The 101666-nt window shown below is 60.2% G+C and carries 83 protein-coding genes and 5 tRNA genes; 50 read left to right on the forward strand and 38 right to left on the reverse strand.

The annotated features are described in order from the left end of the window. Positions 1-289: 289 nt before the first annotated feature. Positions 290-919 carry an NAD(P)-dependent oxidoreductase gene (locus OU26_RS04820; protein WP_026646705.1) on the reverse strand — a complete coding sequence of 210 codons (630 nt, stop codon included), beginning with the start codon at positions 917-919 and terminating at the stop codon, positions 290-292. Positions 920-1099: 180 nt separating this feature from the next. On the opposite strand from OU26_RS04820, the gene OU26_RS04825 reads away from it, so the two are divergent. The 6 genes from OU26_RS04825 to OU26_RS04850 all read left to right on the forward strand — a co-directional run bounded on the left by OU26_RS04825 (position 1100) and on the right by OU26_RS04850 (position 3528). Continuing rightward, positions 1100-1423, forward strand: a complete 324-nt coding sequence (locus OU26_RS04825) for a winged helix-turn-helix transcriptional regulator (RefSeq protein ID WP_026646704.1) — start codon at positions 1100-1102, stop codon at positions 1421-1423. Positions 1424-1506: 83 nt separating this feature from the next. Further along, a tRNA-Leu gene (locus OU26_RS04830) sits at positions 1507-1592 on the forward strand. A gap of 359 nt (positions 1593-1951) precedes the next feature. Beyond that, a complete protein-coding gene (locus OU26_RS04835) occupies positions 1952-2182 on the forward strand; it encodes a hypothetical protein (protein ID WP_026646703.1) in 231 nt (76 codons plus the stop codon). A 21-nt stretch (positions 2183-2203) separates the two neighbouring features. Further along, positions 2204-2857, forward strand: a complete 654-nt coding sequence (locus tag OU26_RS04840; protein ID WP_051916220.1) for an AAA family ATPase — start codon at positions 2204-2206, stop codon at positions 2855-2857. An 81-nt stretch (positions 2858-2938) separates the two neighbouring features. After that, entirely contained in the window at positions 2939-3193 is a 255-nt protein-coding gene (locus tag OU26_RS04845) for a hypothetical protein (protein WP_026646702.1), read from the forward strand. A gap of 11 nt (positions 3194-3204) precedes the next feature. Then, positions 3205-3528 (forward strand): hypothetical protein, encoded by a 324-nt coding sequence (locus OU26_RS04850; protein WP_026646701.1) that lies wholly within the window; start codon positions 3205-3207, stop codon positions 3526-3528. A gap of 74 nt (positions 3529-3602) precedes the next feature. Here OU26_RS04850 and OU26_RS04855 read toward each other — a convergent pair whose 3' ends face one another. Next, positions 3603-4865: an MFS transporter gene (locus tag OU26_RS04855; protein ID WP_026646700.1), complete on the reverse strand. Its 1263-nt coding sequence runs from the start codon at positions 4863-4865 to the stop codon at positions 3603-3605. Further along, entirely contained in the window at positions 4855-5898 is a 1044-nt protein-coding gene (locus OU26_RS04860) for a ThiF family adenylyltransferase (RefSeq protein WP_051592945.1), read from the reverse strand. The genes OU26_RS04855 and OU26_RS04860 overlap by 11 nt, the downstream gene beginning before the upstream one ends. Before the next feature lie 802 nt (positions 5899-6700). On the opposite strand from OU26_RS04860, the gene OU26_RS04870 reads away from it, so the two are divergent. The 10 genes from OU26_RS04870 to OU26_RS04920 all read left to right on the forward strand — a co-directional run bounded on the left by OU26_RS04870 (position 6701) and on the right by OU26_RS04920 (position 17840). After that, the gene (locus tag OU26_RS04870; RefSeq protein WP_026646698.1) at positions 6701-7081 is read left to right on the forward strand and encodes a MobC family plasmid mobilization relaxosome protein; all 381 of its coding nucleotides are present in this window, start codon (positions 6701-6703) and stop codon (positions 7079-7081) included. A 2-nt stretch (positions 7082-7083) separates the two neighbouring features. After that, the gene (locus OU26_RS04875) at positions 7084-8559 is read left to right on the forward strand and encodes a relaxase/mobilization nuclease domain-containing protein (protein ID WP_081815642.1); all 1476 of its coding nucleotides are present in this window, start codon (positions 7084-7086) and stop codon (positions 8557-8559) included. 575 nt (positions 8560-9134) lie between these two features. Then, positions 9135-9593, forward strand: coding sequence for an Hsp20/alpha crystallin family protein (locus OU26_RS04885; RefSeq protein WP_026646696.1), 459 nt, complete (start codon positions 9135-9137; stop codon positions 9591-9593). Between the two features lie 296 nt (positions 9594-9889). Then, a complete protein-coding gene (locus tag OU26_RS04890; protein ID WP_033498940.1) occupies positions 9890-10609 on the forward strand; it encodes a sulfite exporter TauE/SafE family protein in 720 nt (239 codons plus the stop codon). 315 nt (positions 10610-10924) lie between these two features. Beyond that, entirely contained in the window at positions 10925-12124 is a 1200-nt protein-coding gene (locus OU26_RS04895) for a PucR family transcriptional regulator (protein ID WP_026646694.1), read from the forward strand. A 280-nt stretch (positions 12125-12404) separates the two neighbouring features. Further along, complete coding sequence (locus tag OU26_RS04900; protein WP_026646693.1) at positions 12405-13748, forward strand: aminotransferase class III-fold pyridoxal phosphate-dependent enzyme; 1344 nt, start codon at positions 12405-12407, stop codon at positions 13746-13748. A 43-nt stretch (positions 13749-13791) separates the two neighbouring features. After that, positions 13792-14919 (forward strand): iron-containing alcohol dehydrogenase family protein, encoded by a 1128-nt coding sequence (locus OU26_RS04905; protein WP_026646692.1) that lies wholly within the window; start codon positions 13792-13794, stop codon positions 14917-14919. A 38-nt stretch (positions 14920-14957) separates the two neighbouring features. Next, the gene (locus tag OU26_RS04910; RefSeq protein ID WP_026646691.1) at positions 14958-15785 is read left to right on the forward strand and encodes an ABC transporter permease; all 828 of its coding nucleotides are present in this window, start codon (positions 14958-14960) and stop codon (positions 15783-15785) included. A gap of 58 nt (positions 15786-15843) precedes the next feature. Continuing rightward, positions 15844-16953 carry a taurine ABC transporter substrate-binding protein gene (locus OU26_RS04915; RefSeq protein WP_202805812.1) on the forward strand — a complete coding sequence of 370 codons (1110 nt, stop codon included), beginning with the start codon at positions 15844-15846 and terminating at the stop codon, positions 16951-16953. Between the two features lie 41 nt (positions 16954-16994). Then, positions 16995-17840: an ABC transporter ATP-binding protein gene (locus OU26_RS04920; RefSeq protein ID WP_202805810.1), complete on the forward strand. Its 846-nt coding sequence runs from the start codon at positions 16995-16997 to the stop codon at positions 17838-17840. Between the two features lie 186 nt (positions 17841-18026). Here OU26_RS04920 and OU26_RS04925 read toward each other — a convergent pair whose 3' ends face one another. Further along, the gene (locus tag OU26_RS04925; protein WP_026646689.1) at positions 18027-18929 is read right to left on the reverse strand and encodes a DMT family transporter; all 903 of its coding nucleotides are present in this window, start codon (positions 18927-18929) and stop codon (positions 18027-18029) included. A 112-nt stretch (positions 18930-19041) separates the two neighbouring features. After that, positions 19042-20106 (reverse strand): alpha/beta fold hydrolase, encoded by a 1065-nt coding sequence (locus OU26_RS04930; protein ID WP_026646688.1) that lies wholly within the window; start codon positions 20104-20106, stop codon positions 19042-19044. A gap of 110 nt (positions 20107-20216) precedes the next feature. On the opposite strand from OU26_RS04930, the gene OU26_RS10200 reads away from it, so the two are divergent. The 3 genes from OU26_RS10200 to OU26_RS04940 are packed head-to-tail and all read left to right on the forward strand — an operon-like array spanning position 20217 to position 22340. Next, positions 20217-20387 (forward strand): hypothetical protein, encoded by a 171-nt coding sequence (locus OU26_RS10200; protein ID WP_155809201.1) that lies wholly within the window; start codon positions 20217-20219, stop codon positions 20385-20387. Further along, positions 20375-21061 carry a response regulator gene (locus tag OU26_RS04935; RefSeq protein ID WP_237743854.1) on the forward strand — a complete coding sequence of 229 codons (687 nt, stop codon included), beginning with the start codon at positions 20375-20377 and terminating at the stop codon, positions 21059-21061. The genes OU26_RS10200 and OU26_RS04935 overlap by 13 nt, the downstream gene beginning before the upstream one ends. A 49-nt stretch (positions 21062-21110) precedes the next feature. Beyond that, positions 21111-22340, forward strand: coding sequence for a sensor histidine kinase (locus OU26_RS04940; RefSeq protein ID WP_237743853.1), 1230 nt, complete (start codon positions 21111-21113; stop codon positions 22338-22340). A gap of 223 nt (positions 22341-22563) precedes the next feature. Here the strand turns inward: OU26_RS04940 and OU26_RS04945 are convergent, their stop codons facing one another. Then, positions 22564-25056 carry a prolyl oligopeptidase family serine peptidase gene (locus OU26_RS04945; RefSeq protein WP_026646685.1) on the reverse strand — a complete coding sequence of 831 codons (2493 nt, stop codon included), beginning with the start codon at positions 25054-25056 and terminating at the stop codon, positions 22564-22566. Positions 25057-25255: 199 nt separating this feature from the next. Here OU26_RS04945 and OU26_RS04950 point away from each other — a divergent pair, with 199 nt between their 5' ends. Genes OU26_RS04950 through pknB form a run of 7 tightly spaced genes read left to right on the forward strand, consistent with a single transcriptional unit; the run spans position 25256 to position 34099 of the window. Continuing rightward, a complete protein-coding gene (locus OU26_RS04950) occupies positions 25256-25963 on the forward strand; it encodes an FhaA domain-containing protein (RefSeq protein ID WP_026646684.1) in 708 nt (235 codons plus the stop codon). 27 nt (positions 25964-25990) lie between these two features. After that, positions 25991-26506, forward strand: a complete 516-nt coding sequence (locus OU26_RS04955; protein ID WP_026646683.1) for an FHA domain-containing protein FhaB/FipA — start codon at positions 25991-25993, stop codon at positions 26504-26506. Positions 26507-26511: 5 nt separating this feature from the next. After that, on the forward strand, positions 26512-28110 hold the full coding sequence (locus OU26_RS04960; RefSeq protein WP_081815644.1) for a PP2C family protein-serine/threonine phosphatase: 1599 nt from the start codon (positions 26512-26514) through the stop codon (positions 28108-28110). Next, positions 28107-29618: an FtsW/RodA/SpoVE family cell cycle protein gene (locus OU26_RS04965; protein WP_026646682.1), complete on the forward strand. Its 1512-nt coding sequence runs from the start codon at positions 28107-28109 to the stop codon at positions 29616-29618. Before OU26_RS04960 ends, OU26_RS04965 begins: the two co-directional genes overlap by 4 nt. After that, on the forward strand, positions 29611-31077 hold the full coding sequence (locus tag OU26_RS04970) for a peptidoglycan D,D-transpeptidase FtsI family protein (RefSeq protein WP_026646681.1): 1467 nt from the start codon (positions 29611-29613) through the stop codon (positions 31075-31077). The genes OU26_RS04965 and OU26_RS04970 overlap by 8 nt, the downstream gene beginning before the upstream one ends. Then, positions 31074-32018: a serine/threonine-protein kinase gene (locus OU26_RS04975; RefSeq protein WP_026646680.1), complete on the forward strand. Its 945-nt coding sequence runs from the start codon at positions 31074-31076 to the stop codon at positions 32016-32018. The genes OU26_RS04970 and OU26_RS04975 overlap by 4 nt, the downstream gene beginning before the upstream one ends. Continuing rightward, positions 32015-34099, forward strand: coding sequence for a Stk1 family PASTA domain-containing Ser/Thr kinase (gene pknB, locus OU26_RS04980; RefSeq protein ID WP_026646679.1), 2085 nt, complete (start codon positions 32015-32017; stop codon positions 34097-34099). Before OU26_RS04975 ends, pknB begins: the two co-directional genes overlap by 4 nt. 254 nt (positions 34100-34353) lie before the next feature. Here pknB and OU26_RS04985 read toward each other — a convergent pair whose 3' ends face one another. The 3 genes from OU26_RS04985 to OU26_RS04995 form a co-directional block, all read right to left on the reverse strand. After that, positions 34354-34998 (reverse strand): anthranilate synthase component II, encoded by a 645-nt coding sequence (locus tag OU26_RS04985; protein ID WP_026646678.1) that lies wholly within the window; start codon positions 34996-34998, stop codon positions 34354-34356. 87 nt (positions 34999-35085) lie between these two features. Then, positions 35086-36183, reverse strand: a complete 1098-nt coding sequence (locus OU26_RS04990) for a class E sortase (RefSeq protein ID WP_026646677.1) — start codon at positions 36181-36183, stop codon at positions 35086-35088. 3 nt (positions 36184-36186) lie between these two features. Next, positions 36187-36969, reverse strand: coding sequence for a DUF881 domain-containing protein (locus OU26_RS04995; protein WP_026646676.1), 783 nt, complete (start codon positions 36967-36969; stop codon positions 36187-36189). Between the two features lie 121 nt (positions 36970-37090). Between OU26_RS04995 and crgA the strand changes: the two genes are divergently transcribed. Continuing rightward, entirely contained in the window at positions 37091-37549 is a 459-nt protein-coding gene (crgA, locus tag OU26_RS05000; RefSeq protein ID WP_026646675.1) for a cell division protein CrgA, read from the forward strand. Positions 37550-37679: 130 nt separating this feature from the next. Here the strand turns inward: crgA and OU26_RS05005 are convergent, their stop codons facing one another. Continuing rightward, positions 37680-38927, reverse strand: coding sequence for a THUMP-like domain-containing protein (locus tag OU26_RS05005; protein WP_033498943.1), 1248 nt, complete (start codon positions 38925-38927; stop codon positions 37680-37682). 448 nt (positions 38928-39375) lie between these two features. Continuing rightward, positions 39376-40158 carry a rhomboid family intramembrane serine protease gene (locus OU26_RS05010; RefSeq protein WP_026646673.1) on the reverse strand — a complete coding sequence of 261 codons (783 nt, stop codon included), beginning with the start codon at positions 40156-40158 and terminating at the stop codon, positions 39376-39378. A gap of 140 nt (positions 40159-40298) precedes the next feature. On the opposite strand from OU26_RS05010, the gene OU26_RS05015 reads away from it, so the two are divergent. Beyond that, complete coding sequence (locus tag OU26_RS05015) at positions 40299-40517, forward strand: hypothetical protein (RefSeq protein WP_026646672.1); 219 nt, start codon at positions 40299-40301, stop codon at positions 40515-40517. A 457-nt stretch (positions 40518-40974) separates the two neighbouring features. On the opposite strand, the gene OU26_RS05020 is transcribed toward OU26_RS05015, so the two are convergent. Beyond that, positions 40975-43431 carry a glycogen/starch/alpha-glucan phosphorylase gene (locus tag OU26_RS05020; protein ID WP_026646671.1) on the reverse strand — a complete coding sequence of 819 codons (2457 nt, stop codon included), beginning with the start codon at positions 43429-43431 and terminating at the stop codon, positions 40975-40977. Between the two features lie 306 nt (positions 43432-43737). Between OU26_RS05020 and OU26_RS05025 the strand changes: the two genes are divergently transcribed. Then, entirely contained in the window at positions 43738-44175 is a 438-nt protein-coding gene (locus tag OU26_RS05025) for a sterol carrier family protein (RefSeq protein WP_026646670.1), read from the forward strand. A 93-nt stretch (positions 44176-44268) separates the two neighbouring features. Here the strand turns inward: OU26_RS05025 and OU26_RS05030 are convergent, their stop codons facing one another. Beyond that, positions 44269-44640, reverse strand: coding sequence for a DUF3073 domain-containing protein (locus OU26_RS05030; RefSeq protein WP_021913509.1), 372 nt, complete (start codon positions 44638-44640; stop codon positions 44269-44271). 126 nt (positions 44641-44766) lie between these two features. Here OU26_RS05030 and trpS point away from each other — a divergent pair, with 126 nt between their 5' ends. Next, positions 44767-45867, forward strand: coding sequence for a tryptophan--tRNA ligase (gene trpS / locus OU26_RS05035; RefSeq protein ID WP_026646669.1), 1101 nt, complete (start codon positions 44767-44769; stop codon positions 45865-45867). Positions 45868-46175: 308 nt separating this feature from the next. On the opposite strand, the gene OU26_RS05040 is transcribed toward trpS, so the two are convergent. Both OU26_RS05040 and OU26_RS05045 read right to left on the reverse strand, forming a co-directional pair. After that, positions 46176-47771: a sodium/proline symporter gene (locus tag OU26_RS05040; protein WP_193345895.1), complete on the reverse strand. Its 1596-nt coding sequence runs from the start codon at positions 47769-47771 to the stop codon at positions 46176-46178. Between the two features lie 68 nt (positions 47772-47839). Then, positions 47840-49738 carry a threonine/serine exporter family protein gene (locus tag OU26_RS05045; RefSeq protein ID WP_026646667.1) on the reverse strand — a complete coding sequence of 633 codons (1899 nt, stop codon included), beginning with the start codon at positions 49736-49738 and terminating at the stop codon, positions 47840-47842. A 201-nt stretch (positions 49739-49939) separates the two neighbouring features. Here OU26_RS05045 and OU26_RS05050 point away from each other — a divergent pair, with 201 nt between their 5' ends. Next, positions 49940-52696 carry a phosphoenolpyruvate carboxylase gene (locus OU26_RS05050; RefSeq protein ID WP_026646666.1) on the forward strand — a complete coding sequence of 919 codons (2757 nt, stop codon included), beginning with the start codon at positions 49940-49942 and terminating at the stop codon, positions 52694-52696. A 108-nt stretch (positions 52697-52804) separates the two neighbouring features. Here OU26_RS05050 and OU26_RS10475 read toward each other — a convergent pair whose 3' ends face one another. Next, positions 52805-53632, reverse strand: coding sequence for a DUF4143 domain-containing protein (locus OU26_RS10475; RefSeq protein ID WP_237743836.1), 828 nt, complete (start codon positions 53630-53632; stop codon positions 52805-52807). A gap of 112 nt (positions 53633-53744) precedes the next feature. Next, positions 53745-54173, reverse strand: a complete 429-nt coding sequence (locus OU26_RS10480) for an AAA family ATPase (protein WP_241435489.1) — start codon at positions 54171-54173, stop codon at positions 53745-53747. 508 nt (positions 54174-54681) lie between these two features. On the opposite strand from OU26_RS10480, the gene OU26_RS05060 reads away from it, so the two are divergent. The 4 genes from OU26_RS05060 to OU26_RS05075 all read left to right on the forward strand — a co-directional run bounded on the left by OU26_RS05060 (position 54682) and on the right by OU26_RS05075 (position 60422). Continuing rightward, positions 54682-55497, forward strand: a complete 816-nt coding sequence (locus OU26_RS05060; RefSeq protein WP_152571326.1) for a hypothetical protein — start codon at positions 54682-54684, stop codon at positions 55495-55497. A 111-nt stretch (positions 55498-55608) separates the two neighbouring features. Beyond that, positions 55609-56310: a carbonic anhydrase gene (locus OU26_RS05065; protein ID WP_033498930.1), complete on the forward strand. Its 702-nt coding sequence runs from the start codon at positions 55609-55611 to the stop codon at positions 56308-56310. 102 nt (positions 56311-56412) lie between these two features. Then, positions 56413-58977 carry an FHA domain-containing protein gene (locus OU26_RS05070; protein WP_081815639.1) on the forward strand — a complete coding sequence of 855 codons (2565 nt, stop codon included), beginning with the start codon at positions 56413-56415 and terminating at the stop codon, positions 58975-58977. Positions 58978-59057: 80 nt separating this feature from the next. Beyond that, entirely contained in the window at positions 59058-60422 is a 1365-nt protein-coding gene (locus OU26_RS05075) for a hemolysin family protein (RefSeq protein WP_033498931.1), read from the forward strand. On the opposite strand, the gene OU26_RS05080 is transcribed toward OU26_RS05075, so the two are convergent. Further along, complete coding sequence (locus OU26_RS05080; RefSeq protein WP_026646663.1) at positions 60400-61059, reverse strand: YgjP family zinc-dependent metalloprotease; 660 nt, start codon at positions 61057-61059, stop codon at positions 60400-60402. The two genes, OU26_RS05075 and OU26_RS05080, sit on opposite strands and share 23 nt — an antisense overlap. Before the next feature lie 221 nt (positions 61060-61280). Between OU26_RS05080 and OU26_RS05085 the strand changes: the two genes are divergently transcribed. From OU26_RS05085 to OU26_RS05095, 3 genes are all read left to right on the forward strand, one after another. Then, positions 61281-61354, forward strand: a tRNA-Ile gene (locus tag OU26_RS05085). Between the two features lie 42 nt (positions 61355-61396). Continuing rightward, positions 61397-61469 (forward strand) — tRNA-Ala (locus tag OU26_RS05090). A 1-nt stretch (position 61470) separates the two neighbouring features. Beyond that, positions 61471-61543, forward strand: a tRNA-Ala gene (locus tag OU26_RS05095). Positions 61544-61690: 147 nt separating this feature from the next. On the opposite strand, the gene OU26_RS05100 is transcribed toward OU26_RS05095, so the two are convergent. Next, the gene (locus tag OU26_RS05100) at positions 61691-62137 is read right to left on the reverse strand and encodes an MscL family protein (RefSeq protein ID WP_026646662.1); all 447 of its coding nucleotides are present in this window, start codon (positions 62135-62137) and stop codon (positions 61691-61693) included. Positions 62138-62341: 204 nt separating this feature from the next. Between OU26_RS05100 and gdhA the strand changes: the two genes are divergently transcribed. After that, a complete protein-coding gene (gene gdhA, locus OU26_RS05105) occupies positions 62342-63688 on the forward strand; it encodes an NADP-specific glutamate dehydrogenase (RefSeq protein ID WP_026646661.1) in 1347 nt (448 codons plus the stop codon). A gap of 209 nt (positions 63689-63897) precedes the next feature. Here gdhA and OU26_RS05110 read toward each other — a convergent pair whose 3' ends face one another. The 7 genes from OU26_RS05110 to dnaA all read right to left on the reverse strand — a co-directional run bounded on the left by OU26_RS05110 (position 63898) and on the right by dnaA (position 74648). Continuing rightward, on the reverse strand, positions 63898-64440 hold the full coding sequence (locus OU26_RS05110; RefSeq protein WP_026646660.1) for a DUF3566 domain-containing protein: 543 nt from the start codon (positions 64438-64440) through the stop codon (positions 63898-63900). Positions 64441-64514: 74 nt separating this feature from the next. Continuing rightward, on the reverse strand, positions 64515-67211 hold the full coding sequence (gene gyrA, locus OU26_RS05115) for a DNA gyrase subunit A (protein ID WP_026646659.1): 2697 nt from the start codon (positions 67209-67211) through the stop codon (positions 64515-64517). 36 nt (positions 67212-67247) lie between these two features. Then, positions 67248-69374 carry a DNA topoisomerase (ATP-hydrolyzing) subunit B gene (gyrB, locus tag OU26_RS05120; protein WP_033498932.1) on the reverse strand — a complete coding sequence of 709 codons (2127 nt, stop codon included), beginning with the start codon at positions 69372-69374 and terminating at the stop codon, positions 67248-67250. Positions 69375-69604: 230 nt separating this feature from the next. Next, on the reverse strand, positions 69605-70090 hold the full coding sequence (locus OU26_RS05125; protein ID WP_026646657.1) for a DciA family protein: 486 nt from the start codon (positions 70088-70090) through the stop codon (positions 69605-69607). Further along, positions 70090-71328, reverse strand: coding sequence for a DNA replication/repair protein RecF (gene recF / locus OU26_RS05130; RefSeq protein WP_026646656.1), 1239 nt, complete (start codon positions 71326-71328; stop codon positions 70090-70092). The genes OU26_RS05125 and recF overlap by 1 nt, the downstream gene beginning before the upstream one ends. 163 nt (positions 71329-71491) lie before the next feature. Continuing rightward, on the reverse strand, positions 71492-72616 hold the full coding sequence (gene dnaN, locus OU26_RS05135; protein ID WP_026646655.1) for a DNA polymerase III subunit beta: 1125 nt from the start codon (positions 72614-72616) through the stop codon (positions 71492-71494). A gap of 505 nt (positions 72617-73121) precedes the next feature. Beyond that, positions 73122-74648 (reverse strand): chromosomal replication initiator protein DnaA, encoded by a 1527-nt coding sequence (gene dnaA / locus OU26_RS05140; protein ID WP_026646654.1) that lies wholly within the window; start codon positions 74646-74648, stop codon positions 73122-73124. A gap of 317 nt (positions 74649-74965) precedes the next feature. Here dnaA and rpmH point away from each other — a divergent pair, with 317 nt between their 5' ends. The 8 genes from rpmH to OU26_RS05175 all read left to right on the forward strand — a co-directional run bounded on the left by rpmH (position 74966) and on the right by OU26_RS05175 (position 81174). Beyond that, positions 74966-75100, forward strand: a complete 135-nt coding sequence (gene rpmH, locus OU26_RS05145; RefSeq protein WP_003807168.1) for a 50S ribosomal protein L34 — start codon at positions 74966-74968, stop codon at positions 75098-75100. A gap of 20 nt (positions 75101-75120) precedes the next feature. Then, positions 75121-75486, forward strand: a complete 366-nt coding sequence (rnpA, locus tag OU26_RS05150) for a ribonuclease P protein component (RefSeq protein ID WP_026646653.1) — start codon at positions 75121-75123, stop codon at positions 75484-75486. Then, positions 75483-75815 carry a membrane protein insertion efficiency factor YidD gene (gene yidD / locus OU26_RS09875; RefSeq protein ID WP_081815638.1) on the forward strand — a complete coding sequence of 111 codons (333 nt, stop codon included), beginning with the start codon at positions 75483-75485 and terminating at the stop codon, positions 75813-75815. The genes rnpA and yidD overlap by 4 nt, the downstream gene beginning before the upstream one ends. Further along, on the forward strand, positions 75815-76852 hold the full coding sequence (gene yidC, locus OU26_RS05155; protein ID WP_026646652.1) for a membrane protein insertase YidC: 1038 nt from the start codon (positions 75815-75817) through the stop codon (positions 76850-76852). Before yidD ends, yidC begins: the two co-directional genes overlap by 1 nt. Before the next feature lie 129 nt (positions 76853-76981). Further along, complete coding sequence (locus OU26_RS05160; protein WP_026646651.1) at positions 76982-77512, forward strand: Jag family protein; 531 nt, start codon at positions 76982-76984, stop codon at positions 77510-77512. Positions 77513-77874: 362 nt separating this feature from the next. Next, positions 77875-78609 carry a 16S rRNA (guanine(527)-N(7))-methyltransferase RsmG gene (rsmG, locus tag OU26_RS05165; RefSeq protein WP_033498933.1) on the forward strand — a complete coding sequence of 245 codons (735 nt, stop codon included), beginning with the start codon at positions 77875-77877 and terminating at the stop codon, positions 78607-78609. Between the two features lie 277 nt (positions 78610-78886). Further along, positions 78887-79831 (forward strand): ParA family protein, encoded by a 945-nt coding sequence (locus tag OU26_RS05170; protein WP_026646649.1) that lies wholly within the window; start codon positions 78887-78889, stop codon positions 79829-79831. Between the two features lie 2 nt (positions 79832-79833). Continuing rightward, positions 79834-81174 (forward strand): ParB/RepB/Spo0J family partition protein, encoded by a 1341-nt coding sequence (locus OU26_RS05175; protein WP_026646648.1) that lies wholly within the window; start codon positions 79834-79836, stop codon positions 81172-81174. Here OU26_RS05175 and trxB read toward each other — a convergent pair. The 5 genes from trxB to OU26_RS05200 form a co-directional block, all read right to left on the reverse strand. Beyond that, positions 81155-82099, reverse strand: a complete 945-nt coding sequence (gene trxB / locus OU26_RS05180) for a thioredoxin-disulfide reductase (protein WP_026646647.1) — start codon at positions 82097-82099, stop codon at positions 81155-81157. The two genes, OU26_RS05175 and trxB, sit on opposite strands and share 20 nt — an antisense overlap. A 142-nt stretch (positions 82100-82241) precedes the next feature. Then, positions 82242-84179, reverse strand: coding sequence for a protein kinase family protein (locus OU26_RS10735; protein WP_026646646.1), 1938 nt, complete (start codon positions 84177-84179; stop codon positions 82242-82244). 30 nt (positions 84180-84209) lie between these two features. After that, positions 84210-85955 (reverse strand): murein biosynthesis integral membrane protein MurJ, encoded by a 1746-nt coding sequence (murJ, locus tag OU26_RS10740; RefSeq protein WP_026646645.1) that lies wholly within the window; start codon positions 85953-85955, stop codon positions 84210-84212. Beyond that, positions 85952-88123, reverse strand: coding sequence for a DUF6049 family protein (locus OU26_RS05195; protein ID WP_051592941.1), 2172 nt, complete (start codon positions 88121-88123; stop codon positions 85952-85954). Before OU26_RS05195 ends, murJ begins: the two co-directional genes overlap by 4 nt. After that, on the reverse strand, positions 88087-88737 hold the full coding sequence (locus OU26_RS05200; protein ID WP_026646643.1) for an NUDIX hydrolase: 651 nt from the start codon (positions 88735-88737) through the stop codon (positions 88087-88089). Before OU26_RS05200 ends, OU26_RS05195 begins: the two co-directional genes overlap by 37 nt. Before the next feature lie 84 nt (positions 88738-88821). On the opposite strand from OU26_RS05200, the gene OU26_RS05205 reads away from it, so the two are divergent. Continuing rightward, on the forward strand, positions 88822-90258 hold the full coding sequence (locus tag OU26_RS05205; protein WP_026646642.1) for a CCA tRNA nucleotidyltransferase: 1437 nt from the start codon (positions 88822-88824) through the stop codon (positions 90256-90258). Between the two features lie 141 nt (positions 90259-90399). Here the strand turns inward: OU26_RS05205 and OU26_RS05210 are convergent, their stop codons facing one another. From OU26_RS05210 to OU26_RS05240, 7 genes are all read right to left on the reverse strand, one after another. Beyond that, a complete protein-coding gene (locus tag OU26_RS05210) occupies positions 90400-91029 on the reverse strand; it encodes a LytR C-terminal domain-containing protein (RefSeq protein ID WP_026646641.1) in 630 nt (209 codons plus the stop codon). A 44-nt stretch (positions 91030-91073) separates the two neighbouring features. Beyond that, complete coding sequence (locus OU26_RS05215) at positions 91074-91973, reverse strand: 4-(cytidine 5'-diphospho)-2-C-methyl-D-erythritol kinase (protein ID WP_026646640.1); 900 nt, start codon at positions 91971-91973, stop codon at positions 91074-91076. Beyond that, complete coding sequence (rsmA, locus tag OU26_RS05220) at positions 91970-92878, reverse strand: 16S rRNA (adenine(1518)-N(6)/adenine(1519)-N(6))-dimethyltransferase RsmA (RefSeq protein WP_026646639.1); 909 nt, start codon at positions 92876-92878, stop codon at positions 91970-91972. Before rsmA ends, OU26_RS05215 begins: the two co-directional genes overlap by 4 nt. 54 nt (positions 92879-92932) lie before the next feature. Beyond that, on the reverse strand, positions 92933-94516 hold the full coding sequence (locus OU26_RS05225) for an aggregation-promoting factor C-terminal-like domain-containing protein (protein WP_026646638.1): 1584 nt from the start codon (positions 94514-94516) through the stop codon (positions 92933-92935). 299 nt (positions 94517-94815) lie between these two features. Next, a tRNA-Thr gene (locus OU26_RS05230) sits at positions 94816-94889 on the reverse strand. Between the two features lie 115 nt (positions 94890-95004). Beyond that, positions 95005-95988, reverse strand: coding sequence for a DsbA family protein (locus OU26_RS05235; protein WP_026646637.1), 984 nt, complete (start codon positions 95986-95988; stop codon positions 95005-95007). 69 nt (positions 95989-96057) lie between these two features. Further along, complete coding sequence (locus OU26_RS05240; protein WP_081815637.1) at positions 96058-98118, reverse strand: serine/threonine-protein kinase; 2061 nt, start codon at positions 98116-98118, stop codon at positions 96058-96060. Between the two features lie 243 nt (positions 98119-98361). Here OU26_RS05240 and OU26_RS05245 point away from each other — a divergent pair, with 243 nt between their 5' ends. Then, a complete protein-coding gene (locus tag OU26_RS05245) occupies positions 98362-101322 on the forward strand; it encodes a beta-glucosidase (RefSeq protein WP_026646636.1) in 2961 nt (986 codons plus the stop codon). A 49-nt stretch (positions 101323-101371) separates the two neighbouring features. Next, on the forward strand, positions 101372-101666 hold a 295-nt coding region (locus tag OU26_RS10340), incomplete at its 3' end, for a hypothetical protein (protein WP_206537852.1).

A 101666-nucleotide genomic window follows, 5' to 3' on the forward strand; every position in this document is an offset into this window, starting at 1 on the left:
CCCTGAGTGTCCGTTTCTGCAGAATCGGACATCCATGGCATCTGCAGAACACCACGCGCGACCGATTCTGGAGAATCAGACACGTAAGGCACATTCCGCAAGGCTTAGATGTCCGTTTCCCCAGAATCGGACACTCAGACCCAGATATTGACCCCGCGAACGTCCGATTCTGCAGAATCGGACACGTAGGGCACATTCCGCGAATCCTGGATGTCCATTTCTCCAGAATCGGACGCCGGATATCGAGACTCAGGACCCAAGGAGCCTCGAGGGACCTGCGCGGTCAATCTCACTTGGTGTACACGGAGATGCGCTCGCCGACGTGCTTGGCGGATTCGGCCTCGTCCACCACGGCGATGGCGAAGTCGGCGTAGCTGATGAAGCTCTGACCCTCGGCGTTGGCGGTGAACTCTTCGCCGGCCAGCTCATAGGAGCCGGTGCGCGCGCCTTCGGCCTGGAAGTCGGCGGCCGGGCTGATGTAGGTCCACTTCACGTCGGTGCGCTCACGCAGTTCCTCCAGCGACTTGCCCATGCCGTTGGCCAGCGGAATGAACGCCTCCGGGAAGGTCGGCAGGTCCTTGACCTGGGTCTTGTGCTCGACGTCGACGTACAGGCTACCTGCGCCGCCGACCACGATCAGGCGGGTGTCGGTGCCGGACAGCGCGTCGCACAGGGTCTTGAGGGAGGTGGAGTGCTGCGGCTGGTCTTCCGGAGCCCACACGCCGAACGCGTCCACGACCACGTCGAAACCGGCTAGGTCGGCTGCAGTCAGGTCGAACAGGTCCTTGATGATGGCGTGCTGCGCTTCGGACTTGTTTTCGCCGCGCACCACGGCGGTCACGTCATGGCCGCGCTTGACGGCCTCCTTGACGACGAGCTGGCCTTCCTTGCCGTTAGCTGCCACCACTGCGATCTTCATGTTTGTTCCTTTCGTAGGTTTCTCAAGGTTTTAGCGGGCGGATTTCCGTTGCTTCCCGCTGTCGCTATGAACATTATTTCCATACCGACCAAAACGGAAGAAGGCATAATAAAGTGCTATAGTTACCAAAAGGGAACTTTTATTGATTTTATTGCGATTAGTAAAGGAGCGATTTTTCTGATGGAACGTGAGTTACCGGCGTGTCCTGTGGAGACGACGCTGTTGATGATCTCCGATAAGTGGAAAGTGCTGATCCTGCGTGACCTGCTGAACGGGACCATGCGGTTCAGTGAGCTGCGCCGTTCGATCGGCAATGTGTCGCAGAAGGTGCTGACGGCGAATCTGCGTCAGATGGAGCGCGATGGATTGGTGCATCGCGAGGCGTATCCGGAAGTGCCGCCGCGCGTGGAGTATTCGCTGACGGAAACCGGGCGGACGCTGCAACCGATTATCGAGGCGATGAAGGACTGGGGCACGCAGTACAAGGCTGAACATGCCGCCTAATCCGGCCTCTTCACTCCCATTTGCCAATCGCGACACGCCGATTTGTTACTTAGGATGAAGCGGTGTAAATTAATCGATTGTCTGCGAGCGTGGCGGAATGGTAGACGCGCTGTCTTCAGGTGGCAGTGAGTGTATGCTCGTGGGGGTTCAACTCCCCCCGCTCGCACCAGCAAGAAAGAGCCTGAATCGTTGGAATTCCAACGATTCAGGCTCTTTTGCTATGTCACAAAAGGTCAACTGGTTACAAAAATGGTGACAAAAGTTTCACAACTCATTGGCGTTGTTGAAAACGTATACGACGAAATCGCTACCAAAGAGGCAAAAATAAAGGCAATCAAATCGTCGTGGCCCAACTAAAAACAAAGCACACGAAAAACGAATGGTGGCAAATCACCAATCTCTGAGAATGGCGGAACAGTCCATTTATGGCAGTATTTGCATTCTTCGCTCCATTTTTCACACCCGAAAACCGTTGGAACGAGCCATTTCTTGCAGTTTTTACACCGTTCAGTGGATTGGGGGAGAACCATGGCCAGACACGTTGACGCGATACCGATGGACGGTGTCAGGCCGAAGCCCATACGCATGCTGAACGAACGGCTTCCCTTCGCCTGCGGCATGACCTTGTTCTCGGGCGACGGGGAAACGGGCAAGAGCGCAATGGCCATTAAATTGGCGGCTCAGGCCACCAGGGGAACCTGCGGAGGCTTTCTGAAGGATCCTATAGACGTTGGCTTCATCCTCACCGAGGACGACTGAGATAAGGTCAGCGGCCGCCTCATGGCGTCCGGAGCGGACATGGGGCGAGTCCATTGCTTCGTATCGTTCAATGACGCCAATCCCGATATACGCGACAAAACGGTCGATCTGACCAAGGACATGGCTTTGGCGCGTGCGGCATGCGCCCAGTACGGCATCAAGCTTCTGGTGATTGACGCGCTTGCCGAATGCATGGGAGACATCGACCAGAACCAGCACGGGCCGGTCTCTCGCGTTCTCACGCGTCTCAGCCAGTGGAGCGAGGAGGATGGCGTGGAAATCATCGGACTGCACCACGACGGCAAGGGGGACAAGGAACGGACATTGCCGGTCCCTACTCGTCTTGCTTCCGAGCTTCGTCACCGTCCTGTCGGCTGGCTGTTTCCCGGCGGGGCGGAAGGATATTGCGGCGTGGACTTCGTCGCCAAACGCATCAGGACGGCGACCGGATGGCCCTCGCACAGCCTGCGGCGACGATTCGCCACCGTCAGCTACTACCGAAGCGGCTGCAACATCGTCCTGGTCAGTCGGATGCGCGGCCGCTCCAACATTGCTACCACCATGCGCTACATCGGTCTGGTCCAGAACGAAATGAGAACCACGATTGAAGCCACGGCCCGCACCGACATGCACACAGACCGCATCACCAACGCCTTCATCGGGAAAGTCAGCTAACACTCCATGTCTATCGGCTTAGACTCGAAAGCAACCCAACACACCTCATTATATGGTCCCAGAATCTGGTACCATATAAGTATGTTTGAATGTGAGGAATCGGCCTACAAGCACTGGTTTACACAGGCGCAGATCGACTATGTGATCAGGCATGCGGTGGCGATGTTCGAGGTCGAGTCACGACGGCCCGGCGACCGTACCATGGCGTTCCTCGGATACGTGGACGAGTCACGGGAACGCCGTGTGGAAGTGCTGGTTTCGCAGCGCACACGCAAGGCGTTCCACGCGATGGACTGTCGTCCCGACTGGCAGCGGTTCTTCGACCAGGCGAAATGAAAGGAGAAGCCATGACTCACAACAACGAATGGTCCGAACTGTCGGACTCGTATGCCGAACACACCCCGCGGATCGTCGGCGAGGTCATCCGCCCGTCCCGGCCACTCACGGCAGCCGACCTGGATGACATCTTTGCAGGCAGGCCGCTCGCGGAGCAGCCGCGGCAGCAGGCGTCGGTGATGTGCAAGACCTATCTAACGCCGGACATGGCATCCCGAGCCGCCATGCAGGCCGAAAAGGAGCACCTGTCCAAGGCAGCTCTACTGCGCAAGGCCCTGGCAGCCTACCTCAACAATCCCACTCAGGCGAACACGCGCATTCCACAGACCGCGTAATCGCACCACATGAAGAACGAGCGGGGCGGCATCATACCAAATGATGCCGCCCCGCTCATTTCATCGTTCATCCGCTACCGCGCCGCACGGTTTCGCTTCCCGGTGAATGCGTAGAGGCCGACCAGCATGAGACAGGCGACCAGGAAGAACAGCGGAATCACCCTCGTCACCGGCAGGAAACGCAGCACCACGCCGATGACGCCCAAGGTCAGCATGGAACAGATGCGGGACACCGCCGAGCTCACCGACGTGAGCGTGCTCAGGGATTCCTCGCTGGCCATCGACCGGAAGTGGGCATCCGAATAGAACACGACGATCCAGAACCCGAAGACGAACAACAGGTAGGCAGCGAGCGATGCCTCAGCCCCCGTGAACATCACCATCAGGGATGCCGCCGCGACTACACCGAAGACGACCTTCAACGTTCGGCTGGAACGCAACCGCCCCACCGCAGACGCTCCCAGGAACGTCACCAGCACCGAGATCAGCTGGAACGCGACGTACACGATGCCGAAATACCGCGACGAGACGCCCTCTGCCAGGAAATACGCCTGCCAGAACTGGAAATGCACCTGGAAGAAGATCTGCGTCACGGCGATGACCAGGATGATCCTGCGAATGGAAGCATCCTTCAGACAGGCAATCGCCTCACTGATGGTAGCGCGGAACATGCCCGCCATGTTCGTCCTAGCTGCCAGAGTTTCCGTTTTCTCCTGTTCGAAGTCCTCGGCGTGGAGCCGGAACGCCGCCTGGACGAACAGCACGACGAACAGAGCCGCGACCGCCACCCACAGGTACAGCGCGTCGCCGACGAACGGATACACCGCGGAGCCGACCAGGCCGCCGACTATCAGTCCAATGGTCTCGCACCGGGCGTCAAGACGTACCAGGTAGTGAAGTGTCTTCCCCGGCTCCATCCCGGAGCCACGGCAGAACTTGCGCACCGCCAGAATCGCCTCGTTGCCGATCGTGCCCGACTCGAAGGCGTTGGACACCCCGTAGATGAACCATGCCAGGCACAGCAACGCCGGCGAGGACACGCAGAACACCAAGACGCCGAACACCGCCAGCAACAGCTTGGAGATGACGTAGATACGCTTGCGTCCTAGTGAATCGGCTGCAATCCCCGAGGGAATCTCAAACAGGAACACGGCCAGCGAATAGAACACCTGCACCAGGGCGATCTGCGACAGGTTCAGTCCCTTGGCCAGGAGAATCGGGGTCAGCACCGCATGCGGGAACGACACCGCAAGCGCCGCCAGAAAGGAGGCGCCATAGTAGATACGAGTGCCGGTTACGATTGGCTTCGGAAAGCTGACGGGCCATTTAGCATCCACAATATTTGCACTCCGGGTCACGACGTATCGGCAGCTCCATCCTCTTCCAGCTGCCATTCGCCATTCCAAGCCGCTTGTCAAAGGACTGGACCAGGTCATAGTTCGCCGAGACGAACGCGGCCACATCAAGCATGGCCATTGACGAAGCCACGGCATTGTTTGGGAAAGCGGACGGCGCCGAATAGTTGGCGTTGATGTCCTTAAGATACCGTTCCACCTTGCTGGAGGCGGAAGAAGGCACCAGAGAAAGCGTATTGCCGCATAGCGGGCAGGCATGTCCTGGCGCCCAGAGCGGCCCGATGACCGATATGTCGTTCAGATAGCCGACGTTCAGGAATGGTGTCTGATGCTTGACAAGCACCGGGGTTATCTCTGCCAGCAGTCCTTCCGAATCTGCTGACACTATCGCGAACTTCTTCCCATCCGTTGACGACAGCGCCTTGTCCAGGGATTCCGTGTTCCCTCCCTCAAGGGAATACTCGATATGAACTTCCGGATTCCTTAGTTGAAGCCTTTCCTTCAGAAGGGAGGCCTTGTGCTTTCCTAGATCGTCCTCGGTGAACAGGAACTGCCTGTTCAGGTTCGATTCCTCGACGATATCGAAATCGGTGATGTAGAGTCCCTTTGTCGGATGCATGGCCAGCGCATACCCCGTGAAGTTTCCGATGCCGCCGGCTCCCACAAGGTAGAAGGTGTAATCGGTAAATGCCTGCAACACTTCCTGACCGTTCCCGAAGATCTGGTCATAGTAGAGAGCCGTCTTCCGATAGACGCCCGCGAAACGATCAGCTCCCTCAGGGCGACGGATGAGGGCCTTCAGCTCGATCAGCTTCTCAACGTCGGCCATGACAATCTGCCCCGACTGAGCGGCATCGTCGACCTCCTTGTCAGAGCGAGGGGCGAGGAACCAGTGTAACGTGGCGAGTATCCGGTCAGCGTCCTTTTCCGCTATGACCGTCTGTTTCGTTCCCAATCCCAGAACAAGTCCGTCCTGAGCGAACTGTCCCATCAATGTCTGGGAGGTCAAGAGCATTTGTTTCCCCCTTCTTATGGGAGGCGGGGACGGTAGTCGCCGTCCTCGCCAGTTGTATGGATCTTTGATTACCTCGGTTCTTTGCAGACAGACGCATTTCAGACCCCCTCCGATAGCCGGATATTCAGTTAGCAGCAAGCGAGATGGTTGGCACCCCTTTGCCGACGCCGTACTAGCTCATCGCACAGACAAACCATCCGTTCTGACGGCGTTTCTCGAAGATCTCCATCACTCCCCCACCCCTAATGTGAGGGTGAAGGCTAGACGCCGTGGGATAGACGGCTCAGGAACCGCTGTGTGAGACCATATAGAAGAATGCCGCCGACGAGCACTGCGCAGGCTCCGGAAAACACTAGGGTCCAGTCCTTTGTCCCCATGGTCACACCGAACCAGAGTAGGAGTCCGAGAATCAATGCGAGACCGGCGGGAACCGTATCGCCCCCGTGATTGTTTCGCGGGGCGTTCTTGTTTCTCCTCGCTCCGAATGTCCAAACCGGCATGCGCGCGATCGACGGACGATTGACGCAAAGCATTGGACATCTCTTCAAGGCATTGAGGGAAAGGAGCGAATCGTGAACGCGATCAAGTCCCACGGAATTCCGCAAAAGCCTTGCGCGAGATTGCTCCCGATCCATGAAATGGATATGGGAGTAGCAAGCGACGTGATTGGATATCCAATCACTCGAAACGCGTTGCGTTTCGGCTTGCTCGGGAGACCCAGACCCCATGGTCGAGCAAGCTCTCCAGACCGCTTCGCGGCAATAAAGACGACCCGCCTCCACGTTTTTCTTGGAGGCATGCAATGAGCAAGGCCGAGGGCAGAACGCACTGCGTCGAGAAGATCATCAGGTTCACGCCGGACGAGTGGGAACGGGTGCGCAAACTGCACGAGGAACTGACCAGGTACGCGCTGGAGCACCGTTCGTTCGCCTCGTACGCGCGCCGGATGCTGTCCGAACGGCGCATCCACGTCACCGAGATCAGACCGTTGACCGACCCCGAGCCGATCGCCCGCGAGATCGACCGCATCGGCGTGAACGTTAACCAGATCGCCCACTGGGCCAACGCGAACGAGCGCATAACGCCCGAGCAGGTGGCCGAGATCCGCGCGTCGTTCGACCGCATCGAGCGACTGCTCGGCGACCTGTTCGCCGACAGGCGCGACGCGGGGAAGGACGCGTGAGCATGGCCGTGGTCAAGCTCGGCAGGCCCGTGAAATCGAATCTCGGCGGCCCCAACGGGGCGATGGCGTACATCATCGACCCCGCCAAGACCGACGGCGGGAGACTGGTCGGCTCGAATTACGAGCGGACCAGGACGGACTACGACGCGCTGGCCGAAGGCATGCTCGACGACAACCGCAGGTCGCCGAAGGGCATCCGGAAGGACAGCCGGCTGGCGTACCACATCAAGCTGAGCTTCAGCCCCGACGACCCCGTGACGCCCGAGAAGGTGCACGAGCTCGGCATGGAGTTCGCGCGCCGGATCACGGGCGGCGAATACAGGTTCGTGGTTGCCACGCACACCGACCGCCACCATCTGCACGACCACATCATGGTGTGCGCCGCCTCCCGCTACGGGAAGCATCTGAAGGCCGAGCTGCCCAAGGACATCATCGACCAGTGGCGCGCGGTCAGCGACGAGATATGCCGCCGCGAGGGTCTGAGAGTCGTGTTCAACCCCGTCGTGGAGGAACAGGCACGCAAGATGCGCGGCAGCGAGACCACGACGGACGACGCGCCGACGACACGGGAACGCGATCCCGAACGCATCGATGAGACCGCCGGACCGGGCGCGGCGACGCCGCCACGGACGACGCGACGGGCCGAAGGCGAGGAGCCGGTGGAGCGCCGGTACGGCATGTCGATGGAGGAGATTTACGCGTCCGCGAAGGGCATGGGCGTCAAGGACCGGATCCGCATGCTGATCGACCTGACCTCGTCCGCGGCGGAGAACTTCGAGGACTGGAAGGACATGCTCGACATACGCGGCATCGGCGTCGAAGTCCGCGGCCAGCACTTCACGTACACGCTCAAGGACACCGGCTTCAAAGTCCGCGACACGAAGCTCGGCCAGGCGTACGACATGACGAACATCATGGCCGGCCTCGCGCACACGCCCGTCATACCCGTCACGTTCAACCGCCGCCTCGTCGTCAACCGGACCGGGAAGACGGTCACCGTGTGGCTGCCCGGCACCCACCGAAGGAAGAAGATCACGTTCGACGCGAAGCGCCTCGTGGACGACGGCGGCTCCACGCTGCGCGCGTTCCTGCCCCTCCACCGCGACCAGATCATCCTCGACCCGTCCAACCGGTACGCCGGCCAGACCCCGACGACCGGCCTCTACCAGTGGTTCGGCGAGCCTACAAGCCGGCTCGAACCGCAGACCGCACCCGAACGGCTGCCGCTGCGCTACGGGGTCAGCCCCGCACAGCAGCGCTACTACCAGGCGCAGGCGCACCGCCTCGACCGACTGGCGGGCGAGGCGAAGGCGTTGAACTCGGCGATCCAATGGACCCGCCTCGCCGGTGGCGACACCGCCAAGGAACATGGAAACAATCGTTCCAAGAGGCCATACAAGAAAATCGAGAAGCAGACGACTCCGACAACATCACCCTGCACTTATACGACCATAATTAAACACTCATCCAGCCACTGATCCGTGGTGACAAAACGGTGACAATCATCCTGAAATCTCCCTCTAGGCTACGTGATTGAACTTGCCAAGAACCTAAGCAAAACAAGGCCTTGTCAGTCTCACATGACCCAACAATACGATGCCCATAGAGTTCAACTCCCCCGCTCGCACGGGAATAGAAAACCCCGGAACGTTGGAATACCAAGGTTTCGGGGTTTTCTCGTATGCGACGCATCCGAAAATATGCCAAAAAAATGTACCAAAAACCTGACGTTCAGCAGCGAATCCCGAAACTTCTGAAACTCCAAGACTGCCAAATCCATCGAAAATTGCCAAGGTGGCAGCATCGTTTCCATCGCGCCATCATCGCGCTATCATCGCATTTCACTGTGAGCATAATTCTGGAATGGGAGGCACACGGAAGAGTTGGGTGAAGTGAAAGGTCAAGGTCAGGAGCCCGGGAGGGTTCCGGATGTGGCAACGAACCCGGTCGCCGGTGTCGCTAGATGGTGACGCCGCAGCGATAATCGCACGGCCGGCTGCCAAGCCGCATTACTCCGCGCGCCGAACGCGCATTTGCTTAAGGAGTACCGATTATGGCAATGTTTCCGGCTTTGATGAATGACACGATGTTCTCCGACCTGTTCGATGATCCGTTCTTCGAGGGTTGGCGCAACATGGATCGCGCGGCATGTGATGCGAATATGTCGACGGGCATGATGAGCACCGATGTGCGCGAAACCGACAAGGGCTACATGGTCGACATCGACATGCCTGGTTTCAAGAAGGACGACATCTCGCTGGATCTGCAGAACGGCTATCTGACCGTTTCCGCGCATCGCAATAGCTCGCACGAGGACAAGGACGGCAACGGCCGCTGGCTGCGTCGCGAACGCTACGCCGGCTCTTGCTCTCGCAGCTTCTACGTTGGCGAGGACATGAAGGATTCCGATATTCACGCCAGCTACAAGGACGGCACCCTGTGCCTGGAAATGCCGAAGCCTGAAGCGCAACAGCAGGTCGAGGCCAAGCACCAGATCGCCATCGAAGGCTGATTTCCCGGCCTCTGCAAGCCGTGAATCGCGGTAATCACTAGGCAAACAATGCCGGACACCCGTGCAAGGTGCCCGGCATTTTCGTTTTCGAATGTCCGATTCTGCAGAATCGGACAAATATGCATCCCAAACATGACCCCACGTGTCCGATTCTGGAGAATCGGACATTCACGCACCATCAACGCGACCTTGTTTGTCCGATTCTGGAGAATCGGACATTCGAAAGCGAAGCATACGGCACGGCCTGCCAAAGCATCGTTACAAAACCGTGCGTGCGCATCGGTAGCGTATGTTCCATGAACGAGACACTTCGCGACACGCTGTTTCTTGTGGTGCTGTTCGCTTCCAATGCAATCCAGGCGATCACCGGATTCGCGGGAACCGTGCTGGCGATGCCGGCCTCGATGCTGCTCATCGGCACGGACGAGGCACGTGTGGTGCTCAATATGATGGCGCTGCTGTCCTGCTTATGGCTCGGCATCCAGCATCATCGCCATATCCGATGGCGCGAACTTGGCATCATGATCGCTTTCATGGCCATCGGCATGGTCGCAGGCATTGCGATGTACAGTCTGCTGCCGCTTGCGCCGTTGCAGAAAGCATACGGCCTGTTCATCATCGTCATCGCAGCGAAGAATCTGCTCCATCCGTCGACGTCCACGCCACGGCAAGGAACGCTGATTGCGATTCTGATCGGCGCGGGCGTCGTGCATGGACTGTTCGTTTCCGGCGGCGCGCTACTGGTGGTGTACGCGGCAGCCGTGCTGAAGGACAAAGACGAGTTCCGCGCCACGGTCGCCTGCGTGTGGGTGGCGCTCAATTCGGTGATGGGGATCCAGCAGGTCGCAGCCGGCGCCTGGACGACGCATGCGGCGCTGCTCACCCTCGTTGGCATTCCGCCGCTGATCGCAGCCGTCTTCATCGGCAACGCGCTTCAGAAACGCATCAGCCAAACGGCGTTCCTAAAGCTGACCTACATACTGCTTATCGTTTCCGGCGCGTCAATACTTCTGTAGCCCATACCCCACCCCATCGTCGCCAAAACATGACTACGAATGTCCGATTCTGGAAAAACGGACACCCAACCGCCCCAAGCATATGACCACGCGTCCGATTCTGCAGAATCGGACACTCAGACCCCACATATGGCACTTCACGTGTCCGATTCTGCAGAATCGGACATTCGGAACACTACATTTGGGTTCCACGGCGCGCAGCGGCTCGCCCACCACAGGCACCGCCCACCACAGGCGTCACCGCAGGCACGGACGAGCAGCTCGGCCACAGGCCACCAAAGCGTGCCGTTACAAACGGCCGGTACAGTTCCAGCTATGACCGTTCGTTTGCAGGAGCTTTTCGACCAGGCCCGCGCGCAGAAGCATGACATCACGCTGATCGCCGGAAGGGCGGGGCTCAACCGGCCGGTGCGCTGGGTGCACATGGTCGAGAACGAGGAAATCGCAGGATTCCTCGAAGGCCAGGAGATCGCATTCACCACCGGCATCGGTTTGGATAGCCAGGAGAGCCTCACCGAACTGGTGGCCAGCACCTACCGATGCGGCGCAAGCGGCATCGTGGTGAACGTCGGCCCGTTCATCCACCAGATCAGCCCCAACGCCATACGATTCTGCGACGAGCACGACTTCCCCCTGTTCCGCGTGCCGTGGAACGAGCACATGGCGCAGATCATGCACCAGTTCAGCCTCTCGATCACCCTGAGCGAGAAATACTCCCTCGAACTGGGCGTCGCCCTGAAGAACGCCATCGAATGGCCGGCCAACGAGGAACTCTACCTGGACACTCTCGAGCAGAACGGCTTCGGCAAGGATTGGAACTACAGCGTCGGCGTGATGGATTGCGTGTCCACTGTGCCCACCGCCGAATGCGCGCTGCCGCATGTGCCGGACGCGCGCATCGATATGTTTCGCGACGCCCTCGAATCGCTGATCACGCAGCATCAGTGGCAGATCGCGCAGTTCGCCATGGACCATCGGATCGTGATGGTGTTCGCCCGCTACAACGCCGACGAAATTTCGACGATCACACGTGAGATGCTGTCGGCATGCATGGCGATCGCGCATGACGACGAACGCATGTTCATCGGCATCGGCAAAATCACGAAATCGGCCCGCTGCATCGGCAAAAGCTATCGTCAGGGACTGACGTTGGAACGCCTGCAGAAACATCGCGGCAAATCCGAAACGCCATTCCTTTACGATGACGCCGGCGTGGACAAGCTGCTGCTATCCGTAGGCGATCCCGAGATATTGCGCGACTACTACAACCACACCGTCGGCCCACTCGTCGAATACGACAAGGTCAACAATGGCGATTTGACCGAGACGTTGCGCAATTATCTGATGTTCAGCGGCAGCATCAAGGAGACCAGCGAGCGCATGTACGTGCATCGCAACACGGTGAGCTACAAGCTTGGGAAGATCCAGGACATCCTCGATGTGAATTTGTCGGACTTCGCGGTGCGCGAGTCCCTTTCGATCGGACTGCATGTCAAGGAGCTGCTGGACTGCTGACGGCGACGGTCGCGTCCGTCTTTCTTCCGTTTTTTCTTTCGCCACACCTTGCCATTTCACCATCGTTTCCTTCGCCATTATTTGTGCTGCAGCACAAACAGCTTTAGGCGCCGCAGCATTGTTCCACGATTTCCGGATTCATACAATGCAAGTTATCGCAAGGAATTTCCAAAGAGAATTCCTGCATTGCGAACACTGGTAAATCCACATCGGAAAACGTCGCACAAGCTTTTTGTGCACGGCGCACATCCCATCCGATGTGACGGCGGAAGGAACAACCATGGAAGAACTGACCGGCGAAGAGGTCGCATCCCTGCACAGCAAGTACGTCATGCAGTCCTGGCACAAGCAGGGCGGCCCCGTCAAGCCCATCAAGAAGGCCGACGGCATCTATTTCTGGGATTACGACGGCAAACGCTATACCGACATGTCCTCGCTGCTCGTATGCTCCAATCTCGGCCATGAGCTTCCCGAAATCGTGGACGCGATCAAGGAGCAGACCGACAAGATGTGCTTCATGGCTCCCGCCTACGCGTCCGAACCGAAATCCCGCCTGGCCAAGATGCTGGTCGACGTGGCCGACCCCGATTTCTACCAGCGCGTGTTCTTCACCAACGGCGGCGCCGATTCCAATGAGAACGCCATCAAAATGGCCCGCATGGTGACAGGCCGTCCGAAGATCTTCAGCTGCTACCGCAGCTACCACGGCTCCACCATCGGAGCCTCCAACGCGTCCGGCGACTGGCGTCGTTTCGCCACCGAGCTGGGCGGCTCGGCCCCCGGCTTCGTGCATTTCATGAACCCGAACATGTATGAGGACGGCTACACCCGCGGTGTGGACGACGCCGCCGTGACCGCCGACTATCTGCATCGTCTGGACGAGCAGCTGCAGTACGAGGGCCCGGACAGCGTCGCCGCGATTCTGATGGAAAGCATCGTCGGCGCCAATGGCGTGATCCTTCCGCCCGAAGGCTACATGGAAGGCGTGCGCGCGCTGTGCGACAAGTACGGCATCCTCATGATCTGCGACGAGGTCATGGCCGGCTTCTGCCGCACCGGCAAGATGTTCGCCTGGCAGAATTTCGACATCAAGCCCGACATGTTCACCTTCGCCAAGGGCGTCACCTGCGGCTACGTGCCGTTGGGCGGCGTGGTGGTCTCCAAGCAGATCTCCGACTATTTCACCGACCATGTGCTGCAGTGCGGCCTGACCTATTCCGGACATACGCTCGCCTGCGCCGCCGGCGTCGCCGCGGTCAACTACTACCTCGAGCATGACGTGTGCGCCCACGTCAAGGAGATGGAGGGTATTCTCAAGCCGTTCCTCGAAAGCATGGTGGAGAAGCACAAGTGCGTCGGCGAGGCCCGCTGCATCGGCCTGTTCTCCGCGCTCACCATCGTGAAGAACAAGGAGACGAGGGAGCTCATGGCTCCGTACCACACGCCGAATTCCGTCATGCCGCAGATCATGGCGAAGCTCATGGATCTCGGATTCTCCACGTTCGGACGTGAAACCAACATCAACATCTGCCCGCCGCTGATCATCACCGCCGAGCAACTGGAAGAGGAACTGCCGAAGCTCGACAAGGTGCTCACCTGGGTCGACGAGAACCTGTGCGACTAAGCGATCGCGCGACACACGACAGCAGGAAGAAAGGTCAGGCAAGATGCTTTGGGATTACGCGCAACCGGTGACGATCCGATTTGGCAAGGGAAGGGCGATGGAGATCAAGGACATCGCCGAAACGATGGGGCTACATGACGGCATCATGGTCACTCCGCAGTTCTTCGTCGATTCCGGCGAGGCGCAACGGCTGATCGATGCCAGCGACGGCGCGGTCTCCACCGTGTTCACCGACTTCTCCCCGAATCCGGACGTCACCGAAGTGGACGCCTGTGCCGAAATCATCAGGAAAAACCATTGCGAATTCGTCGTCGCCATGGGCGGCGGCAGCGCGATGGATGTTTCCAAGGCCGCGGCGAGCATCTGTCTGACCGACGATTCCATCGCCGACTACCATGGCACCGGCAAGGCGATGCCGCAGAAGCATCTGCCGATCATCGCACTGCCGACCACCGCCGGCACCGGCAGCGAAGTCACGTACGTATCCGTGCTCACCAATCGCAAGCTCGGCAAAAAAGCGCCGATCGTGTCCGACGGTTTCTTTCCGAGCGTGGCCATTGTGGATCCGGAGCTGACCTACTCGGTGCCGCCGAAAATCACGGCAAGCACCGGCATGGACGTGCTCAGCCAGGCAATTGAAGGATTCTGGAGCAAAGGACACCAGCCGATCTGCGATTCATGCGCGGTGCATGCGGCCAAACTCGTTTTCAAATATCTGCCGATCGCCGTGGCCGAACCGCACAACGAGGAGGCGCGCGAGAAGATGTGCGAGGCGTCCGTGATCGCCGGTCTCGCCTTCACGCTCCCCAAAACCACCTCCTCCCACGCGTGCTCGTTCCCACTGACCAACATCCACGGCATCCCCCACGGCGAGGCATGCGGACTGACGCTCGACTACTTCGCCCGCATCAACAAGGACGCGCAGCACGGGCGCGTGCAGGAATTCGCCCGCGAGATCGGCTTCTCGGACGTGGATGCGATGGCCGACGCCATCCACGACCTCAAGGTGAAAATCGGCATGCGCACGGGATTGAAGGACCTCAACCTCACTGAGGAGCAGATCGCCGACCTGGTACGCATCAGCCGGCATCCGAACCTGTACAACAATCCCGTCGAAATCACGGACGAAATGCTCGACACCATGTACCACTACCTGGCCAGCACCGACTGACCGGCCGAACCACATGCCAAACAGGATAGGAGCGCACGATGAAACGCTTACTGGCAACCATTCGTAAAGGATCACGCACCATTCAGGCATTGCTCTCCCTAGTGCTGCTGCTCGTCCTATGGTGGGGCACGACTGCGGCCGGCCTGATCAATCCGCTGTATCTGCCATCGCCGCAATCGGTGTGGAGCGCGTTCGTGGAAGCGAATTCCTGCCGTCCGCAATCGCCGGGATCAAGCCGCATCATCTGCGGCGAACAGCAATATTTCCTATGGCAGCATCTCGTGGTCAGCCTCGAACGCATCGGCATCGGCATGCTGCTGGCCATCATCGTGGGCATGCTGGTCGGATTCCTTCTGGCCGAAGTCGAATGGCTCAACCGCATCGTGCTGCCCTACATCAACTTCATCCGCGCGCTGCCACCGCTCGGCTACATCGGCCTGCTGATCGTCTGGTTCGGCATCGGCGACACCACCAAGATCTGGCTGCTGTTCCTCGCCGCGTTCCCGCCCATCGTGCTCGCCACCCTGGAAGGCATCCAAGGAGTGAACAAGGACCGGGCCAATTCGGCGCTCTCACTGGGCGCAAGCCGTTTCAAGGCGTTCCTGTTCGTCATCTTCCCCAGCGCGCTGCCCTCCATCATGAACGGCATCCGACTGGCCGTCGGCTTCGCCTGGACCACCGTGGTGGCCGCCGAGCTCAACAACGGCATCCCCGGCATCGGCGCGCTCGCCTACCTGTCCGGCACCGAGCTGAACACCTCGCTCACCATCGCCTGCATCTTCGTCATCGGCATCGCGGCGCTGCTGCTGGACGGGCTGATCGTGCTCATCACCAAACTGGTCACCCCGTGGGTCGGCAAGGACTGAAAACCGACCATCCGCGGAGCGATCATCCGCAACGCAACACACAAGAGAGGACAAGACGATGAGCGACGCAACCCACTTCCCGAACCACACCACGAACCACACCACACGACTGCTCGGCAAAAGCATCGCCGCCATAATCGCGGCCGGAATGCTGACCGGCACCACGGCCTGCGGAGCCATGCCGACGGCCTACGAAATCGCCGGCATCTCCCCCACCGGTGCCACGGCCACCTGCCCGGTCGACACCAACGACGACTTCACCGGGACCATCCGCATCGCATGGCAATCCATTCCGAACGCCGATCTGATCGTCAAGGATCTCGGCCTGCTAGAAGCCTGCATGCCGAAAGCCACCATCCAATGGAACCAGTTCAATTCCGGCGGCGACGTGATCCAGGCCTTCGGCTCCCGCTCGATCGACATCGGCCTGGCGGGATCAAGCCCCTCGGTTCGCGCGGTTTCCGCACCGCTGAGCCTGCCGGTGAAAATCGTATGGATCCATGACGTCATCGGCGAGGCCGAATCGCTGGTGACCAATGTCGAATCCGCCAAAACCATCAAGGATCTCGCAGGCAAGAACATCGCGGTCCCCTTCGGCTCCACCTCGCATTTCAGCCTGCTGAGCGCGCTGAGCAAAGCGGGAATGAGCGAAACCAGCGTGAACCTCATCAACCTCGATCCCGACAAAATGGCCGGCGCATGGAATCGCAAGGAAATCGACGCGGCCTGGGTGTGGGATCCCGTGCTTTCCAAACTGAAGGCCGCCGACGGACACATCGTGACGTCCAGCGCCGAAACCGCCAAAAGCGGCTCCGCGACGTACGACATGGAAATCGCATCCACCGACTTCATCACGGCGAACCCCGGCGCGATGAAAACCTGGACCGCCGTCGAAAACTACGCAGCGGGCCTGCTGAAAACCAAACCGGACAGCTCCGCCGAAGCCATCGCATCCCAGCTGGGCACCGCCAAAAAGGACGTGCTCACGCAAATGAAGGGATACACCTACCCGCAGGCCAAGGCGCAAAGCGAATCGTTCCACGGCGAACTGCCGGCCGTCCTCAAATCCACGGCGAAATTCCTCAAATCACAGAACAGCCTGGACACCGTGAACGACACCTATGAAACGACGCTGTACACCGACGCCATCGACGCCGTGGCCAAATAACGCGCCACGGACATACCAGCCGTCAAGAAAGGACCTGAACCATGAACGCCAACGACATGACATGGAGCGAACTGACTGAGAAGCAGACCATGGCGGCACAGGGCATCGCCGTCGACATACGCGGAGTCAACAAGCGCTACACCACGCAGGAGAACGCGGAAGTTACCGCACTGCACGACATCAACCTGCAGATCAAGGAGCATGACTTCATCTGCGTCGTCGGCCGTTCCGGATGCGGCAAAACCACGCTGCTGAACATGCTGGCCGGATTCGAAAAGCCCTCCGACGGCGAGATCGTCGCCCAAGGACGCAAGGTCGACGGCCCCAGCCCGCGGCGCGGCGTCGTATTCCAGAAGCCGCCGCTGTATCCATGGCTCACCGTCCGCAAAAACGTGGAATTCGGCATGCGAATGCAGGGAGTCAAGCCTGCGGAGCGCGCACAGATCGCCGAACACTATCTTGAGCTGGTCGGCCTGAAAGATGCCGCGGAGCGGCGCCCGTACGAGCTTTCCGGCGGCATGCAGCAGCGCGCGCAAATCGCCCGCGTGCTCGCCACGGACCCCGATGTGATTCTGATGGACGAGCCGTACGGCGCATTGGACGCACTGACTCGCGAGCACCTGCAGAACGAGCTTCTGCGCATTTGGGAGGAAAAGAAGAAAACCGTCTTCTTCATCACGCACAGCGTTGACGAGGCCATTTTCCTGGCTACCAGGGTGATCGTGATGAGCGCGCATCCCGGCACCATCAAAATGGACATTCCGATCAACATTCCCTGCAATCCGGACGATCCCGACAATATGGAGAAGATGCGCGCGCATCCGGATTTCGCCCGGCTTCGCGAGCAGATCACCACCGCCATCTACGAGCAGGACGATCAGGAATAGGGGGCATGGGAGCGGTCAGCGAGTTTGTCCGATTCTGGAGAATCGGACACTCAGGGCACCAATTTGCATGCACGAATGTCCGATTCTGGAAAAACGGACATCCAAGGCACTCCAGCAGCACTTTGCGTGTCCGATTCTGCAGAATCGGACATTCAAGTATTGGGTATGCGAGAAGCGGACGCGCGGTCAGCGCACCAGGAACACCATGACGAGGATCATCACGAAACCGACCAGATCGGTGGGCTCGAACACTGCTCCAGTCCACGCCACCGCGGAGACCGTGGCCATGACCGGCTCGCTGGTGCCAAGCATGGTGGCGCGCATCGAGCCGACGCGCATCACACCGGCCATGTACAGCCAGAACGCACCGAACGTGCCGCCGACCACGGTGAAGACCATCAGTCCAACGCCCGCCCAATCCAAGTGCGGAGCCGTGGCCCACGGTCGCACGAACGGCAATAACACAAGCCCGGAAAGCATAAACGTGATGCCGTTCACCGTGAAATTGCCCCATTTCGCCATCAATCCCACCGGAAGAATCGACATTGCCGCGGTGGAAAGCGCATTCATCAATCCCCATGCCAGACCGATCAGCGGAAGCTTCAGCATGGTGAAATCGCCACCCGTCGCAATAAGCGCCGTCCCCACGAAGGCGAGCGCCACACCAATCGTCTCGCGCTTGCCGGGCAGACGGCGGCCGCGCAGGCACACGTACCCCAATACGAACAGCAGATTCAGGCTTTGCAACACTGTCGCGGTGCCGGAATTCGTCCAATCGATGGATTCAAGATAGGCCACCTGCACCAGAAGCACGCATATGGCGGCGGTCGCCAACATCCATGGATACGATTTGCGATCCTTCCATACGCCGGCGAACAGTTTCGGCGTCACGACGGCCGAGCATGCCAGGAACAGCGCGCCGCCGGCGAGCTCGCGCACGCATGCGAGCCACAGCGGCGAGGCGTGGTAGGTGCCCATGAGGATTTTGGAGACGGTGGCGTTGATGCCCCACAGCACGCCTCCGCACAGGGTCATCGCGATGCCGACGAGCAGATCCTTCGGCGTGCGCTCGAACGTCTTTCCCGCCATCGGCCGCTGTTCTCCTTTGCTCTCGCGTTCCCTTCCAACGCACACCATACACGGGTTTCTACGAATACGCGGGTTTCTGCGGATATGCGGGTTTCTGCGGATATGCGGGTTTCTACAGGCTGGCGTCAGGCGCGGCGAGGAAATCGAAGATCTTGTCCAGATACGGTCCAAGCACCTCGTTCGGCATGGAGAAGATCTCGTGCAGCGATTGCCCGTACCGCACTTTCTCGATCGATCCGCCGCCTTCGCGCACGCGTTCCACGAAATCGTCCTGCGGCCCGTTGAGCACCCAGATGTCGCGTCCGGCCTGGAAGAGCAGCATCGGGGTTTCGATCGCGCCGCACATGTCCGGCTTGAGTATGGCACGGGACAGCGCCAGCGCCTGATACGCCCATTCGAAGGTCGCCGCATTGGTCTGACACGACACGTCGTCGCAGCGTTGCTGATGGAACCAGCGCACGCGCGCCTCGGAAGCGCCCTCATGTTCGCTGAGATCGAGGTCGGTCGAGAAATCGGTATGCCCGAATACGCGCGATTTGCCGAATCCCAGTCCGCACAGCATGCCCGTCGCGATGCGCGCCAGCCATGTCGGCATGCCGACGACGGGGGCGATCATGGGCGCGGACAGCACAGCCTTGTCGAACAGGGCCGGATAGCGTTCCAGCACGGCCGCGCCGATGCCGCCGCCCATCGAATGGCAGTACAGGTGCAGCGGTTTATCGCACGCGTATTCGCGCGCGACGCTATCGGCGAAGGCCGCGAGATCGGACACATACCGGCGCCAATCGTCGATCCACACCAGGCTGGGATTGTCCACGTCATGCACGGAATGACCGTGCCCGCGATGCTCGAGGATGCATACGGAATAGCCGGCCAGCAGGAAATACCATGCCATCTCGCTGTATTTTCGCGCGAATTCGGTGAATCCGTGCGAAATGACGATCGCACCGCGGAACACGCCCGAAGCGCCGTCCTCACGCAGCGCATCGAATTTGGCCGCGTCGTAACAGCAATAGTGCAACCGGCCGGGTTCGTCCAGTTTGGGCAGCGCGTCGCCGTTCCAGTCAACGGTGGCTGGATCCATCCATCCTTCCGTCATGCAGGCGTCCAGCGCGGGCAGCACCTTGCTTTCCATTTCGGCGTCGTAATTCGCCTCGTCGAGCAGCCTAAGAGTCATGCTTTCATCATACGAATCCCACATGAACAGCCTTCAGAGCCCCACGCTTCGGCTCCACGGATCGAACGCGCCTCCTCACTCGTGGACGCGCTCCCCCGTACAATGTCGGTATGAAAATCATGTCATTATGTGTGGCATTCGTCATGCTCTGCACCATGCAGCCAGCCGGAACGATGGCCCCTTCCAACGGGAAGGCTGCCATCTTCGCCGACGCGGTGAGAGGAACCGCATCCGCCATCATCGACTGCCCGCCGCCGCTTTACTGGCTGTGTGGAAAGTGAGCCATGCGATGAATCCCACGAAATCCGCAGCTCCCATACCAAAAATCCACCGTGTAGCGCTGGTCGACAACGATCCGCGCGCGTTGGAATCGCTGAGCCTTCTCATCGAAGCGAAGGTCCCCACGGCCTACGTGGTGTGGACGGCCACTTCCGGCGACGAAGCGATCGAGCGTTGCCAGAGGAACGACGACAATCTCAACCTGCTTGTATTGGACATGTCCATGGAGGGCTTGCAGGGGCCGGCCATCTGCCATCGGATCCGTCTCATGGACAGGCATTTGCCGATTCTGGGCATCACCAGCTTCTCCATCAACAGCTACCGTAGCAGGCTGATGGAAGCCGGAGCGCAGGGACTGATCGGCAAGGAGGATTCCGATCAGCTGGCGAAGGCCATCGAGCGGCTCTGTGGAGGCAACGTTATGGAGGGATTCGAACCTCCCGCCCTGGCCAACGTGCGCATCAGACGCGAGGAGGAGACCTCACCGCGGCTCACCGTGCGCGAGGAGCAAATCATCTTCCTGTGCGCCGACGGCATGCTGGACAGGGAGATCGCCGAACGACTGGACATCTCCGAAAGCACCGTGCGCAAGCATATGCAGGGCATTCTCAAGAAGCTGAACTGCAAGACGGCACGCCAGGCAGTGGCATTGTGGGTGAGATCGCATGCACGCTGAACCCACAAAACCCAGACCCGTAAGCGCCTTCCGCTCCTGGCACAACCATATGCGTGCCGACCATCCGAAACTCTGGCATCCGATCCGCATAACCATCGTGGTCATCACCGTATGGTGGATCCTGTTCTGCCTGGTGCTCGTCCCGACCGACAATCCCGCGGCGATCGTCTGGACCATCATCGAAATCGCGGTGCTGCTGCTGTCCCCGTTCTTTCCGAAATCGATGTCGCTGCTGTTTCTGATCATGAGCCAGTCGGGACCTTGGCTCATACCCGGAGCCGACGTCAACTCGCTGCCGGGAATCCTTTACACGTTCGGCATGCTCGCCTACGAAACCAACAATCTCGTGGCGCTGCTGCTGCTCGCTTATTCCATAGGCGACCAGCTGTTCCGTCAACTGGCCCTTGGCACGAGCCGCAGCAATCCCGTGGCCATCATCGCCATGGTCAGCCTGGTACTGATGCTCGGATGCGGTTTGCGATGGAACCAGGCCGTAGCCGGCAGCCGCGCCGAGGCGGAGCAGGCGAAAGCGCGATTACGGGAGATGGAAAGCCGCAGTCACATCGCGGAAGCCATACACGACGCCGTGACGGGAGATCTGTCCGCCGCGGCTTTCGTCACGCAACGTCGCATCGATGCATTGTCCGGCGGAGACGATGGCGATGGCAGCGCCTCGACGGATGGTGACGACGGCAAGAACGCGGACGAAAGACGCGATGAGCTCGACAAATGGACGCAGGTCAACGATTACATCCTGTCCGCCCTGACCAACGTGCATCGCGTCATCGACGAACTGGATATGGACGTCACCGTCCTTGAGGAGGATGTGGACGGCAAGGCCTTCTCCGACCTGCTCAAAGCCACGATGGCCGGCGGCGACCGGCGTCTACGCGCGCTCGGCTTCGACATCACCTCGATCCTCCATGTGGCGGGCGGTGCGCCAAGCGCCTCCCCGAGCCTGGCCGGAATCGCCAATGACCTGCTTCGCGAGACCTACGCCAACATCGCGCGTCATGCCCAGTCCGGCAGCAAAGCCGACCTGTCGGTGATACTCAAGCCGAACGCCGTCGAAATCACGCAGATCAACCAGGCGAGGACCACCGAAACGGATCGCACGCAGTCGGGAGGCCACGGCCTCGCGTATTTCAGCAAACAGCTCGAATCGCATGGCGGCAAACTCGAGACAACGCTGCGCGACGGCGAATGGACGCTGTTCGCCTATCTGCCGATTCCGGTGCCCGAAACCCTGCCACCCCTTGCCGGACACCCCGAATCGTGACTGGCTCCGACGGTCGCGAGAAACGAAAGGGTACTACAAAAGGTGCTACACAGATGTGGTACACCCTTACTTGCAGGGGTGTTCACGCCATCCTATCTTCCCTATTGAGAAGGGTTACGCGTCTCCCTGTGACCCGACGGATACTTGGCAGTCCGTCGAATCGCAGGGGACGCGTTCTTTTTTTCTTCGGTTGTATCGGAACGTCAGTTCCGCCGGAACACCGTCAGACCAGCGCGTCGGCGAGGAAGTCGCGCTGCAGCAGCAACAGGTTGCGCGCCACCGTCTCGTCGTTGGTCATGTGCGTGATGCCGTTGAGCGGCAGGAACGTGTGCTTGCGCCCCGCGGCCATCAACGCCTGGCTCAAGCGCAGACTGTTGGCGATCGTCACGTTGTCGTCGGCGAAACCATGGATGAGCATGAGCGGACGGCTGAGCTTCGGCGCGTCCGCGATGATGCTGTTGTGCTCGTATGTGGTCGGATCGAGTCCCAGATACCGCTCAGTGTAATGCGTGTCGTACAGCGTCCAGTCGGCCGGCGGAGCGCCCGCGCAGGCCGCGGTGAACGTGTCGGGCGCGTCCAGCACGGCGAGCGCGGACAGGAAGCCGCCGTAGGACCAGCCGATCATCGCCACGCGGCCGAGGTCGGGTTTCGGCACGGCAACGCCGGTTTTGGTGGCGATCGAGGCAAGCGCGTCGGGCAGCGCGTGCACGGCGTCGACCTGGTCCTCAAGCGTCACGGCCTTCATGTCCAGGTAGATCTCACGATCCCAGCACGGGCCGCGTCCGGTGGTTCCGCGACCGTCGGCGGTGACCACAATGTAACCTTGGTCGGCCCACCATTGCGCATCCCAGTAGAACGATTGGCTTTCCACGACCTGCTGGAATCCAGGACCGCCGTACGGCTTCATGAGCACCGGCAAGGTGTCGTCATGGGCGTGGCCGCTGGCTTCGGACGGCAGGATGATCGCCGTGTACAGCTTGCGCTCGCCGATGCGGGCGAATCGCACGTTCGGCGTGAAGCCGGGGGTTTCGGCATGGTTTTCGATCGGCGCGACCACCATCGACATCACTTCCGCGCCGTCGGCATTTCCGTCGGCATCGGCGGCATCAGCGGCAGCGCCGTCGACACGCACGTTCATGCAATGCTGCATCTGCGACCGCGCGTCGTCCATGCCGCGCCCGGTCACCACGCAACCGTCGCCGGAACGGGACATCGTCCATTGGCCGGGCGTGTAGGTGAGCGGCTCCCAATCGCCGTCGAAATGGATCGAGACCACGTCGAAGCTGCGCGCGTCATGCTCGTCCGCGTTGGATTGCCACAGGAACGGCAGTTCGTCCGCGGGCAGCAGTTCCGGCGTGCGCTGCACCACGCACAGCACGTCGTCGTCGGTCACGTCGAGCACCTCGCGCACCTGCAGTCCGGCCGGCGTGAAGGGCGTGCCGTCCACGGTGAGACGGTTCGTGTCGGCGTCCATGTCGTTCATCGCGCAGATCAGTCGGCCGTCAGGCGTGTATGCGGGGGTGCCTGCGATCAGGTCGAGCCAATGGTCGTTGTGGTGTTCCTCGAGCACGCGCGTGGTGCCGGGCTCTTCGCCGGGAGCGTATTCGGGGATGGCGATGGAGAAGGTCTCCACTTCGTCGCCGTCCTCGTCGGTGAAACCGTTTTCCGGCGTGCTCATAGTCGCAATCGGGTCGCCCACGCGCACTGCGAGCACCTGGTCGTGCTGCTGGAGCCTGTCCTGCACGAGCAGCAGCGGCTCATGGCCCGCCGTCCAGCTGACGGCCGCGAGATATTCGTACGATTCACGGTCCCATTCCACGCGGTGCGCGATGCCGCCGTAATAGCAGCCGTCCGCATCGTAACCGAGTTCCAGCAGGGTGAGGTGCACGTCGGCATTCGCCGTCATCGCCTGCGGATAGCGGCGTCCCTGCGCGGGTTTCGTCGGGTCGGCAGGGTCGGCGATGTACCAAGTCCGCTCATGGGAGGCATCGAAGGTTTCGAACAGCACGTATTTGGAGTCGGGCGACCACCAGAAGCCGTCGTAGCGGTCCATTTCCTCGCCCGCGGCGAATTCGGCGAGGCCGATCTTCCATTCGCCGGCCGGGGCGCCATCCGTTCCGTCCGACGTTTCGTCGGATGGTTCGTCAATTGTTCCGTCGATTTGCGGGACGGAAGCCACCACGGACACCGCGTCGCCGTCGTCCGTGTTTTCAGCAAGATCGACGTCCACCAGATACGTGCCGGTCGTGTACATGATGTGCCGTCCGTCGGGGCTGATGCGCGGATTGAGCACCGGCTTGAATTCCGATTCGTCGATGGCGATGGCGCGCGTCGCGCCGGCGGCGATGTCGGTCAGGAACAGTCCGCCGTTGATGGTGAACGCCACGCGATTTCCTGCGGTGTCGACGGAATAGCCGACGATTCCGGAGCCGCCTTCGCGCGCGCGTTCGCGCCTGTCCTTCTCCTCGGCCGGCACATCCTCGGCATCGGCGTCGGCAAGCAGCGCACGCGGGTCGGCGAGCAGAACCTCATTGGATTCGCCGTCCTCGCCGATCACGCTCATCCACAGTGAGGTAACGGTGTCCTCCGGACCATCCGACCGCAGGAATAGCGCGCGCGAGCCGTCGCCGATCACGCGTGCGGAACGCGGCGCTCCGCAGGTGAATCGCAAAGTGCGCGCCTTCAATGCTGGAAATTCATCAATCGCATTAACCATGCCTTCCAATCTACCGATAATTAGGACCGTCCCTTCGTCGGCGGTTCGGAGGCTGTCCGATCCTTCGACAAACGGCACTATTCCGCCGGCGAAAGGTTGGACACCACCCCTTTACATGGAATTTTTGCAAGCAAGTTCCCATTGAATTGGCTCTCGGCACGCCAAAGCGTAGGATAGTCACAGACAGAAAGGGACAAGTATGAGTGTTCTCGACCGATTTGAGAAGAGCGTGGAAGGCGCCGTCAACGGGGTTTTCGCCAAATTCGGGTCCAAGGACCTGAAGCCCGTCGACCTCTCCAGCGCTCTGGAACGCGAGATCGACAAAGAGGCCATGCCCGTCACGCGTGACCGTACCGTAGCCCCGAACGAATACCGTTTCAAGCTCAGCACTCCGGATTTCAACAACATCGTCGAATGGGGTGCGGAGACGCTTGCCAATGAACTTGCCGACAACCTCACCCAGTATGCGAAAAGCCAGAACTACGCGTTCGTCGGCCCGGTCGTGGTGATCTTCGAAGAGGACCTTGAGCTCACCAAGGGTGATTACCGGCTTTCCAGCGAATCCGTGCAAGGCAACACCGTGCCGGTCACCACCGATGCGCAGACCGAGGATTGCCCGATGCTGGAGATCGGCGAGCATCAGTATCTGCTCACCGAGGACAAGACCATCATCGGCCGCGGCTCCGATTGCGACATCGTCATCGACGATCCGGGCATCTCCCGCCGCCATATGGAGATCGACATCACCGATAACGGCAACACCGTCATCGCCCGCGACCTGGGCTCCACCAACGGCATGTACGTCGAGGGCCATCACGTCGAGGCCGCGACGCTGCTCGACGGCAATACGATCACCATCGGCCGAACCCGCATCCTGTATTGGGCTTCTTCGCAGGATCAGGAGTAACCGACCCCAACCCGGGGAGCCGCCTTTATGCTCACTGAATTAACGTTTGCGATCCTCAAGTACGGGTTCCTCGTACTGCTCTGGATTTTCGTCGCCTGCACGGTGCGTTCGCTGTACAGGGACATCGAGATTCTCAGCCCGCGCAAGTCGCGGGCTCATCGCCGTAAGGAACGCGCCGCGCGCAAGGCCGTGGAATCACCCGCGCCCGTGGCCGTCTCCGCACCTGCGTCCAACGCCGCCGCAAGTGCCAAACCAACGCTTCTGGTAGTCATCGATGGCCCTCTTGCCGGCAGTTCCGTCCCTTTGACCGGCAACACCATCACGCTTGGCCGCGCGGCTTCGAACACCGTGGTGCTGGATGACGAATTCGTCTCCTCGCATCACGCCCGCGTCTACACCGATCCCGCCACCGGCCGCTGGGCCATCGAGGATCTGGGATCCACCAACGGCACCATAGTCAACCATCAACGTCTGAACGCGCCGATGATTCTCGGCGCACGCGTACCGGTTCGCATCGGCGCGACCACCTTCGAATTGAGGTGACCGTCGTGCCGACTTCCGCAGCTTCACAGCAATTGTTCATGTACTCCACGGTCGTCTCCGACGTGGGCACCGTACGTTCCAACAACCAGGATTCCGCGTTCGCTGGCGAGCATCTCATCGCCATCTGCGACGGCATGGGCGGGCACGCCGGCGGCGACACCGCCTCCACCATCGCCATCCGATCGCTGGCGCATATCGAGCAGGACGACGTCGAAGGCGACGTGCAGGCTATCTCGCATATGATGGCGACCTCCGTCATGGCCGCGCATGACGCGATCGTCGGCAAAGCCAAGCGCGAACGCCGTCTCGCCGGCATGGGCACCACGGTCACGTCCGTGGCGCTGGTGGCTGGATGCTGGGTTTTGGCGCATATTGGCGATTCCCGCGCGTATCTGCTGCACGACGGCCATCTGGTCCGCATGACGAGCGACCACAGCTACGTGCAGCATCTCATCGACACCGGTCGCATCAGCGAGGCCGAGGCGCGCAACCATCCGCAGCGCAATGTGGTGATGCGCGTGCTGGGCGATTTCGACATCGATTCGCGTCCTGACATCGCCATCCGCAAGGCGGATCCCGGCGATCGCTGGCTGCTGTGCTCCGACGGCCTGTGCGGCGTATTGGAGGATTCCACGATCGAGGAGGTGCTGTCCACCTGCTCCGATCAGGAGGAATGCGCGCAACGGCTCGTATCGATGGCTCTGCGCGCGGGAAGCACCGATAACGTCACCGCGGTGATCGCCGACGCGACGCTCGCGCTCGACGCGGACGCGTTCGATCTGCCGCACCAGACCCCGCTTGTCGGCGGCGCGGCCAGCGCAAGCCTCGAGCCGATCGCGGACATCGTCAACGAGCCGGTCGCCACCGCGCCTCCCCTGCGCGAAGGCAAGCAGTCGCCGGCGGCGCGTGCGGCCGCGCTTCGCAACGGCAAGGATCCCAAGGAGGAGACGAAGCAGCCGGAGCAGCGCGTCGCGCAACCATCCTCGGTCCGTGAAGACAACGGCGACCGCACCAATCCCGACACCGGAGAAATTCCGGTCGTGCAGAAGCGCAACGGGCGCATCTCCGCCGATCCGAACGATCCGGAAGTGGCCAAGGCTATCCGCAACGAACATCTCGAGGAACGCAAGACGAAGCGTTCCCGCAAATTCCGCAACCGGATCATCGCCGTACTCATCACCATCGTGATGCTGCTCGGCCTTGCCGCAGTGGGCGCGGGCACCTATCGCTGGAGCCAGACCAAGTACTACATCGGCGACGACAACGGCACAGTGACGATTTTCCAAGGCGTGCCGACGAGCATTTTCAACCTCAAACTGTCGCATGCCGTCACGGCCACCACCATGAAAACGAGCGAACTGCCGCCGAGCTGGCGCGAACAGCTCGCCCAAGGCATCTCCTTCGACACCTACGACGAGGCGAAAAGCCATACGCGCCTGATCAAGAAGCAGCTCCGGCAACAGCAGGAAGCCGAGAAGAAGAAGCAGGAGGAGGCGCAGGCCGCCAAGAAGAAGCAGGCGGAGGAAGCGCAGAAGCAGAAACAGCAGGAAGAGGCCGCCAGGAAGGCCGAACAGGCCAAGAAAGCGGACGGTGACAAATCATGATCGCTACGCGCTTGAGGCAATTCGGCATGCTGGCATTCAGCATGCTGCTGTGTGCCGTGGCGTTCTTCCAGATGTTCGAACGCACCACGAACGGCTTCCCTCAGGACTATCTGTGGATGCTCGCCTTCGTGGGCGCGTTGTTCCTGACCTCCTGGGGCTTGCTGCTGCGGTTCCAGCCCTACGCCAACCAGTCGATCATGTGCTGCGTGATGGTGCTGACGGGCATCGGCGCCATGATGATCGCGCGCATCGACCAGGATACGAAAACCTCGGTGGCGTTCCGCCAGTTGATATGGCTGTCGATCGCGCTGGTGCTGGCGAACCTGCTCATCGTGTTCATGCGGGATTACCGCGTACTACGGCGGTTCTCGTATGTCAGCATGGTCATCGGCATCGTGCTGCTGCTGTCGCCGATGATTCCGGGACTCGGCTCCGAACAGTACGGCGCGCGCATCTGGGTGAAAATCCCCGGCCTAGGCTCGTTCCAGCCGAGCGAATTCGCCAAACTGTTCCTAGCATTCTTCTTCGCCTCGTATCTGTTCGACCATCGCGACCAGCTCGCCGTCGGCGGCAAGAAGGTCCTCGGCGTGCAATTGCCCCGCATCAAGGACATGGGGCCGATCATCGTGGTGTGGATCGTGTCCATGGGCGTGCTGATCGTGCAGCATGATCTTGGCACGTCGCTGATGTTCTTTGCCATGTTCGTGTCCATGCTGTACGTGGCCACCGGGCGCAAAAGCTGGATCGTCATCGGCTTCATCGCCTTCGCCGTGGGCGCGGTGGCGGCGTCGAACATCTTCAGCCACGTCGGCGCGCGTGTCGACGCGTGGCTTCATCCGTTCGATGCGGCGCAATACAACAAGGAATACGGCGGCTCGTACCAGCTTGTCACCGGCATTTTCGGTCTGGCTTCCGGCGGATTGATGGGCACCGGCCTCGGACAGGGGCATCCGTCGATCACGCCGATCGCCAATTCCGATTACATTTACGCGGCTTTGGGCGAGGAGCTGGGATTGACCGGCCTGATGGCCATTCTGATGCTGTATCTGCTGATCATCGCCGCCGGCATGATCACCGCGATGAAGATCAAGGACGGTTTCGGCAAGCTGCTCGCATCCGGTCTGGTGTTCACCATGGCGTTCCAGGTGTTCACCGTGGTCGGCGGCATCACGCTGGTCATTCCGTTGACCGGTCTGACCCTGCCGTATATGGCCGCCGGCGGCTCGTCGCTAATCGCGAACTACATGCTGGCCGCGCTGCTGGTCGTGATCTCCAATTGCGCGAACAAGCCGGAATCAGAGCTTGACAACGACGCGTTCCAGCAGGAGGCCGTCAAGGCGCTGCGCGAACGCGAACGGATCCGCCGCGCCGAAATCAAGCAGACGCGACAAGCCGTCTCGACCCCGCGCGAAACAACGGATTCCCATCCAATCCAGCAGGCCACGGAAATCGTGGAGCCAACCACCCGCGACCTGCCCATCACACGGCAAGGAGCATCGCATGAATAAATCGCTCCGCCAGCTGTTCACCATCGTGGTGGCGTTGTTCGTCATCCTGGGCATGTCCACCACCATCATCACGGCCATCCGCGCCAACAAGCTCAACAACGACGCGCGCAACGTCCGATCGCTGTACCACGAATACGGCACACCGCGAGGCTCCATCCTCGCCTCGAACGGATCGGTCATCGCAAAATCCGATCCTTCCAACGATTCGTTCTCATACCAGCGCTCCTACGCCAACGGCATGCTGTACGCGCCCGTCACCGGATTCTTCTCCATCAGCCAGCGCGGCTGGAACGGCATCGAGGCGTCCCGCAGCTCGCTGCTGTCCGGTCAATCGGAGCAGCTCGTCTGGCAACGGTTCAAGTCGCTGTTCACCGGGCAGGAGAACAAGGGCGCCAATATCGAGACGTCCATCGATCCGAGGATCCAGCAGGCCGCGTACAACGGTCTGGCCAATTCGGACGGCGCCGCGGTGGCCATCGAGCCGAAGACCGGACGCATCCTCGCCATGGTCAGCACGCCCAGCTACGACCCGAACCAGCTCGCCAGCCATGACATGAGCGAGGCGAACAACAACTACAGCACGCTGTCGCAAAGCATCGCCAATCCGATGCTCAACCGCGCCACATCGCAGCTGTATCCGCCGGGATCCACATTCAAGACGGTTGTGGCCGCAGCCGCGCTGGAAAGCGGCCAGTACCAGACCGACACCCAGATTCCGGCCGGCGCGAGCTACACGCTTCCAGGCACCGTCACGCAGCTGACGAACGCCGTGCCCCAAGCCAACGGCACCGACAACAAGATCACGTTGGAGGACGCCATGGCGTACTCCTCCAACACCGCGTTCGCCCAGCTCGGCGTGACTTTGGGCGATGACGCCGTCTCGTCCATGGCCAAGAAGCTCGGCTTCGACGATCCGATCACCGTGGACGGTTCCGATTACACCGGCACGCCTTGGGTGTCGGTCACTTCGAAGTTCCCCACCGATGCCAACGACGACAAGCTCGCTTTGGCCTCGATCGGCCAGGGGGACACCGTGGTAACCCCATTGCAGAACGCCATGGTGGCCGCCGCAGTGGCCAACGACGGCAAGCTCATGCAGCCGACGCTGGTCGATCGCGTGCGTTCGGCCGACCTGTCGGTCATCTCGCAGACCAAGCCGACGGTCATGTCCCGCGCGTTCAGCGCGGACACCGCCAACAAGCTCACGCAGATGATGGAGGCCGTGGTTACCAAGGAGAACCCGAATCTCGCCATCGACGGCGTGCAGGTGGCCGTGAAAACCGGCACCGCGCAGATCGGCGACGGCAATTCGGCCATCGATGGATGGGTTATCGGCTTCGCACCCGCCGACGATCCGAAGATCGCAGTGGCGGTTGTGGTGCACAATGTTGATTTGTACGGCTCGTTCGCCGCGGGTCCGATTATGAAAGCGATGATGCAGGAGGCGCTGGCAGAATGAAACTGATTAAAGGACAGCTCATCCACCGACGCTACCGGTTGGATTCCCGTCTTGCCCAAGGTGGCATGGGCGAGGTCTGGAAAGGCTATGACATCCAGCTTGGCCGTCCGGTGGCCATCAAGGCGCTACGCGGCGACCTGGGCGTCACCCAGGAGGCGAAACTGCTCCGGTTGCGTGCGGAAGCCCATAATTCCGCCAATCTTGCGCACCCGAACATCGCAGCGCTGTTCGAATACTACGAGCATGACGGCATCGGCTTCCTCATCATGGAATACGTGCCGTCGAAGTCGCTCGCCGACCTGTATCACGAACAGAACGGCCCGATGGAGCCGACCAAGCTTCTGCCCATCCTCATCCAGACCGCCCGAGGCCTGTTCGTGGCGCATTCACACGGTGTGATCCACCGCGATGTGAAGCCGGCGAACATCATGGTCTCCGATTCCGGCGAAGTGAAAATCACCGATTTCGGCGTCTCCTACTCCACCAACCAGGAGCAGATCACGCAGGACGGCATGGTGGTGGGCACCGCGCAGTATATCTCCCCGGAGCAGGCGCAGGGCAAGCATGCCACGCCGCAATCCGATATCTATTCGCTGGGCGTCGTCGCCTATGAGGGCCTGTGTGGACACCGTCCGTTCACAGGCGCCACTCCGGTCGACATCGCCGCGGCACACGTCAATAATCCGGTTCCGCCGCTGCCCGACACCGTCGATGTGCAACTGCGTGAATTCGTTATGTCGATGCTGGCCAAGGACCCGCTGGACCGTCCGAAGGACGCGCTGGTGGTGTCCCGCACCCTGTCCCGCATCGAACGCCGTCTGCTGGACCAGCAGACGCAGCTGGCCGACACGATGGTCGTCTCCTTGGGGGGAAGGCTTCCCCGACGCGTGGTCAGCAAACCCCATATCTCCGTGAGTAATGATTGGAAGGAACAGGGATGAACATCAACATGCCCACCTCTTTGGCTGGAGGCCGTTATCAGCTCGGCCAGCTTGTCGGCCGTGGCGGCATGGCCGAAGTGCATGTGGCGACCGACACACGTTTGGGGCGTGCCGTAGCAGTCAAGATCATGCGCGCCGATTTTGCCACCGACAGCATCTTCCTTGAACGTTTCCGCCGCGAAGCTCACTCCGTCGCCCAGATGAACAATCCGAACATCGTGAACATCTATGATTCGGGCGAGGAAGCCGTCACCACGGAGACCGGCGAAGTCGAGCATCTGCCGTACCTGGTGATGGAATACGTCAAGGGCCAGACCCTGCGTGACATCCTCAAGGTGAACGGCGCGCTGAGCCAGCGCGACGCCGAGCAGGTGATGATGGGCGTGCTCAACGCGCTCGAGTACTCGCACCGCATGGGCATCATCCACCGCGACATCAAGCCCGGCAACATCATGATCTCCGAGCAGGGCGTGGTCAAGGTCATGGACTTCGGCATCGCCCGAGCCATCGACGATTCCGCGGCGACCATGACGCAATCGCAGGGCGTCGTCGGCACCGCGCAATACCTGTCCCCGGAGCAGGCGCGCGGCGAAAGCGTCGACATGCGCTCCGACCTGTATTCCGCCGGTTGCGTGCTGTACGAAATGCTGACCGGAAGACCGCCGTTCACCGGCGATTCGGCGGTGGCGATCGCCTACCAGCACGTGTCGGAAGTGGCCACTCCGCCAAGCACGATCGTGCCGGGTCTGCCGAAGATGTGGGATTCGATCTGCGCGAAGGCGATGGCGAAGGATCGGCAGAATCGTTATGCCACCGCCTCCGAATTCAAGAACGATCTGATGACGTTCATGAACGGCGGCGTGCCGATGGCGGCCGCATTCAATCCGCTGACCGACTTGACCAATATGAAGGCCCGCAAGCAGGCCGAGATGGACGCCAACACCGTGGCCATGACCCCCACCGCGGAAACCACCGCCACGCAGGCGTTCAATCCGGTCACTGGCCAGTTCGAGGCGGTGCCGAACCAGAACGCGGCACTCGCCACGAAGACCCGCGCAGAACAACGTGCCAAGGAGGCGCAGGAGCGCAAAAAGAAGAAGATCATCATCGGTTCCGTGATCGGCGGTATCGTCGCGCTGCTGGTCATCATCGGCATCGTCTTCATGATCAACAGCCACAAGCACACCGGAAACACGGTGTCCGTGCCTGACTTCACCACCACGTCGAACATCTCCGAAGCCCGCGTGGAGGAGCAGCTCAAGGCCCTTGGCCTGAAGCTCGACGCCCGCGAGGACACCACGTCCAGCCAGCCGAGGGGCACCGTCACCAAGCAGAATCCGAAGGGCGGCAAGAAGGTGGCGAAGGGCTCCACCGTCTCCGTGTGGTTCTCCACCGGACCGCAATCGGTATCCGTGCCTGACGTGTCCAAGCACACCCAGGAGGAAGCCAAGGAAATCCTCGAAGCGGCCGGATTCAAGGTGGGCAACGTCACAACCATAGACAGCGCCACCGTAGCCAAGGACAGGGTTGTGAAAACCAATCCCGCGGCACGATCGAAGCAGACCAAGGGCACCATCATCTCGCTGTACATCTCGTCCGGCCTGACCCAAATCCCCAGCCTGGTGGGACAGCCCAAGGACACCGCCATCGACCGGCTTAAGAAGGCCAGCTTCACGCAGATCACCATCGAAAGCGAATCCTCCGATACCGTGCCCGAAGGCTCCGTGACGCGCATCGATCCCGGCGAAGGCAGCACCGTCGAAGCCGGTTCCCCGGTGACCATCTGGATATCCACCGGAAAGCAGCAGGTCCCTGTGCCGAATGTGATCGGCATGGGTTGTGTGGATGCGAAGGCGTTGCTGGAAAGCGTCGGTCTGAAGGTGTCCGTCTCCGGCCCTGAGGATGGTCTGGTGACCGGCATGAGCCCGAACGGCGGCACCAAGGCCGACGCCGGCGCCACTGTCACGCTGACCACCAAGAGCCAGTCCACCGGCGGCGATACCAACAATGACAACAATGGTGGCGACAACAACAACCAGCAACAACAACAGCAACAAAACAACAACAACGGAGGCAACTAACCAGCCAGCCAACCGGTGAAACGAATAAGGGAGCGGTTAACACCGCTCCCTTTTCCGTATGCTCTCCGTACGCCCGCGAATCGTCATCGATGAAAATCCGTGGATAACCGGATAGGAAAGGAGCCGGCATATTTCGTTCGAGACCGTAGGCTTGGCCGCCTTGAGTGTGTCGCGAATGGAATATGTCGGCTTCTTTACGGGCCTACCGCTACGGGTCCACTACCGCCCGTGCCGTCGCCGAATTCGTCGGAAAACTACTTGATCACCTTCGGCTGCAATCCGATCGAACGCTCCACCGCCGAATCCTGTCCGCACACCTTCAGCCAATTCGCCAGCAGACGGTAGCCGTCCTGCGTCATCACGGATTCCGGATGGAATTGGACGGCGTACATCGGCTTGCTGCGATGCTTGATGCCCTGCACGATGTGGTCGCCCTGCGTCCATGCGGTCACCACCAGCTCGTCCGGCACGGAATCCGGTTCCACAGCCAGGGAATGGTAGCGCGTGGCGGTCATCGGATTGGCCACGCCTTCGAAGATCTCGTCGTCGATATGCTCCACCTGGCTGGTCTTGCCATGCATGATGGTCGGCGCGTGGCTCACGGTGGCGCCGAACACCTCGGCGAGCGCCTGCATGCCGAGGCACACGCCGAACATCGGCTTGTTCAGCTTCGCGCACAGGCGGATCATGTCCTCGCTGGCGCCCGATTCGGACGGGGCGCCGGGTCCCGGGGAGATCAGCACGCCGTCGTAGTCGTCGATCACGCCCGGCTGGGACGGGTCGATCGCGTCGTTGCGCACCACGGTCACGGTGGCGCCGAGCGTCTTCACATAGCCGACGATCGTATAGACGAACGAATCGTAATTATCTACCACCAAAATGCGTGCGGAATCGGTCATCTTGCTCCAATCAACGTTTGAACAGCAGTGTACGTGCGGGGCGGGGCGCCGTGCAGTCCGCGTCTCACGCAGCAGGCGAGCGTCGGATCACACCGCCGTGTAGTTCGACATCTCCCGCAGCATCGGAATGGTCGACGCAGCCCATGGGAACAACCATTCGAAGCAGGCCGCGGCGGCGGCGAACAGCAGCAGCGCCAGCAGGAGCAAGCGGATCGGCAATACGCCTGGCTGCAGTCGCATAAGACCTCCGTACAGGCTGAAATCGGGCTTCTTGCGGCATCCTGCGCGCACGTCGGCGATGTACGGCCACCGCCATGCCACGGCGGCGGAGATGAAGACGATCACGTATACGGCGAGCGCTCCCAGGATCCATGGTTTCAGCGTGCCGATGGACGAGGCGAACGACGGATGCTCGTTGTTGACGAATTTGACTTTGCCGTTCGAGTCCGTGGAGGCCAGTTCCTGGGGGATGCCGTCGGACACCTTCGCCCAGTAGGAGAATTCGGCGTAGCTGACCCAACGATGGGTCGGGGTGGAGTATTTCGGCTCGCACGTGGTCATGGTCAGCATGCGTTTGGTCGGCGTCGCGCCCGGGTTCTCGGGGTTGGGTGCCACGACCTCTATCTGCGTGGGCAGCACGATTTTGTAGCTGGTGTAGTGGTACACGTACCAGTAGTCCTGCGTGCGGATGATGATCGGGTCGCCTTCCTGCAGCTTGTCGACGTCGCCGAGCGGCTGTCCGTAGCCGTTGCGGTGTCCGGCGAAGGCGAAGTTGCCGATCTGTCCGGGCATTTGCGAGTCCGTGTAGTGGCCGAGGCCGTGCTTGTTGAGCTGGGTCAGGTCAGTGCCTTCCACGAGGTTGCGTTCCCATTGGCCGCCGAATCGCGGTATGTAGACCTGAGCGATGAGTTCGCCTTCCGTGGCGCTTTGCGGTTGCACGGGCGGGTCGCCCTGCTGGGCTTTGGCCACAGTGACGTTGCCGGATCGCGCCGGATCGGACCATGATACGGATTGGCGGGCTTCGATCTGGTTGTGTTCGGCCTGCACGCCCGTCCACCACATCTGCCATGCGATGTACAGCGCGCACACCACGGCCGCGGTCAGCATGAGTTCGGCGAGGATGCCAAGCACCGTCCACAGCACGCCTTTGGCACGTCCGCCGCTTTTCTGGGCCACATGTCTCATCTGTTATTGTTTTCCCTCTTGCGATTCATCGCGTTTGCCGCCATCCACCGCTTTCGCATACTGCAACGGCTGTTGCAAGGCGTCGGTCGCTTCGAAATGCAGCTTGTCCTTTTCCTCGACCTGCCATCCCAGACCGAACGCGCTGACGTACTGCCGGTATATGGACACTTCCGTGGAATCGTCGAGCGCTTTTCTCATCTCGCCCACCGGGCCGATCGCCGAAATCTTGAACGGCGGCGAATATTTCTTGCCCTGCAGCAGTAGCACGTTGCCGGAGCAGCGTACGGCGGAGTTGAACAGCACGCGCTGATCCATGATCTTCATGGATTCGGCGCCGCCCGCCCATAACGCGTTGACCACGGCCTCGACGTCCTGCTGGTGCACCACGTAATCGTTGATGTTGGCGCTGGAGCCATTGGAATCGACCATGTTCTCCCATAACGGGGAATCGTCGAGCGTCACCACCAGTCCCGGGCCTTCCACTTCGGGAAGCATGGTGCCGTTGCCGGCGTTCTCGCTGCCCTGCGAGCCGTCCGAGTTCTGGGTGTCGAGCGTTTTGCTCAGATCGTTCACTCTGGAGCTGAGGGCGTCGACTTCGGAACGCAGCGAATTCACCTTTTTCACGCGTTGTTCCACGAGTTCGGCGGTGTCATTGCTCACCACCACGGAACGGTTGACGCGCAGATTGGTAGCGAGCAGGAATCCCGAGAACAGCAGTACGAGGAAAGCCGCGACGCCGGCCACTTTGGACCGTTTCACGCTATGTTTCCCGGTGTGCTTTGCCATGATGCCTTTCTGGACGATTACGGACGGTTGTCCCGATTGTGAACAGTTTCGCGCCGTAGGTTCGCCGCTTTCGCGGCCACCCACTATTATATCTTTTAGCCGATTTAAGGAGACTATGCTGATGGCTGACGAAGAGCTGCACGAAACCACCGCGGACGACCAGAAGGACTGGCAGGCCGAGACCGACGCCGAAGCTGGCACGAGTGCGGAAGAGACCACTGGCGACGAAGCTGCCGCCAAGTCCGAAGACAACGATGACGATCTCGACATCCCTATGGACCGCGTGGAGGCGGTGCTGAACGCTACCGCCGACAAGGATTCCCTGTCGCCGCAAATGCAGCGCATGATGAACCGCCAGGCGGAGAACACCCGTCGCGTGGAGGAGACCATCAAGGGCACCAAGTCCAATCCGCGTTGGTTCGTGCCGCTGTTCTGCGCGCTGATGATCATCGGCTTGGTGTGGGCCGTGGTCTACTACCTGACCTCCGACTACCCGATTCCGCACATCGGTGCTTGGAATCTGGCCATCGCGTTCGCGATCATCATGATCGGCTTCATCATGACCATGTGGTGGCGCTGAGCCGGTTCGCGGATATCGGATGCACCAAGACCAGACCCGGCCGAATTCAATCCTTCAAAAAAGACGCCCAGGATTTCCTCGGCGTCTTTTTCGTTTCGTTTTCGTTCCGTCGACCGGATGAACCTGCCTGTCAGCAGCCGACGTCGATCTTCGCCGTCCGGAACAGCACATGCGCACCACCCTGCATGGTGGTGCCGAACAGATAGGCGTCACCGCCGTCGGCCAGCTTGAGCTTCCGACGCAGCTGCGGCGCGGTGAGCGGGAAATTACGCACGGCGATATTGGCGCGATCCAGGCCGGAAAGCAATCGCCGCAGCTCCTTCTTGCCCATGCCACCGACCGACTCAATCGCAAAACCACGTCCCGGAAAGCCGGCAACGGGCGCGTCCGAGACGAACAGATGGCTGCCCGGACCGGCCTGCGTCACACCATACCGCTCCTCGATCACGTCGAAGCAACCGGCCTTCATAATCGACGCGTTCGGCTCGTACAGGTAATGCGGGCGCTCCGGCAGTGGCGCCTCCCCGATGCGCAGGCCGCGCGTGTATGCCGCGGCATCGTAATCGAGCCGCTGGTCGTCGTTCACGCAGTAGATGTGCGGCGCCCGCGGCCCGCCATCGTCACCGTCCAGCACCAGCAGCAGCTCCTTGCATTCGTTGCCGGTGGACACGATGTGCACCTCCGCCACCGCGCCCGCGAAATCGTCCACCGCCTTGCGCCAGTCGAGCATCGGCGACAGCTTGACCATCACGTATCGCGCCTTCGCCAGCAGCTCATCGCGCAACGCCAGCACGTCGGGCGTGCAATCCTCAATCGCGTAGGTGCGCGCGCCATGCTCGTCCCGTCGCGCGGGATCGATGTAGATCAGCCACGTGGGCTCCATGGAACGGAGGTATTCGACGCCGTCCCCGCGCACCACGCGCACGTGCGCAAGCCCCAAAGCCGCCATATTGTGTGCCGCGAGCCCGCACAGATGCGGTTGCCGCTCCGCGTACGTGGCCTGGCTGAATTCGCGTGCGATATACGAGCAATCGACGCCGAATCCGCCCGTCAGATCCACCATGCCCACCTCGGCGGTCGAGCTTTCTTTCGACTGCGGCGCCGACGGTGGCGTCGACTGCTGCAGACGTCGTGCGATTTCGGCCTTATACTGCGCTGTGAACTGCGATGAGCACTGTTCCATGGAAATATGCGCAGGATAGACGATATCCGCGCACGAGGCCCATTCCGGCAATTTTTTGCGTGCGATCTGCCAGCCGGCAATCTGGTCGAGCGCCATCGGCAAGTCGAGACCTTCCTTCCGTTTCGCTTTGAGCGCCAGGTCGCGCACGTCCTCGTCGCGATGCGCTTCGACGAAGGAGCGCGTCACGTCGTTCATCAACGGTTTTTCCAGGATTCCGCCGTCGCATCCGTTCTGCGGCTGTTCCTGCGGCTGTCCATGCGATTCATCGAACACCGTTCCGCACCACCTTTCTTCCGTTTGTCCGTCCGTTTGATCCAGCTTTTTCGTCATACACCCCAGTCATCACATTCGCCTGTGGATAACAAGTGGACAAATGTGGATGAATGTGGATAACGTCTATATCTCGTGTCTCAAACAATCGCGTGCCACGAAATATCGTCGGCGATTTTCCCCATTTTTATGGGGAGTGGATAACGGTTATCCACATTTTCCACCCATGAAATTCCATGCATTCCGCCATTTTGTGAATATCCATGTGGACAATTCACCACGTTATCCCCGAGTTACCCACAGCTTTTACCCCAGTTATCCACACAGTTATCCACGTTTGTGGATAACTGTGCATTCCAGACACCCCCTAATATCACCATGCCATGATCTGCAGCAACGGATTACGCATGTCGCAGCACGCAACGATCACGGCTATCACAAGAAACACGGCAACGCCGTACACCGCTGCACGCCAGCCTAGGCTCTTGCCGCGGAGCGCGTGCAGACCCGAAACCAGCAGCCATGCGAACAGGCCGCCGATGATGAAACCGCCGATATGCGCCTGCCATGCGATGCCCGGTGTGATCACCGGCATCAGGAAGTTGATCAGCATCCAGATCAGCATCGACCGGATATCCATGCCTATACGGCGGTACACCACCAGAATCGCGGCGAACAGGCCGAACAGAGCTCCGGAGGCGCCGTATGCCGCGGTCATCCAGCCCGACGGAGAGCACACGGCCCAGACCATCAATCCGGCGCCGCCGCCGAGACCTGACAGCACGTACAGCGCCAGATACGGCCAGTGCCCCATCATCCGTTCCAGCACCGGTCCCACGCACCACAGCGTCAGCATGTTGAACAGGATGTGCCACAGCGAATTCGGTTGATGCAGGAACATCGACGTGATGAAGGTCCACCGATGGCGCACTGCCGTGGCGGGCATCAGCATGCCGGCGCTCACGAACGCGTTGCCCGCCGATGGCCAGACCGCGTACAGCACCGCTTCGACGAGCCATACGACGACGCATAGCGCGATGATGATCATGGTGATGACGGGATCGCCGTTGCGCCAGCGGTATCTCAGCGAGCGCGCGGAAAACAGGTCCCTGAACGAAGGGGAATCGGGGAACAGACTGAATCGTTGATATGCCATAGCTCAACACTACCGGCATGCGCCGGAATTCCCGGCGCGTAAATCCACCCAATCGACACATTCCGCGAATTAAAATGGGAAGCGCAGTTGGCTTGAACGAACAGGCCAACCAATGTTTGGAAACCTTGAAAGGAGCCGTCATGGAGAACAAGTCTTCTAACGGTTGGAAGTTCTTCGCGCTGCTCTTCGGAGCTTTGCTTGCCGGCGTCGTCGGTCTGTACATCTACAAGCAGCAGAATCCTGATTACGACCCATGGGAGGAACCGTGGGAGAACAGCTCCTCTCCGGTCGATCTCGGGCTGAACAAGGATGCCGAGCCTGAAGCCGAAGCGCCTGCGGCCGAGCCTGAAGCCGCCTGATCTTCCTTTTTCTGTCGTACGTTTTTTTGTCGTACGTTTTCGACAGATCAGAAAAAGCCCCGCGTCTTGCGATGCGGGGCTTTTTCGTGCGATTTTGGGCTTTCCTAGGCTTTCCTGCGATGACGTGCTGCGGGTCTTTTGATCGGGCACACGAAAGGGTCTCCGGGAAATCCCGGAAACCCTTCGTCATCACATGTTTGTCCACCGCGCAAGTCACCAGGCGAGCGGAGCGAAAGCGATCATGCGTGTGTCACCAAGGCGTCCGGGACGAAGGCGTACGAAGGTACGTCGAGTCCCGAACAACGTAGGTGACACTCCATGATCACTTGAGCGGACCAGTGTGCCAGAGTGCGGAGCCGTCAAGCGGGCAGCCCAGTGGGCTGCCCGTAGGCGACGCCGAACGGCTATGCCGTGAGGCAGAAACCAGCGCGCAGCTGGCGTACCGGAACGTGAGCCGTCAGGCGAGCGGACCGGTATGCCAGATGCGCTCGAGATAATCCTCGATGGAGCGATCGGAGCTGAAGTAGCCGGAGTTGGCCACGTTGAGCACGGCCATGCGGCTCCACTTCATCGGATCGCGGTAGGTCTCCTCGATCTGGGCCTGGATGTCCATGTACGCGCGGAAGTCGGCGAGCGTCATGAAGTAGTCCTTGGTCAGCCAGTCGTTGACGAGATCCTTGTAAGTGTCCTTGTCGCCGTCGGAGAAGGTGCCGTCAGCAACCATATCGATGGCGGCCTTGAGCTGCGGGTCCTTCTCGTAGTACTCGCGGGACAGACCCTTGGTGTCGTAGCCCTTGGCGTACAGCGCGGAGACTTCCGGCTCGGTCATGCCGAACAGGAAGAAATTCTCAGCGCCCACACGCTCACGGATCTCGACGTTGGCGCCATCGAGGGTGCCAACGGTCAGAGCGCCGTTGAGGGCGAACTTCATGTTGCCGGTGCCGGAGGCTTCCTTGCCGGCCTGGGAGATCTGCTCGTCGAGGTCGGTGGCCGGGATGAGGTTCATGGCCAGCTCGATGTTGTAGTTCCACGGGAAGTAGACGTTCAGCTTGCCCTTGACGTCCGGGTCGTTGTTGATGACGCGGGCGACGTTGTTGATCAGCTGGATGGTCTGCTTGGCCAGGTAGTAGCCCGGAGCGGCCTTGGCGCCGAACACGATGGTGCGCGGCATGACGTCGTCGGCGGAGACCTTGCCGGACTTGATGTCGGCGTAGTCGGCGATGACGGACAGGATCTTCAGGGCCTGACGCTTGTACTCGTGCAGACGCTTGACCATGGTGTTGATCATGGTGTTCGGATCGATGTCGAAGCCGTACTTGCGCTTGGCGAAGTTGGAGAAGTCGACCTTGTTGGCCTGCTTGACGGCGGCGAACTTCTTGACGAACTCGGCGTCCTCAGCCAGCGGGACGAGACCCTGCAGCAGCTCGAGGTCGGACAGCCACTTGTCGGTGCCGAGGCCCTCGGTGATGACGTCGGACAGACGCGGGTTGGCCAGCTTGATGAAGCGGCGAGGGGTCACGCCATTGGTCACGTTGGTGAACTTGTCCGGGTAGACGTCGGAGAAGTTCTTCAGGGTGACGTCCTTGAGCAGCTCGGAGTGCAGCTCGGCCACGCCGTTGACGTGGGAGCCGCCGTAGGAGGCCAGGAAGGCCATGCGCACGGAGTCGCCGGTGTAGATGGCCATGTCCTTGATGGTGGCGTCGTCGACGCCCTTGGCCTTGAGCTCGGCCTCGAACTGGTCGTTGATCTTCTCGATGATCTCGAGGTGACGCGGCAGCAGTTCGCCGATGAGCTTGGACGGCCACACTTCCAGGGCTTCCGGAAGCAGGGTGTGGCAGGTGTAGTTGAAGGTCTTGTTGGTGATCTTCCAAGCGGTGTCCCAATCGTAGCCGTACTCGTCCATGAGGACGCGCATGAGCTCCGGGATGCCGATGACCGGGTGGGTGTCGTTGAGCTGGAAGGTGATCTTGTCCGCGAAGGTGGTCAGATCCGGCTTGTCCTGGCCCGGGTAGAAGACGCGGATGGCGTCGTGGATGGAGGCGGACACGAAGAAGTACTGCTGCTCGAGGCGCAGAGCCTTGCCCTGCGGGGTGGAGTCCTCCGGGTACAGGATCTTGGAGATGTTCTCAGCCTCGACCTGCGGCTTGACGGCGTCGAGGTACTCGGACTTGTTGAAGGTGAGCAGATCGAACTCGTCGTAGCTCTTGGCGGTCCACAGACGCAGGGTGTTCACACGGCCGGAGGCGTAGCCCGGAACCATGTAGTCGACCGGGACGGCGCGCACGGACCAAGCCGGCTTCCAGACCTTCTTGCCGTTCTCTTCGACGACTTCGCCGCCGAAGGAGACCTTCTGGTCACGGTTGTAATCGATGTGGCCCCACGGCTCCTCGTTGGCCAGCCAGTAATCCGGGGTCTCGATCTGCTTGCCGTTCTCGTCGAACTCCTGCTTGAAGATGCCGTACTTGTACTGGATGCCATAGCCGAACGCCGGCACGCCAAGGGAGGCGAGGGAGTCGATGAAGCAGGCGGCCAGACGACCCAGGCCACCATTGCCAAGGCCCGGCTCGTATTCGGCGTCGATGATTTCCTGGGCGGAGAATCCGAGGTCCTTGACGGCCTTGTTGAACTGGTCGGTCAGGCCGGCGTTGAGCAGCGCGTTCTCCAGCTGCTTGCCCATGAGGAATTCGGCGGACAGGTAGCCGACGGCCTTGGTGTTGCCGTTGACCATGTCGGCCTGGGTCTTCATCCAGGAATCCACGAGATGGCGACGCACTGCGGCGGACGCGGCGACGTACACATCAGCCGGCTTGGCCTGCTCGACGGTGACGCCCTGGGTGTACTTCAGCTGCTCACGGATCTCGTCAGCGAACTGTTCCGCGGTGACCGCGGACTTCGGTGCGGTAATTTCAGTCATTGATTGACTCCCTTTGACGGATACTCTCCAGGAACATTATGCCTTACTCCAGCGTCCTTGCATTTGCGGCCGCATGAACACTAAGCATCATGCATACGTTCTCATGTATAGCATACTACGCAACCGAAAAAAGACGAAATCCCTAGCAATCGCTTGTCGGCACTCGTTTGCAAAAATCTGCAGAACAATGCAAAACCGGTGCAATGGGATGCAACGGTTTCCCACATGATCGAAAGGAATCGGCGCAAGCAAGCCGATAATGTCCTATCGAACAGCGTAGTCGTTTGCGCGCGGCACAATACCGGTATGGCTGTCATACGAGAACAGGACTTGGGTAGGGGGCACGCCGCCTTCAAGCAATGGCGGGAAGCGGCGCACGACATTTTCGAAGAGCATATGCCGGCTGACGATGCCGCCGCGCGCGATTTCCGGCTTGGTTTCTTTCCGCGGCTGCCGCGCCAGCTATGGGCGATGGCGGTGCGGTATTCGCTGTATCTGCTTGAGAAGAAGGCGCCCGGCGAGGGCGTGGAGGTGCGCGTCGCGCCATGGGGCGCGATCAAGATACTCGACGGGCCGGCGTCCGATCCGCACAATCTCACGCCGCCCGACGTCATCGAGCTCGACCCGGACGTGTGGATGCGGCTCGCCACCGGCATCACCAGCTGGCAGGAGGAGAAGGACGCCGGACGCATCACCGCCGTCGGCGAGCGCGACGACCTGAGCGGTCTGCTGCCGTTGGTGTGACCGGACGGTATAGCGCAACACGGCATAATGCGACATAAAAATGGCCCGTGGTTTGAGCCACGGGCCATCCGTTTTGTAAAGATCCTTGCAGAACTAGTCCTGCTTCTTCGGCTTCAGCGCGCTGGGCACCGGCATCGGGATGGGCTTGTGCGGCTTCGGCGCGGCCTTCGCCGCCGGGAACTCACCACTGGTGGCCTTCGCAGCGGCTTCCGCGGCCCACTTGGCGTATTCATCGAGGTCGTCAACGGAATCGGAAGATGCCTGACCATCCCCTGCGGTCTCATCTTCGGCGTCCACATCGTGGGCATACTTGGCTTCGATATCGGCAAACGGGTCAAAGGAACCCGAACCAGGCTCCTGCGCACCGAGCTCCTTGGCAAGCTCATCGTAATCGGTGTCGGTGGTCAGGTACTTGAGCTTTCGGGCTATTTTCTGCTGTTTGGCTTTCTGACGTCCGCGGCCCATCTGACCCCCTGAGATTACTGTGCTATCAATTCATCAAACAAGAGAGTACCACTTATTGAGCATTATTTCGTTGTCGGCTCAGACTTTTACGATAAAATCGTTGATTTTCTTAAGAAAAGGACACATATGACGGACGAAACCCAGGAGCAGCAGATCACCGCTGTCGGCAACGAAATGAGCGCCAGCTTCCTCGCCGCAAAGAAGCGTTCGGACGCGACGCTGGCCAAGCTGGAGGAGCATCCGGAGAAGTTCACCATGCTCACCGGCGATCGTCCGACCGGCCGTCTGCACCTCGGCCACTACTTCGGCTCCATCCGCGAGCGCGTGGCCATGCAGAACCGTGGCGTGAACTCGAACATCATCATCGCCGACTACCAGGTGATCACCGACCGCGACACCACCGAGCACATCGAGGACAATGTGCTCAACCTGGTGCTCGACTACATGGCCGCCGGCATCGACCCGAACAAGACCATGATCTTTACCCATTCCGCCGTTCCGGCCGAGAACCAGCTCATGCTGCCGTTCCTGTCCCTGGTCACGGAGGCCGAACTGCACCGCAACCCGACCGTGAAGTCCGAAATGGAGGCTTCCGGCCATGCGCTGACCGGCCTGCTGCTCACCTACCCGGTGCATCAGGCTTGCGACATCCTGTTCTGCAAGGCCAACGTGGTGCCGATCGGCAAGGACAACCTGCCGCACGTCGAAATCACCCGCACCATCGCACGCCGCTTCAACGAGCGCTACGCGAAGAAGAACCCGGTGTTCCCGGAGCCGAGCGCCATCCTGTCCGAAGCGCCGGAGATCCCGGGTCTTGACGGCCGCAAGATGAGCAAGTCCTACGGCAACTCCATCATGCTGGGCGCCACCGCGGAGGAGACCGCCAAGCTCATCAAGAAGAGCCCGTCCGATTCCGAGCGCCGCATCACCTTCGACCCGATTGCCCGCCCGCAGGTCTCCGCGCTACTGACCACCGCCGGTCTGGTGACCGGCCGCGATCCGAAGGACATCGCCGAGGAAATCGGCGACTCCGGTGCAGGCACGCTGAAGAAGTACGTGATCGAATCCGTGAACGAGTTCCTGGCACCGCACCGCGAGCGCCGTGCCGAACTGGCCAAGGACATGGATTACATCCGCGACGTGCTGCATGACGGCAACAAGCGCGCGAACGAGATCGCCAACGAGACGCTGGAGCAGGTGCGCGAAGCCATGGGCATGCGCTACTGAGTCTGCAATCGGCATCCTGACGCGTTAGCGGATTGGCCGTGTTCCTCCGGGAGCACGGCCAATCCGCTTATTTATGGCAGGTTCGGAGGATGCCGTTCCGCTAAGTGGCTTGTTTGTGGCATGGAAAACGGGAAACCCCGTGTATGTCCGTCGGAATTCCAATGGACATACACGGGGTTTCCTGAATCAGGTGCCACAAACAAGCCACTTGACATTTCCCTGTTGTCGGAATCTGCCATAAACAAGCGACATGGCACCAAAGGCCGACCTTCGGCGTTGCAGGAGGTGCAACACCCACCGCGGGCGATTCAGATCTGCGCGCGCTTCTCCCCTGCCGCGATTTCGGCGGCGACCAGATCATCGTCGACGTGACGGTCGTCCGGGTCGTCGAGGTAATGGTCGAACTCGTGCAGCACCTCGGCGCTCGGCGCCGGCGTGAGCAGCGAAACCACCACAATGAACAACAGCGAGACAATGAACGCCGGCAGCAGCTCATAGATGGCGAACACACCGCCCAACGGCTTGATGAGGTTGTGCCAGATCAGCACGGTGGCGGTGCCGGAAAGCATACCCGCGATGGCACCGTACTTGTTGGTGCGCCTCCAGTACAACGAGGTGAGCATCAGCGGGCCGAACGATGCGCCAAGGCCCGCCCACGCATACGACACCACCTGGAAAATCGAGGAATTCTGGTCGAAGGCGACCACGATGCCGAAGATGAACATGACCAGCAGCGTGATGCGCGCCACTATCATGACCTGCCGATCCGTGGCCTTGCGGTGCAGCAGCCCGTGGAAGATGTTCTCTGCCACCGCCGAAGCGCCGATGATCATGTATGAGGACGAGGAGCTCATGGATGCGGCGAAGATACCGGACACCACGATGCCGCACATGAAGCTCGGCAGCAGCGCCTGCGCGACTACGATGAAGATGTTCTCGGCAGCCGCCTGGGTGGCGAACTGGGTGGGCATCATGGCTCGTCCGACCAGGCCGATGCACACGCCGCACGCCAGCGAGATCACGCACCAGGTGGTGGCGATGACGCGGGATTTCTTGATCTCCTCGGAGCTGCGGATGGACAGGAAGCGCACGAGCACCTGCGGCATGCCGAAGTAGCCCAAGCCCCACGCGAGCATGGAGATGATGGTGATGACGCCGTAATCGGTGGGCGCGCCGAACATGGCCTGCCCTGCTTTGATGATCTGCTCGCCGGCGTCGTTGAGCACCGGGGCGGCCACGTGGGTGCCGTCAAGGAAGCCGGGGATGCCCTTAAGGAACGCCACGGTGTTGTCGATGCCTCCGGCAGAGGTGACGGAGCCGACGAACACCACGGCGAGTGCGAAGAACATGAGCAGCCCCTGGATGAAGTCGGTCACGACCACCGACAGGTAGCCGCCGATGATGGTGTAGGCGAACACGATGGCGGCGCCGATCACCATGGTCAGGTGGTAGTCCCAGCCGAAGAGCGTGGAGAACAGCTTGCCCACCGTCACGAAGCAGCTGCCGACGTATACGCAGAAGAACACGAGGATGATGAGCGCGGCGATGGTGGAGACGATGTTCTTCTTGTCATGGAAGCGCTTGGAGAAGAAGTCGGGGATGGTGATGGCGTCGCCGGCGACCACGGAGTAGCGGCGCAGGCGGCGGGCAACGAGCTTCCAGTTGAGGTAGGTGCCGAGGGCCAGGCCGATGGCCGTCCACATCGGGTCGGCGGCACCGGTGAAGTAGGCCACGCCAGGCAGGCCCATGAGCAGCCAACCGCTCATGTCGGACGCTTCGGCGCTTAACGCCGTCAGCCATGGGCCGACGCCGCGTCCACCGGCGAAATACTGCCTGGTGGACGAATTCGAACGCTTGGAGTAGATGAATCCGATGGTCAGCATGGCCACGAAGTAGATGACCATGGCCAGTATCACCCAGAAGTCTTTGGAAACCACGTAATTCCTTTCTAATGTCGCGCCGTTCGCCGCAATCACACGTCGTAGCGCCAGGATTTGTCGGTGATCACGCGGGCCATCGCAAGCCCGATCGGCAGACAGATGATCACCATGAACGCGCGGAACGCCCAGTCCAGCGCGTTCAGGGTGTCGAACTGGCCGAGGTGGAACATGGCCTGATACATATACAGGCCGGGAACCATGATCACGATGGATGGCACGGTAAGGCAGATGCGGGGGTAGCCGAGGTGCGGGGCGAGCCAGCCTCGACGGACGGCGGAGCGCCAGGCGGAGGCGAGAAGACCGGCGAGCAGGGCGCCGATGAAGGCGCCGGCTTCGGCGGGAACGCCCGCATCGACGATTTCGAGGCGCAACGTGTCGGTGATCATGCCGATGGTTGCGGCGACGAGGCACATGCGTTGCGGCGAGTTGAACATGACGGAGAAGCCCCAGACTCCGATGAAGGCGAACAGCATACGCAGCAGGCAGTTCACGACGGGGTTCAGTCCGAGTGGCTCGAAGCCTTCCGGATTCAGGTGCACGATGGAGGCGACCATCCAGCCTGCGAGCGTGGCCATGAGGATAATGCACAGCACGTAGCAGACGCGCTGAATGCCTGAGGGGAAGTCGATTTTCGCCATGTCGAGCCCGCCGGTGATGAGGGGGAAGCCGGGGATGACGAAAAGCATGGCGCCGATGTAGGCGGTATCGTGCTGGAGGGCGACCGGATTGAACAGACCGATGAGTCGCAGGGTGCCGGTGCAGGCCAGTGCGGCCACGGCGACACATACGAAGGTGACGAAGAACTGGTTGAGATGATGCGCGAACAGTTTGCGGCGCAGCCAGTGGCCAAGGCCCGCGCCGACGAACGCGCCGATCATGTCGAAGGGGCCGCCGCCCAGCAGGAACACGAAGGACGCGCAGGCGCAGGCCGAGGCGAATCCGGCGAAGAGCGGAGAGTACAGCGGCTTGCGGCGTTCGATCATGTCGAGCCGCTCATGCGCCTGGCGCACGGTGATGCCGGGCTGGTCGCCACGGGTCTTGCCGATATGGTCGAAATGCTCGGCGTATTCCTTCGGCGGCTTGCCAGCATGCTCCCTGATGATTCTGCGCGCCTGCCCGCGGCGGCCGCGCGCGGCTCCGGACCCCGATTCAGCCTTGGAATCGTCAGCATCGCCTGCTTCGCCGGAAGCCGCGTAATCGGCGCGATACTGCGCTTCCTCGATATCACGCAAATGCAGCGGACGGGCGGTGGAATCGTCATCCTTGGCACGCTCCGTCACCATTTCCAACGCGTCGAGGACGGGGTCATCGGAACCTTCCTGGTTCTGTTCGGCCTTCTGCCGTTCACGCAGCTGCTTGGACAGATCGGCGGAGACCTGTGAGGCGTCCTTTTTGTCAAGATGCTGCATCAGCCCTTCGGAGACCTCGGACTGATGGTGGTACATCGAGCCCTTACCCAGGTTCACGTTGAACCAGTCCGCGAAATGTTCGAGCAGCCAGATGCGTTCGGTGTTGACGCCGGTGGTCGGCAGGTCGACGACTTCGGTGATGCGGTCCTTGCCGTCCGTGCAGGAGGCCTCGATGTCAGTGAGGTTCACGTCGGCGCGCACGTGCACGCCCAATGGATAGGCGATGCGATGCATCATTTCACGGACGCGGAAGCTGCCTGTTCCGGCGCCGAGGTCAAGCATGCCGACGCGGACGATCACGCTGGCTTTCGCCGCGATGCCGGCTTCGGTTACCGGCTTGTCCCAATCGCGCTCGATGTCTTCCATATCAAGCGGAATGGAGTGGGTGTGGAATTTGCTGACCGCCTTCGCGCTGCTGTCAACGCGTTCGGCGTTCTCATCATGTTCATGTAGTGCGCTCACACTATTCAGGTCTAACGTGTGGGCTGGTCGGATATTTTCCGAACATTCCCACATGCCCATTTTCCGGACATTCAATGTCCACGATGCGAACCATTCCGGCGTTTCCGTAACCAAACTGTCGATTTGCCGCGCCTACAATGGTCGAGCATTTACCCACCAAGCTTAGGGCTGTGGGCTCGCAACAGACGGCCAAAACAATCGCGGAGGTGCCGCGAAGGACCGACAGACCGAGCAACCCGATGGTTTGGAGAAGGAGGTCTGATGACAACTGAAAACGAACAGATCACGCCTGCGGACGCGGCTATCGTCTCGTCCGGCACCGGCACCAAGGGCCCTGAGGAGCGTGATCTTCCCGTATCCCTCAAAGAGGAAATGGATCTGTGTCTGCAGATTCTTCGCGAGGTGCTCGGTGAGTTCGATGAAAACCTGCTGGCCAAGTTCGATGAAGTGCGCGAACACGCGCTGAAGGCCAGTGACGAACGTTTCTCCGGCATTCTTTCGGATACGAATCCCGACCAGGACGACCTGCAGAAGGTGGTCGACATCGTCGACAAGATGGATGTCCACGACGCCCAACTGCTGGCTCGCGCCTTCACCACCTACTTCCATCTGGCCAACCTGTGCGAGGAGAACTACCGCGTCTCCGTGCTGCACCAGCGCGAGGCCGCCGTGGATGAGGATCAGGCCGTCGATCCGGTGAACGAAATGACCTGCGCCTACCACCAGCTCATCAACGAGATGGGTCCGGCCAGGGCCAAGGAGCTGCTCGACCAGCTCGAGTTCCATCCGGTGTTCACCGCGCATCCGACCGAAGCCCGCCGTAAGGCCGTGGAAGGCAAGATTCGCCGTATCTCCCAGCTGCTCGAAGCGCATAAGCTGCTCGGTGGCTCGGACAAGAAGGAAAACTCCCGTCGTCTCTTCAACGAGATCGACGCCCTGTTCCGCACCTCTCCGATCGCGCTGAAGAAGCCGACTCCTGTCGAGGAAGCCGACACCATTCTTGACATTTTCGACAACACGCTGTTCTACACCATTCCGCAGGTCTACCGTCGTTTCGACGACTGGGTCCTCGGAGACAAGGCCGGCCTCGTGCCGCCGGTGTGCCCGGCGTTCTTCCATCCGGGAAGCTGGATTGGTTCCGACCGTGACGGCAACCCGAACGTCACCGCCAAGGTGAGCCGCCAGGTGGCCCGCAAGTTCAGCGACCATGTGCTGGGCGCGCTGGAGATCGAAACCCGCCGCGTCGGCAAGAACCTGACGATGGAGGCCGAGACCACCCCGCCGAGCGCCGAGCTCAAGTCCCTGTGGAACCACCAGAAGGAAATGAGCGAGCGTCTGACCGACAAGGCCGCGCTGATCTCCACCAAGGAGCTGCACCGCGCCGTCATGCTGGTCATGGCCGATCGTCTGAAGGCCACCATCGAACGCGACGCCGATCTGATGTACCATTCCTGCGACGATTTCATCGCCGATCTGAAGGTGGTGCAGCGTTCCCTCGCCGAGGCCAACGCCAAGCGTTCAGCCTACGGCCCGCTGCAGGACCTCATCTGGCAGGCTGAGACCTTCGGCTTCCACATGGTCGAGATGGAGTTCCGTCAGCACTCCGTCGTGCATTCCCGCGCTCTGGAGGACATCCGCGAGCATGGTCTGCACGGTGAGCGCGGCGAACTGCAGCCGATGACCCACGAGGTGCTCGACACCTTCCGTGCGCTCGGCGCCATCCAAAAGCGCAACGGCATCAAGGCCGCACGCCGCTACATCATCTCCTTCACCAAGAGCGCCCAGAACATCAAGGATGTGTACGAGCTGAACCGTCTGGCGTTCGCCCATCCGGAGGATGTGCCGACCATCGACGTGATCCCGCTGTTCGAACAGCTCGAGGATCTGCAGAACTCGGTGGACGTGCTCGAAGACATGATCAAGATTCCGGAAGTGCAGGCTCGTCTGAAGGCCACCGGCGGCAAGCTCGAGGTCATGCTCGGCTACTCCGATTCCTCGAAGGACGCCGGCCCGACCTCCGCCACCCTGGCTCTGCATTCCGCTCAGGAGCGCATCGCCAAGTGGGCCGAATCGCACAACATCGACCTGACCCTGTTCCATGGCCGCGGCGGCGCCGTCGGTCGCGGCGGCGGCCCGGCCAACCGTGCGGTGCTCGCGCAGCCGGTCGGTTCCGTCAAGTGCCGCTTCAAGCTCACGGAGCAGGGCGAGGTCATCTTCGCCCGCTATGGCAACCCGGCGCTGGCCATCCGCCACGTGGAGTCCGTCGCGGCCGCCACGCTGCTGCAGTCCGCGCCGAGCGTTGAGAAGCGCAACACGGACATGACCAAGAAGTACGCCGACATGGCCAGCAAGCTCGACGAAGCCGCCCACGAGCGCTTCCTCGACCTGCTGAACACCGACGGCTTCGCACCGTGGTTCTCCACCGTCACGCCGCTGACCGAAATCGGTCTGCTGCCGATCGGCTCCCGCCCGGCGAAGCGCGGCCTCGGCGCCAAGTCGCTCGACGATCTGCGCACGATTCCGTGGATCTTCTCCTGGGCACAGGCCCGCATCAACCTGGCCGCATGGTATGGTCTCGGCACCGCATGCGAGAAGTTCGGCGACCTCGCCACCCTGCGTCAGGCATATGAGGAATGGCCGCTGTTCTCCACGTTCATCGACAATATCGAGATGTCGCTGGCCAAGACCGACGAGCGCATCGCCAAGATGTACCTCGCCCTCGGCGACCGTGAGGATCTCAACAAGAAGGTTCTCGACGAGATGGAGCTCACCCGCAAGTGGGTGCTCAAGATCGTCGGCGACGAATGGCCGCTGCAGCACCGCCACGTGCTCGGACAGGCCATCCGCATCCGCTCGCCGTATGTGGACGCACTGTCCGTCACCCAGGTGCTCGCCCTTGGCTCGCTACGCAAGCGCGTGGACAAGGAAGAGCTCACCCACGGTCAGAAGGAGAATTACACCTATCTGATCCTGTGCACCGTTTCGGGTGTTGCTGCAGGTCTGCAGAACACGGGCTGATTTTCAGCTGATTAACGATAACGCGAACGGGGAGGTCCGTGCCGGCGAACGGCGCGGCCTCCCCGTTCGCGTTATGCTTCAAAATCGCAGAATGCTTTACGGGAGATTTCAGACACAGGCAGTTCCGAAAAGGTCAATTCCATCCTCATCGAACGTCTTGAGCAGACGACGCAGCAGGAAAGTAGTGAAATACGGGGCTGTGAAGATGCCATTACTGCTGCCGATGTTGCCCGCTGTCAGTTTGATGCCGAACCGGATGTCCGGATATGAATCCGATGCAATCAGCGTACGCAACGATTTTGCGGTACCGTTCTTCGGTTTTACTTCAACAGGAATGAGTGCGTCACGTGACCTTACGAAGAAATCCTCCTCCAAGGTGGAGTTTTCCCTCTTGTAGTAATAGAGATCGTAACCGGCCTTGCGCAAAGCCTCTCCGACCACGCTCTCGTACAAGGCACCCTTGTATACGCCAAGGTTCCGGTTAGCGCGAAAATCGTCGCTGGCCTCGTCGTCCAGCATGGAGACGAACAGTCCCGTGTCGGCGAAGTACATCTTGAACTTGTTCTCGTCGTAGTTGCCGCGCAAAGGCAATTCGGGGAACGACAGGCAATGACACACGTTTACAATTCCGGCTGTTTCCAGCCATTCCACGCATCCGCGGTAGTCCTTAAAGCGCGCTCCTTTGGCAACTTTGCTGATCTGGAACTTCTTGTTCTCCTTTGCCAACTGAACCGGAATATGCCTGAACACATTGAGTATCCGCGCCCGATCCATGCCATCCGCGTATTTCTGGATGTCCTCCTCGTAGTCCAGAACCAGCTGACGCTGCATGTTCAAGGTGCCTTCGAAGGTACCGCGTTCAATGTAGGAAGAAACAACCTCAGGCATGCCGCCGATGGTGCAGTAGTCAAGGAACAACGAGGTGAATGCGCCCATCTCGATCTGAGAAAAAGGCCTCAACGAGGCCAAATGACCGAACATGGATTCGACGGTATCGCTGTCATATCCCTTGGCCCACAGGAACTCCTCGAAGTCAAGCGAATGCATCTTAGTCGGTCTTGTACCCGACGCTATTGCTTTCAATAGTCCTATAGCTGATTCCTAGCATGGATCCACTGCAGATGACATCAAACCGTCCATCCTGCCTGAAGAACTTCAACGTCGTGGCGATGTCCGGATGATCCTGGATCTCATCGAAGAAAATAAGCGTCTCATGGGGAATGAAGCACAGTGTCGGATCAAGCAGCGACATGCTCTTCACCACTTCGTCGACGGAATATCCATTCTGCGTAATCGCACGGTATTTAGGATTCTCCACAAAATTGATCTCGACGACACTGCGGTAATTGGCGGATGCGAAATGCCTGATGGCGGCTGTTTTACCGACCTGCCTCGATCCCTTGACGATGAGTGGCTTGCGATTGCTGTCGGCTTTCCAATCCAAGAGAAACCGGTCGATCTTCCTGCGCAGGTACACTGTTCCCTTAGCTCCTTCCAAAACATTCAACGCTCTCATTCCACATTTTCATGAGTGAGTTTTATTGTTACTACAACATTTTATGAGGGAGATTTTGACTTATATTCACATTTTATGAGGGAGATTCTCTAATCCATTATCATATGCGCAAGCGCGTGGACAAGGAAGAGCTCACCCACGGTCAGAAGGAGAATTACACCTATCCGATCCTATGCTTCTTTCTTTCGACCTATGTTCGAGCATCGTAGGCGCCTGGCACGGGGTTGCCACAGGCTACATTGGAAAGCAACGCAAGACCAATAGAAAGGGGTTCACGACGATGAAATGCGCGTTCTGCCATACCGAAAACGCCGATGGGACGCGTTTCTGCTTCTCATGCGGAAAACCGATGGTGCCATTACCTTCCGGCGCTTCCCCCGCATCGTCTGCGAATCAACCTTCTATCCAGCCTGTCAGCCAGCCTTCCAACCCATCCACGCCCAATCCCGCGTCCCCTGACGTTCCGCCCATGCCAAACGCCCAGCCGCCGATGCCGACCACGCCTCCCCCGCTGCCCGCGTCGGCAACAGGAAAGGCGGCTGGCGCAGCAATGTCGAAGAAGGCGATAGCGGCCATCGTGGCGGCCGTGCTGGTCGGCGCCACCGGAGCAGGAGTGGTCATCAGCTTCGCAGCAGGCGCATGGGGGCGCAATGACAAGCCAGCGGCGGCACAAACGGCCGATGACAAGGCATCGAAGAAAACGGCGAAAACGGATGCCGACAAATCGGACGCGTCCAAGAAAAAGCAGAACGACGAATCCACGGAAAAGCAGAATACCGAATCGAAGAAAAACGAGCGTCCGACGTTGAGGGACACCGCGAAATACCACGTGAGCGCGCAATCGTATGAATTCGACCTGCCTGCATACTGGCGGGACCGCGTCACCGTGCAGGTGGATGGCGACGATGTGACCATCCTGTCGAAATCCTATCCGGATACCGACAATCCGGTGTGCTCCATCAGAGTAGAGGAAGGATCCCAGCCGCGGGACGTCGGAGACGTTTCTTTTTCCGTCGTGGGATATGTGACGCTGGGCGACAGCCATGCGGAGGTGTGGGCCCATCGTTATCCGGTTATTTCCGCCATGGGCAGAGCCTCTGGAGAATCGGACCTGAAATCCGACGCGGAATGCACGGAGCTGACCGACCTGCAGTCCGGAGGCACGCTGGATTTCGCCACATCCCGCAGCACCATCAACGACGACGGTTCCAGCTCGGACAACTCCGCATTTACCATCGACAACTGGCTGAAAGACAATCTCGTGTCGGCCATCCGTGCGAAATGATGGGTGGAATGGCGACTGAAATAACAACCGGTACGATCCGCGAATGACTCTGCAGGCGAAATCGTAGGCAGCCCCATCCATATGATGTGAATAGCCGAACAAGGGAGCGACATGACAGACGATGACGAACTGTTTGTGAACCAGGACGAGGTCGAGGGCACCGCAAGCGGCGTATGGAGCCGTATGCTGGCCGGCAATCGCAGATTCGCGGAAGGCAAGCCGGAACATCCGAACCGTGGCGTGGAAGCCCGGGAAGCGGCCATCGACATGCACGATCCGGATGCGGCCGTGCTGAGCTGCTCCGACGCGCGCGTCAGCCCCGACATCATCTTCGATTCGGGCATCGGCGACCTGTTCACCGTGCGCACGGCCGGACAGGTCATCGACGACGCCGTGATCGCCAGTTTGGAATACGCGGTGGATGTGCTTGGCGTGCGACTTCTGGTGGTGCTTGGGCACCAGAATTGCGGTGCGATCAAGCAGGCGAGCAAGGAATACGAGGCGCTGCTTCACGAGCTGACGGCCGACGCGGAGGATTCACTGATGGCGGCCGACAGCATCGCCGATCTCGACGAGCGCATTCTCAACGCGGAATCATTGATGCTGCGCACCGTCGGCTTGTCGATTTGGCAGGCGCATGAATCGGAGCTCGAATCGGCGGAGGATTTCGAACGCGTGCATATCGCGCGCACCATCGAAGAGCTGGTGGATCGTTCCGACGTGATCCGCAAGGCGTTGGCCGAAGACCGGCTGATGATCACCGGCGCGCGTTACCAGCTTGATTCCGGCAAGGTCGAGGTTCTGAGCTTCTGACGGTCGGCAGGCTGCGACGAACGACAGATCCGCACGTCACCCGCCGACAATAGACTAGGGTGCATTCAGAGAAGAAGAAGCCACTCTAGAAGGGGTTCTCATATGACCGCCCGACTTATCGTCACAGCGGAAGGCCGTAACTACCAGATAGATCCCAACCGCATCACCTCGATCGGACGCAGCGTCGACTGCGATGTGGTGCTGCGGGATCCGAAGGTCTCCCACCACCACGCACGGCTCAGCTACTCCCATCAGGGATGGATGCTGGAGGATCTGAACAGCACCAACGGACTGATCAGCCAGGGCATACGCGTGACGACGCTGAACATTACATCCTCCGTGGATGTGACCCTCAGCAGCAGCACCACGCTTCATTTCGAGCTGCAGCCGGAGCAGAACCGGGGAATCCTTCCCCCTACGCCTCCCACGCCACCGGCATCGCACACATCGGCGCCCCACACATCGGAGACGATGAAAGCCACGCCCGCGCCGGTATCATTGCCACCGCGCCCGGCACCGACGCCAACAGTCACGCCCTCACCTTCGCCGGCCCCATCGCCCACGCCGGCCCCATCGCCCGCACCCACACAACCCCCAGCACCGGCGCCAACCATCAATCGCACGCCGACGCCAGACAGCACGACGCTCGCCGCACGGAACAACGAACAGACCATGCTGGCCGGCAAAATCCCGGACGGCAAGCGCCGAGCATCCGCCCCGCCCAAAGGCAAAGTCAAAGGATTCTTCGACCCCTCAGCCACGCAGTCGGGCATCATCGGCCGCTCGCCGAACTGCGTAATCACCATCAACGACGTCCTCGCATCCCGACGCCACTGCCAGGTGGAGGCCACGCCGAACGGCATCCTGCTCACCGATCTCGGATCCGTCAACGGAACCTACGTCAACGGCCGCCGCGTGGCGAAGGTCTGGCTTGTGGAAGACGACGTGGTCTCCATCGGAAACACCGATCTCATCGTGCACGACGGCATTCTGCAGGACCGCTCCCCCTACGCTCTGGAACAGGCCGTCATCGCGGAAGACATCGGACTGACCGTCAAAGGCGGAGCCAAACTGCTGCACGGCATCGACGCAGTATTCGCCAAAGGCACCCTGACCGCGGTCATCGGTCCTTCCGGCGCAGGCAAATCGACCTTCACCTCCATTGTGGCAGGCCTCAACGAGCCGACCGAAGGTCACGTGTTCTTCGATGGCTACGACGTGCACGACAATATCGAATTGCTGCGATCCCGCATCGGCTTCGTGCCGCAGGACGACGTCGTGCATCGCAAGCTCACCGTCGACGCGGCGCTCGAATACGCGGCACGGCTGCGTCTGCCGAATTCCTCGAAAGCGGAACGCCGCGAAATCATCGACAACGTGCTGGAGGAACTGGAGCTGACGGAACGTCGCAAGAATCGCATCGACCACTTGTCGGGCGGCCAGCGCAAACGCGTCTCCACCGCCATCGAACTGCTGACAGGCCCGGAGTTGCTCATCCTCGACGAGCCCACGTCCGGCCTCGACCCGGCCCTCGACCTGACCGTGATGAACATGCTGCGCAAGCTCGCCGACGCGGGCCGAATCGTTCTCGTCGTCACCCATTCGCTCTCATACGTCAACGACCTGTGCGACAACGTGCTCATGCTCGCCCCCGGCGGATACCCGTCGTTCTTCGGCACCACCAGCGAGCTTGAGCAGGCATTCCCCGGCAAACGCTGGGCGAACATCTTCACCGAGGTGACGGAGAATCCGCGCGAATCCCATTCCATCACCAAGCCGAAGGAGCTCACCGAACACGCCAAAAGCGTGGGCGCGCACCACACCGGACATGAGAAGCCTGCGAAGACCTTCCGCATACGGCAGACGCTGACGTTGATGACGCGTCAGCTTCATCTGGTGATCGCCGACCCGGGATTATTGGTTTTCCTGATTCTGCTGCCGATTCTGCTCGGTCTACTTTCGATGGTCGTACCTGGTTCGAAGGGCTTCGGAAAGCCCGGCACCGATGCGATGACCGAGCCAAGCCAGCTGCTGGTGCTGGTGATCCTCGGCGTCTGCTTCATGGGTTCGGCGCTATCCGTGCGCGATATCGTCGCGGAACGGCCGATTTACAATCGCGAGCGCGCCGTCGGTCTGTCGCCGACGTCGTACACCTTGTCGAAATTGCTGGTACTCGGACTGGAGACCCTGTTGCAGTCCTGCATCCTCGTCACCGCCGTGATCATCGGCAAACCGAAACCGGACGAGGGCGTGCTCACCGACAACGGCATACTAGAGTTGATCGTCATCGTGTGGCTTACTGCATGGGCTTCCGGCATGCTGGGCGCGGTCGGTTCCGCCTTGGTACGTTCCAGCGAGCAGACCATGCCGCTTTTGGTGGTGTTGGTCATGGCGCAGCTGGTGTTCAGCGGTGGCATGATTCCGGTCACGGGCCGTGATGGCCTGGATGAGGTCAGCCGTGTGTTTCCGGGACGTTGGGGCTTCGCCGCGGCGGCTTCGGACATCGACCTCAACAAGCTGGTTCCCACTTTGAAGAAGGATGATTTGTGGGCGCACACCACGGATCAGTGGTGGACCGACATTGCGGTGATGGCCGGCATGGTCGTCTTTCTTGCGATTGTGCTGCGCGTCTGCGTCAGCAATGCCGTCGCCAAGCATATGAAGTAGTTCCGCGAAAGCAGCTCCGCGTCGGTCTTCCCCCGCAGCCGCTCCCCCGCTTTGACATGCCGTTGCTTTAGATTGGAACCATGTCACTTGGTTTGAACATCCTCCTGATTTTCGTATTCCTGCTGCTCGGCTCCGTGTTCGCCGGAACCGAGCTGGCGCTGGTCAGCCTGCGCGGATCGCAGATCGACCAGATGGAGCAGGAGGATGCCCGCGGCAAACGCGTGGCGCAGATCGCCCGCGACCCGAACACCTTCCTGTCCACCGTGCAAATCGGAGTGACGCTGTCCGGCTTCCTGTCTGCATCATTCGGCGAATCGTCGATCGCACCGTACGTCGTGCCGGTCGTCGAAAGTTGGGGGGTACCGCGTTCCGTGGCCGCCCCGCTGACCACCATCGCGCTGACACTGATCATCTCGTATTGCTCGATCGTCATTTCCGAACTTGTGCCGAAGCGCATCGCCATGCAGCGCAATGAGCAGATTGCGCGCGCCGTGGTGCCGGCCATCCACGTGTTCGCCAAGGTCTGCAAGCCGATCATCTGGCTGATTGGCAAGAACACCAACGGCATCGTGCGTCTGCTCGGCTTCGATCCGAACGAGACCGACAGCGAGGTGTCCGACGATGAGCTGCGCGTGTTGGTCAGCACCAACACCAACCTGAGCAAGGACGAACGCACCATCCTCGACGATGTGTTCGACGCGTCCGAGACCATCGTGGCGGAGGTCATGCGTCCGCGTGCCGACGTCGCGTTCCTGGACGGCTCCATGCCGCTCGCGGAGGCCGCCGAGTACGTACGCGAAATGCCGTATTCCCGCTACCCCGTCACCGGCAAGGATTTCGATGACGTGCTTGGTTTCGTGCATGTGCGCGACCTGCTCGACATCCGCGATCCGAAGGCGAAAACCGTCGCCGACGTGACACGTGAGGGCATCTCCCTGCCGGGCACGTCCAAGCTGCTGCCGAGCCTCGAACTGCTGCGCAAGCGCGGCATCCATCTGGCTGTGGTCATCGACGAATACGGCGGCACTGACGGTATCGTCACATTGGAGGATATGACCGAGGAATTGGTCGGCGATATCCGCGACGAATACGACCTGCCGGAGGAGAAGGGCGGCGAACGCACCGAACGCACCGCTTTCGTGAACGGTGTGGCCACCATCGAAGGCGGCATGACGATTGAGGATTTCGCGGATTTGACGGGCATCGAATTGGAGGACGGCCCGTATGAGACCGTCGCCGGCTATTTTTTGGCGCACACCGGCAAGATGGGCGAGGTCGGCGACGTGCTGCCGTCCGATGACGGCTACGACATGATTGTCACCAAAGTGGATGGCCGCCGCATCGAGACGGTGGAGGTGCGTAGGCACCAGTCCGGCGATGCCGGCCAATCCGATGAGGCCAACGAGTCCGGAGAAACCTCCCCTACAGCACCACGTGCCGATTGATCTCCCGACGCAACTGCCTCCATTGCGGCAGATAGGCGCTCATACGCCTCTGGAAGCCCTCTCCGTGCCCGTTCTCCCACAGGTGGGTCATCTCATGCACGAGCACGTATTCAAGGAATCTGGGGGCCATTAAACCAAGCTGCAGGTTGAGTCTGATCCGTCCGGTCCGCGGCGTGCACGATCCCCAGCGCGACGTCATGACGCGCAGCGTGATATGCGTCGGACCGCGGCCAATGATCGGCTGCCATTTTTCAAGCAGGGCCGGCAATTGCGATTCGATGCTGCGTCTCGCCCGCGCCTTGTTCTCATCCGTCCAGACGAATGTATGCGAATACGCGTGCGGATCGTCGGACGGGCCGTGGGAGCCCGAATCGCCCGTTCCTGCCATTCCGGTGCCAATGGAATCGTTCATGCGCCGGAAGCCGCCTTCCGACGCGTTCTGCGCCGCGATCTGCGCATCCCTGGCCTGTAGCATGGTGCGTCTCGCCCGCTCGATCCACGGCTTGCGTTCCGCCACGAATCGCTCGACGGCGCCCGCCGCCATCCGCTGCGGCGCGGAAACGACGATATCCGCGTTCGGCGGCTTGATACGTAGATACATGTTTTTGATGGGCTTTCTTACGATGGTCACACGCATTCCGGCGATGTCCGTGGTCGTTGTAGAGATCACGCGATTGCGGCTGTTTCCGCGATAGCCAGCTCCCCTGCCGTTGCGTCCGCTCGTTATTCCGCCGCTGCCGCGTTGTCCGTTCGTCATGCCTCGCATTATGTCACGACACGCCGAAAAACGAGCGACATTTGACTTTCCATGTAATTCAAGTATTATTTCAATTCGTTGTGTTCAAGACGCAGCAAGTTGGGCCCGTAGCTCAGGTGGTTAGAGCGCATCCCTGATAAGGATGAGGTCGGAGGTTCAAGTCCTCCCGGGCCCACGTAGATGGTAAGGAAGCGGCGAAGCCGCTTTTTTCACCTATGGGGCTATAGCGCAGCTGGTAGCGCATCTGCTTTGCAAGCAGAGGGTCGCCGGTTCGAACCCGGCTAGCTCCACGGGGCTATGGCGCAGCTGGTAGCGCATCTCCATGGCATGGAGAGGGTCAGGGGTTCGAATCCCCTTAGCTCCACAGACAAAGGCTTCCGATGATTCGGAAGCCTTTTTTCATACCTGTCGGCAAGAGCCGGCGGAATCGGTGCAATCAGCGCAATCAGCCGAGCCGGCAGGGGAGAGGCGCCCGCTCAGTCGCGCGCGCCCGTTCGGACTTTCCGATTTTCTAGGCGTTCTGAGCGTTCTGCTTGGCAAGCTCGTCCCTGATCTGCTGCAGCAACAGAACGGTCTGTTCCTCGGCAGTGGGCTCCGCCGAAGCGGCCTCCTCATCGGCCTTCTTCTGCTCGGCAAGCTTGGTCTTGGCAAGCAGCGCCTCGGTCATGTCGCGGAATTTGTTGATCGGCACCAGAATGCAGAAATAGACGGCGACGGCGATGATGAGGAAATTCAGAATAGCGCCCAGCACTGCGCCGAACGAAACGGTCGCGCCGTTGAATGTGATCGCCAGCAGACCATCCATGTTCGGCTTGCCGAAGATCATGGCGATGAACGGATTGATGACGCTGTTGACGATCGCGTTGACCACGGTGGTGACGGCACCGCCCATGACGACACCGACGGCCATGTCGATCATATTGCCGCGTGCGATGAATTTCTTGAATCCTTCGAACATTTTTGCTCCTGTTCTGCATTCGCGATTCCGTGAATCGCGTCAATGGACAAATCTCTCTTTGGACGTGTCTCTCTTGCATGCCCGAATCCATTCTATATCCGCACGCTCCAGCCAAATCCTGAGCAATATCTTGTGTGTCCCTCTACCATGCACATAGAATGAAATCGCCGTATTGATAACCCAACTATCCCGAAGGGGAAAAATATGCTCACTGATGAGTACGTCAAGCGCGTGTATGCGCAGGTCGAAAAGCGCGATGGCGATCAGCCGGAATTCCTGCAGGCCGTTCGCGAGGTCTTCGAAAGCCTTCAGCCCGTAGTCGAGAAGCACCCGGAGTATGAGAAGGCGGGCGTGCTCGAGCGCCTCGTCGAGCCGGAGCGCGTGGTGAAGTTCCGTGTCGCTTGGACCGATGACGAGGGCAAGGTCCAGGTGAACCGCGGCTATCGCATCCAGTTCAACTCCGCGATCGGACCGTACAAGGGCGGCCTGCGCTTCCACCCGACCGTGAACGAGGGCGTCATCAAGTTCCTCGGTTTCGAGCAGATCCTCAAGAACTCCCTGACCACGCTGCCGATGGGCGGCGGCAAGGGCGGCTCCGACTTCGACCCGAAGGGCAAGTCCGACGCCGAGGTCATGCGCTTCTGCCAAGCCTTCATGACCGAGCTGTGCCGTCACATCGGACAGTTCACCGACGTTCCCGCAGGCGACATCAACGTCGGCGCCCGTGAGATCGGCTACCTGTTCGGTCAGTACAAGCGCATCCGCGACGAGTATTCCGGCGTGCTGACCGGCAAGGGTCTTGAATTCGGCGGCTCCCTGGCCCGCACCGAAGCTACCGGCTACGGCCTGTGCTACTACACCCAGGAGGCTCTGCGCGTCCTGAAGAACGATTCCTTCGAAGGCAAGACCGTGGTCATTTCCGGCTCCGGCAACGTGGCCATCTTCGCCACCGAGAAGGCCCAGGCCCTCGGCGCGAAGGTCGTCACCGCCTCCGATTCCAACGGTTACGTCTACGATCCGGACGGCATCAAGCTCGATATCGTCAAGGACATCAAGCTGGGCCACCGTGGCCGCATCAAGGAATACGCCGAGCGCGTTCCGGGTGCTGAGTATCACGAGGGCTGCAAGGGCGTGTGGACCGTGCCGTGCGACATCGCGCTGCCGTGCGCCACGCAGAACGAGATCGACGGCGAATCCGCCAAGGCCCTGGCCGCCAACGGCTGCAAGGTCGTATGCGAAGGCGCCAACATGCCGTCCACTCCGGAAGCCATCGCCGTGTATCAGGAGAACGGCCTGCTGTACGGCCCGGCGAAGGCCGCCAACGCAGGTGGCGTGGCCGTGTCCGGCCTGGAGATGAGCCAGAACAGCTACCGCCTGAGCTGGACCTTCGAAGAGGTGGACAACAAGCTCAAGTCCATCATGGAGACCATCGTCGCCAACTCCCTGGCAGCAGCCAAGGAATACGGCCACGAGGGCGATCTGATGCTCGGCGCCAACGCCGCCGGCTTCGTCAAGGTCGCCAACGCCATGGTCGCCCAGGGCGTGCTGTAATCGCAATGATCCGCTGAACGTCGTTTCGGCTTTCCAAGCCGGTTCGCATCGATTCGAGCATTTCGGAGTATTCCGATATTCGATTGATGCGGACCGGCTTTTTACTGCCCACATATCCGGCTTGCACATCTGCCCGCGCATACAAAAAACGGCCCGCACCATACCGGTACGGGCCGTTTACGTAGCAGATCTCAGTAGATCCGTCCGAATCAGTCGTCGCCGAGCGTCACATGCACGCCGCCGACCAACGTGCTCACCACGTTGTACAGCAACGTCACGATGACCACCAGCAGGGTGATCAGCACCACTTCGACGATCGAGAAGATGGTGACCGCGCTCAGCACGGTGCTCAGCGAAAGCACGTTGGCGAGATCGAATCCGCCCGCGTCAAGGCCGGTGGAGGAGACGATCTGCGCCACCTGATCGAACACGCCGGCCACGTCCAGAACCGTCCACAGCAAAGCCGCCGCGACGACTTGGATGATGCCGACCGCGATGGAAAGCATGAACGCCACCTTGGCCGCGGACCAGGCGTCGATACGGGTCAGGGACAGGCTCATGCGACGGGCACGCGGCGCGCTGCGACGAGCCACCTTGTCACGGACCTTCACACCGCTGGTCGAAGCCGCGGAAACGCCCTCATGCGCCTTGATCTGCTCTTTGCCGATCAATGGCTGGCTGGAAGCGGAACGAGCCACTCGCGGGGCGCTCTGGCCTCCATGCGACTGCTCTCTGTTGTTGTTCTCGCTCATCGTTGCTCCTTGCAAAATCTTGCCTGTTTCTAGCTGAGGCTATCAGTTTTCACAGACGATTGGCCACGCGGCTTTCACGCCGTCGCCGTCTCGCCGTCGCCCGGTTCGGCGGCGGTTTGCGCGGCGGATTCCTCCTGCGGTTCCTGCGATTCGGCGGCCGCGGTTTCCTGGGATTCCGTATTCTCCTGGGATTCCGCGGTCTCGTCCTCGTCCGTCTCCTCGTTGCGCGCGATGGAGATGATCTCGTCGTTCTTGTCCGGCTTGGCGAGCGTCACGCCCTGGGTGGTGCGTCCGGTGCGCTTGACTTCGGCCACGTTGGAACGGATGACCTTGCCAGACTTCATGATGGCCATGATCTGGTCTTCTTCCTCCACGATCACGGCGCCCACCAGGGAGCCACGGCCTTCGGCGAGCTGCACGGCCTTGACGCCGTAGCCGTTACGGCCCTGCAGACGGTATTCGCTGATGGCGGTGCGCTTGGCGAAGCCTTCGTTGGTGACCACGAGCAGGTCCTTGTCGGAGTCGCCCCACACCACGTCCATGGCCAGCAGTTCGTCGCCGTCGCGGAACTTCATGCCCTGCACGCCGGCAGTCTGGCGGCCCATCGGGCGCAGCTGCTCGTCGTTGGCTTCGAACTTCAGGCTCATGCCCTGCTTGGAGACGAGGATGATGTCGTCATCCGCGTTGCACAGCGCGGCGCCTATAAGCTCGTCCGCATTCTCGCCATTCTCGTCGGTCATGAGGCGCACCGCGATGAGGCCACCCTGACGCGGGGAGTCGTATTCGGCCAGCGCGGTCTTCTTCACCTTGCCGGAACGGGTGGCGAGCACCAGGTACTTAGCCACGTCGTAGTTCGGAATCGACAGCACGGTCTGGATGGTCTCATCCGGGCCGAATTGCAGCAGGTTGGCCACATGCTGGCCCTTGGAATCGCGGGAGCCTTCCGGCAGCTCGTACGCCTTCAGACGGTACACGCGTCCCTTGTTGGTGAAGAACAGCAGCCAATTGTGCGTGCTGGTCAGGAAGAAGTGGTCGACCACATCGTCCTCGCGAAGCTTGGCGCCCTTGATGCCCTTGCCACCGCGGTGCTGGGCGCGGTATTCGTCGGCCTTGGTGCGCTTGATGAAGCCGGAGTGGGTCACGGTGACCACCACATTCTCCTCGGCGATCAGATCTTCGACGTTCATCTCGCCGGAGTACGGCAGGATCTTGGTACGACGGTCGTCACCGTACTTGGCAACGATTTCGTCGAGCTCGTCGCCGACGATCTTGCGCTGACGCTCCGGCTTGGCGAGGATATCGTTGTAGTCGGCGATCTTGCGCATGAGCTCATTGTGCTCGTCGAGGATCTTCTGGCGTTCCAAAGCGGCCAGACGGCGCAGCTGCATGGCCAGGATGGCGTCCGCCTGCACCTCGTCCACGTCAAGCAAGTCCATAAGGCCCGTGCGGGCGGTCTCAGCGGACTCGGAGGCACGGATGAGGGCGATGACCTCATCGATCATGTCAAGGGCCTTCAGATAGCCCTGCAGGATGTGGTCGCGCTCCTCGGCCTCGCGCTTGAGGTATGCGGTACGGCGTGCGATGACCTCGAGCTGGTGGCTGATCCAATGGCGGATGAACGCGTCGAGGCTCAGCGTGCGCGGCACACCGTCGACCAGCGCCAGCATGTTGGCACCGAAGGTCTGCTGCAGCTGGGAATGCTTGTACAAGTTGTTGAGCACGACCTTCGGCACGGCGTCGCGCTTAAGCACCAGCACGAGACGCTGGCCGGTACGGCCGGAAGTTTCGTCACGCATATCGGCGATGCCTTGAATCTTGCCGTCACGCACCGCTTCGCGGATGGATACGACCAGACGATCAGGGTTCACCTGGTACGGCAGCTCGGTGATCACCAGGCACATACGGCCCTTGATCTCCTCGGTGTTCACGACCGCGCGCATGGTGATCAGACCGCGGCCGGTGCGGTAGGCCTGTTCGATGCCCTTGTGACCGAGAATCGTTGCACCAGTAGGGAAGTCCGGCCCCTTGATGATGCGGATCAGGTTGTCGAGCAGTTCCTCACGGCTGACGTCCGGATGGTCGAGCGCCCAGTGCACGCCTTCGGCCACCTCACGCATGTTGTGCGGCGGGATGTTGGTTGCCATGCCGACGGCGATGCCGGACGAACCGTTGCACAGCAGGTTCGGGAAGCGGGCCGGCAGCACGGTCGGTTCCTGGGTCTTGCCATCATAGTTCGGCAGGAAATCGACGGTGTCCTTGTCGATATCGCGCACCATTTCCATGGCAAGCGGCGCCATACGGCATTCGGTGTAACGCATTGCCGCGGCGGGATCATCGCCGGGGGAGCCGAAGTTGCCCTGGCCGTCAACCAGCGTGTATCGCATCGACCACGACTGCGCCATACGCACCAACGTGTCGTAGATGGCGGAATCGCCGTGCGGATGGTACTTGCCCATGACCTCGCCGACCACGCGGGCGCACTTGGAGTAGCCACGGTCGGGGCGGTAACCGCCGTCGTACATCGCGTAGATCACACGGCGATGCACCGGCTTCATGCCGTCGCGCACATCGGGGAGCGCGCGGTCGACGATCACGGACATGGCGTACGCCAGATAGGATTCGCGCATCTCCTGCTGCAGATCCTTCTTCTGGACGCGTTCACCCACCATCAGGCCGTAGTCGGTGTTGTCGGCCTCCTGCGGGCTCAATGGTTCCATGGAACCATCCGGCACGAACTGGCCGTCTTCGTTGTTATTGTTTTCGTCTGCCAATTTCTTAATCCTTGCCTAGAAGTCCTCGCAAAGCCCTTACGCGTCGATCCAGCTGACGTTGCGCGCGTTGCGCTGGATGAACAGACGACGGGGTTCGACTTCGTCGCCCATGAGCATGGAGAAGGTCTCGTCCGCGGCTGCCGCGTCCTCGATCTGCACCTGCTTCAAAATGCGGTGCTCAGGGTCCATGGTGGTCTCCCACAGCTCCTGGTAGCTCATCTCGCCCAGACCCTTGTACCGCTGGATGCCTTCGCCCTTCGGCAGCTGACGGCCGGCCGCCTTGCCTTCGGCGAGCACACGGTCGCGTTCGGCGTCGGTGTAGACGAAGTCGTGCGGCCCCTTGGTCCACTTGAGGCGATACAGCGGAGGCATAGCCACGTACACGTAACCGGCGGTGATCATCGGACGCATGTAGCGGAAGAACAACGTCAGGTTCAGGGTTGCGATATGGGCGCCGTCGACATCGGCATCGGCCATGATGATGACCTTGTGGTAGCGCACCTTGTTGAGGTCGAAATCCTCGCCGTAGCCGCCGCCGACGGCGGTGATCAGCGATTCGATGGTGTCGGACTTCATCATGCGGTCAAGGCTTGCGCGCTCGGTGTTGAGGATCTTGCCTCGCAGCGGCAGGATGGCCTGCGTGATCGGGTTGCGTCCCTGGATGGCGGAGCCGCCTGCGGAATCGCCCTCCACGATGAACAGCTCGCATTCCTCCGGATTGTTGGACTGGCAGTCCTTCAGCTTGTCCGGCATACCGGCCGATTCGAAGATCGACTTGCGGCGGGTGTTCTCGCGTGCCTTCTTGGCGGCGAGACGTGCACGGGAAGCTTCGATGGCCTTCTGGATGATGTTCTTGGCCTCGCTCGGGTGGGCGTCGAACCAGTCGCCGAGTTTGTCGGTCATGACGCGCTGCACGAAGGTCTTCGCCTCGGAATTGCCGAGCTTGGTCTTCGTCTGTCCTTCGAACTGCGGGTTGGTGAGCTTGACGGACACCACGGCGGTCAGGCCTTCGCGCACGTCGTCACCGGAGAGGTTCTCGTCCTTGTCCTTGAGGATGTTCTTCTCGCGTGCGTAACGGTTGACCAGGGAGGTCAGCGCAGCGCGGAAGCCCTCCTCGTGGGTGCCGCCCTCGGTGGTGGAGATGGTGTTGGCGAAGGTGTGCACGGCTTCGGAGTACGCGGTGGTCCACTGCATGGCGATTTCCGCGGAGATGCCGATTTTGAGGTCCTCGGCTTCGAAATCGATGACGTCCGGTTCCACCGGAGTGGCCTTGCGCGACTTCACCAGGTAGTCGACGTAGTCCTTGATGCCGTCGTTGTACTGGTAGGTGACGGTCTGGAACTTCTCCTCACCGTCGTTGTCCTCGCCGGACACCTCGTCGCCGGCCTGGTCGGGCTCGCGCAGGTCGGTGAGCGAGATCTTCAGTCCCTTGTTCAGGAATGCCATCTGCTGGAAGCGGTTGCGCAGGATCTCGAAATCGTATGTAGTGGTTTCGAAGATCTTGCCATCGGCCCAGAAGGTCACGGAGGTGCCGGTGGATTCGCCTTCCTCCATCGGACGGCCCTTGGCCAGATGCGCGGTCGGCTTCTGGTTGATGTAGGTCTGGGTCCAGTGGAAGCCCTGACGGCGCACCTCGATGTCCACGCGGGTGGACAGCGCGTTCACCACGGAGATGCCCACGCCGTGCAGGCCGCCGGAGACCGCGTATCCGCCGCCGCCGAACTTGCCGCCGGCGTGGAGCTTGGTCATCACGGTTTCGACGCCGGAGATGCCTTCTCCCGGCACCTCATCGACCGGAATGCCTCGGCCGTCGTCCACCACGCGCACGCCGCCGTCCGGCAGAATCGTCACTTCGATATGCGAAGCGTAGCCGGCGAGCGCCTCGTCGACGGAGTTGTCGACGATCTCGTACACCAGGTGGTGCAGGCCGCGGGGGCCGGTGGAGCCGATGTACATGCCTGGGCGGATGCGCACCGCCTCGAGGCCTTCCAGAACCCTCAGATCGGATGCGTCATAGTGCTCCGGCGACAACGAATCGTCGAGCTGCGCGTCTTCGAGCTGGTCGTTCTGGATTTGATCCTGAATCTGATCTTCCTGCGTGTTTTCAGCTGATTCGTTCAGCGAATCCGCATCAAGGTCTGCCACAGAGATTCCTTCCTGCATTTACCCCGCCGTCAGGGTCATTTACGCAGGTGATACCACCTAGAACGCAAATAAAGGCCCCTTCTAGGCGTTTACATACACTGCTAGATATTCTACTCATGGAGGGGGACAGCGGGCGAGAGGCTTTATCCTCGGAATATCGCCGTTTTGCGCTCCGAAAAAAATGGGAACGACCACCCAGTGCGCTCCGAAAAGGCCCTATGAAAAGGTGACTGTGAAGAAGGTGCCCGTCAGTACCGGAGCTTCCTGGAGATACGCCCACGGCTGAATCCCTGCTGCTGTGGGCCCGTGACCTTCACCTCGTTGATGGTCAGTCCCTCGAGATTCTTGCGGATGGTATCGGTCAACGCCGGCACCATATATGACAATGTGGTGGTCCATGCCGGGCTGTCGCAACGAATCGTCAATACGCCGTCGCGCAGGCTGACGGGGTAGGAGTGCATCGCATTCGCCTTGCCTACAACCTGGTCCCAATGATCCCGCATCTGCGCCATCTTCAGATGGGGTATCCAGGCGCCGTTCTGCGCCAGAATGTTGAAAATACTTCCCATCGTCACCGGATCGCGGCCGGGTTTGCCAAAGCTTTCCCACGCTTTGCGCGACTTCTCCTCACGTTCCTTGAGGAGTCCGGCGCGTTTGCTGATGCGTTCGAACACTTCGGCCGGCAGCTTGCGTTGGTCGAGTTTCAGGGTTTCGCAGATAGGCGGCTTCGGCATCAGTCCTCATCATCCTTGTCCTGCGACCGCTCCGTCTGCGCGGTCTGTGTGCGCTTGCCGCGTCCGGCGGCGAGCAGTGCCGCCATCGCGGCCACGTCGCCGTCCATGTCCTGCGATTGCGCGCGACGCAACGCGGCGACATCGATGACATGTGCTCCGCCCTGGGGAATGTCGCTTGCCGCGGCGACGGTGATGAGCACTTGGTCCTGCCGTTTGGCGAAATCGAGTATCTGCCCGCGTCGGGATTCGTCGAGCTGGGCGAACACATCGTCGAGGATGACGATCGGCTTGGTGTCCCACTGCTCCGAAACCACCTCGTACAGCGCCATTTTCAAAGCCAGCGCCATCGTCCACATCTCGCCGTTCGAAGCGAATTCGCGAGCCGGCATGTCGTTGAGCAGCAAGGTCAGGTCGTCCCGCTGCGGGCCGATCAGATTCTGCCCGCGAGCCACCTCGCCGGGGTAGATCCGTTGGAAATGCCGGCTGATCTCCGCTGCCGGCTCGTCGTACAACATCACTTCGTCGAAGGACGGCTCGTATGACAGATCTGCCGCTTCGCTGGCTCCCGCCAGCGCCTTGTAAATACGAGAAAAGGGCTCACGCAGCCGTCCGATCACTTCGTTGCGGTCCCGCGTCACCTGCATGCCGATTTCGATGAATTGCCCGGTCCACACCTCCAGGCCGCTCAGCACGGCCTGACGCCCGTATTCGGGGTCGATTCCAGAGCCGTCCGAAAGCTGTTTGAGCAACGCGGCACGCTGTTTGGCGATGTGTGCGAACTGCTGCAGCGACTGCATATAGCGGGGAAGCAGCAGCGATGCGGCCTGGCTGAGGAAGTTCCTTCTGGTGGCGGGATCGCCCGACACCAGACGCTGGTCTTCGGGGGTGAAGGATACGGATGGCACCGTTCCTATGATGTCCCGCATGTATTGCGATTTCCCGCCGTCCACTCGTGCTCTGTTGGCTCCGCGCGCAGCGATGGTGATCTCGTATGAGCGCTGTCCGTCCGTACCTTCCACATTGGCTCGGATAGTGGCGGAGGGGTACCCCTTTTCGATGAGCGGCAGCGACGATGACGTGCGATGGCTGGATCCGGTGGAAAGCACTTCCACGGCTTCCACGATATTGGTCTTTCCCAGGCCGTTGGATCCCCGCAGAATGTTGATTCCCGGCTCGAAATCGATTACGCAATGCTCCCAGGACCGGTAGTGGTCAAGTGCGAGACGGGAAATATGCATGGAACGTCAAAACCTTTGGAGGATTTGTTTGATTCGGAGGATGGAAGTAGAAAAAGTTCGTATTGGAAGGGTTTGCAGGCTACGGCGACGGCATCTCGCTGATGGTTCCGTTGGCTGGCTGCGGAGGCATCGGACTTTCGCAGCCAGCCAACCGAAATCGGACTCAGCTGTTGAAGCGCATCGGCACCAGCAGGTACCGGTAGTCCATGGATTCGTCGGAGTCGGCTTCCTTCTGTCCGTTGAATTCCACGGGCTTGACCGCGGTGGTCATCTTCATGCGCACGAACGGTTCGCTGATTGCGCTCAGGCCTTCGACCAGATAGGACGGGTTGAAGGCCACGGTGATGTCCTCGCCGTCCATGTCGATGTCGAGGATCTCCTTGGCCTGGGCCTCGTCGGCGGCGCCTGCGGACAGGGTCAACTCCTGGCCGGTGAACATCATACGGATCGGGGCGTTGCGTTCGGCCACCAGAGACACGCGTTTGATGGCGTCGACGAGAGCCTGCTTGCTGATGACCGCCTGAATCGGGTATTCGTCGGCATACAGGCGGTCCACGGCCGGGAATTCGCCGTCGATGAGCTGCGACGTGGACACACGGCCTGCGTTCTCAAAGCCAAGCAGGGACGGATTCTCGGCATCGAAATCGATGACGATGTCCTGGTGCTCATCCAAGGAGCGGGCCATGTCGCGAAGCAGGGAACCGCGGACCAGCGCGGTGGTGCTGATGGTCGGATCGGCCGGATTCCAAGCGAAGCTCGAGCGAGCCAGACGGAAACGATCCGTGGAGCTCATGATGACCTTATCGCCCTGGAATTGGACGCGGATGCCGGTGAGAACGGGACGGTTCTCCTCACGGGAGACTGCGACGGAGGCTTGGTTGACGGCCTGCGCGAAGGCGGCGGAGTCCGCCTGGCCGAGCGTCGGCGGCACCACGGGCAGATCCGGGTATTCGCTTTCCGGCATGAGCTGCATGGTGAAGGTCGATTTGCCCGAAGTGATGGTCATGATCGAGCCATCGGTGGAGAGATAAGCTTTGGCGGCCGGCAGGGATTTGGTGATGTCGGCGAGTAGTTTGCCCAGAACCAGCACGCTTCCGGCTTCGTCGATGCCGGCTTCGATGTGATGACGGGCGGAAATGGCGTAATTGAAGGCGGAAAGCTGGAGTGTGCCGTCGATGGCCTCCAGGCGTATGCCCGCAAGAATCGGCGCTGCTGGGCGGGCATCGATGACGCGTGTGGTCCATGCCACGGCGTCGGCAAGTGCTTGGGAATTGACTTCGACTTTCATGGGGTATTCCTCGTTTCGTTCGTTCCACATGCCATTCTAGCGAAGCGGTATACGGGAGGAAAAGCGTGGGGAATTCCCCGCTTTATGAATTTGATGATTATATTAAGAAAAATCCTACATCCGTAATAATAAGCCCTGTGGATAGTGTGGATAACCGCGTTCACCCCATATTTCGCAACGGCTCGCTGACAACCGCCTTCTGTGGATAACTTCGGAACAGCATGTGGAAAACCAGGTCACTTATCCACAGGCCAAAGCTCGATGAAAAGTTATCCACATTTCCCGGTGAATAGTCCACGATTTGCCCACCGGCTCCAGCGGCGTTTCCAACGTGTTTTCCACAGATTTTTCCCCGGAAAGTGGATATCCCTGTGGACAACTCGACATAAAACGACTCACACGTCGGCGTGTCACCACGGAAGTAAAAAGGTCGGTAAATAATTTACCGACCTTGAGAAAAACGTTACGGGACAACGCCTGCGCGCCTAGTAATGGCTATGCGTGATTACTTGTCGTTCGACCTTTGCTTGAGCTGCAGAGTCAGCTCGGTCACATAGTTGTAGATCTCCTGCTTTTCCTGCATCTCGTCATTGATGCGGGTGTACGCGTGCATCACGGTGGTGTGGTCCTTACCCCCGAACACTAACCCGATATCGTTGAGGCTCATGCTGGTCAGCTCCCTCACCAGATACATGGCGATCTGACGGGCCAACGCGATCTTCTTGGTGCGGGACCGGCCCACGATGTCATCGAAGGTCAGATAGAAGTACTTCGCCACCTGGCTGATGATGTCCGCGGGCTTGATCTCCACATCGGTGGTGAAGAAGTCCTGCAGGGTCTGCTCCGCCAGCGCGCGGGTGACCGGCTGGTTGCTCAGCGAGGCCATGGCCGTCACACGGTTCAGCGCACCCTCAAGCTCTCGGATGTTCTCCGTGAAGCGCTCCGCGATGAGATTGAGCACGTCGTTGGGGATATCGGACGCGTTCATGGCCGCAATCATGCGCAGAATGGCGATTCGCGTCTCCAGATCCGGCGGCTTGACGTCGACGGTCAGTCCGGATTCGAAGCGGGAGATCAGACGTTCGTTGAAGCCCTGCAGATCCTTCGGAGGCACATCGGAGGCGATTACGATACGCTTGTTGGCCTGGTGCAGGGTATTGAACGTATGGAAGAACTGCTCAAGCGTCGCGTCCTTGCCGCTCAGGAACTGGATGTCGTCGATGAGCAGCACGTCCACCTCACGGTAGCGGCGGTTGAATTCCTTGATTTGTCCGGAACTCTGGTTGGTGTCCGCCAAGGCCTCGATGAACTCGTTGGTGAACTCCTCGCTGGTCACGTAACGCACCTTGAGGTTGGGATCCTTGACCAGCGCGTAGTTACCGATGGCGTTCAGCAGGTGGGTTTTGCCCAAGCCGGAGCCGCCATAGATACACAAAGGATTGAAATCATGTCCGGATCCCTCAGCCACGGCCAGTGCCACGGTACGCGCGAAACGATTGGAATCGCCAGGAACAAAAGTGTCGAAGGTGGCGTTCTTGTTCAGATGGGTCTCAGGATCGAGCAAAGGCCTGTTCTGGCCGCTTTGGAAGTTGTTGTGATGTTCCGGCGGCATGGTCGTCGGAATCGGCAGCTGACCCTGCGTGGTCTCGTTCGCGGGCGACTTCGCAAGTGGCTTCACGGGCGCTTTTGCCGGCAATTTCGTGGGGGAGAAGCGCGGATAGTTTTCGATGGGCGCCGTTTCGGGCTTCGAAGGCTTCTCGACGATTTTGAATGCCGGGAAGATGTCCTGTTCGGCCGATTCGCGCAGCGCCTCCATCAAAGGTTTGTTCAATTCGGTCTGGAGCGCCTGCTGGGCTGCGGCGGAGGGCACGCACAGCATGATGGTCGGCCCCCACATGCCTTCCGGATAGACGTTCTCCAGCCAGCTTTTGTCACGTACGGAAAGCGATGGATTCTGATGCAGCAACGCCAGGGCGTCGGACCATACCCCACGAGCCTGTTCGAGAGGGTCTGTTGTCGTTTTTTCAGACACGGATAACCCCTTTCTCGATAGACGTGCCATTACGATGCAACTGTATATTTGTACTCTTTTTTCCCCAGGTTATCCACCGTGGCGCGTGTTGAAAAAACTGAATTGTGAATAACGTTGACGTGGTTTGTGGATAACTTTTGTGGGGAGTTCGGCGGAATAGCAACGATTTTGTGGATTATTCTTCGTGGGGAATCCCCATGAAAATATGAAGGAAACGGTTTTGAATTTCATTCTGTTCAGGGGTCAGAGTAATTTAGTAGAGCTTGACTCATGAGGAGCCGTGCCTTGGCATGGCTAAAACACCGGGAGCATTAATTATGAAGAGGACATTCCAGCCGAACAACCGCCGTCGTCACATGAAGCACGGTTTCCGTCAGCGTATGCGCACCCGCGCGGGTCGCGCTCTGATCAACCGTCGCCGCGCCAAGGGCCGCAAGTCCCTCGCTGCCTGATTTTTTAGTGGCATAGAGCGGTGGAACGGCTGAAAAGCCATCGCGATTTCGTTGCGGTGCTCAAACGCCGTCGTAGGGTATCGCGTGAGGACATCGTCGTGCATTATTCGATGCGCGACGATGCCGTGACGGGCGATACCACGACGGTGCATGGTCGTCGTATAGGCCTGGCCGTTTCCAAAGCCGTTGGCAACGCGGTCACGCGTAATGCCGTGAAAAGGCGTTTCCGCGTGCTTGCGCGGAAATACGAATCCCTGTTACCTGAATCCTGCGATATCGTGTTACGCGCCAAGCCAAGTGCCGCACGTGCCGATTTTTTGTCGCTCGAGCAGCAGATGGCGGCATGTTTCGAAGCGGTGAAGCATAAAACCGCCCAGCGTCAATGAGCGAAAATCGTCGTCGTCATTGGACGGTGCGGCTCATCCGCTGGTATCAAAAGCATATTTCCGCCCGTACCGCGCCCCGATGCCGGTACTATCCAAGCTGTTCGAATTATGCGATTCAGGCGATTGAACGATTTGGCTGCCTTAAGGGTGGCCTTCTTGCGTTATTGCGCCTTCTTCGCTGCAATCAATGGAACCGTGGTGGAATCGACGATGTTCCGCAGCTCTATTCCTTGTTTTACAGATGTTCGTGGTCGAAGGCACACGAGGAGCCTCGGCTCACGCCTCTGGACGTAGAAAAACCTATAGGCGATAAGGAGAATGGCCTGTAATGAATCAAGATCAATTCCTCCTCGACAGCGGTTTCTGGGGCTGGCTGTATAAGCTCCTGTACCCCGTCGAGTGGCTTATGACGCAGATCATGGCCGGATTCCACAAGCTCCTGGTGATGCTGGGCATGAACGAGATCGGTTTCTCGTGGGTCATGTCCATCGTGTTCCTGGTGATTGTGGTCCAGGCGTGCGTGTTCCCGCTCTTCTATAAGTCCATGAAGGGCATGCGCAAGATGCAGGCCCAGATGGCCGTCATGCAGCCCAAGATGCAGCGCATCCAGAACAAGTACAAGGGCAAGAACGATCCGGCCAGCAAAGAGGCCATGCAGCGCGAAATCATGAAGCTGTACGAGGACAACGACGCGAACCCGATGGGCGGCTGCACATCCATGCTGCCTATGTTCGTGCAGGGCCCCGTGTTCATGTGCATGTTCTACACGCTGTCGGCCATTCCTTATATCGCACGCGGCAAATTCAGGAACGGACAAGGCCTTGGTGCCTTCGACATCGCCACCGCCAAGCAGTTCACCTCCACTAATGTGTTCGGCGTGAACGTGGCCGAGAACTTCACCACAGCCGGCATCCACGGCAAGATCGTCATCGGCATCTTCGTGGCGTTGATGTGCTTCTGCCTGTGGCTCATGCAGTACAACAGCATGAAGCGCAACATGGCGCAGACCGCTGCGAACAAGCAGACCGAAATGATGCAAAAGATGATGCTGTGGCTGTTCCCGATCATGTACATCTTCTCGGGCGTCGCCATGCCGTTCGCCGTGCTGGTCTACTGGCTTACCAACAACGTCTGCAACCTGCTGCGTTCAATCTGGCAGATCCACGTCTTCCCGACCCCGGGTTCGCCCGCGGCCGAGGCGAAGGAGAGGCGCGACCACGCCCATGAGAACGCCCGCCGTGCCAAGGCCGGCCTGCCGTCCCTCGAGGAGGAGGAGCTGCAGAAGGCCAAGGAAGCAGCCGAGAACAAGGAAAAGAACGGCTACCAGCGCGTGCAGCCGAGTCGCAAGAAAAAGAAGAAGAAATAAGTATCGGGTGTGTCCTGTGTTCCACGTGAAACACAGGACACACCGCTTTATATGCGGCAATCACCAACGTGATACACAACAATCGCTAGACTTGAATAACAAGAACCCCGCTCAAAGGAGTACAGAACCATGGCGCAAGATGATGAGAAGACCATCGATCAGCTCAATGAGGAAGCTGATATCGCTGCCGATTACCTCGAAGGATTGCTCGACATCGCCGACTACGAAGGCGACATAGAAATGGGCGTGCGCAACAACCGTCCGATGGTGCAGATCGTCGCCGACGACGACACCGACATCAAGCATCTAATCGGACGCAATGGGGAAGTGGTCGACGCGCTGCAGCAGCTGACCCGCCTTGCTGTGCAGCAGAAAACCGGCGAACGCTCCCACCTCATCGTGGACGTCGACGGCTTCCTGAAGCGCAAGCGCCAGCGTCTGCACGACCTCGCCCTGGACGCCATCGATGAGGCGCGTGAGACCGGAGAGCCGGTGGATCTGAAGCCGATGAACTCCTTCGAGCGCAAGATCGTTCATGATGTCGTGCGTGAAGAGGGGATGAAGTCACGTTCCCACGGCGAGGAACCGCATCGTTATGTCACGGTGTATGTCAAGGCCTCGGCGGTCGATGACATCGACGATATCGATGACGAAGGCTGAAAAGCCGTATAGGGTTTCACGTGAAACGTTCAAGCGCTGCTCTTTTAAGTGGCGCTTTTTTGTTGGTTTTCATACGATATGTAATCCAGTACGTTGGGCTTTTCTGCGGATTCTTTTTCGTGCCGCAATTTATTTTGCTGTTTTAAGTGCGCTGCGGCCGCCATATTTCGTTCCCGACACACTCAAGGCCGTTCGGCCAAGCTTACGGTCGGGAACGAAATATGGCGGCCTTCGCTTTGGGGATAGGCAACCTTGTTTTTCTGTACGTGTCTTATGGTCGGGGAGGGGAGGGAGTGCAAATAATGGGGCTGAGTTGTGTGTCACGTGGTGGGAGGGAGGGATTGGGATATAGGATGGTGAGCATGAGTGATGTGCATGACGAACTGGACGGATCGCCGATTCTTGAGGAAGTGCTTGGCGATGCGTTGGACAAGCTTAAGGTGTTTCACGTGAAACTCGCCACGGAAGGCGAGCCTCGTGGACTGATCGGGCCGCGGGACGTCGGCATCATCTGGGAGCGTCATATCCTGAATTCCGCGGCCATCGTGCCGTTCGTGCGAGAGGCCACTTCGAAAAGGCAGTTCAAGACGGTCGCGGATATCGGCAGCGGTGGTGGTTTCCCAGGCATCGTGGCGGCCGCCTGTCTGCCGGATCATCGCTTCACCTTGGTTGAGCCGATGGAACGCCGTGTCGAATGGCTTCATGAATGCGTTGATGAGATGGGTCTGGAGAACGTCTCCATCGTGCGCTCCCGAGCCGATGCGGTGATCGCCGCCGTCCGTGGTTCGAAGGGAGGACGAAAGGGCAGGGGAGCGGAGCCGGTCGATCTTGACGGCAATCCCATCCACGTGACCCATCCCTTCGCCGTGGTGACCTGCCGGGCCGTCGCTCCGATGACCAAACTATCCGGATGGACGCTTCCGCTGCTGGACAAAGGCGGACGTCTGGTCGCACTGAAAGGACGCTCCGCGCAGGACGAGATCGTCAAGGCAGCCAAGGAGATCTCGGAAAACGGCGGAATCCATCCGCGTGTAGTGGATGCCGAAGTCGGTCCCGGACTCGAATCGACGCATGTGCTGATGGTGGACAAGCGATAAGTTATCCACAAAACGGCGCAAGTTATCCACATTATCCACAATCGCATGAACACTGTAAAAATGCTTTCAAAAAAGCTTGGATTTGCAGCGATTACTCGGTGGATAACTTTTGGATGATTGGATGAGTTATCCACCGACTATCCACCGTTGTCCACAATGGCGCGAAGGGCTGCGCACGGAAGTGCTTCTGTCCACACGAATGATGAAACTTGAGTTTGAATATGCATAGGAAGGCTAGTTCATGACTGGACCTGGTGAACCAGATAATCTGACTTCGATGGAATCCGCGACGGATACCATCAAGCGAATCTTCAAGGGGTCGAATTCCCCGGTTGGCGCGCAGATCGCGGACGAATCATCGCGGTACAAGGCGCTGGAGCGTGCCGTTTGCCCGAAACCGGCGCAGACGAGGCTGATCGCCGTAGCCAATCAGAAGGGTGGCGTCGGCAAAACCACATCCGCGGTGAATCTGTCCGCGGCCCTGGCTCATTTCGGCTGCAGAGTGCTGCTCATCGACATGGATCCGCAGGGCAACGCCTCCACCGCCCTGGGCGCCCCGCACGCTTCCGGACAGCCTTCCGTGTACGACGTCATCGAAGGACGCAAAAGCATCGCGGAAGTCAAAACCACATGTCCCGACTTCGAAAAACTTGACGTGGTTCCCGCCTCCATCGATCTGAGTGGCGCGGAATTGGAGGTCGCCGATATGGCGGATCGCAATTCCCTGCTGAAGAACGCGGTCGACGAGTTCCTCGAAACCAGCGAGGAGCATTACGATTACGTGATCATCGACTGCCCTCCCAGCCTGGGTCTGCTGGTGATCAACGCCATGTGCGCCGTGCATGAGATGCTGATTCCGATCCAGGCCGAGTATTATGCGCTGGAAGGCCTGGGGCAGCTTATCAACACCATCGGCCTGGTGCAGGAGCATTACAATCCGTCGTTGCTGGTCTCCACGATGCTCATCACCATGTACGACAAGCGCACGCTGCTGAGCCGCGAGGTGCATGGCGAGGTGAAGAAGCATTATCCGACGATCGTGCTCGACACCACCATTCCGCGTACGGTGAAGATCTCCGAAGCGCCGAGCTTCAATCAGAGCGTAATCTCATACGATCCCAAGGGAATGGGCGCAATCGCGTATTGCGAGGCCGCGTTGGAGCTTTCGCGTCGTTCCGAGACGGTATTGCAGGCGATTGACGCAAGAAGGAATGAGAACTGATTATGACTACGAAGTCTCGTCTTGGCAAAGGTCTCGGCGCGCTGTTTCCTTCTCTTCCGGGGGAGCCTGTTTCCACGAAGCAATCCGAGAAGCAGTCCATGGAGCGGACCCAGAAGCCGGTGAAGGCCATTTCCAAGGATGTTCCGGGCAGCACCAAAGGTGAAGCCAAGGGCGATAAGAAGAACGATAGGAACGATGCGGCCACCGCGCAGGCGTCGGTTGACGCCGTCCGGGACATGAAGAAGAGTGTTTCACGTGAAACGAAGAAGAACGCGCATCACCGTGCCAGCATGCCGTCCATCTCGTTGAACGAAAGCACCCATCCCGCTGATATGTTCTTCGGTGCCACCACCAAACCGGTTTCCGAACGCAATGACCGGAAGAGTGTTTCACGTGAAACCGAGTCGTCAGGAAAATCATCCGAACGGAAGAAAAAGGACGACGAACCGGAACTGCTGCCGGTGCAGGGCGGCTATCTGGTGGAACTGCGCCTGAGCGATGTCGGCCCGAATCTGCATCAGCCCCGCACCATATTCGACGAGGACGATCTGCGCGAGCTGGCGGAATCCATCAAGGAAGTCGGCGTGCTGCAGCCCATCGTCGTGCGCAAGCGTCCGCAATCGCAAATCGAGGCCGCCCGCAAGGAGTCCGCCGAAAATCCGGTCGAGCCGCACAATATGTTCGATGGGCGCATGGACAGCATGTATGAGCTCATCATGGGCGAACGTCGTTGGCGCGCGTCGCAGATCGCCGGTTTGAAGACGATTCCGGCGATCGTCAAAACCACCGCCGATGACGACATGCTACGTGACGCGTTGCTGGAGAACCTGCATCGCGTGGCGCTGAATCCGTTGGAGGAGGCGGCCGCCTATCAGCAGATGATCGACGACTTCGGACTGACCCAGTCGCAGCTGTCGAAATCCGTTTCGAAGTCGCGTCCGCAGATCGCCAATACCTTGCGATTGCTCAATCTGCCGGCCGCCGTGCAGAAGAAGGTAGCCTCCGGTCTGTTGTCGGCCGGCCACGCGCGTGCGCTGCTCGGATTGCCGACGGAAGAGGATATGGAGCAGCTGGCCACGCGCATCATCGCCGAAGGACTATCCGTGCGCAGCACCGAGGAGATCGTCTCCATGAAGGTGGCCGAAAGCAACCAAGAGAAGAAACCGAAGGCCAGCAAGCTCAATCCGTGGGCCGGCACCCCCGTCCAGGTCGGTCTGGAGAAGCGTTTCGGCACCAAGGTGTACATCAAGGGATCAAAGAAGCATGGGCGCATTGAAATAGTGTTCACGTCGGAAGACGACATGGACCGGATTGTCGGATTGCTTATGCAGCAGCAGAAGTGAGGTATGCCTGGGCATCCAGCGCGGCACGGCATCCCATGCCCGCCGCGCTGATGGCCTGACGGTACACGCTGTCCACGCAGTCGCCCGCGGCGAAGATGCCGGGCGTACTGGTACGCGTGCTGGCGCCTTCGACTTCGATATAGCCGGTCTTATCGGTGCGTACAAGCCCGTTGAGAAAGCCGGTCGTGGGAGTATGCCCGATTGCTACGAAAACGCCATTGGCGGGGATTACGGAGGTTTTTCCGGTGGTGGTGTCGCGTACCTCCACCTCTTGCACGCCATCGTTGTCGCCGTGGATTTCCTGGACCACGGCATCGAGCACGAAATCGATTTTCGGATTGCTCCGCGCCCGCTCCACCATGATGTGCGAGGCGCGGAACGTGGAACGACGGTGGATCAGCGTTACGGATGATCCGAAGCGGGACAGGAAATCCGCCTCCTCGAAGGCGCTGTCGCCGCCGCCGACCACCACGATCGGCTTGCCGCGGAAGAAGAAGCCATCGCATGTCGCGCAGTAGGAGACGCCTCTTCCGGCATATTCCGCCTCGCCCGGCACGCCCAGCTTGCGATAGTCGGAGCCCGTGGCGATGATCAATGCACGTGCGTCATGCCTTTCGCCGCCGTCGAGAACGACGGTTATGATGTCGGACGCTTCGTCGCGGGAGATCGATACGGCATCGTTCTGGATGATATCCGCACCGTATTTTTCCGCCTGCCTACGCATGTTGTCCATCAGATCGGGGCCCATGATGCCGTCGGGGAAGCCTGGGAAATTCTCCACTTCGGTGGTGTTGACCAATTGCCCGCCCGGTGTCAGCGCACCCGCCACGACCAGCGGCTTGAAACCGCCACGACCAAGATAGATCGCCGCGGTGTATCCTGCGGGGCCGGAACCGATAATCACAACATCATGCACGTCACTCATGATATCCACTGTAATGCAGGATCGGACACGGAAACAATGTTTCACGTGAAACGAAACGGTACGTGAAACAAGCGAAACGAAAAGAGGACGTGTGGAAAATCTCCACACGTCCTCTTTCGCTGTGTCGCGCGATTGCGGCGGATTAGAACACCTGAATCGATTCGATGTACAGCTGGCTGCCGGGAAGGCTGTTCAGCGGCACCCACAGCAGGATGTCCTGCGTTTCCACGGTCTTGTCGAACTTGACGTCGGTGGTTCCGCTGGTGTCGAATTCGAATTGGGCCACCTGCTCGCCCTGAGTCGGGTTCGACGTGGTGTTCACGCGGATGTAGCCTTGGCCTCCGGAGGAGCGGATCTTGATCGTCATGCGGGACACCTTCTGCGACTGGCTGAGGTGCAGATAATAGCCGTATCCCTGCTGTCCATCCGGATTCGACAGGAACTGGCGGTTGTCGATCTCGTATGCAGTGGTGTTTTCCGGAGCCTTCGGATCGGGGACCTGCTTGGCCTCCTTGTCGGGGCTCTTCTCGGTGGTTCCGCTCGATTGGGCGGAGTCGTCGGTATCGGAGGAATCCGCATCGGCGGCGGTTCCACCCGGTCCGAACGGGACCTTGTCAAGATTCATTTCCGGCCACGGATTTCCGGAATTGCTGCTGGTATCCGAAGAAGCGGAGTTCTGGAACAGCCCATGCAGGGCGAATCCCAAAGCCACAGCCACCACGACGACGGCCACGATGATGGCCGCCACCTTGGTCTTCATGTTGCCGAACAGCTTGGCGTCGGCGACTTCGGTCGAGGTGGAAGAAGAGCCTCCGTTTGGCGCGAAGCTTGGTGGGGCGGGGGTCGTCACCGAGTTCTGATACGCCTCCTCAATCGCTTCCTGCTCCGCCTTCAACGCACGCGCGGACTCCTCTCCTGGCTGGATGACTCGTCCATCAGGTCCAATCACCGGGATGCGGCCGGTCTTTTCCAACTGCGAATCGTCGGTCTGCTGATCCGACGAAGGCGCGGAAACGCGGATGGGGAAGGAGAAGGGGTAATCGCCGGTCTCTTCGTCGGCACCGTCGATGTCCTCCTCGGTCAGGATTTCGCGGCCGTTCTTCCACAGCGATTTCACCGCGCCGCTCGTAGCCGCCACGCCCTTGGCCAGCGCCTCCTTGCTATCGGAGAGATCGGTATGAGGAACGGGGGCTTCAAACGTCATTTCGGGGATGCTACCCGATTCGCTGAGCGTCTCCGGAAGTGGGAAAGTATCCTGTTCGAGAGCCTGCAATAGGGGGACGTTGACAATCGAGCATTCCGAGTTCGCGGAAGGCAGAATCACGTCGGTGCCGTGCAGCTGCGAAAGCGGCTGGTAATCGCCCAGCAACGCCTCCAATTCGGCGACGGTCGCCATCGGCACGGTCGGGAAGCCGTCCTTCTCCTTGAGATTCAGTCCACGCTTGCAGATCACGCGGAATTCCATCGGCACGTTCGGCGCGATCGCTTCAAGACGGAAATCCGTGGACAATGTCGACGGCTGCCTCGTCAGCAGCGAATACAGCAAAGCGGCCACCTGCCGAATCGCAAGCTGCTCCTTGCTTTCCGTGACCTGCGAACGTGAGGTGTCGGCAAGCATGACGCTGATGGGGGCATCGGCGATTTCCACGCCATTGCGGGTCAAACGCACGGTGTCCGTATTGATCGAGAAATGGGTGAGGCTGTCCTTCTGCAGCACATGGAAGGCTTCGACGACCTCGCCGAGGATAGAGCGTATCGCGGTAAAGCTCAGCGGCTTGTCACGCGACGCGAGGTATTCGGTCAGCGGCATGCCGGCATCGAGCTGCGTGACGACCAGAGCCACTTCGCCGACGTGCTGGAGCTGAAGAACCTGGGTGAAGTGGGAGTCATGGGAGATCGCCAGCATGGATGCCGTGGCGTTGACGTCCTGCAGCGCCTTGCGGTTGTTGACGATGAAAAGCTGGCAATCCCTGGCAAGCACATGGTCGCTTGCTTTCCAAACCTGCAGGCCGGTTTCCTCACGCAATGGCGAAACCAGCACATAGCGGTTGCTGATGGTATCTCCCAGTTGAGGTTTCATGGTTTCCTTCAACTTCTGTAACGATGATTTCTACTTGTGATTCTGTTCCTGTTCGCCGTTTTCGGCGTCGCTTCGCCCCAGTTTACCGTTGGGGCTGGTCGGCTTGCCATACCTGCCGGCAAGCCCATGAATGTGTGAAACGATTATGGTTTTCATGGAAGCGAGTTCCTCGGAACGCAGCGCCCACAGGCATGCCAGATAGACGATGGCGATGATGATGGCCAGGATCATCGCGGACAGGACGGCCTGCCCCCAATTCATCGCGCCGTCGTCGCGTCCGATACGCGCCCCGACCAGCCGATAGACGCCGTCGCGGCAGAAAAGGCCCACGGCGATCGCCGAGATTTCCGCGATGATGGATTTCGCGTAGGACAGGAATATGCGACGTCCGTCCACGTTGCCGTTGAATCGTTTGCGCAGCATGACGAACAGGATCGGGAACGGCAGCATGAAGCTCAATGTGCCGGATACGCCGATCAGCGTGACCCAATCGGTCGGCGGCAAAACCGCCTCGCCGACCAGCAGGACGATCACCTGCGTTCCGATGGACATGACGGTGAACAGGAATGGATTCCTGCCGTCCTCGAACGAATAGAAGGTCCGTTGGATGATCAGATAGGAGCTGGCGAACGGAATGCCGAAGCCGAGCGCGACCAGCGGTCCGCACATGAGCAACGCCTCGCGTACGGTCACGGACGGCAGCAGCGACAGGATGATCGGCAGCGGAAGTACCACGAACGCGGCTCCGAAGAAGCACATGATAAGTCCCATGACCCGCAACGATTGGCTCAGGTCGTTGCGTGCCTCGGCAAGGTTGCGTTCGGCGATCGCTCGGGAGATCTTCGGGAAGATGGCGGTGGCCACGGACACCGCGATCAGCGAATAAGGGAGCATGTAGATGGTATACGCGTTCTGATAGGTCGCGTTGCCGGCCACGTCGAGCGGATTGATATGGAGCTTCAGTTGTGCCGTGAGCGGTGCGCTGGTGGCGACGCGGGTGATCAGGATGTTGCCGATCTGGTCGACGATGACGATGCCGACGCTCCAGATGGCGACCGGTCCCATCGAACGCAGACCAATGCCGTGGATGCCGAATTTCGGACGGTATCGCAGGCCGATTTTCGTCAGTGGAATGAACAGCACCAGCGCTTGGAAGGCCACGCCCAGCGTCCATGCTCCCGCGGTCAGCGCGATTTTCGTCGGCGTCCAGAATTCCAGCGGACGTTCGGTGGCCCTGCCGAATAGCGCGATGAACGTGCCGAAACCGATGCAGCTGATGACATTCGCGCCGACCGAGCTCCACGCGTAGGTGACGAAATGGTCCTTCGCGGCGAGGATCTGTCCGACCACCGTATACAGGCCGTAGAAGAAGATCTGGGGCATGCACCACAGGGTGAACGATGTGGCGAGGGCCATGGTTTCAGGGCTGCCGTTGACGTACAGTCTGGTTAGCAGAGGCGTGGCGATGGCCATAAGCAGCGTCACGCCCAGCAGCATGGTGATGGCAAGGGTGATGAGCTTGTTGAGCTTGGTCTCGGCATCCTTGGCTTTCAGCGTGCGCACGATCTGCGGCACAAGCACGGCATTGAAGATGCCGCCGGAAACCAAGGTATAGATGACTTGCGGAATCATCGATCCGGCCTGGTAGGCGTTCGCGGCATAGCCGGTGGTGCCCAAAGCCCAGGCGAGCAGGATGGTGCGGACCTGTCCGGTTACGCGCGAAGCGGCGGTGCCGGAGGCCATGATCAGCGAATTACGGCCAACGGAAGAACTCATTCGTCGGGATCCTTCTTACGGTTGAATTGACGCCACAGTCCCACGATGCCCAAAAGAACGGCGAAACCGATGATGATGAAGCCGCTTTTGTCGCTGATCTGCAGCGCGCTGGTGATGTGCGTGACCTGCGCGGCGCCGAACGCCGCGCCGTTTCTGTCGAACAGGTTGATGGTGGCGTTCGCCGTTCCGGAGGTGGCCACGCGGATGGTGAACACCACCTGTGCCTCGCCGTGCGCGGGTACCTCCACGGTGTCGAAGCGCGACGTGACGATTTGCATGGAATCGGTAAGGGAGGAGACCTTCACCTTCACCGGATAGGGGTGGCTGTTACTGATGGTCACCGGCATTTTTGCGGTTTCGCTGACCACGTTCACGCTTTCCGTCGGGGTGATCGCCACACCATTGATCAACAGGGAAGCGATCTGCGTCGTTCCCTCCGTCATGGTGCTTCTGGAAGGGCTTTCGTTGCCCAGCGCATGCAGGGCCATGGCGGCGTGCGTCCGCGTGAGCTGCCTGCTCCATTGGGCTATGTCGGAACGGGTGCTTGACGGGGTTTTCTTGCTTGGCTTGGCGAGAATCGACGTGTTGAATCGTTTGATGTCGTTCGAAGCGTTCGCCAGCGTGCTCAACGTCTGTTGGAGCGCGTTGCGCTCCTCGTCGGACAGCCCGTCCGATTCGGGGATGATGGCTTCCGTCTCGTCGTCGTCCGACGTGGTGTCCGCCTGCTTCAACGTGGCGAGATCGGTGAGGCTCAGCCATGGCGATTGCTCGATGTCGGTCATGAGCTTCTCCACGATGGCCGGATCGGAATCCTCGTCGAGGCAGACCAGCAGATTGCGCTCCGCATACGGCTGTTCCATCTGGTAGAACGCGCTCTGCGCCACGAATCGCGCGAGTCTGCCGGCGGTGCTTCCTTCACCGTCGGCACCGGCCTCGTCGCTGGTGGCCTTGCCCTGCGCCAAATCGGACAGCACCTTCTGCGCGGACAGGACGGTGACATCGCCCGCATTGGTGGAGACCACCGTCTTGCCGGTCTGCACGGTCGCCTTGTCGTCCTCCTCAAAATCGTGGGTGGCGATGACGGTGTCGTATCCCTGCTGACGTGCCTTCGTCAGCGCCTTCATCGTCCAATTGCCGTTGCCCTGCCATGCATAGCGCGCGATGTCCGCCTGAGAATCACCCAAGGACGATCGATATATCCGCAGTGCGTTGTCGGCATTCCATTCCGTATCGTTGATGCCGGCCGCGGCATACGTGGATTCGTTGCCCAGCGCGGAATACGCGGTCATGTCGAACAGCACGGGCTGGGTGACGCCGTCGACTTGGGTCGGCATCGACATCGCCTTCAGATAGGTGGGATCGCCCACCACCTGCAGCATGTCGTGTTTGGCGAAGACCTGTTCCAGCGATTTGAGCCGTGTGTCGTCGTCTTTGCCGGGGACGGCGATTTTCGACAGCTTCGCATCGGTTACTCCGCCTTCGTCGACCAGCTGTCCAAGCAGCTTGCCGTCGGTCGTCCATCCGTTGGCGGCGAGCGGCTGCGCGACGGTGATATGCATTGCCGGCGTGTTGGGAGAGTTGAGTCCGGCTCCGGTGCGCGTCACGAAGGTGTGCGACCGTGCAAGGGCGGTGCCGTCCGCCGAATATTCCAGCATTACCGGCTTGGGTCCCCAGGAATTAATGGCGGAGAGCGACTGCTGGTTCGCGTCGGCGTCGATATTCACTTTGACGCTGCCGCCCGGCTGCAGCGCGGGCACGTCGGTTTCCCCTACGATATTTGGGGTGGAGATGAGGCTGGTTCCTTCCGACCATTCCTGGATGTCGTTGCGCGACACGAAGGTGTAGAAGGCGTTCATGGCCAGCGTCAGCGTTCCTGCGGGAAGCTTCTGGTCGGTGGTGTTGGTCACCGTGGCGCTCAGATGGTATCCGGACGTGTCCGTCAGCACGGCGGTGGAGGAGTCGATGGACACCATCCCGGCCGCAGCGCTCGTCGCGTCCACGGATTCTGTGGCCTGCGCCTCGGGCATGGGTGCGTATAACAACATCAACGCCATGGTCAACACCATGGCGAGGATGGACGATAACGCGCGAAGGCCATGCCGAGCATGCCATTGTGCGGATTGATTCACTGTCACGCCTGTCTGTTGAGTTTCCTTGCGTACAACCATGCTATCTTTCGTTCGTTCGGGTAGCTCAGAACATCGTCCAAATCGGCGAAATCCACCCAAATGGCATCCTCGGCCTCATGGTCGGGGTCTCCTTCGACGGTCAGTTCGCCGCCGATCTGCCGCAGTGCGAAGTGGTGCACGAGTTTGTGCACGCGCTGGCTGGTGCCGGTGAACCAATAGTCGATGGTGGCGATGGAATCGACCACCTCGCCCAGGATGCCGGTTTCCTCATGCACTTCGCGCACTGCCGTCTGCTGCGGCGTCTCGCCTTTTTCGATGTGTCCCTTCGGCAGACACCATTCCAGATGTCCGCTTCGCGAATGACGTGCGATGATCGCCACGCGACCTTTGTCGTCGAACACCAGCCCGCCCGCCGAATATTCGCGTACCACCGGCAATTCCTGCGCGTCGAGCGATGCGAACGTGGTCGGTCCGTCCGCGCTGCGCCGCCGTGGCATCATCGCCGGCGTCGGCGCGCTCGGCGTGACGATCGTCCGCTGCTGCAACGACACCGACTGCGATGTGTACAGCAGTTTGTCCGGTTCCAACGGATTTTGGGCATGGTCGTCCGCAGCATCGGCAAGCATGCGTGCAAGATCTGCGGGCGTAATCATGATTCCAACCATACTCAATTCTGTGTGCAGGTGGAGTAACGGTATGCTGGTAAACGGAAACTTGTGGCGCTTGAAAGGGTTGGCGTGAACTTCGAAGTGTGGCCTGAGGCCATTGAATTGGGACGTATGTTTGCCGCGGAAGGCTACGAATTGGCGTTGGTCGGAGGCCCTGTGCGCGACCTGCTTCTTCATCGCAAATCGCATGATCTGGATTTCTGCACTTCGGCGCGTCCCGAGCAGTTTGAGCATATTCTGCGCCGTTTCGGACATGATGGCTTCTGGGATATGGGACGCAAATTCGGCACGCTTGGCGCGATGCGCAGGCGTGAGGACGGCACCGAGGTGAAGGTGGAGGTGACCACCTACCGTTCCGACACGTACGATCCCGATTCGCGCAAGCCGGAGGTCAATTACGGCGACACGCTGGAAGGCGATCTGTCCCGCCGCGATTTCACCGTGAACGCGATGGCGTTGCGCGTGCCGCAGCTTGAATTCGTCGATCCTTTCGGCGGTGCGAACGATTTGGCCAAGGGCGTGTTGCGCACGCCCGTCGATCCGAGGCAGTCGTTCGACGACGATCCGCTGCGCATGATGCGCGCCGTGCGTTTTGTGGCGCAGCTTGGCTTCCGTATCGCGCCGGAGACCGCGGAAGCGCTGTCCGACATGGTCGACCGCATCGAAATCGTCTCCGCCGAGCGGATACGCGACGAACTGGTCAAAATGCTGCTGTCCGATCGTCCGCGCGCCGGCATCGAGGCGCTGGTCGATTCCGGTCTCGCCGACATCGTCTTTCCGGAGATCCCCGCGTTGCAGCTGGAGATCGACGAGCATCACCGCCATAAGGACGTGTTCGAGCACACCATGATTGTCATCGAACGTGCGGTCGCCCTTGAAACCGGCCCCGACGGCCCGGTGCCCGGTCCAGACCTGACGTTGCGTCTGGCCGCCCTCATGCACGACATCGGCAAGCCGAAGACCCGTCGTTTTGAAGCGGGCGGCAAGGTGAGCTTCCATCGTCATGACGCCGTCGGCGCGAAAATGACCCGCAAGCGTCTGAAGGCCCTGCATTTCGATCATCACATGGTCGAGGATGTCAGTGAGCTGGTCAACCTGCATCTGCGCTTCCACGGCTACGTGGAGGAGCCGTGGACGGATTCCGCGGTGCGTCGCTACGTCAAGGACGCGGGCCCGCTCTACGAGCGTCTGAACCGCCTTACGCGCGCCGACACGACCACGCAGAACAAGCGCAAGGCCATGGTGTTCGCCGCCGCCATGGACGAGATGGAGCAGCGTGTGCGCGACCTCAAGAAGAAGGAGGATTTCGACGCGATCCGTCCGGACCTCAACGGCGACGAGATCATGCGGCTGCTGGGCATCGAGCCCGGTCCGATGGTCGGCAAGGCGTACAGGCACATGCTGGAATACCGTCTGGATAACGGTCCGGTCGAGCATGATGTGGCCGTGGCCGAGCTTGAGCGCTGGTACCAGGAGCAGAGCGGACAGGCGGAACAGGCTAAATAAGGTCGTACAAAAACGGTGCGATTCGTCGCGCATAATATGAAGCGCGATATGAAGAACCCGCGTCCCCATGAAGGGGAACGCGGGTTCTTTTTGTCGGCTTTTCTAATGCTCAGCCATTCAGCCGTTCGGCTGATCAATCGATCAGCTCTGCGGATTCACCGCATCGTGCTCGGAGGCCTTGGACAGATTGGTCATCTTGTCCGCCGCGACGCAACCCTTGATGCTGGTGATCGGCTTGCCTGCCGCCGGAACGCTCTTGACATCCGCCAGGTTGTCGAAGGTGGCGCCGACGACGACGTCGACCAGCTGGTCCTGACGATCGTCCATCACCAGCATCGCGTCGGTGAAATTGCTTGCCACAGTGTACGCCTGGTTTATGCCGTTCTTGCCGAAGACGATCATCGTGCGGTCGATCTTCTTGGTGTAGTTGCCGGGCGTCTGGGCGTTGAATTCACGATTTTGCAGCGCGTCGCTCACCGCCTTGGCGAATCCGGAGAACTTCGTGCCGTTGAGCACGCGCAACGTGATGTTGCGGTTCTCGACGTACTTGGCCTTGCCGTCGGTGTCCTTGATGGCGCACGGAGCCTGATGTCCGTAATTGGGCTGCACGGCGGTCGATTTGACGTTGCCCAGACCGCCGACATGGAAGAAGAACAGCAGGGAGATCACCAAGGCGATCACCAGAATGGCTCCGGCGATGCCGAACACCGTCTTCTGACGGCGGCGAATGTATTCCTTGCGCGCTGTGCGCTCATCAGTAGCCTGGGTCATACGAGAGTTCCTTTTGAAAAAACCAATTGCCAACAACCATACTGTTACGCGGTGATATGCACGATTGGACGAGCCGGCGCGCTGGTCGCGATGATGCGGTCGACGCAACAGCTGTCTTGCCATGCGGCCTGCACGGCGGCGGCGATATCGTCCGTTGGCACGAAAGCGATGACGGACGGGCCGGAACCGGATACGAACGCCTGCCGGGCTCCGGCGTGCAGTGCCTCCTCGATGGCCTGTCCGCTACGCGGATGAAGGGCAATGGCGGCCTTCTGCAGATGATTGTCGTCTGCCTTGCCGGCGCCGATCTGATCGAAAGTGGCATACACTTCCGGCGTGCGCAGTTCCGCACGGTACGCGCCGACCAGCAATCGTCCGGCGAAGCCGCGTTCCTTAAGCCCGCGTACGATGTCCCCATCGTCGTCAAGCTGTTCGATGCGCTCGCCGAAGCCGGTGCCGCGCGCATAGCCGCCCGTCAGGCAGAACGGCATATCCGCGCCCAGCGTGGACGCGACTTTCCGCAGACGTTCTATGGGCCAATCGAGATTCCACAGGGCGTTCAGTGCCAGAATCGTCGCCGCCGCGTCGGCCGAGCCGCCCGCCATGCCCGCACTGACGGGAATGCGTTTGTTGATGTTCAACGCCACGTCCGGTTCGTGCCCGCTGGCCTCGGCCATGGCGAACAGCGCCAACACGGCGTGGTTGCGGCGCATGTCGCTGACGGAGGAGGCCAGATCGCCCAGATACGCGCCTTCGAGATTGAGCGAGAAGCCGGTGCCGGGCGCCTTGCGCGTGGCGGTGACGGTGTCGTACACGCCGACCGCGCAGTAGATGGTGTCGAGCTCGTGGCGGCCGCCCCACTCGGCGTGGGAGGGGCCCACGTGCAGGGTCAGATTCGTTTTCGCCGGGCAATCCACGCTGACGGAATCGATGACGACGCTCATGCGGACACCTCGTCCAGCGCGCGGGCCAATGCTACGAATTCGTCGATGGTGAGCGTCTCGCCACGACGGGTCGGATCGATGCCGGAACGTTCGAACGCTTCGGCCGGCACGATCTTCTTCAAAGCGGCGTGCAGGGTTTTGCGGCGCTGTCCGAAGGCCGCATCGATGAGACGGAACACGGTTTCACGATTCACGACGGAACCGTCGGCATTGTCCGCGTCGGGGGTGTGTCCGCCCGGATGCCGCTTGAACAGCACCAGCGCGGAATCCACGTTCGGCGCCGGCCAGAACACGTTGCGGCCGATGACGCCTACGCGTTCCGCGGTGCCGTACCAGGCAAGCTTCACACTCGGCGTGCCGTAGATCTTCGAACCGGGCTTCTCGCTCAGACGGTCCGCCACTTCCTTCTGCACCATCACCAGGAAGGTGCCCAGATTGTCGAAACGTTCCAGCAGGGTGAGCAGGATCGGTGTCGCCACGTTGTACGGCAGGTTGGCCACCAACGTGAAGGATTCGTCGTCGTTGAAGTCGGGAAGGTTCTCCGGGTTGATCGTCAGTGCGTCTCGATTGACCACGCGGAAACGGTCCACGGCATCCGGCATGAATTCGGAGATGGTTTTCGGCAGACGCTCGGCCACCGGCGGATCGATCTCCACCGCGGTCATGGTGGCACCAGTCTCCAGAATCGCCAATGTCAGCGAACCCAATCCGGGGCCGACCTCCAGTACGTGGTCGTCGGCGGTCACGCCCGCTTCACGTACGATACGGCGTACGGTTCCCGGATCGATCACGAAATTCTGCCCGAATTTCTTGGTTGGGCTGATGCCCGCCTCGGCCGCGATGCGCCGGATGTCGGCCGCCCCCAACAAATGGCCTTGCGTATGATCGTTCACGTTTTCTGTCATTCCCTCATTATCCGTTCATGCCGGTACGAAATCGCCCGCAATGGCAGGTGGGGATCAGTACCATCCGGTTTCCTCGGAGTGCTTCCACGCGTTGGAGGGCGTGCCGTAGCGTTGGGCGATGTAGCTCAATCCCCAATCGATCTGCACGGCTCCGTCGTCTTTCCATCTCGCGCCGAAGGCGGCCATTTTGTTGCCCGGCAGCGATTGCGGGATGCCGTATGCGCCGCTATACGCGTTCTCCGCGTACCACTGCCATCCGGATTCGCGATTCCAGAGCTTGACCAGGTCCGTCCAATTCTGTCCGGTCCATCCACGTTGCGCGGCCGCGCCGGCCGCGTAGGCTTGCGCCTGCGCCGCGGAAGGATGATACAGGCGGCAGCCGGCAGAAGGGTCGCTTGGCTGCGGCGTAGGCGTCGGGGTAGGCGTGGGTGTCGGGGCTGGGGTAGGCGTCGAATTTCCGGAGCCGGACGTGTTGGAACCGTTGCCGTTGCCGGCGTCCGTCTTTCCGGAATCGTTCTTGTCGGTATTTGTCTGGCTGTTGCCGGAACCGTTGCCGTTGTTCTTATCGGTGTCCGTCTTGCCGGTGTCGTTCTTGTTGCCGGAATCGCTTTTGTCGCTCGAGCCGTTGTTCTTGTTGCTGCTGTCCGTTTTTCCGGAATCGCCCTTGGCGTTCGAATCGTTTTTCGTGTCCGAATCGGAGGAATCATCCGTCTTGCCGGAACCGTTCGCATTGTTCGAATTATCCGAATCGTCCGAATCGGAGGAATCGTCTGAGGACGAGGATTTCGCAGGACCCACCGCGATGACCTTGTCTATGGCGATTTTCGTGGTCTTCTCGTCGGACAGCGTCTCGCTTTCCTTCACGCCGTCCACGTACGTGACGGCGTACGTCTGCTGGATCTCGCCGTTCTCGCCTTCCTGCCGCACGGTGACCTCGCCCGGCTGCAGGCTCGGGTCGACGATGGTCTGCGTGCCGAACGGCACCTCCTTCGTGCGCGTCTCCTCGCCGTGCGTCACCCTGCGGACGCGCAGAATGGTCTTCCCGCCGTCCTTTTCGACGTTGACGCGATCCTCCTTGCTCAGCGTGATGCCTTTGGAATCGAGGATGGAGGCCGCGGGAAGCTTGCCGTTCGGAGCCACCGAGCTTTTGCCGTCCGCGATGACGGTGACGGGTCCCTTCTGGTTGATGACCAAGCCGCCGGTGAGCTTGTTGTAGACGTTGTTGATATTGACGGTGATTTTCGCCGCTTCGGTCTCGTTCTGGTTGAAGAAGTCCAGCAGCTGTTCGGCGCTGGTCGCCACAGTCCAGAACGGCACTTCCTGGCCGTTGATGGTGATGGTGGTCTGGTACGCGCTTTGCACGGTCACCACATCATGGTTCTTCAGCATGCTTGTCGGGCTGGTCGATTCCACTAGGTCGTGCGTTTTGATCTTCACGCCCTGTTCCTGCAGCAGCCGGTCCACGCTCATCGCATATGTGGTCACGGTCTTCGTTTCGCCATTGACGGTCAATGCGACGGATTTGCGCACGCCGATGCCGAACGCCAGCGCCGATGTAAGGGTGAGCGCCGCCACGCATGTCATGACGCGGACGCGGCGGAGCGTCACGAATCTCTTGGGTGTCCATCTTCTCGCCATGCGGCCTCTTTCCAGCATTGTTGACAACATTGTCATTGTAGCGATTCAGTCGGATTGGCCGCCGTTGTTTTCCTTGGATTTCCTCCGTACCACCGCATTTACGTTCGATCGGGAATGGGATTTGCCGGGAAAGGAAGAAGAATAGAAAAAGGGGGCAGGAGAGAAGGGGATGTCCTGCCCCCAAGCGGACGAGACAGGTTGGGGAACGCCTCGTCCGCTTTGCCAGAAGTCTCAAGTTGGGGGAAGACTTCTGGAGCACTTACCCGTGGTAAGAGGTCCAAGCCCGCTACGCGGGTTCGAGCCTCCTGTCGGGATCGAACCGACGACCTGCCGCTTACAAGGCGGCCGCTCTGGCCATCTGAGCTAAGGAGGCATGTTCCGTGGTCGTGTGGAAATACTACGGAACGTTGAATAGCATAACCAGCGCGTCCACGGTAGTCAACTTGCGATTGTCCTATGAGATACGCCGGTAGCTATAGGGGGGCATATTACTCGCCTGTGGTGACGGAAATAGGCTTCTTTTCGGAACCGATGGACGGCATCTTGCCTGCCACACCGACCTCGTCGGCCTTCAGTCCGATCGATTCAAGCAGACCATCCTTGACGGTCGTCTGCGCGGCGCTCAGCTGGTCCATATCCCAATATTCACCGTTAATGATCACCGTAGGCGTGGTCATGCTTCCCTTGTAGCTGCCGGTCTGATGCCACAGCTCGGAACGCTTCGGCGTGTAGGTGTCGATCGCGTCAAGCCAATCTTGGTAATCGCGTCCGAAAGCCTTGTCCGCCACATCCTTGGAAGCACCGGCCGCGATCATCTGCTCCTTGAGCTTGTCGTCGCTCACCGACTTGTAGGAGGAGCCTTCCTCGGGCTGGAAGTCCTCGGCGTAGACCTTCTCCAGGAAGGAGATCAGATGGTTCGGGTCGCTGTCATGTTCGGCCAGGTAGATGGCCGCGTTCGCCGCGCGGCTGGAGTATTCGTCGGTGGACCAACGGTCCATGAACGCCATGAAATGCAGGTCCAGATTGATCTGGCCGGCATCGACCATCTTCTGCAGGTCGGCGTCGAGCTGGCGGTGCAGGTTGCCGCAGCCCGGGCACAGGAAATCCATGTAGAGCTCGACGGTCGGCGCGCCCTCCACAGCCTTGCCGTAGCCGTTCTTGGAAATCAGCAGGCCGCCCTTCTTATCGACGAGCTTCGGAGTGTTCTTCACTTTCTGCAACGCCGTGTACGCTTCCTGCACGGTTTCGGTGGAAGCCTTCGTTTCGGCCTTCTTATGCATGTTGTGGTACACGGTGAACGCGCCGATCGCCACCAGAATCACCAGCACCGCCACTACGATGCCGCCGATGATCGTCTGCTGCTTGCGTTCCTTCTCCATCTGCTCGGCGCGCGCCTTCATCGCTGCGGCCTCGGCGGCCCTACGCTCGGCGCGGCTGGCGCGCTTCTGCGCATCCTTGCTGTTCTGGGCCATCAATATTCCTTTCGATGTTATGAATTCTTATGATGTTGTGCTGCGCACCATACTAGCGGTGTCGAGCTATCAATTCGCTGGAAATCCAGTTTCCCGAGATTGCTCCTGAATTTCATTCAGATGCCGTAGAACGGGTGGTTTCCGGAGAGCGCCGCCTCCCAATCGCATCACCGTAGCGCCGGGCGTGACCACGGCCACCAGCCAGCCGATCGCGCAGAATGCGGCCTGCGCCAGACCGCTTTCGGAAAGGGGTCCTTCTATCAACGTCGGCAGTGGAATCGACAGGCCGAGGACGTTCGTGTCCACTATGGCGTACGGCAGCTGCAGCACGACGGTGGCGATCGACAGACCCAACGCGACCACGGCAAGCATGATCAGCGTGCGCGCTACCGCCATACCAAGGCCTTTCACCACATGCCAGGGCAGGCCGACCAGTCGCAGCAGCCAATCGGAGCCTTTCCTTCCGCCGCCGCGCTTGCCCTCGCGCTCGAGCTGCGCCTCCGTGTTGAATCCGATGGCGGCCAACGCGCAGGCGATGATCAGCGCGGCGCTGAATGCGATCCACAGCGAGAACATTCCGCACACGGCCATGGGAATCGCCATCAGCGCGCAGGGGAGCAGTCCACGCCCCAGCATCGCGCCGCGCTTCACATCGGCGGGATTCGGCGCTTCCCCCATGGCGATTGGCGCATTTACGGCATTCGGCATATTCATGGCCTGCTGCGCCGGTTGGAAGGATGCGGGCGATTGCCGTGCGGCGGCCACATCGCTTTGCGGGATGACGGAAGGCGGTTGCTGCATGGCAAGGCGTTGCAAGGCGGGTTTGATATTCGGATCGATTCGCGTCGCTTCCTCCGCCGGATTCCACGCGTCTTGCGCGGGCAGCGTCCGCGTGGCCTGTGCCGTCGGCATGACCCGTGTCGATTGAGGCAGTGTCCGTGTGCCGCCTATGCGTTCGTCGGGAGGCAGTATCTCCGTTTCGTCGCCGATACTGTCGTTGTCCTCGTCACCGGCCCAATTGCCACCTTCACCGCTGGTTCCGGCATCGTCCTCGGCTTCACCAATGGGCGCGATCACCTGCGTCGCATCCATGCCGGGCAGGTCGATTACCTGCGTCGTTTCGCCGGGCTGCGGTAGTGGCCGTGTGCCGACGGCGCCTTCGTCGGCTGTATCGTCCTGCAATCGCCACAAGATGCGAGGATTGTCGGGCGATTCAGCAAAAGGGGGCATCGCCTCCGTCTCGTCCCCGTTACCGGCCGTAGCCCACGATTGCGGATTCAGCGCATCCACGGCAATCGCCTGCAACAAATCCTCCGGTGAGCAACGTTTCGTACGATCAGGGTTGAGCGCCGCACGGAACGCGGCCATCGTGCCCGCGGGCAGTCCCGCAAGATCGGCGCTGCCGGCCGCGGCACGCTCCAACACGGTCATCATCGGCTTCGTGCCGAACACCGGTTTGCCCGTCGCAGCGAACGCAAGCACGCTTGCCACCGACCACCAATCGGTTTTCTCATCCGATTCGGCGCCGTCGATGATCTCCGGCGCGATGAAGCCCGGAGTGCCCATCACCAGACCGGTACGCGTCACATGGCTTTCGCCCTCGCCCATGGCAATGCCGAAATCCACCAGCACCGGGCCGGTGTTCGACACCATCACATTGGTCGGCTTGATATCGCGATGCACAATGCCAGCCGCGTGAACCGCCCGCACCGCCTCGATAAGCTTGCGCGCCAGACGTTCCAGATCGTCGCCCACATAACGGCCATTGATACGCACGTCCTCACGCAGATTCTTGCCTTCGATCAATTCCGTCACAATGAAGGCCAGCGCATCATCCAGCTCCATATCCACAATGCCGCATACGCCCGGATGGCGCACTTTCCGCAATGCCATCGCCTCCCGGCGCAGGCGCTCGCGTGCGGTCAGTTGGTCGCGCTGCCGTTGCGCGGAATCGTCATCGTCGGACAAGGAATCACGCAAAATCTTCATCGCATACTGGTGCCCGCCGTCATCGCGTACGCGCCACACCGACCCCATTGCCCCCGAACCAAGTCGGGATATCAATGTGTAGCCGCCAACCAGGCTGCCTGATTCCAGATTCGCTGCGCTTAAGTCGCTCATGCCACCCATGGTACTTGGCGTGCAGATTATGCGCGCGAATCGACAGGCTGGGTGAATCGCCGTGCATCGTTCGCCGGAGTCTGATGAAATCGAATCATCGACATGAAGAAGTGTCTTCACTTGCCGCACGCATCTGCAGCCACTTCACCGAAACCATGAGATGCGGGGCAGTGTTGAATGGTTTCGCGGTTCCGATAAAGGCATCGGAGCCTACGTGTCGTTTGGTTATGAGAATCAAGGAGGAGGCAGACCATGCTGCAAATCAACATGGCTGACGTTATGAACGTCATCGGCTCATTGACGCCGTACCTTATTGCGATTGGCGTGCTGTTCGTGCTCGCGCTGATTATCACTTTTGCCGTCAACAAGAAGACGGTCAAGGAAGTGGCGACCCGTAAGATCGTCCATTCCGAATCTTGGCTGGTGGCGCTGGTAGGCATCGTCGTGGCCGTGTCCATGATGCTGACCGGTCCGCTTTCCACGCTGCTCAACAACGCGACCACCACCAAGTACATGCTGTCCGACACCACCGTTTCCAAAGCCAACGAGCTGGCCAAGGAAGTGCAGTCGGAAGCCATCACCATGCTGAAGAACGACGATTCCAACCTGCCGCTGTCCAACAAGAAGGTCAACGTGTTCGGTTGGGGCTCCACCAACCCGGTTTACGGCGGCACCGGCTCCGGCTCCATGTCCGACCAGTACGAGACCGTTTCCATGCTTGACGGCATGAAGCAGGCCGGCATCGAAACCAATTCCGAGCTGACCAAGCTGTACACCGACTACCGCAAGGACCGCCCGATGGTGGCTATGTGGTCGCAGGATTGGACCCTGCCTGAGGTTCCGGCCAAGCAGTATTCCGACAAGCTGATCTCCGACGCCAAGGACTTCTCCGACGAAGCCGTCATCACCATCACCCGCGTCGGCGGCGAAGGCGCTGACCTGCCGACGAACATGAAGGCGAAGGGCATCACCTACAACAACAATTCCAAGGACTACGAAGATTTCAAGGATGGCGAGCACTTCCTGCAGCTGTCCCAGACCGAGCGCGACATGATCGACCTGGTCGCCAAGAACTTCAAGAAGGTGACGCTCGTCTACAACGGCGCCAACGCGTTCCAGTTCGACTTCCTATCCCAGTATCCGCAGATCAAGTCCGTGCTGTGGTGCCCGCCGGCCGGCCAGACCGGCTTCTCCGCACTGGGTGAGGTGCTCGCCGGCGATGTGAATCCGTCCGGCAAGACCTCCGACACGTTCGTGAAGGACCTGACCAAGACCGCTGTGTTCAACAACACCGATGGCACCGCCGCCGGCAACGCTTCGTCCGTCGGCACGAACGGCAAGTTCACTTACGACAATGTGGATGATCTCGCTGCTTCCTACATGGGCTTCAGTGGCGACAAGGTCACGGTGACCCCGACGTTCGTCAACTACGTCGAAGGCATCTACGTTGGCTACAAGTTCTATGAGACCGCCGCCGACGAAGGTCTGATCAACTACGACGACACCGTCATGTTCCCGTTCGGCTACGGCCTGTCCTACACGACGTTCAAGCAGGAGATGGGCAAGGTCTCCTACAAGAACGGCAAGATCTCGTTCGATGTGACCGTCACCAACACCGGCGATAAGGCCGGCAAGGACGTGGTCGAGGTCTACTACAACCCGCCGTACACCGATGTCGGCATCGAGAAGGCATCCAAGAACCTGGTTGCGTTCGAAAAGACCAAGAAGCTCGAGCCGGGCGCTTCCCAGACCGTGAATATCGAGTTCGACGATGACGACATGGCCTCCTACGACCAGAAGGACGCTAAGGCGTACGTGCTGGAGCAGGGCGATTACGACATCTCCATCCAGTCCGATTCGCACCACGTGATTGACCATCAGAAGGTCACCGTGAAGGACACCGTCACCTACAATTCCGACTCGAACACCCATAACGGCGATGCCGTGGCCGCCACCAACGAGTTCGATTACGCCGCCGGCGACGTGACGTACCTGTCTCGCGCGGGCCACTTCGCGAACTATGCCAAGGCCACCGCCGCTCCGACCAACTTCTCGATGAGCGACGAAGCCAAGGCCGAGTTCACCAACAACAGCAACTACGATCCGAAGAAGTATGACAACGATTCGGACGAGATGCCGACCACCGGTGCCAAGAATGGCCTGAAGCTGTACCAGATGTATGGCAAGGATTATGACGACGCCGATTGGGACAAGCTGCTCGACCAGCTCACCTTCGACGATATGGACAACCTGATCGCCAATGGTGGTTACGGCACTCCGGCTGTGAAGTCCGTCGGCAAGATCCAGCTGACCGACGCCGACGGCCCGGCCTCGCTGAACAACAACTTCACCGGTGTTGGCTCCATCGGCTTCCCAGCCTCCACCGCGTTCGCCTGCACATGGAACCGTGATCTCGCCAAGCAGTTCGGTGAGATGATCGGCGACATGGCTCACGACATGCACGTGGCTGGTTGGTACGCTCCGGCCATGAACATCCACCGTTCGGCATTCTCCGGTCGTACCTTCGAGTACTTCTCCGAGGACTCCCTGCTCTCCGGTGCGATGGCCTCCAACGAAATCGCCGGCGCCAAGGCCAAGGGCGTGTACTCCTTCATGAAGCACTTCGCACTCAACGACCAGGAGACCAACCGCACCAACATGGTGTGCACGTGGGCCAACGAGCAGTCCATCCGCGAAACCTATCTGAAGCCGTTCGAGATGAGCGTGAAGGAAGGCGGCGCCCAGGCCGTGATGAGCTCCTTCAACTACATCGGCTACACCTACGCCGGCGCTTCCAGCAACCTGCTGCAGACCGTGCTGCGCGGCGAGTGGGGCTTCAAGGGCTTCGTCCTGACCGATTACTTCGGCGGCTACGGCTACCAGAACGCCGATCAGGAAGTGCGTGCGGGCAACGACTCGATGCTCGCCACCACGAAGATCACCAACCACATCACCGATAAGTCCGCCACTTCCGTGAAGGCGATGCGTCAGGCCGCGCACAACATTCTGTACACCGCCGCCAACAGCTGGCAGTACGCGAATGGCGAGCCGAAGGTCGCCACCCCGATCTGGAAGACCGCCATGTACGTGGCCTGGGGCGTGGTTGCGGTGCTCGTGATCGGTCTGGAGTTCCTGACCATCAAGCGCTACCTGAGCCGCAAGAAGGCCGTCGCCACGATTGAGCCGGCTGCAGAGCCCGCTCAGGCCGAGTGATTGGCTGATAACTGAAAACCAATAATTGAATACCAAGCCGGGAGGCTCCGTGGAACATGGAGCCTCCCGGCTTTTGTATCTCATTGCCTTCGTTCGGATCCGTGTGCTGCTTTTTCTTGGCGCTGTATTTCCTGATATTGCATTGGTGCGGTTGTCAGGCTATGGATCCCATATAGCGTTCATAGCGCAGATGGCTGCATTGTTCGCGTCTTCGCTTCATCCGCATTTGGCTTTGCGATTCCGACACGCCGTGTGTTGTTGTTTTCGCGTTCACCTGGCCGTGTTTTTAGCGTCCTATGATGGTGTCATCGACGGTTTCGGGTCGCGTTTGGCTCGTTTTCGAC

Origin of the sequence: Bifidobacterium ruminantium DSM 6489 (assembly GCF_000770925.1) — a bacterium.
GTDB classification, from domain to species: Bacteria; Actinomycetota; Actinomycetes; order Actinomycetales; family Bifidobacteriaceae; genus Bifidobacterium; species Bifidobacterium ruminantium.

What these genes read in the sequence shown, in the direction of transcription:
- OU26_RS04820 (WP_026646705.1), bottom strand. Translation starts at nt 919, where the DNA reads ATGAAGATCGCAGTGGTGGCAGCTAACGGCAAGGAAGGCCAGCTCGTC.
- OU26_RS04825 (WP_026646704.1), top strand. Translation starts at nt 1,100, where the DNA reads ATGGAACGTGAGTTACCGGCGTGTCCTGTGGAGACGACGCTGTTGATG.
- OU26_RS04835 (WP_026646703.1), top strand. Translation starts at nt 1,952, where the DNA reads ATGGCCAGACACGTTGACGCGATACCGATGGACGGTGTCAGGCCGAAG.
- OU26_RS04840 (WP_051916220.1), top strand. Translation starts at nt 2,204, where the DNA reads ATGGCGTCCGGAGCGGACATGGGGCGAGTCCATTGCTTCGTATCGTTC.
- OU26_RS04845 (WP_026646702.1), top strand. Translation starts at nt 2,939, where the DNA reads ATGTTTGAATGTGAGGAATCGGCCTACAAGCACTGGTTTACACAGGCG.
- OU26_RS04850 (WP_026646701.1), top strand. Translation starts at nt 3,205, where the DNA reads ATGACTCACAACAACGAATGGTCCGAACTGTCGGACTCGTATGCCGAA.
- OU26_RS04860 (WP_051592945.1), bottom strand. Translation starts at nt 5,898, where the DNA reads ATGCTCTTGACCTCCCAGACATTGATGGGACAGTTCGCTCAGGACGGA.
- OU26_RS04870 (WP_026646698.1), top strand. Translation starts at nt 6,701, where the DNA reads ATGAGCAAGGCCGAGGGCAGAACGCACTGCGTCGAGAAGATCATCAGG.
- OU26_RS04875 (WP_081815642.1), top strand. Translation starts at nt 7,084, where the DNA reads ATGGCCGTGGTCAAGCTCGGCAGGCCCGTGAAATCGAATCTCGGCGGC.
- OU26_RS04885 (WP_026646696.1), top strand. Translation starts at nt 9,135, where the DNA reads ATGGCAATGTTTCCGGCTTTGATGAATGACACGATGTTCTCCGACCTG.
- OU26_RS04890 (WP_033498940.1), top strand. Translation starts at nt 9,890, where the DNA reads ATGAACGAGACACTTCGCGACACGCTGTTTCTTGTGGTGCTGTTCGCT.
- OU26_RS04895 (WP_026646694.1), top strand. Translation starts at nt 10,925, where the DNA reads ATGACCGTTCGTTTGCAGGAGCTTTTCGACCAGGCCCGCGCGCAGAAG.
- OU26_RS04900 (WP_026646693.1), top strand. Translation starts at nt 12,405, where the DNA reads ATGGAAGAACTGACCGGCGAAGAGGTCGCATCCCTGCACAGCAAGTAC.
- OU26_RS04905 (WP_026646692.1), top strand. Translation starts at nt 13,792, where the DNA reads ATGCTTTGGGATTACGCGCAACCGGTGACGATCCGATTTGGCAAGGGA.
- OU26_RS04910 (WP_026646691.1), top strand. Translation starts at nt 14,958, where the DNA reads ATGAAACGCTTACTGGCAACCATTCGTAAAGGATCACGCACCATTCAG.
- OU26_RS04915 (WP_202805812.1), top strand. Translation starts at nt 15,844, where the DNA reads ATGAGCGACGCAACCCACTTCCCGAACCACACCACGAACCACACCACA.
- OU26_RS04920 (WP_202805810.1), top strand. Translation starts at nt 16,995, where the DNA reads ATGAACGCCAACGACATGACATGGAGCGAACTGACTGAGAAGCAGACC.
- OU26_RS04925 (WP_026646689.1), bottom strand. Translation starts at nt 18,929, where the DNA reads ATGGCGGGAAAGACGTTCGAGCGCACGCCGAAGGATCTGCTCGTCGGC.
- OU26_RS04930 (WP_026646688.1), bottom strand. Translation starts at nt 20,106, where the DNA reads ATGACTCTTAGGCTGCTCGACGAGGCGAATTACGACGCCGAAATGGAA.
- OU26_RS10200 (WP_155809201.1), top strand. Translation starts at nt 20,217, where the DNA reads ATGAAAATCATGTCATTATGTGTGGCATTCGTCATGCTCTGCACCATG.
- OU26_RS04940 (WP_237743853.1), top strand. Translation starts at nt 21,111, where the DNA reads ATGCGTGCCGACCATCCGAAACTCTGGCATCCGATCCGCATAACCATC.
- OU26_RS04945 (WP_026646685.1), bottom strand. Translation starts at nt 25,056, where the DNA reads ATGGTTAATGCGATTGATGAATTTCCAGCATTGAAGGCGCGCACTTTG.
- OU26_RS04950 (WP_026646684.1), top strand. Translation starts at nt 25,256, where the DNA reads ATGAGTGTTCTCGACCGATTTGAGAAGAGCGTGGAAGGCGCCGTCAAC.
- OU26_RS04955 (WP_026646683.1), top strand. Translation starts at nt 25,991, where the DNA reads ATGCTCACTGAATTAACGTTTGCGATCCTCAAGTACGGGTTCCTCGTA.
- OU26_RS04965 (WP_026646682.1), top strand. Translation starts at nt 28,107, where the DNA reads ATGATCGCTACGCGCTTGAGGCAATTCGGCATGCTGGCATTCAGCATG.
- OU26_RS04970 (WP_026646681.1), top strand. Translation starts at nt 29,611, where the DNA reads ATGAATAAATCGCTCCGCCAGCTGTTCACCATCGTGGTGGCGTTGTTC.
- OU26_RS04975 (WP_026646680.1), top strand. Translation starts at nt 31,074, where the DNA reads ATGAAACTGATTAAAGGACAGCTCATCCACCGACGCTACCGGTTGGAT.
- pknB (WP_026646679.1), top strand. Translation starts at nt 32,015, where the DNA reads ATGAACATCAACATGCCCACCTCTTTGGCTGGAGGCCGTTATCAGCTC.
- OU26_RS04985 (WP_026646678.1), bottom strand. Translation starts at nt 34,998, where the DNA reads ATGACCGATTCCGCACGCATTTTGGTGGTAGATAATTACGATTCGTTC.
- OU26_RS04990 (WP_026646677.1), bottom strand. Translation starts at nt 36,183, where the DNA reads ATGAGACATGTGGCCCAGAAAAGCGGCGGACGTGCCAAAGGCGTGCTG.
- OU26_RS04995 (WP_026646676.1), bottom strand. Translation starts at nt 36,969, where the DNA reads ATGGCAAAGCACACCGGGAAACATAGCGTGAAACGGTCCAAAGTGGCC.
- crgA (WP_026646675.1), top strand. Translation starts at nt 37,091, where the DNA reads ATGGCTGACGAAGAGCTGCACGAAACCACCGCGGACGACCAGAAGGAC.
- OU26_RS05005 (WP_033498943.1), bottom strand. Translation starts at nt 38,927, where the DNA reads ATGAACGACGTGACGCGCTCCTTCGTCGAAGCGCATCGCGACGAGGAC.
- OU26_RS05010 (WP_026646673.1), bottom strand. Translation starts at nt 40,158, where the DNA reads ATGGCATATCAACGATTCAGTCTGTTCCCCGATTCCCCTTCGTTCAGG.
- OU26_RS05015 (WP_026646672.1), top strand. Translation starts at nt 40,299, where the DNA reads ATGGAGAACAAGTCTTCTAACGGTTGGAAGTTCTTCGCGCTGCTCTTC.
- OU26_RS05020 (WP_026646671.1), bottom strand. Translation starts at nt 43,431, where the DNA reads ATGACTGAAATTACCGCACCGAAGTCCGCGGTCACCGCGGAACAGTTC.
- OU26_RS05025 (WP_026646670.1), top strand. Translation starts at nt 43,738, where the DNA reads ATGGCTGTCATACGAGAACAGGACTTGGGTAGGGGGCACGCCGCCTTC.
- OU26_RS05030 (WP_021913509.1), bottom strand. Translation starts at nt 44,640, where the DNA reads ATGGGCCGCGGACGTCAGAAAGCCAAACAGCAGAAAATAGCCCGAAAG.
- trpS (WP_026646669.1), top strand. Translation starts at nt 44,767, where the DNA reads ATGACGGACGAAACCCAGGAGCAGCAGATCACCGCTGTCGGCAACGAA.
- OU26_RS05040 (WP_193345895.1), bottom strand. Translation starts at nt 47,771, where the DNA reads ATGGTCATCTACTTCGTGGCCATGCTGACCATCGGATTCATCTACTCC.
- OU26_RS05045 (WP_026646667.1), bottom strand. Translation starts at nt 49,738, where the DNA reads ATGGGCATGTGGGAATGTTCGGAAAATATCCGACCAGCCCACACGTTA.
- OU26_RS05050 (WP_026646666.1), top strand. Translation starts at nt 49,940, where the DNA reads ATGACAACTGAAAACGAACAGATCACGCCTGCGGACGCGGCTATCGTC.
- OU26_RS10475 (WP_237743836.1), bottom strand. Translation starts at nt 53,632, where the DNA reads ATGGGCGCATTCACCTCGTTGTTCCTTGACTACTGCACCATCGGCGGC.
- OU26_RS05060 (WP_152571326.1), top strand. Translation starts at nt 54,682, where the DNA reads ATGCCAAACGCCCAGCCGCCGATGCCGACCACGCCTCCCCCGCTGCCC.
- OU26_RS05065 (WP_033498930.1), top strand. Translation starts at nt 55,609, where the DNA reads ATGACAGACGATGACGAACTGTTTGTGAACCAGGACGAGGTCGAGGGC.
- OU26_RS05070 (WP_081815639.1), top strand. Translation starts at nt 56,413, where the DNA reads ATGACCGCCCGACTTATCGTCACAGCGGAAGGCCGTAACTACCAGATA.
- OU26_RS05075 (WP_033498931.1), top strand. Translation starts at nt 59,058, where the DNA reads ATGTCACTTGGTTTGAACATCCTCCTGATTTTCGTATTCCTGCTGCTC.
- OU26_RS05080 (WP_026646663.1), bottom strand. Translation starts at nt 61,059, where the DNA reads ATGCGTGTGACCATCGTAAGAAAGCCCATCAAAAACATGTATCTACGT.
- OU26_RS05100 (WP_026646662.1), bottom strand. Translation starts at nt 62,137, where the DNA reads ATGTTCGAAGGATTCAAGAAATTCATCGCACGCGGCAATATGATCGAC.
- gdhA (WP_026646661.1), top strand. Translation starts at nt 62,342, where the DNA reads ATGCTCACTGATGAGTACGTCAAGCGCGTGTATGCGCAGGTCGAAAAG.
- OU26_RS05110 (WP_026646660.1), bottom strand. Translation starts at nt 64,440, where the DNA reads ATGAGCGAGAACAACAACAGAGAGCAGTCGCATGGAGGCCAGAGCGCC.
- gyrB (WP_033498932.1), bottom strand. Translation starts at nt 69,374, where the DNA reads ATGCAGGAAGGAATCTCTGTGGCAGACCTTGATGCGGATTCGCTGAAC.
- OU26_RS05125 (WP_026646657.1), bottom strand. Translation starts at nt 70,090, where the DNA reads ATGCCGAAGCCGCCTATCTGCGAAACCCTGAAACTCGACCAACGCAAG.
- recF (WP_026646656.1), bottom strand. Translation starts at nt 71,328, where the DNA reads ATGCATATTTCCCGTCTCGCACTTGACCACTACCGGTCCTGGGAGCAT.
- dnaN (WP_026646655.1), bottom strand. Translation starts at nt 72,616, where the DNA reads ATGAAAGTCGAAGTCAATTCCCAAGCACTTGCCGACGCCGTGGCATGG.
- rpmH (WP_003807168.1), top strand. Translation starts at nt 74,966, where the DNA reads ATGAAGAGGACATTCCAGCCGAACAACCGCCGTCGTCACATGAAGCAC.
- yidD (WP_081815638.1), top strand. Translation starts at nt 75,483, where the DNA reads ATGAGCGAAAATCGTCGTCGTCATTGGACGGTGCGGCTCATCCGCTGG.
- yidC (WP_026646652.1), top strand. Translation starts at nt 75,815, where the DNA reads ATGAATCAAGATCAATTCCTCCTCGACAGCGGTTTCTGGGGCTGGCTG.
- OU26_RS05160 (WP_026646651.1), top strand. Translation starts at nt 76,982, where the DNA reads ATGGCGCAAGATGATGAGAAGACCATCGATCAGCTCAATGAGGAAGCT.
- rsmG (WP_033498933.1), top strand. Translation starts at nt 77,875, where the DNA reads ATGAGTGATGTGCATGACGAACTGGACGGATCGCCGATTCTTGAGGAA.
- OU26_RS05170 (WP_026646649.1), top strand. Translation starts at nt 78,887, where the DNA reads ATGGAATCCGCGACGGATACCATCAAGCGAATCTTCAAGGGGTCGAAT.
- OU26_RS05175 (WP_026646648.1), top strand. Translation starts at nt 79,834, where the DNA reads ATGACTACGAAGTCTCGTCTTGGCAAAGGTCTCGGCGCGCTGTTTCCT.
- trxB (WP_026646647.1), bottom strand. Translation starts at nt 82,099, where the DNA reads ATGAGTGACGTGCATGATGTTGTGATTATCGGTTCCGGCCCCGCAGGA.
- OU26_RS10735 (WP_026646646.1), bottom strand. Translation starts at nt 84,179, where the DNA reads ATGAAACCTCAACTGGGAGATACCATCAGCAACCGCTATGTGCTGGTT.
- murJ (WP_026646645.1), bottom strand. Translation starts at nt 85,955, where the DNA reads ATGAGTTCTTCCGTTGGCCGTAATTCGCTGATCATGGCCTCCGGCACC.
- OU26_RS05195 (WP_051592941.1), bottom strand. Translation starts at nt 88,123, where the DNA reads ATGGTTGTACGCAAGGAAACTCAACAGACAGGCGTGACAGTGAATCAA.
- OU26_RS05200 (WP_026646643.1), bottom strand. Translation starts at nt 88,737, where the DNA reads ATGATTACGCCCGCAGATCTTGCACGCATGCTTGCCGATGCTGCGGAC.
- OU26_RS05210 (WP_026646641.1), bottom strand. Translation starts at nt 91,029, where the DNA reads ATGACCCAGGCTACTGATGAGCGCACAGCGCGCAAGGAATACATTCGC.
- OU26_RS05215 (WP_026646640.1), bottom strand. Translation starts at nt 91,973, where the DNA reads ATGAGCGTCGTCATCGATTCCGTCAGCGTGGATTGCCCGGCGAAAACG.
- rsmA (WP_026646639.1), bottom strand. Translation starts at nt 92,878, where the DNA reads ATGACAGAAAACGTGAACGATCATACGCAAGGCCATTTGTTGGGGGCG.
- OU26_RS05225 (WP_026646638.1), bottom strand. Translation starts at nt 94,516, where the DNA reads ATGGCGAGAAGATGGACACCCAAGAGATTCGTGACGCTCCGCCGCGTC.
- OU26_RS05235 (WP_026646637.1), bottom strand. Translation starts at nt 95,988, where the DNA reads ATGGCCCAGAACAGCAAGGATGCGCAGAAGCGCGCCAGCCGCGCCGAG.
- OU26_RS05240 (WP_081815637.1), bottom strand. Translation starts at nt 98,118, where the DNA reads ATGGGTGGCATGAGCGACTTAAGCGCAGCGAATCTGGAATCAGGCAGC.
- OU26_RS05245 (WP_026646636.1), top strand. Translation starts at nt 98,362, where the DNA reads ATGCTGCAAATCAACATGGCTGACGTTATGAACGTCATCGGCTCATTG.